The 115,343-nt window shown below is 40.6% G+C and carries 90 protein-coding genes and 1 riboswitch (2 of these 91 cut by a window edge); of the genes, 48 read left to right on the top strand and 42 right to left on the bottom strand.

Features of this window, described 5'->3' with window-relative positions; all coding sequences use genetic code 11:
- Positions 1-1,581: the 3' portion of an RNA polymerase sigma factor RpoD gene (gene rpoD / locus G399_RS0111635; protein ID WP_026843682.1), read on the top strand. 249 nt of this gene lie to the left of the window's left edge; only the last 1,581 of its 1,830 coding nucleotides appear in the window; its start codon lies beyond the left edge, outside the window; its stop codon occupies positions 1,579-1,581.
- A 307-nt stretch (positions 1,582-1,888) separates the two neighbouring features.
- Here rpoD and G399_RS0111630 read toward each other — a convergent pair whose 3' ends face one another.
- Both G399_RS0111630 and G399_RS0111625 read right to left on the bottom strand, forming a co-directional pair.
- The gene (locus G399_RS0111630; RefSeq protein ID WP_006013743.1) at positions 1,889-5,026 is read right to left on the bottom strand and encodes an efflux RND transporter permease subunit; all 3,138 of its coding nucleotides are present in this window, start codon (positions 5,024-5,026) and stop codon (positions 1,889-1,891) included.
- Between the two features lie 8 nt (positions 5,027-5,034).
- Positions 5,035-6,114 carry an efflux RND transporter periplasmic adaptor subunit gene (locus G399_RS0111625; RefSeq protein ID WP_006013742.1) on the bottom strand — a complete coding sequence of 360 codons (1,080 nt, stop codon included), beginning with the start codon at positions 6,112-6,114 and terminating at the stop codon, positions 5,035-5,037.
- A gap of 309 nt (positions 6,115-6,423) precedes the next feature.
- Here G399_RS0111625 and G399_RS0111620 point away from each other — a divergent pair, with 309 nt between their 5' ends.
- The 3 genes from G399_RS0111620 to G399_RS0111610 all read left to right on the top strand — a co-directional run bounded on the left by G399_RS0111620 (position 6,424) and on the right by G399_RS0111610 (position 9,773).
- Positions 6,424-6,819 (top strand): NUDIX hydrolase, encoded by a 396-nt coding sequence (locus tag G399_RS0111620; RefSeq protein ID WP_148277456.1) that lies wholly within the window; start codon positions 6,424-6,426, stop codon positions 6,817-6,819.
- A gap of 115 nt (positions 6,820-6,934) precedes the next feature.
- Positions 6,935-8,695, top strand: a complete 1,761-nt coding sequence (locus G399_RS0111615; protein WP_006013739.1) for an acyl-CoA dehydrogenase family protein — start codon at positions 6,935-6,937, stop codon at positions 8,693-8,695.
- 94 nt (positions 8,696-8,789) lie between these two features.
- Positions 8,790-9,773: a DMT family transporter gene (locus tag G399_RS0111610; protein ID WP_026843680.1), complete on the top strand. Its 984-nt coding sequence runs from the start codon at positions 8,790-8,792 to the stop codon at positions 9,771-9,773.
- A gap of 46 nt (positions 9,774-9,819) precedes the next feature.
- On the opposite strand, the gene G399_RS0111605 is transcribed toward G399_RS0111610, so the two are convergent.
- The gene (locus G399_RS0111605) at positions 9,820-11,088 is read right to left on the bottom strand and encodes a methionine gamma-lyase (protein WP_006013735.1); all 1,269 of its coding nucleotides are present in this window, start codon (positions 11,086-11,088) and stop codon (positions 9,820-9,822) included.
- A gap of 154 nt (positions 11,089-11,242) precedes the next feature.
- Between G399_RS0111605 and G399_RS0111600 the strand changes: the two genes are divergently transcribed.
- A complete protein-coding gene (locus G399_RS0111600; RefSeq protein ID WP_006013734.1) occupies positions 11,243-11,719 on the top strand; it encodes an Lrp/AsnC family transcriptional regulator in 477 nt (158 codons plus the stop codon).
- Positions 11,720-11,970: 251 nt separating this feature from the next.
- Positions 11,971-12,885, top strand: a complete 915-nt coding sequence (locus G399_RS0111590) for an aldose epimerase family protein (RefSeq protein ID WP_158409440.1) — start codon at positions 11,971-11,973, stop codon at positions 12,883-12,885.
- 29 nt (positions 12,886-12,914) lie between these two features.
- Here G399_RS0111590 and G399_RS0111585 read toward each other — a convergent pair whose 3' ends face one another.
- The 4 genes from G399_RS0111585 to G399_RS0111570 form a co-directional block, all read right to left on the bottom strand.
- Positions 12,915-13,397, bottom strand: coding sequence for a GNAT family N-acetyltransferase (locus G399_RS0111585; RefSeq protein WP_006013732.1), 483 nt, complete (start codon positions 13,395-13,397; stop codon positions 12,915-12,917).
- 28 nt (positions 13,398-13,425) lie between these two features.
- A complete protein-coding gene (gene ybaK, locus G399_RS0111580) occupies positions 13,426-13,920 on the bottom strand; it encodes a Cys-tRNA(Pro) deacylase (RefSeq protein ID WP_006013731.1) in 495 nt (164 codons plus the stop codon).
- Between the two features lie 415 nt (positions 13,921-14,335).
- Complete coding sequence (locus tag G399_RS21305; RefSeq protein ID WP_006013730.1) at positions 14,336-18,982, bottom strand: ExeM/NucH family extracellular endonuclease; 4,647 nt, start codon at positions 18,980-18,982, stop codon at positions 14,336-14,338.
- A gap of 817 nt (positions 18,983-19,799) precedes the next feature.
- Entirely contained in the window at positions 19,800-20,150 is a 351-nt protein-coding gene (locus tag G399_RS0111570; protein WP_006013728.1) for a hypothetical protein, read from the bottom strand.
- 293 nt (positions 20,151-20,443) lie between these two features.
- Between G399_RS0111570 and ccoG the strand changes: the two genes are divergently transcribed.
- The 7 genes from ccoG (at position 20,444) to G399_RS0111530 (ending at position 28,190) form a co-directional block, all read left to right on the top strand.
- Positions 20,444-21,874, top strand: coding sequence for a cytochrome c oxidase accessory protein CcoG (gene ccoG, locus G399_RS0111565; protein ID WP_006013726.1), 1,431 nt, complete (start codon positions 20,444-20,446; stop codon positions 21,872-21,874).
- Complete coding sequence (locus G399_RS0111560) at positions 21,867-22,835, top strand: serine/threonine protein kinase (RefSeq protein ID WP_026843676.1); 969 nt, start codon at positions 21,867-21,869, stop codon at positions 22,833-22,835. Before ccoG ends, G399_RS0111560 begins: the two co-directional genes overlap by 8 nt.
- Before the next feature lie 70 nt (positions 22,836-22,905).
- Positions 22,906-23,129, top strand: a riboswitch (cobalamin riboswitch).
- 54 nt (positions 23,130-23,183) lie between these two features.
- The gene (locus tag G399_RS0111550) at positions 23,184-25,091 is read left to right on the top strand and encodes a TonB-dependent receptor plug domain-containing protein (protein WP_006013722.1); all 1,908 of its coding nucleotides are present in this window, start codon (positions 23,184-23,186) and stop codon (positions 25,089-25,091) included.
- A gap of 189 nt (positions 25,092-25,280) precedes the next feature.
- A complete protein-coding gene (locus tag G399_RS0111545; protein ID WP_006013720.1) occupies positions 25,281-25,904 on the top strand; it encodes a thiol:disulfide interchange protein DsbA/DsbL in 624 nt (207 codons plus the stop codon).
- A gap of 279 nt (positions 25,905-26,183) precedes the next feature.
- Positions 26,184-26,891: a thiol:disulfide interchange protein DsbA/DsbL gene (locus G399_RS0111540; RefSeq protein WP_006013718.1), complete on the top strand. Its 708-nt coding sequence runs from the start codon at positions 26,184-26,186 to the stop codon at positions 26,889-26,891.
- Positions 26,892-26,961: 70 nt separating this feature from the next.
- Complete coding sequence (locus G399_RS0111535; RefSeq protein ID WP_006013716.1) at positions 26,962-27,900, top strand: class I SAM-dependent methyltransferase; 939 nt, start codon at positions 26,962-26,964, stop codon at positions 27,898-27,900.
- 14 nt (positions 27,901-27,914) lie between these two features.
- Complete coding sequence (locus G399_RS0111530) at positions 27,915-28,190, top strand: peptidylprolyl isomerase (protein WP_006013714.1); 276 nt, start codon at positions 27,915-27,917, stop codon at positions 28,188-28,190.
- A gap of 91 nt (positions 28,191-28,281) precedes the next feature.
- On the opposite strand, the gene G399_RS0111525 is transcribed toward G399_RS0111530, so the two are convergent.
- The 3 genes from G399_RS0111525 to G399_RS0111515 all read right to left on the bottom strand — a co-directional run bounded on the left by G399_RS0111525 (position 28,282) and on the right by G399_RS0111515 (position 31,042).
- Positions 28,282-29,847, bottom strand: coding sequence for a SulP family inorganic anion transporter (locus G399_RS0111525; RefSeq protein ID WP_006013712.1), 1,566 nt, complete (start codon positions 29,845-29,847; stop codon positions 28,282-28,284).
- A gap of 98 nt (positions 29,848-29,945) precedes the next feature.
- Entirely contained in the window at positions 29,946-30,260 is a 315-nt protein-coding gene (locus G399_RS0111520) for a BolA family protein (RefSeq protein WP_026843674.1), read from the bottom strand.
- 173 nt (positions 30,261-30,433) lie between these two features.
- Positions 30,434-31,042 carry an alpha-ketoglutarate-dependent dioxygenase AlkB family protein gene (locus G399_RS0111515; protein ID WP_006013709.1) on the bottom strand — a complete coding sequence of 203 codons (609 nt, stop codon included), beginning with the start codon at positions 31,040-31,042 and terminating at the stop codon, positions 30,434-30,436.
- 53 nt (positions 31,043-31,095) lie between these two features.
- Here G399_RS0111515 and G399_RS0111510 point away from each other — a divergent pair, with 53 nt between their 5' ends.
- From G399_RS0111510 to G399_RS0111495, 4 genes are all read left to right on the top strand, one after another.
- The gene (locus G399_RS0111510; protein WP_006013708.1) at positions 31,096-32,268 is read left to right on the top strand and encodes a methyltransferase; all 1,173 of its coding nucleotides are present in this window, start codon (positions 31,096-31,098) and stop codon (positions 32,266-32,268) included.
- A gap of 1 nt (position 32,269) precedes the next feature.
- Positions 32,270-32,878, top strand: coding sequence for a peptidylprolyl isomerase (locus G399_RS0111505; protein ID WP_006013707.1), 609 nt, complete (start codon positions 32,270-32,272; stop codon positions 32,876-32,878).
- Between the two features lie 120 nt (positions 32,879-32,998).
- On the top strand, positions 32,999-34,639 hold the full coding sequence (locus G399_RS0111500) for an acetolactate synthase large subunit (RefSeq protein ID WP_006013706.1): 1,641 nt from the start codon (positions 32,999-33,001) through the stop codon (positions 34,637-34,639).
- 142 nt (positions 34,640-34,781) lie between these two features.
- Positions 34,782-36,218, top strand: a complete 1,437-nt coding sequence (locus tag G399_RS0111495) for an aldehyde dehydrogenase family protein (RefSeq protein ID WP_006013704.1) — start codon at positions 34,782-34,784, stop codon at positions 36,216-36,218.
- Between the two features lie 294 nt (positions 36,219-36,512).
- Here G399_RS0111495 and G399_RS0111490 read toward each other — a convergent pair whose 3' ends face one another.
- The 3 genes from G399_RS0111490 to efp are packed head-to-tail and all read right to left on the bottom strand — an operon-like array spanning position 36,513 to position 38,815.
- Positions 36,513-37,169 (bottom strand): hypothetical protein, encoded by a 657-nt coding sequence (locus G399_RS0111490; protein WP_006013701.1) that lies wholly within the window; start codon positions 37,167-37,169, stop codon positions 36,513-36,515.
- A gap of 29 nt (positions 37,170-37,198) precedes the next feature.
- The gene (gene epmA, locus G399_RS0111485; protein ID WP_026843673.1) at positions 37,199-38,197 is read right to left on the bottom strand and encodes an elongation factor P--(R)-beta-lysine ligase; all 999 of its coding nucleotides are present in this window, start codon (positions 38,195-38,197) and stop codon (positions 37,199-37,201) included.
- 48 nt (positions 38,198-38,245) lie between these two features.
- The gene (efp, locus tag G399_RS0111480) at positions 38,246-38,815 is read right to left on the bottom strand and encodes an elongation factor P (RefSeq protein WP_006013697.1); all 570 of its coding nucleotides are present in this window, start codon (positions 38,813-38,815) and stop codon (positions 38,246-38,248) included.
- Between the two features lie 33 nt (positions 38,816-38,848).
- Between efp and epmB the strand changes: the two genes are divergently transcribed.
- A complete protein-coding gene (epmB, locus tag G399_RS0111475) occupies positions 38,849-39,916 on the top strand; it encodes an EF-P beta-lysylation protein EpmB (RefSeq protein ID WP_006013695.1) in 1,068 nt (355 codons plus the stop codon).
- Here the strand turns inward: epmB and G399_RS0111470 are convergent.
- A complete protein-coding gene (locus tag G399_RS0111470; protein ID WP_006013693.1) occupies positions 39,887-40,069 on the bottom strand; it encodes a hypothetical protein in 183 nt (60 codons plus the stop codon). The two genes, epmB and G399_RS0111470, sit on opposite strands and share 30 nt — an antisense overlap.
- Before the next feature lie 111 nt (positions 40,070-40,180).
- Between G399_RS0111470 and G399_RS0111465 the strand changes: the two genes are divergently transcribed.
- Positions 40,181-40,483 (top strand): hypothetical protein, encoded by a 303-nt coding sequence (locus tag G399_RS0111465; protein ID WP_006013691.1) that lies wholly within the window; start codon positions 40,181-40,183, stop codon positions 40,481-40,483.
- A gap of 261 nt (positions 40,484-40,744) precedes the next feature.
- Positions 40,745-41,731, top strand: a complete 987-nt coding sequence (locus G399_RS0111460) for a transposase (protein ID WP_006013689.1) — start codon at positions 40,745-40,747, stop codon at positions 41,729-41,731.
- 7 nt (positions 41,732-41,738) lie between these two features.
- Here the strand turns inward: G399_RS0111460 and G399_RS0111455 are convergent, their stop codons facing one another.
- The 5 genes from G399_RS0111455 to nudF all read right to left on the bottom strand — a co-directional run bounded on the left by G399_RS0111455 (position 41,739) and on the right by nudF (position 46,936).
- Positions 41,739-43,049, bottom strand: a complete 1,311-nt coding sequence (locus G399_RS0111455) for a YfiM family lipoprotein (RefSeq protein ID WP_006013687.1) — start codon at positions 43,047-43,049, stop codon at positions 41,739-41,741.
- A 30-nt stretch (positions 43,050-43,079) separates the two neighbouring features.
- On the bottom strand, positions 43,080-44,972 hold the full coding sequence (gene parE, locus G399_RS0111450) for a DNA topoisomerase IV subunit B (RefSeq protein ID WP_006013686.1): 1,893 nt from the start codon (positions 44,970-44,972) through the stop codon (positions 43,080-43,082).
- A gap of 187 nt (positions 44,973-45,159) precedes the next feature.
- Positions 45,160-45,762 carry a YqiA/YcfP family alpha/beta fold hydrolase gene (locus G399_RS0111445; RefSeq protein WP_006013685.1) on the bottom strand — a complete coding sequence of 201 codons (603 nt, stop codon included), beginning with the start codon at positions 45,760-45,762 and terminating at the stop codon, positions 45,160-45,162.
- A gap of 18 nt (positions 45,763-45,780) precedes the next feature.
- Positions 45,781-46,209, bottom strand: coding sequence for a DUF1249 domain-containing protein (locus G399_RS0111440; protein ID WP_026843672.1), 429 nt, complete (start codon positions 46,207-46,209; stop codon positions 45,781-45,783).
- A 112-nt stretch (positions 46,210-46,321) separates the two neighbouring features.
- Positions 46,322-46,936 (bottom strand): ADP-ribose diphosphatase, encoded by a 615-nt coding sequence (gene nudF / locus G399_RS0111435; RefSeq protein ID WP_006013683.1) that lies wholly within the window; start codon positions 46,934-46,936, stop codon positions 46,322-46,324.
- Positions 46,937-47,125: 189 nt separating this feature from the next.
- Between nudF and tolC the strand changes: the two genes are divergently transcribed.
- The gene (gene tolC, locus G399_RS0111430; protein WP_006013680.1) at positions 47,126-48,469 is read left to right on the top strand and encodes an outer membrane channel protein TolC; all 1,344 of its coding nucleotides are present in this window, start codon (positions 47,126-47,128) and stop codon (positions 48,467-48,469) included.
- A gap of 184 nt (positions 48,470-48,653) precedes the next feature.
- Here the strand turns inward: tolC and G399_RS0111425 are convergent, their stop codons facing one another.
- Together G399_RS0111425 and prsT are read right to left on the bottom strand one after the other, a co-directional pair.
- Entirely contained in the window at positions 48,654-49,454 is an 801-nt protein-coding gene (locus G399_RS0111425) for an ion transporter (RefSeq protein WP_006013678.1), read from the bottom strand.
- A gap of 67 nt (positions 49,455-49,521) precedes the next feature.
- On the bottom strand, positions 49,522-52,347 hold the full coding sequence (prsT, locus tag G399_RS0111420) for an XrtA/PEP-CTERM system TPR-repeat protein PrsT (protein ID WP_148277454.1): 2,826 nt from the start codon (positions 52,345-52,347) through the stop codon (positions 49,522-49,524).
- Between the two features lie 217 nt (positions 52,348-52,564).
- Between prsT and G399_RS0111415 the strand changes: the two genes are divergently transcribed.
- From G399_RS0111415 to G399_RS0111370, 8 genes are all read left to right on the top strand, one after another.
- Complete coding sequence (locus tag G399_RS0111415) at positions 52,565-54,310, top strand: DEAD/DEAH box helicase (protein WP_006013674.1); 1,746 nt, start codon at positions 52,565-52,567, stop codon at positions 54,308-54,310.
- Positions 54,311-55,172: 862 nt separating this feature from the next.
- On the top strand, positions 55,173-56,576 hold the full coding sequence (gene cysG, locus G399_RS0111405; protein WP_006013672.1) for a siroheme synthase CysG: 1,404 nt from the start codon (positions 55,173-55,175) through the stop codon (positions 56,574-56,576).
- Between the two features lie 18 nt (positions 56,577-56,594).
- Positions 56,595-57,551, top strand: coding sequence for a hypothetical protein (locus tag G399_RS0111400; RefSeq protein ID WP_026843668.1), 957 nt, complete (start codon positions 56,595-56,597; stop codon positions 57,549-57,551).
- A 290-nt stretch (positions 57,552-57,841) separates the two neighbouring features.
- Complete coding sequence (locus G399_RS0111390) at positions 57,842-61,168, top strand: amidohydrolase family protein (RefSeq protein ID WP_006009757.1); 3,327 nt, start codon at positions 57,842-57,844, stop codon at positions 61,166-61,168.
- Between the two features lie 467 nt (positions 61,169-61,635).
- Positions 61,636-62,892 carry a beta-barrel domain-containing protein gene (locus tag G399_RS0111385; protein WP_006009756.1) on the top strand — a complete coding sequence of 419 codons (1,257 nt, stop codon included), beginning with the start codon at positions 61,636-61,638 and terminating at the stop codon, positions 62,890-62,892.
- On the top strand, positions 62,892-63,551 hold the full coding sequence (locus G399_RS21295) for a cysteine peptidase family C39 domain-containing protein (protein WP_006009755.1): 660 nt from the start codon (positions 62,892-62,894) through the stop codon (positions 63,549-63,551). Before G399_RS0111385 ends, G399_RS21295 begins: the two co-directional genes overlap by 1 nt.
- The gene (locus G399_RS20645; RefSeq protein WP_161627086.1) at positions 63,496-65,139 is read left to right on the top strand and encodes a peptidase domain-containing ABC transporter; all 1,644 of its coding nucleotides are present in this window, start codon (positions 63,496-63,498) and stop codon (positions 65,137-65,139) included. The genes G399_RS21295 and G399_RS20645 overlap by 56 nt, the downstream gene beginning before the upstream one ends.
- Positions 65,139-65,363, top strand: coding sequence for a helix-turn-helix domain-containing protein (locus G399_RS0111370; RefSeq protein ID WP_006009753.1), 225 nt, complete (start codon positions 65,139-65,141; stop codon positions 65,361-65,363). The genes G399_RS20645 and G399_RS0111370 overlap by 1 nt, the downstream gene beginning before the upstream one ends.
- Positions 65,364-65,465: 102 nt before the next feature.
- Here the strand turns inward: G399_RS0111370 and G399_RS0111365 are convergent, their stop codons facing one another.
- Entirely contained in the window at positions 65,466-69,497 is a 4,032-nt protein-coding gene (locus G399_RS0111365; RefSeq protein ID WP_226988927.1) for a translocation/assembly module TamB domain-containing protein, read from the bottom strand.
- A gap of 1 nt (position 69,498) precedes the next feature.
- The gene (locus G399_RS0111360) at positions 69,499-71,226 is read right to left on the bottom strand and encodes an autotransporter assembly complex protein TamA (protein ID WP_226988926.1); all 1,728 of its coding nucleotides are present in this window, start codon (positions 71,224-71,226) and stop codon (positions 69,499-69,501) included.
- Positions 71,227-71,594: 368 nt separating this feature from the next.
- Between G399_RS0111360 and G399_RS0111355 the strand changes: the two genes are divergently transcribed.
- Positions 71,595-71,810, top strand: a complete 216-nt coding sequence (locus tag G399_RS0111355; protein ID WP_006009748.1) for a hypothetical protein — start codon at positions 71,595-71,597, stop codon at positions 71,808-71,810.
- A 354-nt stretch (positions 71,811-72,164) separates the two neighbouring features.
- Here the strand turns inward: G399_RS0111355 and hslU are convergent, their stop codons facing one another.
- The 4 genes from hslU to priA all read right to left on the bottom strand — a co-directional run bounded on the left by hslU (position 72,165) and on the right by priA (position 77,145).
- Positions 72,165-73,496, bottom strand: coding sequence for an ATP-dependent protease ATPase subunit HslU (gene hslU / locus G399_RS0111350; protein ID WP_006009747.1), 1,332 nt, complete (start codon positions 73,494-73,496; stop codon positions 72,165-72,167).
- Between the two features lie 77 nt (positions 73,497-73,573).
- Positions 73,574-74,098, bottom strand: a complete 525-nt coding sequence (gene hslV, locus G399_RS0111345) for an ATP-dependent protease subunit HslV (RefSeq protein ID WP_006009745.1) — start codon at positions 74,096-74,098, stop codon at positions 73,574-73,576.
- A 124-nt stretch (positions 74,099-74,222) separates the two neighbouring features.
- Positions 74,223-74,822 (bottom strand): SPOR domain-containing protein, encoded by a 600-nt coding sequence (locus G399_RS0111340; RefSeq protein ID WP_226988925.1) that lies wholly within the window; start codon positions 74,820-74,822, stop codon positions 74,223-74,225.
- Positions 74,823-74,871: 49 nt separating this feature from the next.
- A complete protein-coding gene (gene priA / locus G399_RS0111335; RefSeq protein WP_026843667.1) occupies positions 74,872-77,145 on the bottom strand; it encodes a primosomal protein N' in 2,274 nt (757 codons plus the stop codon).
- A gap of 327 nt (positions 77,146-77,472) precedes the next feature.
- Here priA and rpmE point away from each other — a divergent pair, with 327 nt between their 5' ends.
- Positions 77,473-77,685, top strand: a complete 213-nt coding sequence (rpmE, locus tag G399_RS0111330) for a 50S ribosomal protein L31 (RefSeq protein ID WP_006009774.1) — start codon at positions 77,473-77,475, stop codon at positions 77,683-77,685.
- Positions 77,686-78,354: 669 nt separating this feature from the next.
- Positions 78,355-79,605, top strand: a complete 1,251-nt coding sequence (locus tag G399_RS0111325) for a malic enzyme-like NAD(P)-binding protein (RefSeq protein ID WP_006009775.1) — start codon at positions 78,355-78,357, stop codon at positions 79,603-79,605.
- 95 nt (positions 79,606-79,700) lie between these two features.
- Here G399_RS0111325 and ahpF read toward each other — a convergent pair whose 3' ends face one another.
- From ahpF to G399_RS0111305, 3 genes are all read right to left on the bottom strand, one after another.
- The gene (gene ahpF / locus G399_RS0111320; RefSeq protein WP_006009776.1) at positions 79,701-81,290 is read right to left on the bottom strand and encodes an alkyl hydroperoxide reductase subunit F; all 1,590 of its coding nucleotides are present in this window, start codon (positions 81,288-81,290) and stop codon (positions 79,701-79,703) included.
- A 312-nt stretch (positions 81,291-81,602) separates the two neighbouring features.
- A complete protein-coding gene (ahpC, locus tag G399_RS0111315) occupies positions 81,603-82,166 on the bottom strand; it encodes an alkyl hydroperoxide reductase subunit C (RefSeq protein WP_006009778.1) in 564 nt (187 codons plus the stop codon).
- A gap of 341 nt (positions 82,167-82,507) precedes the next feature.
- Positions 82,508-83,998 carry a CYTH domain-containing protein gene (locus tag G399_RS0111305; protein WP_006009782.1) on the bottom strand — a complete coding sequence of 497 codons (1,491 nt, stop codon included), beginning with the start codon at positions 83,996-83,998 and terminating at the stop codon, positions 82,508-82,510.
- A 196-nt stretch (positions 83,999-84,194) separates the two neighbouring features.
- On the opposite strand from G399_RS0111305, the gene G399_RS0111300 reads away from it, so the two are divergent.
- Together G399_RS0111300 and G399_RS0111295 are read left to right on the top strand one after the other, a co-directional pair.
- Positions 84,195-84,458, top strand: coding sequence for a hypothetical protein (locus tag G399_RS0111300; protein ID WP_006009783.1), 264 nt, complete (start codon positions 84,195-84,197; stop codon positions 84,456-84,458).
- 66 nt (positions 84,459-84,524) lie between these two features.
- The gene (locus G399_RS0111295) at positions 84,525-85,139 is read left to right on the top strand and encodes a trimeric intracellular cation channel family protein (protein ID WP_006009785.1); all 615 of its coding nucleotides are present in this window, start codon (positions 84,525-84,527) and stop codon (positions 85,137-85,139) included.
- 90 nt (positions 85,140-85,229) lie between these two features.
- Here G399_RS0111295 and putA read toward each other — a convergent pair whose 3' ends face one another.
- The gene (gene putA, locus G399_RS0111290) at positions 85,230-89,030 is read right to left on the bottom strand and encodes a bifunctional proline dehydrogenase/L-glutamate gamma-semialdehyde dehydrogenase PutA (RefSeq protein WP_006009786.1); all 3,801 of its coding nucleotides are present in this window, start codon (positions 89,028-89,030) and stop codon (positions 85,230-85,232) included.
- Positions 89,031-89,417: 387 nt separating this feature from the next.
- On the opposite strand from putA, the gene G399_RS0111280 reads away from it, so the two are divergent.
- The 10 genes from G399_RS0111280 (at position 89,418) to G399_RS0111230 (ending at position 97,802) form a co-directional block, all read left to right on the top strand.
- The gene (locus G399_RS0111280) at positions 89,418-91,178 is read left to right on the top strand and encodes a TIGR03545 family protein (protein ID WP_006009792.1); all 1,761 of its coding nucleotides are present in this window, start codon (positions 89,418-89,420) and stop codon (positions 91,176-91,178) included.
- Between the two features lie 25 nt (positions 91,179-91,203).
- A complete protein-coding gene (ftsB, locus tag G399_RS0111275; protein ID WP_006009794.1) occupies positions 91,204-91,488 on the top strand; it encodes a cell division protein FtsB in 285 nt (94 codons plus the stop codon).
- A 2-nt stretch (positions 91,489-91,490) separates the two neighbouring features.
- Positions 91,491-92,234, top strand: coding sequence for a 2-C-methyl-D-erythritol 4-phosphate cytidylyltransferase (ispD, locus tag G399_RS0111270; RefSeq protein ID WP_006009795.1), 744 nt, complete (start codon positions 91,491-91,493; stop codon positions 92,232-92,234).
- 14 nt (positions 92,235-92,248) lie between these two features.
- Positions 92,249-92,728: a 2-C-methyl-D-erythritol 2,4-cyclodiphosphate synthase gene (gene ispF, locus G399_RS0111265; protein ID WP_006009797.1), complete on the top strand. Its 480-nt coding sequence runs from the start codon at positions 92,249-92,251 to the stop codon at positions 92,726-92,728.
- A gap of 4 nt (positions 92,729-92,732) precedes the next feature.
- On the top strand, positions 92,733-93,836 hold the full coding sequence (gene truD / locus G399_RS0111260; protein ID WP_006009798.1) for a tRNA pseudouridine(13) synthase TruD: 1,104 nt from the start codon (positions 92,733-92,735) through the stop codon (positions 93,834-93,836).
- Positions 93,837-93,962: 126 nt separating this feature from the next.
- Entirely contained in the window at positions 93,963-94,721 is a 759-nt protein-coding gene (surE, locus tag G399_RS0111250; RefSeq protein ID WP_006009800.1) for a 5'/3'-nucleotidase SurE, read from the top strand.
- Between the two features lie 8 nt (positions 94,722-94,729).
- The gene (locus G399_RS0111245) at positions 94,730-95,368 is read left to right on the top strand and encodes a protein-L-isoaspartate(D-aspartate) O-methyltransferase (protein ID WP_006009801.1); all 639 of its coding nucleotides are present in this window, start codon (positions 94,730-94,732) and stop codon (positions 95,366-95,368) included.
- A gap of 34 nt (positions 95,369-95,402) precedes the next feature.
- Positions 95,403-96,269: a peptidoglycan DD-metalloendopeptidase family protein gene (locus G399_RS0111240; protein WP_006009803.1), complete on the top strand. Its 867-nt coding sequence runs from the start codon at positions 95,403-95,405 to the stop codon at positions 96,267-96,269.
- Between the two features lie 82 nt (positions 96,270-96,351).
- Positions 96,352-97,266, top strand: coding sequence for an RNA polymerase sigma factor RpoS (gene rpoS, locus G399_RS0111235; RefSeq protein ID WP_006009805.1), 915 nt, complete (start codon positions 96,352-96,354; stop codon positions 97,264-97,266).
- Positions 97,267-97,280: 14 nt separating this feature from the next.
- A complete protein-coding gene (locus G399_RS0111230; RefSeq protein WP_006009806.1) occupies positions 97,281-97,802 on the top strand; it encodes a hypothetical protein in 522 nt (173 codons plus the stop codon).
- Here G399_RS0111230 and folA read toward each other — a convergent pair.
- The 4 genes from folA to rplU all read right to left on the bottom strand — a co-directional run bounded on the left by folA (position 97,783) and on the right by rplU (position 100,638).
- Positions 97,783-98,259 carry a type 3 dihydrofolate reductase gene (gene folA, locus G399_RS0111225; protein WP_026843663.1) on the bottom strand — a complete coding sequence of 159 codons (477 nt, stop codon included), beginning with the start codon at positions 98,257-98,259 and terminating at the stop codon, positions 97,783-97,785. The genes G399_RS0111230 and folA overlap by 20 nt on opposite strands.
- Positions 98,260-98,313: 54 nt before the next feature.
- Positions 98,314-99,492 (bottom strand): Obg family GTPase CgtA, encoded by a 1,179-nt coding sequence (gene cgtA, locus G399_RS0111220; RefSeq protein ID WP_006009809.1) that lies wholly within the window; start codon positions 99,490-99,492, stop codon positions 98,314-98,316.
- 561 nt (positions 99,493-100,053) lie between these two features.
- Entirely contained in the window at positions 100,054-100,311 is a 258-nt protein-coding gene (gene rpmA / locus G399_RS0111215) for a 50S ribosomal protein L27 (protein ID WP_006009810.1), read from the bottom strand.
- Positions 100,312-100,326: 15 nt separating this feature from the next.
- Positions 100,327-100,638, bottom strand: a complete 312-nt coding sequence (gene rplU, locus G399_RS0111210; protein WP_006009811.1) for a 50S ribosomal protein L21 — start codon at positions 100,636-100,638, stop codon at positions 100,327-100,329.
- 251 nt (positions 100,639-100,889) lie between these two features.
- Here rplU and ispB point away from each other — a divergent pair, with 251 nt between their 5' ends.
- Entirely contained in the window at positions 100,890-101,861 is a 972-nt protein-coding gene (gene ispB, locus G399_RS0111205) for an octaprenyl diphosphate synthase (protein ID WP_006009812.1), read from the top strand.
- 56 nt (positions 101,862-101,917) lie between these two features.
- Here ispB and G399_RS0111200 read toward each other — a convergent pair whose 3' ends face one another.
- From G399_RS0111200 to G399_RS0111190, 3 genes are all read right to left on the bottom strand, one after another.
- Complete coding sequence (locus tag G399_RS0111200) at positions 101,918-102,223, bottom strand: hypothetical protein (RefSeq protein WP_006009813.1); 306 nt, start codon at positions 102,221-102,223, stop codon at positions 101,918-101,920.
- A gap of 231 nt (positions 102,224-102,454) precedes the next feature.
- On the bottom strand, positions 102,455-103,780 hold the full coding sequence (gene pepQ, locus G399_RS0111195; protein WP_006009814.1) for a Xaa-Pro dipeptidase: 1,326 nt from the start codon (positions 103,778-103,780) through the stop codon (positions 102,455-102,457).
- Between the two features lie 138 nt (positions 103,781-103,918).
- A complete protein-coding gene (locus G399_RS0111190; protein WP_226988929.1) occupies positions 103,919-105,904 on the bottom strand; it encodes a lytic transglycosylase domain-containing protein in 1,986 nt (661 codons plus the stop codon).
- 240 nt (positions 105,905-106,144) lie between these two features.
- On the opposite strand from G399_RS0111190, the gene fadB reads away from it, so the two are divergent.
- Together fadB and fadA are read left to right on the top strand one after the other, a co-directional pair.
- Positions 106,145-108,304 (top strand): fatty acid oxidation complex subunit alpha FadB, encoded by a 2,160-nt coding sequence (gene fadB, locus G399_RS0111185; protein WP_006009816.1) that lies wholly within the window; start codon positions 106,145-106,147, stop codon positions 108,302-108,304.
- A gap of 19 nt (positions 108,305-108,323) precedes the next feature.
- On the top strand, positions 108,324-109,484 hold the full coding sequence (fadA, locus tag G399_RS0111180) for an acetyl-CoA C-acyltransferase FadA (protein WP_006009817.1): 1,161 nt from the start codon (positions 108,324-108,326) through the stop codon (positions 109,482-109,484).
- Positions 109,485-109,682: 198 nt separating this feature from the next.
- On the opposite strand, the gene G399_RS0111175 is transcribed toward fadA, so the two are convergent.
- Genes G399_RS0111175 through G399_RS0111165 form a run of 3 tightly spaced genes read right to left on the bottom strand, consistent with a single transcriptional unit; the run spans position 109,683 to position 111,402 of the window.
- Positions 109,683-110,357: an RluA family pseudouridine synthase gene (locus tag G399_RS0111175; protein ID WP_006009818.1), complete on the bottom strand. Its 675-nt coding sequence runs from the start codon at positions 110,355-110,357 to the stop codon at positions 109,683-109,685.
- A gap of 27 nt (positions 110,358-110,384) precedes the next feature.
- Positions 110,385-110,756: a YacL family protein gene (locus G399_RS0111170; protein ID WP_226988930.1), complete on the bottom strand. Its 372-nt coding sequence runs from the start codon at positions 110,754-110,756 to the stop codon at positions 110,385-110,387.
- A gap of 4 nt (positions 110,757-110,760) precedes the next feature.
- A complete protein-coding gene (locus tag G399_RS0111165; protein ID WP_006009820.1) occupies positions 110,761-111,402 on the bottom strand; it encodes a M48 family metallopeptidase in 642 nt (213 codons plus the stop codon).
- Positions 111,403-111,505: 103 nt separating this feature from the next.
- Here G399_RS0111165 and ggt point away from each other — a divergent pair, with 103 nt between their 5' ends.
- Positions 111,506-113,218, top strand: a complete 1,713-nt coding sequence (ggt, locus tag G399_RS0111160; protein WP_006009821.1) for a gamma-glutamyltransferase — start codon at positions 111,506-111,508, stop codon at positions 113,216-113,218.
- Positions 113,219-113,291: 73 nt separating this feature from the next.
- On the opposite strand, the gene G399_RS0111155 is transcribed toward ggt, so the two are convergent.
- Positions 113,292-115,343, bottom strand: partial view of a molybdopterin-dependent oxidoreductase gene (locus G399_RS0111155; RefSeq protein WP_026843660.1) — the 3' portion only. It continues 105 nt past the right edge of the window; 2,052 of the gene's 2,157 nt are visible here — the last part of the coding sequence; its start codon lies beyond the right edge, outside the window — the gene reads right to left on this strand; the stop codon is at positions 113,292-113,294.

Genomic DNA, 115,343 nt, shown 5'->3' with positions numbered 1-115,343 from the left:
CTAGCCACAGTTGAAAGCGAAATCGGCCGCACAACCGATCCTGTCCGCATGTACATGCGCGAAATGGGTACGGTTGAATTACTAACACGCGAGGGCGAAATTGAAATCGCTAAACGCATTGAAGATGGTATTAACCAAGTTCAGTGCTCAGTCGCGGAATACCCAGAAGCGATTACTTATCTGCTTGATCAGTGGGATTTATATGAAGCTGAAGAGATTCGCATTAGCGATATTATCATCGGTTTTGTTGACCCTAACGAGCAGGATGTAGCACCTACGGCGACGCATATTGGATCTGAATTATCTCAAAAAGAACTTGATGATGAAGACGACGATTCAGACGACGAGGAAGAGGAAGAAGAAGACACTGGCGTTGACCCTGAACTAGCACGTGAAAAGTTTACTGCATTGCGTAAGCAATACACTAAAGTAATGAGTGTAATTGCAGTAAAAGGACGCTCACACAAAGCATCACGTAAAGAAATACATGAGCTTAGTGAAGTATTCAAAGAGTTTCGTTTAATACCTAAGCAATTCGACCGTATGGTTAAAAACATGCGCGGCATGATGGATAGAGTTCGTATTCAAGAACGTTTGATTATGAAATATTGTGTTATGAATGCAAAAATGCCGAAAAAGGACTTTATAAAAGCCTTTGCGGGTAACGAAACTAGCACAGACTGGCTTTACAAAGCATTAGAAGGCAAAGCACCATACGTTGAAAAGCTTCTTGAATTTAAGGAAGAAATTGAACGTAGTGTGAGCAAAATGAATGCTGTTGAAGCTGAAACTGGTTTAATTATTCCAGACATTAAAGACATTAATCGCAGAATGTCGATTGGCGAAGCTAAAGCACGCCGTGCGAAGAAAGAGATGGTAGAAGCAAACCTACGTTTGGTTATCTCAATCGCGAAGAAATACACGAATCGTGGTTTACAATTTTTGGACCTCATCCAAGAAGGTAATATTGGTTTGATGAAGGCGGTTGATAAATTTGAATACCGTCGCGGTTATAAGTTTTCAACTTATGCCACTTGGTGGATACGACAAGCAATTACGCGCTCAATTGCTGACCAAGCAAGAACTATCCGGATCCCAGTGCACATGATTGAGACGATTAATAAATTAAATCGTATCTCACGTCAGATGTTGCAAGAAATGGGTAGAGAGCCAACACCGGAAGAATTGTCAGAACGTATGTTGATGCCGGAAGACAAAGTCCGCAAGGTGCTCAAGATTGCCAAAGAGCCGATCTCCATGGAAACACCTATTGGTGATGATGAAGACTCGCACTTGGGAGATTTCATTGAGGACAGTACCATTATACAGCCTCTTGACTCTGCCACTGGCGGTAGCTTGAAGAACGCGACTCAAGAAGTATTGGCTGGGCTAACGGCACGTGAAGCTAAAGTACTGAGAATGCGATTTGGTATTGATATGAACACTGACCACACTTTGGAAGAAGTAGGAAAGCAGTTCGACGTTACTCGCGAACGTATCAGACAAATTGAAGCTAAGGCACTACGTAAGCTGCGCCACCCTAGCCGTTCTGAGCAACTAAGAAGTTTCTTAGACGAATAGTAAGCATTCGCTAGCTGAGCATAAAAATCAAAGTCCTAAGTAAAATTAGGGCTTTTTTTATATCCTTTATAAAATCAAAAAACATCAATTTAATCTAAAACTAGACACACCTATTTGCTAAAACTAGACACACCTATTTGCTGATTTTTACTTAACAGGTGTGTCTAGTTTAAATATCTTAATTAAACATTTTCGAATTCGCAGAGCATAGAAAAAGGTGGGCCTTAACAGCGCACCTTTGCTTAATTAGTCTATTTGACGCTGAACAACACTAGTTAATAACGAGTTCAAGCAATTCAATAGCCATCTACTTAGGCATACCCGCCTCGTCCTTAAGCTCGTTTTCCCCTTTCTTGTAAGGCACTTCAGCTTCAAGTTGTTTGAGTTTTCTGGCGCGCTTCTCGGGGGATCCTGTTCCTCTTGCTAGATATGCATACGCCGTAGGAACAATAAACAATGTCATAAAGGCTGAGAAAATAACACCAGCAAAAATAACCATGCCGATAACTGCTCGTGATTCATATCCTGGACCTGCAGCTAAAACTAAAGGGAGCGCACTAAAAACGGTCGTAAAGCCAGTCATTACAATCGGACGTAGCCGTAACATTGAGGCTTTCTTCAATGCTTCTTCAAATTCGACCCCGGCATCTCTTAACTGGTTCGTAAATTCCACAATAAGTATGCCGTTTTTGGCCGCGAGCCCTATGAGCATAACTAATCCAATTTGACTATATATATTGATCGACATGTCAGCCAAATAAAGGCCAACATATGCCCCCACTAATGCTAATGGTACCGTCAACATAATGACCAAGGGATGGATCCAGCTTTCAAACTGAGCAGCCAAAACCAAGTAGGTGACCGCTAAAGCCAATGCAAATATAAAAATGAACGATGACCCAGACTCTTGATAAAGTTGAGATTCACCTTTGTAGCCTATTGAAACGCCGATGGGTAATTCAGTTGCCACTATATTCTCAAGAAATGCCAATGCTTCACCCACAGTATAATCATCGGCTAAGTTAGCACTAATAGTGATCGCACGCATGCGGTTATAACGATTCAGTGTGTTAGACGTCGCTCGTTCTGAAATATCCAGAAGATTATCCATTGGTATCAACTGCCCCGTTCTATCAGAACGCACATAGATGTTGTCTATACTGCTTGGACTTCGATAGTCGGCCTCGTTACCCTCTAAAACGACATCATACTCTTGACCACGATCTAAATACGTTGATACACGCCTTTGGCCGAGCATCGTTTCTAATGTACGCCCGACTTCGGAAATAGACACACCTAAATCGGCCGCTCTATCTCTATCAATATTAACTAATAATTGTGGTGATGTTTCTTTGTAGTCTGAATCTACACGCAATAACTTCGGGTTTTCAGCCGCTTTAAGCATGACAATATCACGCCACGTGATTAGTTCTTCATACGTATTTCCCTGCAAAACAAATTGTACAGGTCGACCTAAACCTCCTCCACCAAGCGCTGAACGCATAACCGCAAACGCCCTGACGTCTGGGATTTGCGAGAGTTTGCCACTAATTTCATTCATTAAATCAAATGTTGAACGCTCTCGGCTTTTCCAATCAGCCGCACCGACGATAGCAATACCGGCTGAACCACCAAAACCTGGCGTTCTTACCAATATACGTTTAGCCTCGCCTGATTCTTTATAGGGTAGTAAAATTTCTTCAATAACTTTCAGATTACGTGCATTGCTCTCATAGCTGGCACCCTCTTGTGCCTGCATCAATATAAAGAAGTTTCCACGATCTTCTCTGGGTACAAACTCTTCTGGAATTTTGCTTTGTAATTGCACCAGAAGCACAATACTAACAACAACCATCAATAGAATCATAATAGGCTGTTTAATGGTTGTAGTTAAAGTGTTGTAGTATTTTAGCTCTAACTTCTTAAAGCTCACATCAATCCACTTTCCAAACCCAGAGCTACGCTCTCTTTTCTTTAATAACTTCGACGCTAGCATTGGCGACAAGGTCAATGCTGTAAAGCTAGAGAAAACCACTGCGGCTGTAATTGCTATAGCGAATTCAGTAAATAGTCTACCGATATTTCCTTCCAAAAAGACTAACGGCAAAAATACCGATACAAGCACTAACGTAGTTGCAATGACGGCAAAACCGACTTCTCTGGCACCTCTGTAAGCAGCGAGTATTGGTGGCTCGCCCATTTCTATTCGGCGATAAATATTTTCGAGTACCACAATAGAATCATCCACAACTAAACCGATGGCTAGGACCAGCGCTAATAACGTCAACAAGTTAATAGAATAGCCGAGTATATACATGACGATGAATGCAGCGACTAGGGAGACAGGAACGGTTATGGCAGGTATTAAGGTTGCGCGGATATTTCCTAAAAATAAATAGATAACGACGATCACCATAAACATAGCGATAGCTAAGGTGTTATAAACTTCGTTTATAGATTCTTCAATAAACACTGATGAATCATAGCTTTCAACAAAATAGATATTACTAGGCAATGTATCTGCGATACGTTTGATTGCGGCTTTCGCTGCTTTAGCAACATCTAAGGTATTAGCCTTCGATTGTTTTACGATACCCAAACCAATCATATTAACGCCGTCACCACGGAAATCAGTTTCATCATCTTCCGCTGCCAACTCAACCGTTGCGACTTCTGAGAGGCGAATTAAGAACCCATCAGAGCCGGCCTTAATGGTCAAATTAGCAAAATCAGTCGGGGTTAAAAATGACCTGGCTACTCGCACATCAAAGTCACGTTCATTTGATTCAACGCGCCCAGCCGGAAGCTCGACGTTTTCAGAGCGTATCACTCGTTCAATATCACCGACGGTAATACCACGAGCGGCCATCGCATTGCGATCAACCGACACCTTCATAGCATATGTTCTTCCGCCTCCAATTTGAACACGCGCTACGCCATCAGCGGTGGACAAACGGTCAACAATAAACCTGTCAGCGTAGTCGGTTAGTTCCATTGTATTTAAGTTAGTACTACGCAAGTTGTACCAAACAATTACGTCTTCATCACTGTTTGATTTAGATACTTCTGGCGGTAATGCTTGATCAGGTAAGTTGGCCAGCGCACGTGAGACTCTTTCTCGCACGTCGTTAGAAGCTGCATCAATGTCGCGACTTAAATTAAACTCAATGGTGATACTAGAGCGACCATTGCGGCTAGAAGAAGTCATGTTTTTCATTCCTTCAATACCGCTAATCCGATCTTCTAACAGCTGCGTAATCCGAGTTTCAACTATCTCAGCGGAAGCACCTGGATAGCTGGTATTTACAGATACTATTGGCGGGTCAATATCAGGGTACTCACGCAACGAGAGGAAACTAATCGCGACAATGCCAAATACCAACAATATAAGATTCACAACAGATGCAAAAACAGGACGTTTAACAGAGACATCAGATAGCAACATAAAGCCTCCTAATCTTTGCGGGCAACAGAAGCCGGTGAAACAACTTTCACCCCACTGCCATCACGCACTTTTAACGTCCCCTCAACGATCACCTCTTGACCCGCGTCGATTCCATCGAGAATTTGGACCCAACCCGGCTTTCTTTGACCGATAACAACTTTGGTTTTACGTGCTTTACCTTCGTCGTCAATAACAAACACAAACTGTGACTCGCCTTCTGGTACTAAAGCACTCTCCGGGATAACAAGTGCATCAACAACACGTTTTTCAACGTTAATTTGTAACAACATACCGGGGCGTAATTTCAAATCACCATTGGGTATTTGCGCTCTAACTTGGATAGCTCGAGTAACGGGATCAATACGTGAATCAATACTAGTAATTAGACCTGTAAAGCTCTCTCCCGGATACGCGATTGAAGTAGCAACGATACTTTGACCGTTTGCCACACTAGCAAAGTGTAACTCAGAAATACTAAAATCTACCTTTAAGATACTCAAGTCATCTAGCGTTGAAATAACATCACCGGGGCGCACTAAACTACCAATACTCACTTGGCGGATCCCTAAGCGACCAGCAAATGGTGCACGAACCTGTAATTCTGATAACTGTGCATCCAATACGTCTTTTTGGGCTTCAAGTGCATCAACACGGGCCCTTTGTTCATCCAATAATTGTTCTGAGGCCGCGCTCTGTTTTGCTAGACCTTTAATTCGGTTCAATTGGCGTTTTGCTTCTGCAATATTAATTGCTAGTTCATTCACACGAGCCTTTTCTTCTCGGTCGCTTAATTCAATCAGCAACTGCCCTCTGTTTACAATGTCACCATCTTCAAACAATACTGACTTTACGGTTTCTGCCTGTTGTGCAGTTAAGTTTACTGATTCATTAGCCACTGCGGTGCCTAACGCTTCCACAGTAATAGGGAATGCCTGAGTTTCGACTTTGGCGCTAACAACAGCCGTTTCACCACCACCACCGCGCTGCGGCGCTGTTATATTTTTAGCTGGCAAATTAAGATAAATGACGAAGCCGACAAGTGCCGCAACGCCAATTAACAGTGGAGAAAACTTAATAAACTTAGTCATTACTATTCCTATTGAATTTCAAGAAAGATTTTCGGCGTCAGTATAAGTTTTATTAGTCGATTCATATAGTCATAGACACGAAATCTTACACTTACTTTGTCGAATCGCTTGATTCTCACTTGATTGCACTTTAGTGTTTGCTTTTATACCTTATTTATACTGAAAATGTTGAACACCGGATTGAAACTTCTGACATTTATATGCACTCTCGTTTTAATGGGGTGCACAAAACCGCCGCCTTCGCCCACATGTCGCATAGCAAACGCCTTTAATGCTGGTTATACTGGCCCAGCGGGATGTCTGATTAGAGTGCAAGATACACTTTTAGTTGTTAAGCATCGTTCCACTGGTCAATACGATCTTCCTTTCGGCGACCCTATTTCTCAAGAATCTGCACAATGTACGGCACACAGATATACTTGGGAGCAAACGGGATTTAATGTTGAAGTTGATCAGCTACTCGGTGTGACGCAATCCGGGATAATGTTATTTTCCTGCGGACTCAGTGGTGGTTTTACTAGTGAAGATGGACCAATCGAGCCGCCAAGTTGGACTGATAGTGATATTCAGCAAATTGAATTTATCAATCCGTTTGACACGAGACATGATGTTTGGAGCCAACCAGATAACCTCGTCATTTACAGAGATGGCTTTGTCATAACGAAAGGTGAACAAAGTAGGACAATTGATAGTCAATCTCGGTAATATCTAGCACTATCACAACAAAATTCACCTGAGTAGTCGTCTTTTTCTTATTTTTCGCGTATTTTATTGCTACCGCAATATTTTTATATTTTTATTAGCATACTCCGGAGTTCCTATGCCGCAATTTAAAGCCCCCACCGCAGATATCCAGTTTTTATTGAACGACTGGTTAGCAATTGACCAGCATTATCTAAGTATCGGTGCCGAAGGGATGGATTCAGAATTAATCAACGAAATTATTGCTCAAGGAGCTAAATTTGCAGAAGAAGCAGTCGCTCCACTTAACCGTGAAGGCGATGAAGAAGGCTGTAAGTTAGTCAACGGCTCAGTGACAACACCGACAGGATTCGCGCAGGCTTATAAGCAGTATATTGCAAACGGTTGGAATGCCATGTTGGGTAACCCTGATTTCGATGGACAAGACCTTCCCTATACTGCTGCTATTCCGGTTCATGAAATGCTCAATGCGGCAAACCTGAGCTGGCGTTTAACCACTATGCTGACAGAAAGTGCCGTACTTGCTGTAGACAAACATGCAACTGAGCAATTAAAAACGCTGTATTTATCCAAGCTTATTAGTGGTGAATGGACAGGTACCATGAATCTAACAGAGCCTCATGCTGGAACCGATTTAGCGTTGTTGAATTCAAAAGCAATACCTCAGGACGATGGTTCTTATTCAGTTACTGGGAATAAAATTTTCATCACCGGTGGAGACCACGATTGGACTACCAATATTATACATCTGGTGCTGGCCAGGTTGCCCGATGCACCTGCTGGTGTGAGGGGGATCAGTCTATTTTTGGTACCTAAATTCTTATTGAATGAAAATGCTGAACCGGGCGAGAAAAACGCGGTCAGTGTGGGCAGCATCGAAAAGAAAATGGGAATTAAAGGAAGTCCAACTTGTGTTATGAATTACGATGGCGCGAAAGGTTGGCTAGTTGGCGAGGAAAATAAAGGACTTGCTTGCATGTTCACTATGATGAATGACGCTCGATTCCAAGTTGGTTTGCAAGGCTTAGGTGCCGCAGAGGCTTCTTATCAGGGAGCACTATCCTATGCACGTGATCGCCTGCAATCAAGAGCTCCACAGGGTGTGCAACAACCAGATCAAAAAGCTGATGCGATCTTACATCAACCAGACGTGAAAAAAATGCTACTCACTCAAAAAGCCCTGACAGAAGGTTGCAGAGCTCTCGCCATGCTTTATGCACAGCAAATGGACGTTGAAAAATACACCAGCGATGAACGCCATGAACAAGCAAAAAAAGTGATTGCTTTTTTGACCCCTATTTGTAAGGGCTTTATGACCGACATGGCCACAGAAGTCACTAATATTGGCATCCAAGTTTACGGCGGTCATGGTTACGTGCGCGAATGGGGCATGGAACAGTTAGTAAGAGACACGCGCATTGCCCAACTTTATGAAGGTACCAATGGTATTCAAGCTGCTGACCTGATTGGTCGCAAGTTAACACGCGATGGTGGCGACATGCAGCAAGCTACTTTTACTCTATTGTCGTCACGCATTGCGACCATGACAGATAGTGTAAGAAAAGCCCAAGCGGTCTCTTTATTACAAGAATGGAATGAAACGTCTCAAGCATTACTAGGCACAAAAGCAGAGGATATCGCAGGTGCTGCAACTGATTACTTGCATTACAGTGCTTATTCTTTGCTGGGTGTGTTGTGGCTGGATATGGCCAGCGCTGCTGAGCATTCATCAAATGAGCATGTGGCTAGGGGTAAAGCCAATACGTGTAATTTTTACATGAAACGTTTACTGCCTAGAAAGGATATACATAAATCGGTTGTATTATCTGCTGCCGACGATCTAATGGCAGTTGAAGATCAGCAATTTGACTATATCTAGCGTTTAATTTTTGCTGATTATGTGACATCAAATTTGAGCATAATCAGCATTATCGAATTAATGGAATACTGCTTTAAGGCGAAGCGCTAAGGTTATGAATTTTCGGTTAATTGTAGGTACATTTGTCGCCATGTTAGCGTTTGCCGGAAATTCAGTTTTGTGTCGCTTAGCTCTGGAACAAGACAGCATTGACCCTGCTAGCTTCACATCAGTACGGCTGTTCAGTGGCGCGTTAATGTTGTCTATTTTGTTAATTTCCATTCCAAAGTTAATGGTTCAGAAAACAGCATTTGCCGATAACCGTACTGACAGTTCAGCGCTAAATATAGCACATGAGTTAGACCCTGCAGAGTTGAGCGTAAACAAAAAGTCCGTTAATCCAGAAGCATTTTTAATAAAATCAGCCCGTTTATTTTCACTTAGACAAAGCAGCTGGGCGGGCGGCCTATCATTGTTTGTTTATGCCGCTGGATTCTCGTTTGCGTATATTACTTTACCTGCTGGTACGGGCGCGTTGATCCTGTTCGCAACGGTTCAAATTACCATGCTGTCGCATGCCTTAGTCAAAGGCTCTCGATTTAGTTTTGGCCAATGGTTTGGTTTTGCCATGGCACTGGTTGGCCTTGTTTATCTATTTTTACCCGGTATCAGTGCACCTCCTTTATTGGGCGCTGTGCTGATGGTCGTTGCAGGTATCGCTTGGGGTGTTTACTCTATTTTAGGAAAACGCGTCCTTAACCCAAGCCAATCGACGGCTGAAAACTTTATTAGGGCATCAATAATTACCTTACTGCTCAGTCTTGTTTTCATCAACAGTATGTCGATATCTACCCAAGGTATATTATTTGCTATAGCGTCAGGTGCCATTACATCAGGGATCGGCTATGCAATATGGTATGCGGTTATTCCCTTGTTAAAAGCGGCTTCATCCGCATCACTGCAATTGACTGTGCCGGTAATAGCAACAGTCGGTGGTGTTATTTGGTTGGGCGAAGAAGTGAGTATTAGAATAGCGCTAGCGTCTATCAGTATTTTGGGAGGCGTTGCCATGGTTATTTTGCTATCAAAAAGAGAGTAATACTTTTTGCAGTTGGAAATTACTCTCCCTTATGTCTCGTGTTAGCCTACTTCATCGTTACCTTTTTAGAAGCTTTTTGGGATTTACCACTAGCAGAAGTATCAACGTTATACGCAGGCAATTCACTGACGATTGAATTGAGTGCCTGTTGTAAATCATCCAATATATCCTCAACCCCTTCCAAACCCACCGACAAGCGAATTAAACCATCACTAATGCCGTGCTCTAGGCGCTCTTCAGGTGTGTAAGTTGAATGTGTCATGCTAGCAGGATGTTGCACCAGTGTTTCTGCATCTCCCAGTGAAACTGCTCGTTGTATCATTTGCAACTTGTTCATCATATTGATGCCGGCTTGAACACCACCTTTGACTTCAAACGTGATCATACCACCAAAGGCAGTCATTTGTTTTTTTGCCAACTCAAATTGCTCAAAACTAGCCAGCCCAGGATAACAGACTTTTTCGACGGCTGGATTTGCTTCAAGCATTTTTGCAACTCGCATTGCACTTTGACAATGTCTGTCCATTCTCAGTTCTAGAGTTTTCAGTCCACGCATCACTAACATAGCATTGAATGGTGCCATGCAAGCCCCCGTCATATCTTTCATTCCATATAAGCGGATTTCAGTGACTATGTCCTTAGGTCCAGCGATTAAGCCGGCGACCAAATCACCGTGGCCACCTAAGTATTTCGTTGCGGAATGCACAACAATATCGGCTCCCAATTTAATCGGTTGAGTTAAATAAGGAGTCGCGTAAGTATTATCAACCACAACGGTCGCATTGTAACTATGTGCAATTTTTGACACCGCCTCGATATCGACTAAACGCATATTGGGATTAGCCGGGGTCTCAAAATAAACCACCTTTGTATTATCAGAAATAACATCATTCAATAATTCGTGATTGGACAAATCGACATGTGTCACTTTAATACCAAACTTACCTAGACCATGATGCAAAAATGAGAATGTGCAGCCGTAGAGTGTTTTATCAACAATAATCTCATCACCAGGAGAGAGTAGTGTCCACATTGTTGAAGAAATAGCACCAATGCCAGAGGCCAAGGCTAGGCCAGCTTCTGTGTCTTCTAATATCGCAATTCGCTTTTCAAGAATGTCTAAGGTTGGATTGGAGATGCGTGAATAAAAATGGCCATCTCTTTCTCCAGCAAACATTTCACCACCCGCTTCAGCGGTTTCAAATGCAAAGGTTGAAGTAAGATGTACAGGTGGCGTTAATGCTCCCTGATTAGCTTGGGCATCGTAACCATGATGGATAGCTAACGTTGAAAAATTTTTATTCTTACCTTGCATAAAACCTCCGGGATAATCTAGTCTTCAACAATATTTACGGCCTGCTTTTGCTAGGATTAGACATTGTACGCCAGTATAATTATATGCTTCAGTGAAAGGTTATTTCATGTTATTTTAGCTCTATATCCAGGGTAAATTAGCAGAAAATGCCAAAATGAGTGATGCAAAGATGAGCATGGACCGTAAAGATCGCGAAATTATTCGAGAGTTACAGGCTGATGGACGAATGAGTAATCAAGAACTGGCAGCTAAAGTTAATTTAAGTCCGTCACCTTGTTTGCGTCGTCTTCGAAACTTAGAAAATGAAGGCATTATTAAGGGCTATGGCGTTGAAGTTGATGCGCAAGCATATGGACTGCCAATTACGGTATTTGCGCGTGTGGAGTTAGATAAACACTCCGCTGACGTTGTATCCAATTTCGAGCAACATATTGAATTTGCCGAGCAAGTTCTGGAGTGTTATGTCATGACCGGGGTATCCGACTATTTATTAAAAATCGTCGTTGCCGACCTGCACGCTTACGAAGTATTTGTGCGAAAAGTACTGCATCCTATTGGCAGCATTGCGTCTATTGATACTAGCTTCGCCTATGGTACGGTCAAAAAGACAGGCATTTTCCCTCGTATTTAATACAAGATGAATAAGGAGATGAATAAGGAGAGATGAATAAGGAGATGAATAAGGAGATGAATAAGGACACACCTGTTTGCGTTCAAGTTGAAACACAACATTTTAGCGACATATTGATTTTTTAAACAAACATTAAGAAAAAGAAAAAATCCAATATTTAATAAATCCTATTTATCAGCTAATATATGAAAAGGATAATCGCACAAATTGAAAAACAGGGTTAAAACATGCCAAGGCTGAAGAGATTTATATTGAGAAATGACAGAGGAATGCACGTTGAACTATGTAACTTTGGTGCTCGAATATTGTCTATAAAAGTTCCTGATAAAGATGGAAAGCTTTTAGAAACCACTCTGAATCAGGCCAATGATGAAGATATTATCAGCGATAAATTTTACATGGGTGCGTCTATAGGAAGAACTTGTAATCGAATTTCAAACAGCCAATTTTCTCTCGATGGTGTTGAATTTTCTATTTCCACCAATGACGGCGTAAACAATCTACACGGAGGCGAAGTTGGTTTCTCCAAAAGGATTTGGCATACAAAAGGCACCAATGTTCACAGCAATTCATTAACTTTCGAACTTCATTCACAAGATGGAGATCAAGGGTATCCCGGCGCAGTAGATGCTCAGGTATTATTTACTCTTAACGAGAAAAACGAACTTAGGCTTGATTTTTCAGCCACATCAACTAAACCGACGCCAATTAATTTCTGTAATCATGCTTATTTTAACATGGGCGAGAAAAACATTTCTAATCTAGAATTACGAATTCAAGCTGATACATATATACCTGTGGACGCCGAAAGCATTCCACTAGGGTATTTTGACACTGTTGTTAATACTCGGTTTGATTTTAATGAAAGCGCTGTTTTGGCAGATAGGTTGATGTCAGGTACATTTGACCATTGTTACCACGCCAAAAATACAAAAATGGCAACACTCACTTCAAGAAAGCACAAAATAAGCTTAGAAGTAGAATCAGATCAAGTCGGTATTCAATTCTACTCTGGTAATTTTTTACCAACAGCACAGTCGGCTTTGTGCCTAGAAGCTCAAGGTTATCCGGATGCTATTAATCACCAAGCACTAGATCAAGATATCCTGAGACCAGGAGAGTTATATCAAAAGTATGTGATTTACAGATATAGTCATTTCAGCTAATTCCTAAAACCAAAAAAAAGAAATCAAAATTAAAGAGATTTTTCCCAAAACATTGCCTTACCCATTTCAGGATCTAATTCATAACCTTTGAAACCTGCTTTTATATAAGCATTCTGAGCAACTTGATTGCCTTCTAAAACTTCAAGCGTGATCTTGCAACACCCCTTAGATATAGCGACATCTTCAATTTTATTCATCAATTGCTGACTAAGCTGTAATCCTCTAAACTCTGGATTTACTGCAAAATCATGAATGTTTAGAAGAGGTTTACACTTAAATGTAGAAAACCCTTCTATACAATTTGAGAATCCTGCAGGTTTTCCATCTACGTAACAAATAATAGAAAAAATAAACGAACGCTTCTTTAATTCTTTAATCAGGTTTATTTTGGAGCAAGCAGCCAGTTCACTTCCACCGCCCATTGGATCTTTCGCGTACTCATTTAAAAGGAGTAACAATTCATTTGTTTGATTTTCGTTGTCGTAATCGACAAGTTCGATTTTGATGTTCATTAAATACCTATATTTGAAAAGGATGTGGTTATATTGTGATATCTGTCACCGCTGCATTTAAAAACTGCTCAATAGAATTGGGGGATATTGCTATTTCTAAGCCTCTTCGGCCACCGCTGACATAAATTATCTCAAAGTAACTCGCACTAATATCCAATAGTGTGGTTAAGCTTTTTTTTTGCCCAAACGGGCTTACTCCACCGAGCACATATCCAGACATGCTTTGTACTTTTTTAGCCTCCGCCATTGCAGCTCTTTTACCAGACACTGCTTTTGCCAATTTTTTCATACTAAGTTGTTTATCTGAAGGTAGTATTGCAACAATAAAGTTATTGGTATCAACTGCAACGACAAGCGTTTTAAATACCATTTCAGGCGATAAACCTAACTTTTCTGATGCTTCATTCGCAAAATTATTAGTATTATCGTCATGCGAATATTCCAGTAATTCAAAAGATACTTTTTGCTTTTCTAAAAAAAGGACTGCTGGTGTCATAAATAAGTTAGCGAGCTTAATCAGCATTGTAACAGTTAATGTAAAGGCTACTCGCTCTTAAGTCCAACTCTTGAGTTACTTTTATAATTCCAGATATCAAAATACACCCTTAAGTCGTTTTAGAAGGACACACCTGTTCAACTATTTTAAAATAAATAGGCGTGTCCTTTTCAGCGCTCTTTTTTAGCGCTCTTTTTTAGCGCTCTTTTTTAGCGCTCTTTTTTAGCGCTCTTTTTTAGCGCTCTTTTTTAGCGCTCTTTTTTAGCACTCTTTTTTAGCACTCTTTTTTAGCACTCTTTTTTAGCACTCTTTTCAACTAAATAGGTGTGTCTTAATTGGAGGGGTAAGATCGATAGTTCAAGCTGAAATTTTAAAACAGGTGTGTCCTTTTTAGCAAAAAGCCAGCTGCTGGAGCTGGCTTTTACTTAGTTTTTTTATTTAATCATCGGCTATAAAGGTAGGCAAAGGTCCAGATAATTATATCTCGAAAATTCACTCTACCACTGTTGTCGATATCCGCGGCGGGATTAAACCGTCGGCTTCCTTCAGACGAGCCGTAAGCGCGAATAATGATAATATAGTCCTTAAAGTTGATCGCACCATCTGTATTCAAGTCACCAAAAGCAGCTTCATCAGCTTCTAGTAGCAAACTCACAATCACAGGATCGTGATCTGACGCGCGATAGACCGAGTCACTTAAGAATTCATTAGGCTTGACCATAGAGGAACGAGGAAGTGTTGAACTATAGTCAAATCCAGCGTATTCATCCGCATTAATATGCCACTCAGTTACGTCAACAATCGCTGCAAACGCCTTCTCGTTTGCCAATACATAGTCCAAAGAACCCAGCTGGCCGTCAAATCTGTAACTGTAAGCAAAAGGTCCCTCCAACTCTCTGGCTACATCTTTAAAACCCGCACTCACTAAAGTTTGAATGGGGTCTTCTTTAGCATAAGCATTCAAATCGCCAATAATCATTACTGGCAAATCAATGAATTCTTCATTCAACCAAATATTCAGAGCCTGAGCCGCGCGAGTTCGAGTTACATTACAATTCCCTTGTAAGCCATCGTTGTCACCCGGCTGAATACAACGATTACTGCTACCTTTTGACTTGAAGTGATTAACATTAATAACAAACGGTTTGTCCGACTCATTCAACTTGAATACCTGAGCAAACGATGGCCGGTTCAAGGATGAATCAAATAATGGTGCATTATTCTCATCTTTAATCGAGTTATCAGAATCAAGCACTTTGAGAGCACCGTCCGGCGTTACGGTCTCAGTTTTATACAAAAGACCAACCGAAATAGCATCTGTTCCTTGCGACTCAACAGCATCAATGAAGCGATAAACTTCAGCACCCAGATTTGCATTGATAGAGTCGACCAACTGAGCAATAGAACTCAATTCGTCGTAACCATCATTCTCAATTTCCATCAAGCCAATTACATCAGCGTCTATTGCAATAATTGCATTGGTAATTTTAATTAACTGTAATTCATACTCTTGCTGTGTATCAGCTCCGCGACCTGATGCGATATCATTACCAAGCCCGTCACCATTGAACAAGTTCAATACGTTGAAGCTGGCAACTTTAAGATTACCTTCTTCTAATTCTGGTGCGTCGGTTCTGAAGTTTGTTTGCTCCAATATAGGCGTAATAACCGGACGAATTCGATAATTACCAAAGCCAAAGTCGATAACTCCGGTTACTGACGTTAATGAATCGCCAATACGGATAGGGTTAGTTGCATCAAACCCACCAACAGGCAAATCCAACGATGTAGGAGTACCATCCGTCAAGTCATCAACAATGATCTTGTTGCGCCTGTTTTTGCCGACCAACGCAATGGCCTCCTCACTAGAGGCAGAAAATAAGTGCGTAGGTGTGTATAAAAGCTCACCCGATACAACCAATTCACCAAAACGAACATAACTAGCGAGTTCGGTCACAAACCAGGTGTCAGTGTTGCCAACAAGCATGTTTTCAATTGACTCTAAGTCAAATTCAGCAGCTAGTGGTAGTGCAAGTTCAACTTTACTCACCTTATCACTCGTGCATGAAGTAGAGATTAGCGCTGCTTCTATTTGAGTGCGGCCAAAAGTTTCAGCAACAGTGCCTAAAACACGCATTACGTCACCTTCGAAGATATCCAAACCATCAGCAGAAACGGTAACAAAAATACCTTCAGAAGTTGCTGAATTAGCATCGCGATCAGCATCTTCCTCTTGCATGAAGAATCCACCTAATGTCGGCGCAACTAAAGTAACAACGCCCTCAACAACAATCTTTTCGGCAATCAGTGGAGACGTTTCTAAATCCCCCTGCACCGTGTGGATTTTAGTCGCGTTTTCAAAACAAAAACCTAATAGCTCATCATCGCTTGGACCACCTGTTCCGCCGCTGCTATCGCCACCGCCATTATTAAAACCAGCGTATGAACCCAAGTCTTCAATATTATTAGTTTCAAAGCCATCCCACTCAATTGAAGGATCGAATGCATCTGAACCATGATTGTCGCCTTGAGTCACTGTTAGCTTTCTTCTAATGGTATTGTTAGATGTGCTTGCATCGCCAGTCCCCCACTCTGTTTTAACTCCAACTTGACCGATTACATCTACATCACCTTGGGCATCTGCAAGAACAAAAACATCATCGCCATTAAAATCAATGATTGAAGAATTAAGATCAGCTAACGCCTGTATTTCAGCACTGGCAGCAGGGTTAGCAATAACGAATACAGAGTTGGCTGCTAATATGCCGCTAAGTGTTTGTTGTTTGGTAATAGACTCAGCACCATTCGAATATAATTGGATAGTGTAATTAGATAAATCCACTTCACCGCCCGTTAAGTTGGCAATCTCAATCGCTTTATTAAAACTACTTCCCTCAACATATTCAGAAATAATCAATCCACCTTGGAGCAATGAATACGTGCCAACAGGTATTAAGTTAGGCGTATTTAATGACTCGCCGTCCAATGCGTCTTTACCGCTAATCAACCAATTGCTGGCGGCAAATTCTACACTAGCAAGCGTATCCGCGTTTCTATAGGCCCAACCGTCTAGGTATTCCCAGACCTCGCCAGAGCCATCGACGCCCTCAACACCATATGTGTCGATAACATTACCATCGCAGAGTAGCTGAACAACATCATCGCCATTAATGCTTAATTGGCCTGTAGTGGCGTCGGGGGCAAAACCGAAGAAAGCGGTAAATCCAGGTTCTTCAGATGAGAAGTATAAGAATTCATCTTTTATAGCTGAATTAGCACCCATTGACTTTTCAATAGCATATCCAATACCCGATGGAGTCCCGCCATTGTTTGTGCCGCGAATGCTGCAAGTCGCCAAGTTGCTAATGTCCTGAGCAACGAAAACTTCAATACCTTTAGGGATACCACCACTCAATGGACCGTCGAAAATTGCGGTAATAATTAATGGACTAGGACTAGTTACACCTGTTGAATTTCCACCTAGAACTTCGCTAGAACCGCCATCTGAAACACCGTCATCTGAAACACCGTCATCAACGCTTTCTGAACCACCACTCGTAGCAAATTCACAAGATTCAATTGGATATAACAATTCAATCCACTGAGGATTATCGATAAAGGGATTACGGTTGCCCTGGTATTGATAGGCCGCATCGTTTCTATTGATCTCAAACTCGCTGACTGGATCAGCCCTGTTCCACTGCAATAGAGTGCATAGTTTACCAAGAGTGCCGCCGCTGTCTGCTAGGTCACTGGTCAATACTAAGTCGATATAGGTGCCCGACGCTTCGTATCTCGTATCCATATATAACATCATGCGAGCTACGTCACCCTTCACTTCTGCACGAGGTTCGAATGAGTCATTGTCTTTGAAATTTTGGGCAGTTTGAGAAAGTATTGATACTCTTAATTCGGCATCACTTTCAGTGGTGATTTCGCTGTCAAATAAGGCACGATCACTTTCATCATAACTCAGATTTCCGCGCGCTGAATTAATCGATATATCTGTTGGACGTAAATGATGAATGTCAGTGTAAGGTTCGTCATCAGTGTTACTAAATCCTCGGCTCTTAGGCCAAGTATGCTCACGATTCCAGTTATCGCCATTTGCATTAGCAGCCCCACTGCCATTCGACATTTTCGGAATAGTGCGCCCAGAATACAGTAATATAATATTATCTGAGTTGTTTGGATCTTGATCGGTTGCTGTCATCGCAGTCCAAACTTGACTGTAACTTAAGCGAGTAATATCGGTTGAAATGACGTCACTCAATTTTGCCTTAATTTGGCTTGGCTCAGCATTACTTGATACCAGTTGGTTTACTTCAGTGTAATAAACCGAAGCATCAAAAGCCGCAGGATCTTTAAACTGTGGGAGGTCAGCACAATTAGAACAAACGTTGCTTAAATCACCATTTGAAACATTATCAACTCCGCCATCCGAATTACCGTCAGAGTCTCCATCGGTAGGAGTATCAACGGTAATATGTGCACCTAAATTAGAAAAGTCGTCAGTTGCAAATACATCCCACTCAACACTCGGGTCGAATTCATTAGTACCATCAGAATCACCCATTACTATATTTTGGCGGCGGACCAATGTTTTGTCTTTTGTTGAATAAATAACTCCGTCAACAATCACTTTATATTCGCTACCTGGATCTAGGTTATACGTACCAATAGTATCTATAACAATGTCGGTTTCAGAGGGATCGAGTTGAACTAACTGAATAAAATCGTTGCCATTAAAGAAACTACCCGAAGCCAACATGGAGGCTTTCATTTTCAAAGCATTGTTACTCTTTTCATCAGCCACAACATAAACAGAAAAAGCGGGCAGCGAACCGGCTAGTTGGATCGTGTTGCCTTTTGTTTGATTGCCATTGAAGTAGAACGCCAGTTTATACTGGCTAAGATCGACAGGGTTTGCGCTATTATTATAGATTTCTATTGATTTGTTGTTGCTTAAGCCTTCTACATATTCAGAAATAAATACATCCGCAGATACATTGATACTGAAAGCACAAAGAGAGATTACTGAAAGCGTGATTTTTAACAGCAATGATGTTGAAAGAGCTTTGATGTTCATATCGACCTGTCCATAGAGTATTAAAATAGAAGCTTAACTGCACTAAAAGTACTGCTAAATTACTACATTAATGTGACAGATCAAATTACTTAATAAATATATTGTTCACGTATAAGTAATGGTCTTAATTTTATTCGCTTTGAGTCATAAATATTTGTGTAAACCAACTTAAAATGACTACTTTTTCGTAACTTAGCGATGTTTTTTGACTAAACCTACTCTTAACAAAAACAGGTGTCTGTTAATTCGACTTTTTCTTGTTTTAAATATGCCTGTTATCATCCATTAACTCCTATAAAAATGTCATGTGAGTTATATTAATAGCCCTGACAATTTGATAATCTTTTGTTGCCAGATTTACCAGATTGAAAAAATTAGTTAAGCCCGCCTTTGCTGATTTTTGAACTGTGCCAGCCAGATCTGGAACAGTGAGTTTCAAATTCAATTATTTTTCGGGGGAATTACCCCACCTACTAGGCGACTTTCGCCTAGTAACGTAAATAAACCTTTCTAAGTCAACAAATAATGGTTCTCTATAACGTTTTCTGAACAGTATTGACTACCTAACGTGGTAATCTCCTCGATAATTTTGTGCTTCAATCCGCACAATAGATGAGTTACTTTAGATTATTTGTGTTTATACATTAGGTGCTTGAGGACTTTGTGGATGAAAAACATTGCATGAGCGTTTAGTAAAAAAATTAGAAAAAAAAGCAACTCTTTAAAATAATTAAGCATAAGCTACACCTCACCAGCAGCATAATTAGCTACTGAACACGACCAACAAGTAAAGATTTTAGCTCAGTATGTTTACGATCTAAAATTTAGTACTTTCGATTTGGTCGCATAATCGCCTCAGGTTTTGTCCGTAAATAAATGGGTTTTTATCATTTTTGATGCAGTAGAACTGCCTGAAAGACTCTAATTTTTCTCTGTTTTCAGTAATATCTAGCACATAATCAGTTTGATGAGGTTGCAATAACATATTGTTATGAAAAAACTTTTCTCTCAATGTGGAAAGCGATTGTTGCTCAGGAATGTCTACAACCGACTCAATCCAACCAGAAACAGTCTGCTGAATATCTGACAAGAAATATTGGACGAAGGAGGTCCTTAGCACGATAACTAATATTACAATTTCAATAAAAATGACAAAAGCTCGCCACATATGTAAACAAAAGTCCTCAAAAGAAATGTTACCGTATAACAATATGTATTCTTAATAGATAATATACTAGTTACGTAACCCTAGGAAACAAAGATGTTCACTAATACATCTGTATAGATTATGGCGTTAACGATGACGAATAAAGGTATAATTTTTAGGTTGACAAAGAATCTCATATTTTTTGATCTGGAATAACAATTTTCCGTGGCAAGTTGTTATACTAGCCAAGTTAGTTTCCGTGCATATTTTCGATCAATTTTCAGCACTTCTTTTAGTACTTTCCGGAGCGGTTAATGAACGAACAAATAAAAATTAAAGATGTCACACCGGTCAAAATCCACAAGCCAGCAGAGACTGCTACTTATCCGGCTAGAAGTCGTATTTATGTTCGTGCTGTTGAAGGAATGCTTGAGAACATAAGGCGCTTTTTTGGTTTAATATTTTTAAGCATTTTCGCCGTTATTCCATGGTTACAGTATAATGGCAACCAAGCTGTTCTTTTCGATTTTGGTGAACAGCGCTTCAATATCTTCGGAATGACACTTTGGCCTCAAGACCTCACCATCCTTGCTTATGTTCTTATTGTTGCCGCTTTTGCCTTGTTTTTTATTACCACATTTGCTGGACGAGTTTGGTGCGGCTTTATGTGCCCTCAAACAACATGGACATTTCTTTATATTTGGTTTGAGGAAAAAATTGAAGGTAGCCGTAATAAACGGATGAAACTAGATGAACGTAAAATGGATGTGGATAAATTCACTCGCAAAACACTCAAACATTTTTCTTGGATTACTGTTGCCCTGCTTACTTCCATGACTTTTGTAGGCTATTTCTCACCAATAGACGCTTTATTCACTGACTTTTTCACCTTTGGTGTTAGCTTTTGGGCTGGCTTCTTTATTATATTTTTTGCCGTTTGCACTTATGCTAACGCCGGCTATATGCGCGAAATCATGTGTACTCACATGTGCCCTTATGCTCGTTTTCAGTCAGCAATGTTTGATAAAGACACTTTTACCGTTGCCTATGACCCAAGTCGAGGTGAACAACGCGGTCCACGTTCTCGCAAAGTCACACCTGAACAATTGCAAGAAAAAGGCTTGGGAGATTGCATCGATTGCAACCTTTGCGTTCAGGTATGCCCTACGGGAATAGATATTCGCAATGGATTACAGTATGAGTGTATTAACTGCGGTGCCTGTGTTGATGCTTGCAATGGTGTTATGGACAAAATGGGTTATCCGAAAGGCTTAATTAGCTTTACATCTGAGCATCAACTTGCTGGCGGGAAAACTAAAATAGTGCGTCCCAAGCTAATCGGTTATGCCGTTGTTTTGCTTATTATGACAAGTCTACTGGTATATGACATATACTCTCGTCAACCTTTAGAAATCGACATCATCAAGGACAGGATCTCACTCTATAGAGAAACCAACCAAGGGTTAATCGAAAACGTATATACCCTGAAGTTATTAAATAAATCACAGAATGATCGCATCTTTAAAATCTCAATTAGCGGAATTGAAGGCGCAAAATATGTCGGCGAAACTGAAGTAAAGGTGGGGGGAGGTGAAATTTATACGCTTCCTATGAGCGTTGTGACTGGCCCATATTCTCTCACTGAAGAAATTACCGATTTTACTTTTCACGTAGAAACCCAAGATGAAAATGGTGACATAATTAAAATTCAAGAAACCAGTCGATTTATTTTTACTGATGTCTAATTTCTCGTTCGCAGGATTGAATCCAGATCTGATCCTTGATGCTATTGAGACTGTCGATATTCAAGTATCTTCTGGCTTGTTGGCATTAAATAGCTATGAAAATAGGGTTTATCAGTTCTTGGCCGAGGATAACAAACGTTATGTAGTCAAATTCTATCGTCCGCAACGATGGAGTAATCAGCAACTTCAAGAAGAGCACGATTTTGGCTTAGAAATGACGGCAGCAGGAATTCCAATTGTTGCGCCATTAGTCATCAATGGTCAGAGTTTGCATCAGCATGCTAATTATCGGTTCGCCCTATTTCTTTCCGCCGGCGGTCGTCAATTTGAAGTTGACAACATTGAACAACTTGAATGGATAGGCCGTTTTATTGGCCAAATGCACAAAGTGGCACAATCTAAGCCGTTCGAGCATCGTCCAGAAGTTTGCATTAACGATTATTTAGACACACCTAAAAAAGTGTTGTTAACGAGTTCACTAATTCCGCACCATTTACAAACCGCATTTCATGCCGTTCTCGATATGGTGATTGCACAAACTAAAAAGAAACTCACGCATAATTACCGCTCGATACGCTTGCATGGTGATTTGCATCCAGGCAACATTTTATGGCGCGATGGACCGACTTTTGTTGACCTTGATGACTGCAGAATGGGGCCCGCAATACAAGATATTTGGATGATGCTTTCGGGCGATCGCCAACAGCAGTTCATCCAACTAGAGACGCTCGTTGAAGCTTATAATGAATGTCATGAATTCGATAAAAATGAGTTATTCCTCATCGAACCCCTGCGTGCTATGCGAATGGTTCACTACATGGCTTGGCTAAGCCGACGATGGGAAGACCCTGCATTCCCAAATGCATTTCCCTGGTTCGCTGAAAATAAGTATTGGGAAAGCCAAATATTAGCGTTGAAAGAACAGTATTTAACACTTCAAGAGCCACCAATAACGCTATAACCTTTTAAAAAAAGCGCATATCATTCAATATTAAGTCAAATTAATCATTCACATCTGCAGCAAAGACTCTATACTCCGACGCATTCAAGGTGCTATTTGTACTAATGCAAAAAGTTAAACGGGAAACTGGTGTAAATCCAGCGCTGCCCCCGCAACGGTAAACATTGGAAGTTCGTAACACTTTCGCTTATTATTCATCGATATCTGTATCGGCGTCATCCACTGTGTGCAAACATGGGAAGGTTTTAATAAGAAAATGTAAGCCCGGATACCGGCCTTGAAAGGTGCTGGCAATTTGCCTTTCTTTTTTGTCATGCTCGGGTGGAGCATATACAGAGTCTTAATTTTATGAAAACAAAATTTCCTTTATTGGCGGCAATTTTTGCTGCCTCTTGTTCAACTTCCATTCTCGCTTTAGAACAAAACCGATCTATAGAAACTATCAGCATAATGGGTTCTCGAGCGCCTGTTGATAAATCGACACTTGCTGGCTCTGTTTCTTTTATAAACGCTGATACTATTGAGGCTTCTGGGGCGGCAACCGTTACTGATTTATTACGTTCTTTCGCTAGTATTAATATCAGTCAATCTGGTCCTACAGGTACATTAACTGAAATACGTTTTCGAGGTAGTGAGAGTAACCATATTTTAGTGTTGGTGGATGGTGTCGAGATAAACGACATTGGCCAAGGCGGCTTAGTAAACTTTGCACATTTGTTGGTATCGGACATTGAGCGCATTGAGTTACTTCGCGGACCGCAAAGTGCGCTATGGGGAAGCAGTGCCGTTTCAGGGGTCATAAGCATCACCAGCAAAAAAGCGGCGATTTCTGGACAACATAAATTATCAGCTAACATTGGACTTGGAACACAAGCAACTCGCCAAGTAGGTGTTTCTTATAAAACGCGCCAAGATGGCTTGTCATTGTCAGCTAATTTGCATCACCTTAAAACTGATGGTGAAAATGTATCCCGCCAAGGTAACGAAGAAGACGGATATCGCAACACCTCTTTCAATACTAATGTTGCTTATCAAGCTAACCAAGAACACAAATTAGCTTTTAATGTGCGACTCGTTGATTTTGTCACTGACTTTGATGCTATCGACTTCGTCAATACTGGTTTGCCTGCTGACGCCGATAACTATTCAAAAGGAAAACAATTCAGTGCTTTATTGAGATGGGACTTCACTCCATCTAAAGGCATATGGTCACAATCGTTAAGCTATCAATTAAATCGTTTTGCGAGTGATAGCTTTTCAAGTGATGGATTTTCTGGTGGCACTGTTGGTAAGACCCAACGACTTAATTGGATAAACTACATTGATTTAGGTGCCAACGATTTTATCAACGTCGGACTTGATAGTGTAATAGAAGACTTCGAGCAAAGCGGTCCTATCGTTTTTGGCGATCCAAATCAAACCCAAGATAACCAAACTATTTCAGTGCTGAGCGATGGTCAGTATGAAGTTGCTAAGGATCTTTATGCTAGTTATAGCGCGAGGGCAGATCAAAGTGATGAATTTGATGATGCCAATAGTTTTAGGTTAGGACTGAGCTACAATTTCACCGACCAGTTGAAAGTTTTTGTAAGTCGCGGTAAAGCAGTTAAAAATCCGTCATTCACTGAGAGATTTGGTTTCTTTCCAGGTACATTTACAGGCAACTCTGGTTTACTTCCTGAATCGAGTTATGCGAATGAAATTGGTTTAATCTATAATTTATCGAGTCGCTTTAGTGCTGAACTAACTCATTTCGACACTAAATTAGAAAATGAGATCAACGGCTTTGTTTTTAACCCAGCAACGAGTGCTTTTACTGCGCAGAACATTGATGAAACGTCGACAAGAAGAGGCCTAGAGTTTTCTCTCTATGGGGATTGGAAAGACATTACTTGGTCAGCGAATTATGCCTACCTAGAGGCGAAAGCGCCAACAGAGCTTGAACTTAGACGAGCTCGCCATTCAGGTTCTACTACCATTAACTATGCACTGAATAAAAACAGCAACCTCTATTTGCAAGCAGATTATACCGGTTCAAAACAAGACCGATTCTTCCCTCCATTTCCTAATTCATCAGAAATTGTGGGATTGAGTCCGTATTGGTTAGTTAGTGCAAACTATCAGTATAAGTATAATGAAAATTTGGGCTTTGGACTTCGTTTTGACAATTTGTTGAACGAGGATTTTGAAGATGTATTTGGTTTTGTAGGCCAATCACGTAAAATTGTGTTGAATATGCGATATCAATTGAACTAAGCATATAACTTCCTCTCTAAAGCTACTTATATGAAGTTTTAAATGTGAATGACATCTGAACAAGGGCGAATATCATGCAGGCATTCGCCCTTATATTTTGAAAAGGTATTTTGCTTTGTGGTATTCTCCATTTAGAACTTAAGACGATTTATATTTACTATTATTAGCCCTCAATTAAAGGAATTTTTTATGAAAAAGCTGTTTTCAATACTGCTTGTTGCAATGTTGCTTCCATTTTCAGTACATGCAGCCGATGAATGGCAAGAAGGCGAGCATTACATCGTGATCAGCGATAAAGCCACGGCGACACCTGAAGTAAAAGAGTTCTTTTCGTTTTGGTGTCCTGCTTGTTATAGCTTTGAGCCGTTGGTCAAAAAGATTAAAGAAGGAATAGGCGAAGATGTTGAATTCACAAAAATCCAAGTTAACTTTATGCAAAGTGCTGGGCCGGATGTACAGGACGATGCGACTAAAGCGATGATCATTGCACGCGCAATGAAAAAAGAAGATGTTTTGAACGCCGCTGTTTTCAATTACATTCATGAGCAACGTTCAACAGTAACTGGCTTAAAAGACCTACGTAGTGTCTTCATCATTAATGGTGTTGAAGCTGAAGAGTTTGATAAAATGGCGAAAAGTTTTAGTGTAAAAAGCTTGGTTAACAAAAATAACCGAGAAATTGAAACTTATCGCGAATATCTAAACGGCGTGCCTAACTTTATTGTGAATGGTAAATATCAAGCTAAATTTTCAAGAGACATGACAGCCGATCAAATTGTAAACCTCATTGTATGGTTAACAAAACAATCATAACAATAAGTCTAATTTGCAAAAAAAGGACCGAAAGGTCCTTTTTTATTACTTCCAAACCCTGAATAAGGACACACCTGTTTTACGCAAAATAGGTGTGTCTTTATTGGAGGTTTGCTAAATGGGTGTGTCCTTATTGGAGGTTCTTATTGGAGGTTCTTATTGGAGGTTGTTATTAAGAATTATTTGAGAAATAGCACTATTGTAGCTAATGGGTTTACCATTACTCAAAAGCATCTATAATCAAGAGTTCATCTAATAGAATTTATTTTAGGAAGCAACATGAATAGACCAACAATCGCGTTTTTTTTAGCCTTGCTAGTGAGTTTAACACTTGCCGGATGCTCGGAAGGTCCGCCAGTAGATTCGAGCCCAGCACTTGTAACTATTGAAACTAATGCGCAAGCACCATTATCGCCGCTATTACCAATAAAGTGGATCAATGGTACTCATTACAATATTGTTGCTGAAACAGCTTCTGAAAAAAAACAAATCGTCGAATATTTTTCGTTTTGGTGCCCTGCATGTTATCGCTTTGAGATGATCATAAATGAAATAAAGCCACAATTGGCTAAGGGTGTAACTTTTCGAAAAGTTCATGTTAATTTCATGCAGTTCACAACCCCAGAAATACAAGAGCAAGCAACTAAAGCTATGCTTATTGGCAGGTCATTGGGCACCGAAGAGTTGATGAATGCTGCAATATTTGCTCATATCCATGAACAAGGACAAAAAATTGAAGGATTAAACGATCTTAAACAACTTTTCATTTCTTATGATATACCAGCCGTCGATTTTGAAAGTACATTAATTAAAACAGAGTTAACTGATGCATTTATGCAGAATAATAATGAAATAAGCCGATTTAAGGAACATTTACAAAGTGTTCCAAATATTATCGTCAACGGAAAGTATCAAGCCATATTTACGAGAGAAATGAGCGTGCAAGATATTGTAGATTTAGTTAATTGGCTTAGCCAACAAAAATAATTGAGCATCAATTTACCTTTTGCGGTGAATGAGCTTACAATAAAAATTTATAATTATAATAAGGATTATCATGTTCAAAAAATCAATTATTGCATCAACGTGCACATTAGCCCTTGCTATGACGTTCGGTTGTTCAGAAGTTCCAAAAGACGATGCTAAGGATACTGAACCCAAAGCGAAAGTAGCTATGCAGCCTTCACCATTAAAAGATGCGGCTCCTGCAGTCGATGGTGGAAAGCTATTTTACGCTTTAAAAAACCAGAATGACGAAGATAAATCAAGAAACGATTCACGCAATCCAATTCAGACACTTGAGTTTTTTAAAGTCGCCCCTGGAATGACTGTTGCAGAAGGACTTCCTGGCGGTGGCTGGTATTCAAAAATTCTAGCCTATTACTTAGGCTCTGAAGGTCAACTGCACGGTATCAATTATAATGATGAGATGTGGGCGAGATTTGGTTTCTTCTCTGAAGAGGATATACAAGAGGCAATTAAAAGAACTGATAAATTTCCAGATATGGTGAGTGCGTTTGTCGAAAAAGCACCTCAATCAACTGGCTTTACTTTTAACACACCACCTGATGAGTTGACCGGGACTGTTGACCGAGTGTTGTTTATTAGAGCTCTTCACAACGTAAACCGATTCGAAACTGAAGCAGGGACAATGAGTGAAGCATTGGCAACAACAAAAATGCTACTTAAAGATGGTGGATTGGTTGGTGTTGTTCAACATCAAGCACCCGAAACAAGTTCAGATAAATGGGCCGATGGCAGTGCCGGTTACTTAAAGAAATCAGCAGTGATTGAAGCATTCAAAAAAGCGGGTTTTGAACTTGTCAATGAGTCTGATATTAACGAAAACTCGAATGATATTCCGACCGAAAAAGACACTGTATGGCGACTTCCACCTTCTTATAACGGCACCGCCGACGATCCAAGATTAAAAGAAAAAGTTGATGCCATTGGAGAATCGAATCGCATGACTCTTTTGTTTAAGAAAGCACAATAAGGTAAGTTTAAAATATGAAAGCAAATGCATGTCATATATTGGTAAAAACCAAGGAAGAAGCTGAAAGCATTAAATCTCAGTTAGACAAAGGCGCTAGCTTTCAAGCACTTGCTAAGAAATATAGCCAGTGCCCTTCAGCAAAAAAAGGAGGAGATTTAGGAGAGTTTCGCCAAGGCGACATGGTAAAAGCTTTTGAGAACGTCGTATTTAAAAAAGAAATATTGACGGTTCATGGCCCCATAAAAACACAATTTGGGTTTCATCTTATAAAAACGTTGTACCGAAGTTAGCCTTAATTAATTTGACCTTAGCAAATGAAAAAGGGAACTCATCACTGAGTTCCCTTTTTTAATGCTTCTAAATGTTATGCGATTACTTACACTAACCTAGCGTATCTGAAACAACTCGATAACGTGGATCTTCATTCACATTAATTTCAACGTATTCGCCTGCTTTCCTAAGTAATACTCGGCACTCAGGGCTGATATGTCTGATATGCAGCTTTTTGCCTTGCTCTTTATATTTATCAGCAAGACCATCTAATGCATCAATCCCCGAAGAGTCCCAAACTCTAGACTCCCGAAAATCAATGACCACATCAGCAGGGTCATTTTGCGGATCAAAAATGTCTCTAAAATAAGTTACCGAACCGAAGAATAGCGGTCCCTCCAGGTCGTAAACTTTCCATCCATCATCATCTGTATACGTTTTTGCCATCATATGCGTTGCATGCTTCCATGCAAATACAAGTGCTGACACGATTACACCTACAACAACCGCTATGGCTAAATCAACAGCGACGGTGATACCGGTCACCAAAAACAAGACAAAAGCATCTTCTTTATTTACACCACGAACAATTCTGAAAGATGCCCATTCAAACGTAGCGATAACGACGACGAACATAACACCAACTAACGCTGCTAATGGAACCATCTCAATAAGAGGTGCTGCGAATAGAATAAAGCCAAGTAAAACCAATGCGGCTGTGATGCCTGATAAACGACCTCGACCGCCCGAGTTTATATTGATTATACTCTGTCCAATCATGGCGCAACCACCCATTCCGCCGAAGAAACCATTTACGGTATTTGCGACACCCTGACCCACACATTCTTGATTGCCCTGGCCGCGAGTATCAGTCATTTCGTCAATAAGCGATAATGTCAACAACGATTCAATAAGCCCGACAAGCGACAAAATAACCGCTGTTGGTAAAATAATATAAAGTGTTTCAAGAGTAAAAGGTACTACCGGTATAGCGAAAGTTGGTAATTCCCCAGCTAAAGTAATCGTATCTTTTTGTGCTTCTGGCGCCATATCTCGAACGAAATCGATTACGGTTCTAGCATCTAAATCTAAGCCGTGGACTAACGCAGTGACAGCTACAATAGCTACAAGAGAAGCAGGTATGGCTGTTGTCAATTTTGGTAGCAGGTAAATAATAGCCATCGTCAGTGCGACTAGACCAAGCATTATGTAGAGCAAGTTACCTGTCATCCATTCCAGCTCACCTAAAGAGTTGGTTATTTTAAATTGCCCTAATTGTGCTAAAAAGATAACAATTGCTAAGCCATTGACGAATCCGAGCATAACTGGGTAGGGCACTAAACGAATGAACTTTCCGAGTCTAAATACACCAGCCATGATTTGCAAAAAACCGGCTAGCAAAACAGCAGCGAATAAGTATTGCACACCATGCTGAGCAACAAGAGCAACCATAACTACAGCCATCGCGCCTGTTGCGCCTGAAATCATACCAGGGCGGCCACCGATTGCTGATGTAATTAATCCCATCATGAACGCAGCATATAAACCCACCATCGGTTCAACACCTGCAACAAACGCAAATGCGACGGCTTCGGGAACCAGAGCAAAAGCGACGGTGATACCAGAGAAAATGTCGTTTTTAACATTCCCTTTTGTACCATTTATCAAATTAAACATATTTACATTTCTATTGTTTCAAAACTTCCGCGAGTCTAGCAGATAATGAGCACAATTTCTTTTAACAGAATGTTAAGAAGGTTTTACTCAGTAAAGTTTTATTTTGAACCACCACCTAAACAATTCGGAGACTCAGGAGAGATACTATTTTTCTTGTTCCACTCCTCTGGCGTATAGGTATGCTGAGCTAATGCATGAACTGGACCTGCTAATTCTGCAGATAATAATTGATTCACCAAGCGTTGTCTTTGAATTAACCTTTTACCATCGAAATCACTCGAAACAATGGTCACTTTAAAATGAGTTTCAGCGTTTGCTGGCACATTATGCATATGACTTTCATTCAACACTTCCAAATATGACAATTGAAAATTTTCGTTGAGTTTATTGATAATGCCTTGCTCTACTGTCATCACGTTTCTCTATTTAATGTTGCCCTTCGCAGATATCTGCATTCTAAAGTGGTAGTGCCGTTATCTCAATCAAAGTTTAAACAAGACACACCTATAAGTCGGTTTCAGTCCTAGTAACAAAGACACACCTCTCAAGGCTAAAACCGAGTCACCAAAATAAACCAAAAATTCTGCTAACGAAGAATTTTTCTAAAAGTAAAATTTATTCGAGGCTTAACTTGTTTCTTTGTCTTTGCAATCCCATGTTGCCAATGTTTTTGAGTTTCAGCACTCATAATCAATAAAGAACCATGTTCCAACGGTAATCTAAATTTTTCGCCACTTATTTTATGTTTAAAGTCAAAGTTTCTGACTTCCCCCAAAGAAACGGAGGCGATAACGGGCTCAATACCTAATTCTGCTTCATTATCAGAATGCATTCCCATGCTATCTTGACCATGTCTATACAGATTTGCTAATACTGAGTTAAACGATGAGCCACACTGATGCTCACATTTAGCTTTTAATTTATGTAATTCATCATGCCAAGGAAGTGACGTCATAGTGACACCTGAATACGTATAGTTCGTTCCTGCGTCACCATACCACGCCTGTAACCGAGGTATTTTGATCATTTTACCGAAAATCTTTATTTCCGCCTCACTCCAATTCAATTCACGCTGAAATAAGTGCAACAAAGAATCTGCTGTTTCATTATCGAGCCAATTCGCTAAATATTGTACCTTTGCATCAGCCAAGGGTAAACTCTGCAAACTATGATTGGAAAAAAGACAATGCTGCATAACACCTCTGCATTTGGTTTAAGTTGCTCACTGTCAACAAAACGGGTAATTTAATGAATACACATTTTACTGCATTTGAGCGCAGTTTACATTTAGAACGTTACCCCGCGAAGTATCAGCATGTGAGTCTTCAAGCATGGGATGGCGCGGACGAATACATTATTGAACATGTAGAGAATTGCTCACTACTAGCGCAAACGTCGAATAAAGACACACCTCTTATTATTATTAATGATGACTTTGGGGCCCTGACGTGTTGGTTTAACCACAAACAACCGGTCTTTATTTCTGATTCATGGATTTCTCATAAAAGTCTTATGACTAACCTTATGATCAATGGATTGGACGCGGGAAATGTTGAATTCTGTGATGCACTTACTAATCTTGCAGAAGTCATTGAGACAAAAGCAAAAGTAGTATTAATTAAAATCCCACGATCACTTGCTCTATTAGAACAACAGCTCATTACATTGCAGTCTGTCCTCGATGAAAACTCTACAGTTATTGCCGCAGGAAAAGTAAAAATCGTACAAAACTCTGTTTTAAAATTATTTGAAAAGTACATTGGTATAACGACAACCTCTTTGGCAAAAAAGAAAGCAAGACTCATTTTTTCAACATATACAGGTATCAAGACAGAAACCTCTCCCTACCCTACGATTGTGTCTGACCCATTAATTCCATTTACCCTCAGTAACCATGCAAATGTTTTTTGTCGTGAGCACTTAGATATTGGTGCCCGAATATTGTTGAAAAACCTCCCCAATGCGATGAGCAAACAGGTTATTGATTTAGGCTGCGGTAATGGTGTAATAGGTGTGTCTATTTTGGATCAAAACAAGGATACGCATGTCACTTTCGTTGACGAGTCCTTCATGGCCGTTGAGTCTGCAAGACAAAACGTTATTAACCATATTGGTAGTGAAGACCGAGCAACTTTTATTGTTAGTAATTGTTTAGAAGAGCTGTTGAAACTTGGATCGTCAAACTACGATATTGTACTTTGTAATCCGCCATTTCATCAGCAAAATACGATTACTGATCACGTCGCATATCAAATGTTCACCGATGCAAAAAAAAGCCTTAAACATGGCGGAGAATTAAGAATTGTTGGTAATCGTCATTTGGATTATCCAATTAAATTAAAGAAACTTTTTGGCGGATATGAAGTCATCGATAGTAATAAAAAGTTCAGTATTTTATCAACTTACAAAGCAAGGCAATAAAATGATTAAATTGACATTTACATTCTTCATGCTTGCTGTATTAAGTTTTGGCTTAGTGGCAGATACACAAAAACAACCTGGCGAAAACATTCAGAAAGATAATTATTACCCTTTGGTAAAGTTTGAAACTAGCATGGGTGATTTAGTGATTGAGTTAAATAGAAGAAAAGCACCCGCTACCGCAAATAATTTCTTGAGCTATGTTAAAAGAGGTGAGTTTGATAACACGCTATTCCATCGCGTTATCCCAGATTATATTATACAAGGCGGTGGTTATGACCCTGAATATCAAGAAAAGAAAGCTAGTCGTTCGATTATCAACGAATCGGGAAATGGACTGAAAAATAATATATATAGCGTTGCTATGGCTAGAGAAGACGACCCACATTCAGCGAAACGTCAATTCTTTTTTAACATGAAGGATAATAACAATTTAGACCCCGGAAAAACATGGGGGTACACTGTTTTCGGTAGCGTTATCGATGGTACCGATGTGCTTGATAAAATGGCACTGGTTGAAACAGAATATAAAGCACTTATTCGTTTTCAAGATGCACCAAAAAAAAATGTGCTATTAATAGCAGCCACCGTGTTGCCTGAACCAGAGTAGTAAATTCACCATCGTATATAACATTGATAAAGACGCGGCCTAATACTTTATTCTTAAACTGAATATGTAAATTCAATTTACCTGTCTATACTGGAAGTTCAGTTATAAAAAAGGAAAATTATGAAAGCATCCGATTTAATGGTGAAGGCGCTGGAGGCAGAAGGTGTTGAGTATATATTTGGTATACCCGGCGAAGAAAACCTCGATTTATTAGAATCCTTACGTAATTCATCCATCAAACTTATTTTAACCCGCCACGAGCAAGGTGCTGGTTTTATGGCGGCCACCTATGGTCGCTTAACTGGTAAAGTAGGCGTGTGTTTATCAACATTAGGACCTGGCGCAACTAATTTAGTAACACCTGCCGCATACGCGCAACTTGGTGCTATGCCAATGCTAATGATAACGGGTCAGAAACCAATAAAGACTAGTAAGCAAGGGCGATTCCAAGTCGTTGATGTGGTCGACATGATGCGCCCTATTACAAAATATACAACACAAGTTGTTAGTGGTGATCGCATCCCTTCGGTTGTAAGAGAAGCGTTTCGGCTGGCATCAGAGGAGCGTCCGGGCGCTGTTCATATCGAACTTCCTGAGGATATCGCCGATGAATCTACCAACGCAAAATTACTCAAGCCGAGCATAGCGCGACGCCCAATTGCAGAATATAAAGCGATTAGTTTTGCGATTGATATGATTGAAAAAGCAAAATCTCCTGTTTTATTGATTGGAGCTGGAGCAAATCGTAAGCTGACCGCAAAAATGCTTCAAGAATTTGTCGACAAAACCGGGATCCCATACATCACGACCCAAATGGGCAAAGGCGTACTGGATGAGAGTGGGGAACTGTTTATGGGTAATACGGCATTGTCATCTGGTGATTTTGTTCATCGCGTTATCGATAGAGCTGATTTAATTATCAATGTTGGGCATGACGTAGTTGAAAAACCGCCTTTCTTTATGGAAGACAATGATCAGAAAGTCATTCATATTAACTTCGACTCAGCTGCTGTTGATCCTGTCTATTTCCCGCAGTTAGAGGTCATTGGTGATATAGCCAATAGTATTTGGCAAATTAAACAGAAAATACAACCGCAAGATAGCTGGACGCTAGATTTTTACAGAAATGTTCACGACGCTTATATAGCGCATCGAACCGCTTCGGAAGATGATGATCGTTTCCCTATATTGCCTGAACGTTTTGTTCGTGAGATCCGAAAAGCCATGCCCAAAGATGGGATCGTTACATTAGATAATGGCATCTATAAACTTTGGTTTGCTCGAAACTATCCGGCATATTTGCCGAACACAGTATTGCTCGATAACGCATTGGCGACCATGGGTGCGGGTCTGCCTTCAGCATTAGCTGCGAAACTAGTTTATCCTGACAAAGCGGTCATTACTGTTTGCGGCGACGGTGGCTTCATGATGAATAGCCAGGAATTGGAAACAGCTGTCAGACTAAAATTGCATATCGTGGTGATTATATTGCGTGACGACGCTTATGGAATGATTAAGTGGAAACAGGCCAATATGCAGTTTGAAAACTATGGGTTAGATTATGGTAATCCTGATTTTGTTAAATATGTGGAATCATATGGCGGCAAAGGCTGGAGAATTGCAGCGACGGAAGAGCTATTACCAACCTTACAAAATTGCCTTATCGAGCCTGCCGTTCATTTAATTGATGTGCCTGTTGATTATAGTTTGAATGATGAAACATTGAACAAGACAATTCGAGAGCTTAGCGCGAAGTTATAATTCTGTAGATTTAAATTAAGTAAATAAAGACACACCTATTTGAGCCTCTGTTTAAACTCTACATTTGAGCTAAAACTAGAGAAGCTAAAACTAGACACACCTATTTCAAAATAAGGGGTGTCTTTATAAAAGGACAATAACCATGACGAATCTAGCAAAACAATATCCATACTTTCTTGCAAACAAAGCTGTTTTTGCTAATCAACATCTTGAAGTAACCAACAAATATACTGGTGAGGTCGCTTCAACTGTTGCATTGGCTGATCCAGAAACAATTGATAAAGCCATTGATGCCGCAGAGAAAAGTCAGAAAATACTGAATAAAATGCCTGCATATAAGCGTCAACAGATATTAGAACACTGTGTAACACGGTTTAGAGAGCGATTTGATGAACTTGCTTATGCATTATGTATCGAAGCTGGCAAGCCGATTAAAGATGCGCGAGGCGAAGTCACAAGACTAATAGATACCTTCAAAATTGCAGCGGAAGAATCAGTACGAATAGAGGGAGCGGTAATGAATTTAGAAATTACCGAGAGAGCCGAAGGATATCAAGGAAAATATAAGAAAGTGCCAATTGGTCCCTGTTCTTTCATTTCTCCGTTCAATTTTCCATTGAATTTAGCTGCTCACAAAATAGCACCTGCAATAGCTGCTGGGTGTGCTTTTGTATTAAAACCCGCAAGCAGAACTCCCATCGGAGCATTAATTATCGGTGAAGTACTTGCGGAGACAAACCTACCTGAAGGTGCGTTTTCAATATTACCATGCAGTAGAGACGGCGCAGATCTATTTACAACTGATGATCGCTTCAAACTTTTAAGCTTCACCGGATCGCCCAGCGTTGGTTGGGCATTAAAAGCCAAGGCTGGTAAAAAACCTGTAATATTAGAATTAGGGGGTAATGCCGGTTGTATAGTAGACCATGACACCGATATTGATGATGCGATTGAACGCATTGTTTTCGGTGCTTATTATCAATCAGGTCAAAGTTGTATTAGTGTTCAACGCATTTTTATTCATGAATCAATTTACGAAAAATTTAAATCTGCATACACGGAAAAAGTAGCAAACTTGGTCCATGGAGACCCATTGAACGAGGATACATTCATCGGCCCAATGATTTCCGAATCGGAAGCTATGCGCCTTGAGGAATGGATAAAAAAAGCGGTTACCGCTGGTGCCAAGTTGCTCTGTGGCGGTTCAAGGAATGGGCAAATGCTGAAAGCTACTCTTCTTGCTGAGGTTCCAAAAGACTGTGAAATAAATGCAGAAGAAGCCTTCGGCCCAGTTTCAACAATCGCACCTTTCTCTAATTTCGATGAAGCATTAAAATTAGTCAATGACAGTCAATTTGGTTTACAAGCCGGCATTTTTACTAAGGATATTTATAAGGCCCATAAAGCCTGGGATGAATTGGATGTCGGTGGCGTAGTCATTGGAGATGTACCCAGTTGGCGAGTTGACAACATGCCATACGGCGGAGTGAAAGAATCGGGGCTAGGTCGTGAGGGAGTCAAGTTTGCAATAGAAGACATGACTGAAATTAGGTTAATGGTTTTAAGAACACCGCAATAATTGCTTAAATGCGACGGCCTTAAAAGAGCCAGAAACAAGACACACCTGCATAGGTGTGTCTTTCTTCACGATTTTTTTTGTGAGTTCTTCAAATAAATCGAAGCTTGATTCCACGGAGCCCATTGTATGGATTAACATTTATATTTTCAGCTAAAAAATAACCTGTATTTTCTTGATTATTTACTTATATATCACCAATTTATTGCAACAATCTTCGGGCATTTACTAGATTGTCGGTGAACTCTGCATCTGACTCATTTTATTTTACAAAATACAATTTCTGAATTTTCATTATTATGTGTTTTGGTTTTGTATCTCATCAAATTTTTCACACTCGGACATACATGTTTCGGCCGCCCTAGGGTACTTTGGCTTTAATCGGTCATCTATCTTGAAAACATCAGGCCAATACTTTGTTGTACTAATAAATCGTTTAACCTCCTCAACTCCACCGACATCCAAACAACCTTTTAAGCACGTATCGATATAGCTAGCATTTACGGGGAACTCTCTGCTTGGCTTTTTGCGTTCAAGCGTTTCGCAAACGTACACCGTGCAATTAGATAGTACCTCTAACATCGAAGTACTTATTACTGAGCCAAAATCCAATTGATCCAGCTTGAGTTTCGAAAATCTATAATCTTGCTCTCGCTGAAGTAACTTTTCATCGATATTAGTATAGAAAGCATGACCATTAAAACAGCTTGCATTATTTTGATAGGCGCCAACATAAGTCTGTTTTTCATCACTAGACTTCGTGACCCAAGCCCTCTCCCATCCATTGACAATAACAGGAAGCGGAAGTGACCTGATGTTGCTATGCGTGTCTCGGCTTTGTTTGCTCATGAGACTACCATAACCGACCACTATGTGAGGTGTGTCTTTGTTTGCACTTTCTTTAGCTTTTGCTAGTTGCTGAAACCAAACATCAATATTGCCTTCACTTTCCATTAATACTGACTTTCCTTTCTAGTATTTATCTACAGGGCCGCAAAATCAAAACTTAATACTTCACTGATATGCTTTTTACCAAGCGCTAGCATTAAAAGGCGGTCAATCCCGAGTGCGACTCCAGAACACATCGGCAAGCCAACGTCTAATGCATTCAAAAACTTTACATCTTGAGGCTTTATTTCCAAACCCTTTTCTTTCCTTTTCTTATTATCCAAAATAAATCTCGTATTTTGTTCATCAGCATCGTTAAGTTCTTCAAAGCCATTCGCAAGCTCAATACCTTGATAATAAAACTCAAACCGAAGGGATAACCATGGATCAGACGGATCAATTTTAGCCAACGACGCCTGACTAGCTGGAAAATTGGTTACGGCAATAGGTCGCTCTCTGCCAATTTGGGTTTCAATCTTTTCACAAAACAATAGTTGTAAAAGCATATCTCTATCAAACGTAGAAAGTGTATCTTTAAAACCCGGTGGAACTATATTTTCATAGCCAAACTTCTTGCAAATCGACACAACTTTCAAATCAGTATCGCTTTTCACATCTAAACCTAGATACTTGAAAAATAACTCTCTATAAGTCGCTTTATCGCAAACAGGTGTGTCCAAGACGAGTCTTAAAATCGTATCAACCTCTTGTATCAACTCATTCATTGAAAAGCTTAACCGGTACCACTCAAGCATCGTAAACTCAGGATTGTGGTACCGACCCACCTCATCGTCTCTATAACATTTAGTGATTTGATAAATGCTTGGAAAACCTGCACATAACATACGTTTCATGTAATATTCAGGCGAAGTTTGTAAAAAGAGGTGTGTCTTTTTAACCGAGAGTGGATTTGTATGTAACGTTCTCATGGCTTCTAAGTGAACATCTGTAACAGTCGACGGTGAAATTGTGGGTGTTTCAACTTCTAACACCTTTTCAGTCGCGAAATATCGTCTAATGTCGGAAAGTATTTTAGCTCTTTTGACAAGACTTTCGATTGATCCCGAGGGTTGCCATTCATTTGAGATAGTCATTAAACAATGAAAGAGGTTAACGCTTGCAGCACAACCTCTTTCGCTATCTTATTTTTGTGCACGTGAGGCATATTCACCACTTCGTGTGTCAACTCTAATTATTTCGCCTTTTTGAACGAATAATGGAACACGAACGACAGCGCCAGTTACTAATGTCGCAGGTTTACCGCCCGTGCCAGCTGTATCACCTTTTAGACCGGGGTCAGTTTCAGTAATTGCTAACTCAACAAAGTTCGGAGGAGTTACCACAATAGGAGTCCCGTTCCACAATGTGATAGTGCAAGTATCATTTTCAACCAACCATTTGATACTATCACCTAACGCTTTTTCGTCGGCGGCAATTTGCTCAAACGTTTCATTGTTCATAAAATGCCAAAACTCACCATCGGTATATAGATAGGAAAGTTCGGTATCCATGACATCCGCACCCTCTACTGAATCACCAGAACGAAAGGTTTTCTCTAGTACTTTGTTCGAAATAAGTTTACGAAGCTTTACACGGCTGAAGGCTTGTCCTTTACCTGGTTTTACATATTCATTCTCAAGAATGTTGCAAGGTTCGCCGTCGAGCATTATCTTTAAGCCCGCTTTGAACTCGTTTGTACTGAAATGAGCCATAGTTCCTCTAAAATTTACGTTGTGAGCATATTTGTGAAACGAATAATACCTAAAAATAGCATTGCTGTAGAGTCAAACTGGCAAAAAGAATTAGCAAATTGTTTTACGACCCTTGAGTCGTTGCTAGATTTTTTAGATTTGGACCCTGAAATTGCGATAAACAATAGCGCGGCAAGAAAGCTATTTGCCATGAAAGTACCGCGACATTTTGCTAGTTTAATGAAAAAAAATGATATAAACGATCCTTTATTGCTTCAGGTTCTCCCACAAAACATTGAATATAAGGACACACCTGGTTATGTTAAAGACCCGCTTCAAGAGCACGCAAACAAAATAAAAGGCCTTCTACACAAATACGAAAATAGGGTTTTACTGATAGTCAAAAGTGGATGCGCTGTAAATTGTCGATATTGTTTTAGGAGAGAATTCCCCTATGAAGAAAACTCTGTCAATAAACGCGAATTGCAGGAGGCTATTAATTACATCAAGGAAAACACCAAAATCAATGAGGTGATTTTCTCTGGCGGCGATCCATTAATGGCTAAAGACAGTCACCTAAAATGGTTGGTTACTCAATTAGAAGAAATACCGCATCTAATAAGGCTTCGGATCCACACAAGACTGCCTGTCGTTGTCCCTTCTCGAGTGAATGATGAATTCATTGATTGGTTTGCAAGTTGCCGCTTTCAGAAAGTATTAGTCTTACATACGAATCATGCTAATGAAGTAAGCCCTGAGTTAGCCAGAGCCTGCTCAAAAATGCGTGCATCTGGCGTTACACTTCTCAATCAAGCGGTCCTTTTAAAAGATGTCAACGATACAGTAGATGAACAAGTTGCTTTGAGTGAAGCTCTTTTTGAAATTGGCGTAATGCCATACTATTTACATTTATTGGACAAAGTAAAAGGGGCCGCTCATTTTGATGTTGACGTTAAACTTGCTAAGGGATTAATTAAAGAAGTAATAAAGCGTTTGCCAGGATATCTTGTCCCCAAGCTCGTAACTGAGATTGGAGGACAACCCAGCAAAACGCCGATAGACTTGAATTTACAACCTTCATCAAGCGCTAACTTAGGCATAAGTGTTAATAACAGAGCCTAATCCAGGGTTAGATGATGATGTGGGTACGTCAGCTGATTCAATCAACTGAAGCGCTGCTTGACCTTCCTGCTCTTGAAGGCTTTTGGCCAACTTAGCAGATTTAATCTCCAACGCACCGGATACACTTGAGGCACTTGTACCTGAAATATCCATACCTTTTCCTTTTATTGCTTGTAGCTACGTAAAAAAGTGTGCAGAATTGCGCACTTCAACAGCATATCGGCAGTTGAGCCATTTTCTTAAGGATAATTTTAGGAGATTTTCGTGCAGCAGGTTCTAGTAAAAATAACTGAAAACATGCAAATAATATATAGGAAGGCAATTGATGCAGATTCTGCCCTCGAGAAACTTCAACAATCGGGTAAAGCCAAGTTCTCAGTAATATTCACTGAAGACAATGGTTTTACTACAAAAAGTAAGCGTTTTGGACCTTATGTAGACGAACTTGCAAGAGATGTCACGATGCTTCAAAGCGACGATGTCAATATTGAAAGTGAAGTTACTACGATAGTAAAAAAAATGGAATTGATGCTTTTAACACTCGCAAAATTCAAAGTAACGCTCTAGGTTTTCCTTGTATAATCTAAAAGTAGCCTAAAAAGACACACCTGTTTCTTTTTATTATACATCCTAGCAAACTTTAAATTGGTTACTTACCAAACGGCGGGTTGATAGGTGTGTCTTTGTTTTACCACACTGCGAATTGATAGGTGTGTCTTTGTTTGAATTTATTTATTCACATAGAAACGCGAAAACTGTACTTCAAGGCAGCTACTAATTTTGACTTAGTCCAATACCCTATAAGAACGATAAATATAGGGAAATAAAATGCCAATTGCTCGCAGCAAACAAATAATATTGTCACAAACCTCATACTATCATTGCATAAGCCGCTGTGTTCGCCGGGCGTTTTTATGTGGCTATGACAAGTTCACCGGAAAGAGTTTTGAGCATCGCAGGAATTGGTTTGAAAAGCGTTTAACCAAGCTTTCGTCAGCATTTTCGATTGATGTTTGTGCATACGCTATTATGCATAATCACAACCATTTAGTCTTACATGTAGACACCGAGCGTGCGAAAAAATGGAGCAACATAGAGGTTATGCAACGTTGGCATGCAGTGCACCCGAATAAAACAATTACAGCTATGTATATCGACCCACAACAAAGAAAGAAACTGACACCGATACAATTATCTAGCATCCACAAAATTACTAATATTTATAGAGAAAGACTCACTAGCATTAGTTATTTCATGAAAGCATTGAATCAGTACATTGCGTTGCGGGCGAATAGAGAAGAGCAGTGTTCTGGCCGTTTTTGGGAGTCACGTTTCAAGTCTCAAGCGTTGTTGGACGAGCGTGCGATCCTCTCGTGTATGATCTACGTCGATTTAAATCCAATAAGAGCAGGAATAGCCAGTAGCTTAGAAGACTCACATTATACCAGTATAAAAAGACGATTAGCTTGTATGAAAATCGGTAAACAACCTACTGAACTCAAATGCCTAAAAACTCAGCTCGAAAGTAACCCGACCTTCATCAATATTGACTTAACTTGTTATACACATCTGCTGCGTCAAACGGCAACAAAATTGAAGAACATTCGACTAGTAAATACACAAAATGAAAAGATTAAATCTAGTCTATTGGAACAGTTTGGAATTGATGAGGATAACTGGCTAACACTGACTTCGCATATCGAAGAAGAATTTAGTTACGTTGTCGGTTCCGTAATATCTATGGAAGAATACAGAAAAAAGCTCCGGCAAAAGAAACTAAAAGGAATATCGACAGCGTTACGCTTGTTTCAATAAATTTCTATCAATTTGATATTCTACTTACGGGTAATCTGCTCACTCGTCTTTCAATCTCTTTTAATACCTTTAGATATTCTTTACTTTCTATATCGGAATACTTTTGTCGAAATTGTGATTTGTTCATCCCCTCATCAAAACCATCAATACTTGGAAAGAAAAAGGATTCATTTGCTTCCAAGGACATAATATTTTGAATTTGCTCAGCTGTTCTGGGGTCAACAGCCAAAGTAGCAAAATTAGCGCCCGCAATATCTGCTGTTAAATCAATAAAGCTATAGCCAGACCCTCCATTACCTCTATCCATGAGCTCTTTAAACTCACCGACAGCAATACTGATACCCTGCTCCGATAATAGTTTAATCGCAGCCGAGAATATAAAGTGTAAGCTCAAATCCTGTCGATTTGCTAAAACTGGCTTTTTTCGGACTGTAGGAATTGGATCGACTGCAAATGAAAGATCACCAAAAAGTGTTGAAAACCTTCTGTGTCCAACATAAATTGCCAAAGCCATTATAGCCGCTTCATTTTCTAAGGTAGCTGAATTTGAATTTCCTAATGGATCTTGGGAACTCATTGTTTTCGCTTCGAGCATAATCTTGTGCAAATAATAACTAAGAGATGTGTCTTTGTTCTGCATTGCTAAGTTATTAGGTAAAGGGAGACTATCTAAAAGTCTTAGGTAGTGTGCAGTTTTTATTATCAACAGTTGTCGTTCATTGCCATCACCTGAAGTCTTAATATTCTTTAATTCTCGAAGCAATGGGTCCAACGGATTCAGACTAATAATGACTTGATGGGGTGATATATCTGTTTTTGCTACTTGCTGAATTGCTTTAGTCGCAACTTCACTATTTGTGTAAGAATTCGCTAATGATTCGACCCAACCTAGTACCCAATTTCCCGGCAAAGTAATTACGCCGATGGAAACACTTTTAACATCCAGATAACTGGCTTCTTTAACTTTTATCGAGACATTAACATATGAAGATAAAAGGTAAGCAGGGAGTTGGTATGAAATCAGGATTTCAGCCTGGTCTTCAGATAATTTAATATCACTATTTACGTTCGGTAGAGCACGCTGAGTAAAACCTAACAAACTCTCGGCTTGTGAATATGAGATATCAATTTGTTGCGGTTGATATCTATTCCGAAGGCTTGAGCGCAGCTGCATAATTAATTCTGATACGTTCTCAGCATTTTTAACTTGTTGATATGCATTTTTTGCAACAATTGGTGATAAATCGATTAACAAAATCACAGAAAGGCAAAATAAGCTAATTAGAGCAAGTGCTGCAACCTTGATGAATCGTTTCATTACTAGTCCAATTTTTTTAGAGCAACAGTACTAATCCACTACTGCCAAATTACCTTTTGTTTCCAACCATGCTTTGCGATCAGGAGAACGTTTTTTAGATAGAAGCATGTCCATCAACTCGAGCATTCCCTCCGAATCATGGCTAGTCAATTGCACCAGTCTGCGTGTATTTGGATCCATAGTAGTTTCTCTAAGTTGCAAAGGATTCATTTCACCTAGCCCTTTGAATCTTTGCACATTGACTTTTCCTCGCTTCTTTTCTGCTTGAATTCTATCCAAAATCCCTTGCCTTTCACTTTCATCTAGCGCGTAATAAACTTCCTTACCAACATCGATTCTAAACAATGGTGGCATAGCAACATACACATGCCCCTGATCAACTAAGGTTCTGAAGTGCCTTACGAATAGTGCGCATAGTAATGTTGCAATATGCAACCCATCAGAGTCAGCATCAGCAAGAATGCAAATTTTACCGTAACGTAAACCTGATAAATCATCAGAATCAGGGTCAATTCCTAATGCAACGGATATGTCGTGTATCTCTTGTGAAGCCAAAACTTGAGATGAGTCGACTTCCCAACTGTTTAGTATTTTACCTCTCAAGGGCATTATAGCTTGGAATTCTCTGTCTCGAGCTTGTTTGGCGGAACCACCTGCAGAATCACCTTCAACCAGGAATAGCTCTGAATAATTAATATCTTGAGATGAACAGTCGGTTAATTTACCGGGCAAGGCTGGACCTTGAGTGACTTTTTTCCGCGCAACTTTTTTACTTTGACGTAAACGTTTCTGCGCATTATTTATACACATATCAGCAAGTAGCTCAGCAACATCTGTATGTTGATTTAGCCACAAACTAAATGAATCTTTTACAACGCCAGAAACAAAAGCAGAAGCTTGACGAGAAGAAAGTCGCTCTTTCGTTTGCCCCGCAAATTGTGGATCATGCATTTTTGTTGAAAGAATATAGCTACAGCGCTCCCAAATATCGTCAGCAGTAATTTTCACGCCTCTTGGCAGTAAATTACGAAACTCACAAAATTCACGCATTGAATCTAAAAGCCCTTGCCGAAGGCCATTTACATGAGTTCCGCCTTGAGCTGTCGGAATAAGATTCACGTAACTCTCTGTCACCATTTCGCCACCCTCAGGCAGCCACATTACGGCCCAATCTGCAGCCTCGCCATTGCCTGTGAATTGCCCTATAAAAGGGCTATCATTTGGTAATGTAATGTAATTTTTTACCGACTGGTAGAGATAATCTCTTAACCCGTCTTCGTAGTACCATTCTGTAGTCTCTTTGGAGATCTTATCGTCAAAACGAATTTTTAGGCCTGGGCATAACACAGCCTTAGCGCGCAGGACGTGAAGCAATTTAGTAACAGAAAACTTTGAGGAATCAAAATACTTTGGGTCAGGCCAAAAGTGAACACTAGTGCCCGTGTTACGTTTACCGCAAGTGTCAACAATTGAAAGTTCTTCGACTTTATCACCGTTTTCAAATGTCATTTGATAAACGTTACCGTCGCGACGAACAGTGACCAGCACTCGCGTAGATAATGCGTTTACAATAGATATACCTACACCATGCAGACCACCTGAATATTCGTAATTTTTGTTAGAAAATTTCGCGCCAGAATGTAATTTGGTCATGATTAATTCAACACCTGAAATTTTTTCTTCAGGGTGGATATCTACAGGCATGCCTCGACCATCATCAGTAACTTCTAATGACTGGTCTTCGTGCAATATTACTTTTATAGAGGACGCATGACCTGCGAGCGCTTCATCAACACTGTTATCGATAACTTCTTGGCTTAAATGATTCGGACGGGTTGTATCAGTATACATTCCAGGTCTGCGCTTAACCGGATCCAAGCCATTTAAGACTTCAATAGCATCAGAATTATATTGTGTTGACATAGTTTCTTGCTTAAGTTTTTATTTAATTTATTAACCACGATATTAGCAAGGCTGAAGCTCTTGAGCAATGAAGGTTTTAGCTAATTTCATTAGCACTAAGAACAGCCAATAAAGACACACCTATTTTGAGTCTAAAAGCCAACATCCGAACTAAAAACCCACATCATATCTATAAAACATATTCCTATCACTGCGATAAGAATCCAATAATCTCGCTCAGATGGTTTTCTAAGCCAACAAATGAATGATTACCTCCCGCTTCAATAATACAGCAGTCAGTGCCATATTTTATTTCTGCTAAACGATAATCCAATGTTTCGTCTTCTTTCTGCAAATAAACCAGATAGTTAGGAGTATTTTTCTTTATTACTTTGTGCAATTGCAGTAACTGACTAACGCTATTTTGGTCGATGCTAAACACTTCTCCAGTATGGGGATTAAGGTGTTCACCGAAATACTCTGTCAGCAGATTGAATGGCTCAACTGCGGGATTAACCAGTACTGCTTTACCGCCATAAGTTTCAACACAATACGTAGATAAGAAACCCCCCATTGAACTTCCAATAAATCGAAGTTCATTAATAGGTGTGTCTTGGTTCAAGCTTTCATTGTTAAAAATAGTACAGATAAGGCGCTCAATAATCTCCACCGCTTTTGCAGGACAGCCAGGTAACCTCGGTATGTGTAGTTTTATATTTGGATGGTTATGAGTGACATATTTCGACACTAACTGTGCTTTTTCGGATTTCGGTGAGCTGAGAAATCCGTGTAGGTAAATAATGTGGTCCATTCAATTCCCATCGTGTTTCTAACTTATTATAATTTGCATTTTCCGCTGCTCTAGGCAAAAGTGTAGCCACTCTGCCAAAAACACATTCACCATTTGCTTTTCATTTCGCAAATGCATATTTAAGTTAGGATATTCATAGGTCGGCTGTAACTTAGATACTTTCTGACAACTTAATACTTCTGCAACCTTCGCGTCGTGATAAAGCCTAATTTCCATAGATGGTCTTAAAAAGCTGGGGGTGTTATTTGCCATCTGCGACATCATTATCGTACTTGTGTATCTTGCAGAATCTAAAATTTTTATTTTATATTTTAACTGATCGTTAATCATAAATTCATAACTAAGATTCTCCGAATCGCAGTCAGGAAGAAGTTTTAGAGCGCACGCATAGTTGTTCTCACAAGTTGCAAGAATACTGGGTAAATGCGGAACATACTTCTTTCTCAATTGTCACTCCTTAATCTTATGCATAATAATGCTTTGGTAGATGTTGTAAATAAATGAAGTTTTATGCTGATCTAACTCCAAGCCGTCCATTAGCGTAACAAACAGGTGTGTCCTACTGCCAACTTTTTAGTAACTTTTGCTTATTTAAGAAAAACCATTGCAGGGCGATGATCGCGGCTGCATTGTCAATCTTTCCATTGTCCAACCATTCTCTTGCATCTGATTCTTTTACCCTATGCACCATAATATCTTCTGATTCAGACTCTAAACCATGCACGCCCTTGGCTAAGGTTGTATCGGTTTTCGCCATGTAAATGTGCAGACGTTCTGTGGTTCCACCAGGGCTGGATAAATACGAAAGCACTTTTTGTAAGCCTGTGAGCAAGATACCCGCCTCTTCAAAAGATTCGCGATGACAAACGTCAGCAATCTCTTCATTAGGTTCAATCATCCCCGCAATCACTTCATACAACCACGGTGAATCACACGTTGCCATAGCACCGAAGCGGAATTGTTCGATTAATACAAACTCCTGCGTATTTGGATCATAAGGCAAAACGGCGACCGCATGTCCTCGTTCAAACATTTCACGAGATAAAACACGGCTCCAACCACCATTAAATAATTTATGTCGAACTTGAACTCGTTTCATTTCAAAAAAACCTTTAAAAACGGTCTCCTCGGTCAGTATTTTTACATCGTCATTAGTGTACTGTGCTTGTTTCATGATGATCCTCTTTGATATTTTTTAACTAAACTAAACGATGCGTATCTGAATTTCAGCATAAAAATCACATTCTGTTACACTTAGTGGGAATATGTAACAACCATTCGTTATGTTTACAGACACGAATGTCTTACACTCAACACAAATGAAAAGCTCAATGTAAAAAAATACTATTTTTAAGGTCATTTTATGAAGAAAACCCTACTTTCACTATTTATCGGTTTTAGTCTCACCACACCAGTATTAGCAGACGACTTATCTGAAGTTTATCAACTTGCACTACAAAATGATCCAGTTATTAATCGAGCAAAGGCTAATAAAGAACTCGCGTTCAGCGGAATTGCGCTAAGTAGAGCTAACTTATTGCCACAACTTTCGGGCTCAGTTTCTTATTCGCTTAATTCTGGTGATCAAGTTTTCGCCACTCCAAGCGGATTCGGGACCATCGATTCTGAATCTGATACCTTGACCATGGGTATAGACTTACGCATGTCTATCTATGATTACGCCAACTGGGTAGGTATGGACAGAGCAGAAAAAGTAGCACAACAAGGTGATGCAAATTTAGCGTCAGCTTTACAACTACTTATAGTTCGCGTCACAGATGCTTACCTTGCTGTGTTGAGAGAGCAAGACAGCGTCGAATTTGTCAAAGCTGAATTACGTGCAATCGAACGCCAATTAGAACAGACTAAGCAGCGATTTGAGGTAGGTCTAACAGCAATTACCGACGTCCATGAAGCGCAAGCTAACTTTGATAATACGGTAGCACGTCAAATCCGAGCTGAAAACCAATTAGAATTGCGTTTAGAAGAGTTGCGAGAAATTACCGGTAAATATCATAAGGACATTTCGGTACTAGACACAAAATTATTCTCAGCGACTGAACCAGCGCCAGCGAAAGTTGATGATTGGTTAAAACTGGCTGAAGACTCTAATTATGATCTACTGATACAGCGTTTCGCAAAAGATATCGCAATGGAAGATATCGCATCGGCTAAGGCGGGCCATTACCCGACATTAGGACTATCAGCTTCCCTGAGCAGAGTTGACCGAACCACGGAAATTCAAGGCGCAGGATCTAACGAGTTTCCGACCCTAAATAATCAATCATTAGGTTTAAGTTTAAATATTCCGATCTACCAAGGTGGCCGCGTTAGCACAAGTACTGACCAAGCTCGCAGTCGCTATGTAATCGCTAGTGAAAACCTTGAACTCGTTTATCGTCAAACCGTGCGTTCCGTAAGAAGCTCTTTCAATGACGTAAAGGCAGCCGTCGCTACCATTAGCGCCCTAGAACAATCTGTGGTTTCTGCTGACAGTGCGTTGAAAGCTACTGAAGCTGGTTTTGACGTTGGCACAAGAACAATCGTTGATGTACTGAACAGCACCAGAAACTTATTTGATGCGAGACGCAACTTAGCAGACGCTCGGTACAATTTCATCACAGCAATTATCAACCTTAAACGAGCAGCAGGAACGCTCACCGAAGATGATTTGTTGGCCATAAACCGAGTAATGAAACCAGCATAACAAGCTGTATCTAATTAAGTAGCAATACAAATTAGTACCAAAAAAAAGCGGTAGTCAAACGTAAGACTCCCGCTTTTTTTGATTTTTCAACTTATAGAGTTTTGCAAAAGCCCAACACTACTCCGGCATAATTATCCCGTGTTGTTGCTTAAAATAAACCTTGTCTATTACGCGATAACTGCACCTACGACTTATTTTCTCGATCAATCAATATCTGAATCTGACCTCTTATGTCTTTAATCTGGTCTTGTAGTTCATTCATCGAAGGTTCTGACTTCAAGCGCTCCTTATGCATTTCCTCATCCATCACTCCAACCACAATGCCGATCACCATGTTCAAGAAGGCAAACGCAGTGAAGAATATAAAGGTCATGTAGAATATCCAACTCATTGGATATATTTCCATCGTTTCGTACTGAATATCAGTCCAATCTTCAAAGGTCATGACTCTGAACAAGGTCAGCATTGAAATTGCAATATCCCCCCATAAAACAGGATTAATATCTTGGAACAGATAACTCCCGACAGCAGCGTAAATGTAGAAAATAATAAACATTAACAAGACAACATAGCCCAAACGAGGTAAAGCTTGTAGCAACGAGTTAATGAGTATTCTCAGCTCTGGGATAATCGAAATCATACGTAATACGCGAAAAATCCGAATTAATCGAGCAAGTAAAGCCATTTCAGATTCATCGATTGGAATTAAACTGATGACAACCACCAAAGTGTCAAATATGTTCCAGCCAGATTTAAAAAAGTCCTTCTTACTTTCTTCTGACAAAAATCTAATGGTTATTTCAAACAAGAAAAATAAAGTAATAAATACATCAAGGTACTTTGTAACCAATAACGAAGTCTCTGATAAATCATATGTTTTTGCACCAATTTCTAACGCAGAAATAATAATGACGGTGATAACAAAAAATTCAAAAAGCTTTTTTTCTTTTAAATTAAACAGAGATATACGAATGGATTCGAACATAGAAGTGCAACCCACTTAATAGGTAGTTGGTCGAGGCACTACAGAATGTAATGCCTAAACAATTATTTTATAGGCCGTATTGCGTATTTAATTCCGCTAACCTGATGTTTGACTGGGGCAGAACAAAGGTGCGAGATTCGAGTCTGCGCTTTGCAATTACCTTACTATCGTTCATTAACAAAGTTTCAATGTAGTTTAAGAATATTTCCTCATTCTTCACATCTTCATTCATAACTCTATTGTACGCCTCTAGCGCTTCTTTAGGTTGATTTTGACGAACCAATATCTGCGCATATGTATCGACAGTCGCTGCATGATTTGGCTTTAAATCAAAAGCACGTTTTGCAAACGCGAAGGCTTCACTGAGTTTGTCTTCCTCCATCAACAAATAGGCCAGATTATTCAGTACGACAAAGTTATTTTCATTTAACGTTAACGCATCTTTGTATTTGGCAATTGCAGATCCTTTATCTTTATCCATCTCTTTTTCGGCTAACAACATTAGCGCCGTTAAATCTTGGGGCTTGCTCGCGGAATAGTTCTTTAACAACTCATAGGACTTGTCGTTTTGTTTCGTCAGATCATACGCCATAACAAGTACCTGTAGGTTTTTTGAGTTTTGGTTCGCATTAAAGGCAACTTCAGCGTCTTCAATCGCACCAGCAGGGTTCTGCTCTCTAAGTTTGATTCTAGCCATAACACCGCGGACAAAAGGAAGTTGCTGTACTTCTTGAGTGAATCCACCTATGACAGCTCTAGCACTTTCACTGTCGCCACTCATTACCTGAAAATAGCTTTGCAAAACCTGGATCTGAATGTCATCTCTGGCATCTAGGTAGCGTTTGGTCAATGCTAAACCATCGCTATATTTGTTTTGGCTGTCTAACAAAAGTAATTGCCCAAGCGCGGCTTCTCGATTGTTTGGCGCCAATTCAATCCATGTTTCGTAATGAGATTGAGCTTCTTTTATATTTCCAGACTGCAACAATGCTAAGCCCTTCGTTGGCCAAAAGGTATTCGGTGCATTTTTATCTGCTGCAACAGAATTCAGCAATTCAAGTGCTTCATCGTAACTAGAATCACTGGCTTTCATTCTAGCGGCTAGAACAACGATGTCAGCATTCTGGGGCGTCTTCTGCAATTGCGCCAATGTTGGTTGCATTCCTTCACTAGCGTTTCCTTGCTGCTGCTTTATTGCAAAATACGCAGTCAATGCAGGTAAGTTATCTGGCGATAGATCAATCAGGTTTTCGAGCTTAACAACAGCAGCATCTAACTTTTCATTTCGAATATCTAGGCCTATTAATGCCATTTTCACTTTGTTGTTATTTGGAGCAACTGCAGATGCACTTAAAAACTCAGCTTCGGCCTTAACTAAATCATTTTTTCTTAACGCAACTTCACCGGCCAACAAAAAACCTTGAGGATCATTGCTTGCTTCTTTTTTCCATTCAGTTGACAACGCTTGTGCTTTTTCAAGTTGATTTGTTGCTAAATAGGCGGTCGCCAAAGTCGTTTTTGCTGTCACTGACTCTGGTGATTTTGCAACTGCACTCTCCAAATCAAGTACACCATCTATGTTATTAAGACTCAGTTTCAGGACACCTAAGCGAGTTAAATCGTCGGCAGTTTCACTTATCCCTTCAACTCTTTCAAGTAACGCTTTGGCTTTCTTTGCTTCACCTGATTGCAGCAATTCGTAACCTGTTGATGAAAATAGAGTCGCATCAGCGGCAGTTAAGTTGTCTAGTCGCTTTAATACTTCTGAGGCCTCTGTTGTCATTCCTGTCTGCAGTTGGCTGGCTGCTAGAATGCGCAAGCCTGCATGATTATCAGGTAAACCCCCTGCAATAATAGATAAATGCGAAACGGCAGCTTCAAAGTCGCCTTGTTGAAAAGCACTATAACCAGCAACCAACCTAACAATCGGATCGGTATTACCGTTAGTAATTGCAATTTCAGAAAATTTCTGTGCATTAACGAAGTCTTTGTCTGCAGCGCGAATAACGCCTTTTAATTGATTCAATAACGCATTTTGATCATTGATTTTCAATAAAGTATCGACATGCACTTCAGCTTCTTCTGTTCTAGTTTGCTCAACCAACATATTTGCCAGTGCAAATCGCGTTTCGATGTCGTTTGGCGCTGCTTTCACATATTGGGCATAAACATCAGCCGCTTGGGTTGGTTGTTGGTTCATTAAATGGAGACGAGCAGTCACATTTAATACATCTTTATTAAGCGGTGCTTGGTTTTGTAATTGAATCGCCGCTTCTAGCGCCTCTTGATTCTTTTCTGATAGCACTAAATTAAGAACACCCGCTAATCCTTTGTACACCGAACTGGTATCCAGTTGCATTAATTCTTGAATTAACACTATCGCTTCGTCTGGTTTACCAAGTTCAATAAGAGACTGCGCCTTGTAGTAACCAACTTCGGCCTTTTCTACCACGGTGAGTTCAGGCATATCATGCTCAATTCCTTCCAGCGCAGCATTCGCACCTGTGCGTTGATAAGATCTTGCTAGCAACGGAATCGTTTTTGAGGCCGAATAACCCAGCTCCATTGCTCGATTCAGTTCTTTTTCAGCGGCTTGATAGTTTCCTTGCTCTAAATACAAACTACCCAGCTCAAAACGCGCTTCTGCTTGTTTAGGGTCTAACTGAATGGCATTTTTAAGCTCAACTATAGCCGCTTGTTGATCTCCAGTTACAACAAACTCTTTGGCGGCAGCGATGTGTTCCTCACTGGTTTTTTGTTGGCAGCCGCCTAAACCTATTAGTGATGACAGCAGAAGTGCTGCAATTGATATTTTCTTAATTACTTTCGTATTAGAGAAAAATATATTGGTTGTGTTAATACTTTGCTGGCAATTACGATTATTTTTTTTCATTCTTTTGTCCACTTTTTATCCTATTCCCTTGTATTTTAACTTGTTTTTGAAATACAAAAACGGCTCACATCCCAATTAATTACTAACTAACTCAGGTGGTTACAAACTAGTCAAGAGTAATGGTGGTAAATAACCATTAATTCTTATATAATTCTTTTTTTAAGAAGGCTCTCACATCCCTTCAGCAATGCCCCCTTTCAGTCTATCAGGATACACGATGACCGACACTGTCGATGTTACATTTAAAGATTTAAATCTTCCAACGTATTTATTACAAGCGTTAGAAAAAGTAGGCTATGAAAAGCCATCTCCAATACAAGCCAAGAGTATTCCACTTTTACTCGCGGGTCACGACCTTTTGGGCCAAGCTCAAACAGGTACGGGAAAAACGGCTGCATTTGCGCTGCCAATGTTAGCAAACATTGACCCAGACGAGAACTTTACACAACTTTTAGTATTAGCGCCAACTCGCGAACTTGCTATTCAAGTTGCTGAAGCGTTTCAGGTCTATGCCAGCTTTTCTAAGAAAATTAGAGTGCTGCCCGTATACGGTGGTCAGTCTTACGATAATCAGATCCGTCAGCTGAAGCGCGGCGTTCAGGTTGTAGTAGGTACTCCGGGTCGAATCATAGACCATATTAAGCGCAAAACACTGAAATTAGACAAGCTTAAATTTTTAGTGCTCGATGAAGCAGATGAAATGCTTAGAATGGGCTTCATTGATGACGTTGAATTGATTTTAAGTCACGCCCCTGCAGAACGCCAGACCGCGTTATTCTCTGCAACAATGCCTGACGTGATTAAAAAAATAACAAAACGTTATTTGAAGAATCCAGAGCATATTAAAATCGAATCAACGGTTTCATCCGCGAGTATGATCAAGCAGCGTTATTGCCAAGTTGCGGGCCATCATAAGTTAGAAGCATTAACACGCATTATGGAAGTTGAAAAATTCGACGGCATGATTATTTTTGTGCGTACTAAAACAGCTACGGTCGAATTAGCAGACAAATTAATGGCTCGTGGGTATGTTGTTGAACCCCTTAACGGCGATATTCCGCAGAATGCGCGCGAGAGAACGGTTGAGAAACTGAAACGTGGCGACATTGATATTTTGGTTGCTACTGACGTTGTTGCTCGTGGTCTTGACGTAGAACGCGTCAGCCATGTTCTTAACTACGATATTCCATATGATACTGAGTCCTACGTCCACCGCATAGGCAGAACAGGCCGAGCGGGAAGAACTGGTGACGCAATCTTGTTTATTTCTCATCGTGAAAAACGTTTGTTGTTCGCAATTGAAAAAGCAACAAAACAGCGTATAGAGAATATGGAAATTCCTTCAATTTCACAATTGAATGAGTCACGTTTGGAGCGGTTCAAACAAAGCATAATAGAAGCGATGAATGATGAATCAATTGAATCATACATACCCATCGTTGAATCAATCATGGAAGAAACCGAAGCTTCTCCAGATTTAATAATGGCTGCACTTGCTAAAGTCGCGCAAGGTAATGAGCCTTTATTATTAAAAGAATCTGATCGTCCCGATTTGCATAGCAAGCCAACGTTCAATGAACGAAACGACAGTGGAGACCGTGATAACGGCAGAAGACAGGGTCGCAATGAACGCACTGAACGCGGTAAAAGTGATCGCAATGAGAGAAAACCGCGTCCGGCAAGAGGCGCAAGCACTCCAGATGAAGGTATGCAACGCTTCAGAATTGAAGTAGGCCATACCCATGGCGCGAAGCCAGGAAACATTGTTGGCGCGATTGCTAACGAAGCAAACATCAGCAGTAAAAATATAGGTGCTATTGAAATCTATGATAACTTTACGACTGTAGATTTACCCAAAAGCATGCCCGCGGAAACAAGAGAAACGCTCGCAAAAACACGCGTAGCGGGTCAGCGTTTAAACATACGTGAATGGTCTGATACACCGCCAAAACGTAAAAGTTAGCGGATTCTGCTAGTAAAAATACGAAAGCCACTTTAAGTGGCTTTTTTTATGCCCAAAATCCTGAGTCATTAAGTAACGCATTTATAGCCAACAGAGGCGTCGTTAATCGACTAGTATTAAAAGAAATTTTCAAGTCACAAAGTGTTTATATAATTATTATTGAATTTGATCAGTTGGCTGATAATCAAGAAAGTTTGGAGCGAGAGTAGACACTTTTTGATCACGTGGACGATAGCTTTAGAATTCGCTTCCAATCTGAATCTGATGCCTGCAGGGGTAAAGTTTTCGTGGTCGAATTTACGCATAACTCAGGAGTGAATAAAGAAATTATTAACAACATTAGAAATTTCAGTATCAATCATTGTTTTATAGGTAGCACAGTTTTGGAAAACAGCGCAACAATATATCTAGGAGTATTTATCGGAACCGATGACGCCTCATCGCTAACAATTTCTAACTTGATTATTTTTGGAATTTTCTACTTCACAATTTTCGGTTGCTACTTAGTTTATATTGAGTAGTAAAGCTTGCGTGTGTGTTCAGTGCACGAACGTTGATTTCATTAATAATTAGACCGGTATTTTTATACGTGTTTATAAACTTTTTTTAATTGAAAGGCAGGCTGAGGTCAAGGAAACTTTGATGTTCACCTGCTCTATTTAAATACTCCTCTGACACAACACGCTAAAATCATTACAGCGATTAACGAACTTCATTCGAAACTGACAATAAATAAAGCAATTGTTGAATGCTTTTAGCTTTCTAATTCCAAAACGAAATATTACCTTTAAAAATATTGCTATATTAGAATAAGGATAACCCTCATAATTAAACTTAATATTTATGACAAGCGCGCACACTAATGAAGTATTTCCCTATATTCGTCGATGCTGAATACATCCATTGCCTATTAGTTGGCGCAGGCGAAGTTGCCGCTAGAAAATGTGAGCTGTTGTTAAAAACTCCGGCAAAAATAACGATTGTGTCCCCGTGGGTAAGTAACACAGTAAAACGACTCGCTGCCGAATCAACTCAAATTACTTTAATTGAAAGAAAATTTGAAGATACTGATATTGAAGGCAAGCAAATGATTTTTGTTGCTACCGATGATGCACTAGTAAACAAGCACATACACGATATAGCACATGCTAAAAACATGCTCGTCAACGTAGTTGACAACACACCGCTATGTAAATTTATTACGCCATCTATCGTCGACCGCTCACCCATCATCATCGCAATGAGCAGCGGCGGTGTCGCGCCTGTTTTACTTCGTTATATTCGTCAAAAACTAGAAAGTGTTATACCTGCAAACATACGACTATTAGGTGATTTTTCAGCGAAGTTCCGCGATACTGTCAAAGGAGCACTTTCTTCGGTAACTGACAGACGCTATTTTTGGGAAGAGGTACTTGACGGTGACATTGGTGAATCAATTCTACAAGGAAACGAAAAACTTGCAGAAAAGAAATTCGATAAAGCACTTATTGCCTATAAAAACGGTGATAAGCCCGCTGGTCAAGTATATCTGGTAGGAGCCGGCCCTGGAGACCCAGATCTACTGACCTTCAGAGCATTAAGATTAATGCAAAAAGCTGACGTTGTTGTCTATGACCGATTAGTAAGTCCCGAAATACTTGAACTCGTGCGCAGAGACGCCGAAAAAATTTATGTTGGAAAGGAGAAAAGCAATCACACTATCCCACAAGAAGATATTAGCAAACTGCTAGCGAAGGAAGCATTAGCTGGAAACAGAGTGGTGAGGTTGAAAGGAGGAGACCCGTTTATATTTGGCCGCGGAGGAGAAGAAATTGAAACTCTCATTGAACACGGTATTGACTTCCAAGTAGTGCCTGGTATTACTGCCGCTTCAGGAGCGGCGAGTTATGCAGGTATACCATTAACGCATCGCGACCATGCGCAGTCAGTAACATTCACCACTGGCCATTTGCGCGACAACACGATCAATTTAAATTGGCCAGCACTTGTTCAACAAAATCACACGGTTGTATTTTATATGGGACTAACCGGTTTACCTATAATTTGTGACAAACTTATGGAACATGGAATGTCTCCAGAGATGCCTATTGCGCTAATCCAATCAGCAACTCGAGAAGATCAAGCAGTTGTTACTGGAACGCTTGATAATATTGTTGGTAATCCTAGAGTTGCGTTGTTAAAGCCACCCACTTTGATTATTGTAGGTAGCGTTGTTAATTTACATTCATCACTTAACTGGTTTTCTCGAGGGAACGTAGACCAATAATATTGTAAGGTTAGTTAAATGCGATACATGTTCAGGATCTTAGTTAATATTGCTTTAATAGTCATGTTTATTACGCCATTTAAGGCCGACTCTCAACAAGAACATTTTTTTAAAAACAGTTCTACCTTAGGTATTGAGTTCAATTATCAATGGCAAAGCGAAGATGGTATTCGTAAACTCAAGTTTTTACTTGCGCACACAGAGATCGATAAGCTACCAACTTCCGCTCCTGCCTACAATACGCTTCTCGCTCAAAATTATATTCATAGAAATTTACTCGAATATGCGAAAACAATAGACCCAAAAATTGCAAATATTTCAATTGAGCGATCTGCGGGGTCCTTGAATATGCAAGTTTCTGGTAAATATCCCGAACAGATAAACGAAATCACAGCGACACTTGGTAAAAAGCACGAAGAAGCAGAAGCCGAATACTTAAGCAAAAACTACTATGTTCCTTTTAAAAATGAAATGGGCCGGTTGACTATTAAACAAGATCATCGGCGTTACGCTGAAGAAAGCAGCAGTCATCTTTCTGGTATTGTGCTCGCGATTAAAGAGCAACTGAATAATCCTAATAATGCCAGAGAGTTTATTGATTTCACCTTGAATTGGCTGCAAACCATTCCCTATGACACTCTTGAAAATCGTATCTCGTCAAATGGATCTGGATTTGCCGCACCTCAACAACTCCTATTAAACAATAGAGGGGACTGTGATAGTAAATCAACTTTGTTCCTTGCCCTTTTAAAATCTTACAACCCAACATTATCTGCCAAAATGGTTTTCTTACGCAATCATGCATTGGTTGGAATTAATCTGAATCCAAATCAAACGGATGCACAAATAGTACAAAATAACTTATCTTATATCCTCGCTGAACCAACCGGCGCGGCACAATATAAATTAGGTGAAATAGCCCCATCAAGTCAAATGGCGATAAGAAATCACCAATTCACCACCGAACTGTTTTAGAGCTAGGTGCCAACGAGCAACAATGATGAAAGGAATAATAAGGACACACCTATTTGCCTTAGCCGAAGAAGGGGAAAAAAAACTAAGACACACCTGTAAGCAGCGTAATGATAAAACAGGTGTGTCCTTGTTCCAGAGTTTACAGAATGGATTGATTGTAAATTAACCGAAAGTTGCAGAACTTTTTGTTAACAACTATTGTTCGTCTTAGAATGTGCAGACCGGTAATTAGACTAGTCGTAAAAGACACATCACTTAAGCATCAATTAATTCAAAGCAGAAGACAAATAATGATATCAACAAGACAGAAGCTGTTCCCTATTCTACTATCCGGTTTACTGAGCTTTAGTGCAATCAGTATTGCCGATGGGCATGACGAAAAAGAAAAAGATAAACCTTTCGCAACATGGGATGTGTTAAATCCGCCCATGACATTATCTAGCGTCGAAATAAACACAAATGAAACCACTTGGTCTAGCTTAGATGTTAGTCCAGACGGCAAGCAGTTCGTGTTTGATATGCTCGGCGATATTTTTATTGCCAGCATAAACGGTGGCGACGCAAAGCCGTTAACTCAAGATTTTGCTTGGAATATACATCCTACAATTAGCCCTGATGGTAAACAAGTTGCCTTCATTTCTGACCGCGATGGCCTTTCAAATGTTTGGGTAATGAACATGAATGGCGAAAACTTGCGCCAAGTGACCAAAGAAAAGAGCAACTTAATACATTCTCCTAAGTGGAGTCCAGATGGCGAATATATTGTCGTCAATAAAGGTATTATGTCAAGTCGCAGTATTCCAGCCGGTGAGATCTGGCTTTATCACCAAAGCGGTGGTGACGGTCTAGCAATTAAAGAACGTGTTAGTGGTAAAGTCGACCAAAAAAATATTACTGACCCTGCATTTTCACCGGATGGGCAATATATCTATTATACCCAAGATATTACCGGTGGTTCACAATTTAGCTACAACAGAGATGCCCTCAAAGGCATATTCGCGATTATTCGCTACGATAGAGAAACAGGTGAAGAAGAACGCTATATCTCTGGCACAGGAGGTGCTGTCGTTCCTACACCCTCCCCAGATGGAAAATACGTAGCATTTGTTCGTCGTGTAAAAAGTAAAACAGCCTTATTCCTAAAGAACATACAGACTGGCGATGAAAAAGCGGTATTTATGGACCTAGAACGTGACATGCAAGAAGGTTTCGGGAGCGAAGGTTATTTTGCTTATTTTGATTGGACACCAGACTCCGAACAAATCGTGTTTTGGACAGGTGGAAAGTTTCATAAACTGAATATCAAAGATCAGTCATTAGCAACGTTAGATGTAAACATTAAGACAACAGTGAAGTTTGCAGATGCGCTGCGCTTTGATGTGGATGTTGCGCCAGATGAGTTTGATGTAAGGGCGATACGTTGGGCCCAAAAATCACCAAACGGTGACTCAATCTTGTTTCAAGCACTCGGTAAACTGTACGTCAAAGATATTAAAAGTGGTGAAATACAGCGTCTAACCAAGCAAAATCAGCATGACGAATACTATCCACGTTTCTCAAATGACGGCAAGCAAATCGTGTACACAACCTGGAGCGATGATAACCTTGGCGATGTAAGGATTATTTCTGCAAAAGGCGGCAAAGGTAAAGTAGTCAGTTTGTCAAAAGGCCATTACATTGAACCAAGCTTTTCAACAGACGGAAAAATGCTTACCTATCGCAAATTTACTGGCGGATATTTGCTAGACCCAACCAACTCTATTGATCCTGGTATTTACGTTCTTAACTTAAAAGAAAAAACCACCGAACGTGTCTCAAAAAGTGGTGTTGAACCGCATTTTTCTGCCGGTAATGATCGTGTTTACTTCAGTGAATCAGTGACTGGTACTCCTTATCGTGAAACCCAGTTTTCTAGCGTGAACTTGCGGGGTGAAGACAAACGTGTGCATCTATATGGCGGCGACAAAGTAAGTGAATACCGCTTATCACATGATAAAAAGTGGGTTGCTTTTGTGCATCAATACAACACATTCGTAACTCCATTTGCAGCTAATGGTCAAAAAGTGTCGATTGGTCCTAAAATGTTGTCACTCCCTGTCAAGCAGCTTTCTGCACGCTCAGGCAACTACATGACTTGGAGCCCGAATAACGATTCGGTGGGTTGGTCTCACGGTCCCCGTTATTTTGAGCGCAGTTTGGATCAAGCCTTTGACTTTTTAGCTGAGCCCAATGCGCAATTGCCTGAACCATTAAACGAAGGCATGGATTTATCATTCAAGAAAAAGTCTGACAAGCCAAATCGCTATACCGCAATTGTTGGTGGTAAAGTTGTCACCATGCGCGATGCCGATGATCAAGAGGAAGTATTTGAGAATGGTGTTGTATTAATAAAAGATAATAGAATCGAAGCTGTCGGCAAAAAAGCTGACATCATGATCCCCAACGATGCACTCATTATAAATGCTGAAGGGAAAACAGTTATTCCTGGACTAATTGATACTCACGCACATGGAGCTCAAGGGCGAAGTGAAATTATTCCTGAGCAAAATTGGAGTCAATACTCTAACCTCGCTTTTGGTGTAACAACTATTCATGATCCATCAAATGACACTACTGAGATTATGGCTGCAGGGGAATTACAAAAAGCAGGTGAACGCGTGGCACCAAGGATTTACTCCACCGGAACAATTCTATATGGCGCAGAAGCACTTGGCTTTAAATCTATTATTAACAACTATGACGATGCCTATTATCACGTCCAAAGATTAAAAGACCTTGGGGCTATTTCGGTTAAAAGTTACAACCAACCGCGACGTGATCAACGCCAACAGGTGCTGGTTGCCGCTAAAAACCAAGGTATGATGGTTATGCCTGAAGGCGGTGGTAAATTCCAACAAAACATTACTATGCTGGTTGATGGCCACACTGGTTTGGAGCACAGTCTTCCCATTGCTACTGGTTATAACGACCTGACCCAACTGTGGAAAGCCACGAAGTTTGGTTACACACCTACGTTTGTTGTTGCCTATGGCGGGTTAAGCGGTGAAACGTACTTTTATGACCGCACCAATGTCTGGGAAAATGAGAGATTAATGCGTTATACACCTCACTTCTTGGTTGACCGCAATATCCGTCGTCCCAAAGCGCCCGATGATCACTACAATCATTTTGCCGTTGCTAAATATGCAAAAGAGTTACGCGACAATGGTGTTAGCGTTCATATTGGAGCACATGGTCAACGCGAAGGCTTAGCTGCACATTGGGAGTTGTGGATAATGGAACAAGGTGGTTTTACGCCATTTGAAGCACTTCGCGCCGGAACCATTGATGGTGCAAGACACCTAGGCATGGACAAAGCAATCGGCAGTATAGAACCGGACAAGTTAGCCGACTTAGTCATTATCGATGGTGACGTGCTGAATGATTTAAGGCGTAGCGAATTTGTTGACTATACTGTGATTAATGGTCGCGTGTTTGCAGCGGCAACAATGAATGAAGTTGGTTCGGAAAAGAAACGTTCTCCTTTCTTCTTTGAAAACGACAACAGCTTGTTTATGCCTGAAGAAACTCAACAGCAAATGGAACAGAAAGCGCATATGTACCATTGGGTGCATTAATTTACGCTAGTTTTCAGCCCTAGAAATTAGAAAACGTGCCTGTGCGGCACGTTTTTTTATACCTTCATTTCTTATCATATTTACGTTTTGTTTATTATTTGTACAATAAAAGCGTTAAAGTTATGCGTAACCATCTAATTTGGCTTAAAAATAAGGTTAAATTTTCTAACGTTAAAAACCCAAACAGAGACTAAAAAGTAACGTGATTTGAGCCACATTAACACTATAAAATTATCTAACACTTTATTTATATTGAACTTAACTCTCCTGAACCAAAGTAACCTATATTAATGGGCTTGATCATTAGTACATCTTTAAAAATGGGACAAAATTGCAAAATGTCCCATTTTTAAAAGTATTTGTCCCATTTTTAAACGTCGTTTTTTCAGAACCTGAGTAAGCTAGTTGTTCGCATCAAACTGTGATGGCACTAAAACAACCTTCTACTTTCAGGGAATGAAAAACACATGCAACATTCAACCGAGCTTTTTAGACAAGAAGCGATACAAGGACAAGATTTAAACAACCTTGGTGAAGCTATGCTGTTACCAAAAACTAATCACCAAGTGATAACCACCATTCTAGTCTGTTGGTTTTTACTCTTATGTGGGTTGCTTCTTAACGCTAATTTTAGCAGTAAAGCAACTGTAAATGGATGGTTAGTGAGCTCTAAACCAAGCATTGATATCATGGCGAAAGAGGCAAATGGTATTATCACGTCGACGCTAATAAGCAACGGACAAGCGGTATTGAAGGGCCAGGTACTAATCGAAATATCACGCAACGTAACCTCACTCTTAAATGGAAATTACCAGCAACAATTTTATTCGCTAATGCAACAGCGTGGACTATTAGAAAAACGCCAAGCTATACTCGTTGATAAGTACCAACAACAAGAGACTCAAAATGACAGTTTGATAAATAGCTATCAGCAACAGTTGAACGTTAATATTCAGATTGAAAAAAACTTAAACCAACAAGTAAATGAAGCGAGTGTTGAAGAAGCAGTGTTACTGTCACTCTTGCAGGTTAAAAGCATTCCAAAAATAGCCTATAACACGCAAAAAGAGAAACGCCAGGCTATTGAATTGCTGCAGTCACAAAGGTATTCAACAAAATTAGAGTTTGAACAAAGGTTATTGTCAGTCAAACAAAACCAAATAAGCAACAAAATAGCGTTAAAAGAAGAACTCAATACTCTTAAATCAAATTTGCAACGCATCACACAAGAGATACAGCGATTCGAAGGCGCTAGTAACTACCTTATCAAAAGTCCTATTGACGGCATAGTGCATAACTTACAAGCAACTAACGGCGAGACTATTGGTAACAATATGCCGTTACTCCAAATAACCCCCCTCAACAATCCATTGAAGGCTGTTTTATATGTACCATCAAATCATGCTGGCTTCATCAAGAATAAGCAGTTAGTTCAGCTCAAATTAAACGCATTCCCCTACCAAAAGTTTGGTATGTCAAAGGCTCAGGTGTCATATGTGTCGCAACAAATACTATTACCGCATCAAGTAAAGCGTTTGCCCATGCAACTCACTGAACCAGTTTTCCTTATTGATGCGATCCTTGACAATCAACAACTTAACACTAACGGTAACAGGGTTGAATTGAAGGCCGGTATGCTATTTCAAGCTGAGATAACGCTGTCAAATAGAAGCCTATTGGAATGGTTGTTAAGTCCAATTTATAGCTTGCGAGGCACAATCTAATGTTCTTCAACTCTGACGCTAAAACAAAAAGTACAAATACCCAAACAATGACGCAAAAAACAGCTCACACAAAAGTAAGTGATATATTACGCTTTTCCTCAAAGCCAAGTCTTAATATTGTTATACAAGCTGAGGCAAGTGAATGTGGTTTAGCTTGCGTTGCTATGCTTGCTAACTTTCACGGCAATTATATTACGTTAGATAAGCTGCGCCAACTCAACCCAATATCAATTCAAGGAAGTAATTTAACTCAGATTATGCAACTCGGTGAGTTACTCAGCTTTTCCTGTCGAGCATTGAAAGTCCAACTAACAGAACTGAATGAATTGAATACACCTTGTATTCTACACTGGAACTTCCAACACTTTGTGGTGTTAAAGAAGGTGACAAAAGAGCATTGTCATATTGCAGATCCAGCGCTTGGACTCAGAAAATTAGATATGCAGCAAGTCAGTGACGCCTTTACTGGTATTGCGGTTGAAATGCAGCCGAATACTAAGTTTAAGAAAGTAAAAGCATCGCAAAAGCTAGAAATCAAAGATTTTTTTAAGTCAGGCTATTGGCATCAAAAGACAGCTGGGGATCTTATTTGGCCTGAGTCTATTGCTTCAACTTTTTGCCATTGCCGCACCATTTTACATGCAGACTGTTATCGATGAAGTCATTGTAAAGTCGGATACCTCTCTGCTCAGCGTGCTCGCAATCGCTTTCCTTTTGCTTTTATTTATAGATACACTCACATTTATGCTTCGCGAAAGAGTCATGCTCTATTTTTCGAATCAATTTAGCATTCATATGTCGACTCGCGTTTTTACGCACTTACTTTCCCTGCCCGTCGACTATTTTCAAAAAAGACATTTAGGCGATATTGTAAGTCGCTTCGGATCTCTTCAAAATATTCGTCATATTGTGACATCGGGTATCATATCTGGCCTTATTGATGGACTGATGGCGGTATTGATGCTTATCGTTTTATTTTTCTATTCCTCCACACTTGCCAGCATCGTTTGCTTAGTCGTTGTATTTTATGGGCTTCTGCGCTGGGTATTTTTTAATCCCATGAAGCGCCAAAATATGGAAGTGATTCAAAGCCAAGCAGCCGAAAACACCCATTTTATGCAAAGCGTTCGCGCGATAAAAACAATTAAGCTTAATAACAAAAGTACCCAACGCGGTTCTCAATGGCTCAACCTTCTTAGCAGCGCAATGAATAAACAAATTGAACTGTCCCGTTGGCAAATCAATTTCTCAGTGCTTAATAAAATATTGTTTGGTGTAGAGAATATCATTATCATTTATTTAGCAGCCCAATTGGTCACTATAAACCTGTTCTCTATAGGTATGCTTTATGCGTTCATGAGTTACAAAGCTAAGTTTATTACTGCCGCTGACAGTTTGATTAATAACTGGCTCGAATTCAAAATGCTCCGAGTACACTTAGATAGATTGGCCGACATTGTATTTACCGCAAGTGAGATATCTAAGAGCCTAGAAAATGAAATCAACAAAAATGTAGAACACTTAACAGCCAATGTAGAAAGTGCATTTCATTTATCAGTTCGTAATTTATCGTTTCAATATCATCCAACTCAAGACTGTATTTTTCAGAACCTAAACTTAAATATCCCGCGTGGCAAAAGCGTGGTTATTTGTGGTCCAAGTGGTTGTGGAAAATCGAGCTTGTTGCTCTGTTTAATGGGATTAAGTCATGGCACTGAAGGCCACGTTTATATTGATGGTAATTTACTCAATGCCAGTAACCGACATCAACAGGGTGTTGCCGCAGTGCTGCAAGATGATCTATTACTTAATGGTTCAATTCTAGACAATATTACTGACTTTGCCGACACAACGAACCTACCTCTCGCAATTGAAATTACTAAAATAAGTTGTCTGCACCACGATGTCATGCAAATGACGATGCAGTACAACACCTTAGTAGGAGATATGGGGAGCACATTGAGCGGCGGGCAGAAACAACGATTACTGCTTGCTCGCGCCCTTTATAAGCAGCCAAGATTATTATTTATGGACGAAGCAACAAGTCACCTCGATGCCTTTACAGAAAATGCTATAAACAACAACTTACGTAAATTGAGCATGACCAAAATTATGATTGCTCATCGACAAGAAACGATTGGAAGTGCAGACATTGTGCTTGCTTTTATTGAAGGTGAATTATGCGATATAACGCACCAATATGTCACCAATACCCCCAGCAAAAAACATCAAAACAAGGAAAATTAATGATGAATATGATTACTCAAATACAAACATTATCTAGACGAGAGAAGCAAATAGCGATGAAGATTATGGAAGGATTACCCAATAAAATTATTGCGGCAGACCTATTCATCAGTGAACGTACCGTTAAATTTCACTGCGCGAACATTTATCGCAAGCTTAACATTAGCAATAGAACAACGTTAATGGCGACTTATTATAAGGACCTATATGATATGGCATCGTAGTTTAAGATTACAAAAGAGTGCCTTTACATAATCACGTAAACTACCTGTTAAGCAAAATAAGAAGCCCGAATTCCGGGCTTTTTCATGCTTTATTTTTCATACTTAATCTTTACTGGTAATCTGATAGTACAAATCAAGCGTGTTATTTACTCCGCTCACCGCTTCTAGATATAACTTGGGGAGCAACTGATAGTGTACACTTACTTCACTGACAGAATCGAACACACCTATACCGTATGTAATTTTAACGCCTTCAGCTAATTGCCCAGAAAGCTGAACTTGAGTGTCACTACCTTGCCCTGCAGTTTGTAAATTCAAATCTTTGACACCTAACTTTTGACCCAAGCTACCAATACCGTTTTCACTGCGCCCAACACCAAAGCTCACGAGTGCATTCACCAACGTTGTATTTGAATCAGAATCTTCACCAGCACCGAAGCTATCTGTGCCGCTAATAAGATATGATAGCTGTCTTGCCTGCTCCATTGTTGGTTCCGAAAACAGTTCTACAGAGGGCTTAATGGCGTTTCCGGTAACCCTAATTCCAGCAATCACTTCATCCTTGGTATTTAGCGGATTGCGAATAGCTTCAATATCAAATGCAGGAACGTCAGGCTGACCACTGAAAATGATATCCCCTTTTCTGATCTGCAATACTTGAGAGTAAGCTTCATATTCACCTTTGAGTACTTCAACGATGCCGTGCACCCGAGTATTTTGAGTGTCAATTTGTACCGTTAAATCACCACTTAACTCGGCTTTTAAATCCAAAGCATCAAGTTTAACTTGGCCTGTCTTAGCCTTATCAATTAGTACATTGACGTTAATATCAAGTGGCAATCTCCCTTGCTTTACTACCTTTTTATCATCAATCACAATAATGTCCTGCGTGGGTGATTTTGCGCTCGACGGTAATGACTTAATTTTCACTCTAGCATATGGCACTTCAACTTTGCCTGAAACAGACAATAGCTCAGGTGAAAACGTAATGTTTATATCTGGGGATACTTCAAATTGATAGGTTTCATAAGCAATGACAAGTTTATCGCCAACCACCGTCGTGTTCACGGTCAAGGCATCGGTGAAGTCGACATCGCCATTGATGCTTCCTCTTCCATCGCCTAAGGTAAATTGTGCTGAGAAGTCAGCTTTAGAGCCCTTAAAGATGACTTTTTGATTATAGTCAGACAACCTCAACGGATACTCTTTTAATACAATAGCCCCCTCAGTAATGGACAACTCTCCCTGCAATGACGGTTTATCTAATGGCCCTTCAAAAGCGATATTCGCATTAATATCACCGCTTAATTTTTTCACTGCCGTAATAAAAGAGGCAAAATATGATACCGCGAAGTCGCTAACCGTAATGCTACCCTGATGTTGATAGGGCTGACTTGCTAGATCTAATTTACTGCTCAGAGATACTCGGCCCGCTTCAGTACTGTCAAAGCTGAAGCTGCTATTAATGCTCTTTGGCGTTCCTTGCACTTTAGCTAAGATATTCTCTATGCTGATTTTATTTTCACTTGACACCAGCGTGGCATTTTGCGAAACAGCATCTGCTGAGAAATTTAGACCTCGCTGCTGTTGCCAATCAATATCAATATCGATGTTTACAGTTAGTTCAGAGGTGTCTATATCAAAAGCAGGCAATAGCTTCGCCACGCCCGTATTCATGACATTGTAGTCTAATGAGATCTTTGTTTTAGCTTGTATTTGGGTCGCGTTAATATCCTCTGTACACAACCGGTCTCCTCGACCTTCCCAGCAGTGCCGGGCGAGGAACAAACTGAAAGGCTGTAAGTTTATGATTAGGTTGGGCTGATCTTGGAGTGAGAGCTCCGCAAAGCTAGAAACCAGATCCCCCTCCAACCACTTACCTGACCAGCTTGTATTTTGGGTATTCAACTGCCCTTTGAAAAATTGTTCTGTAACGTATTCGCCCTCGGGAATACTGAGTCGCAATGACTGCTCACTCTCATCACCGCTTAGTTGCAGTTCGAGGCGTGGAATATTCTGGCCTCCTGCAAACAGATTTGAAATGGATATCTGCGCTTTCGATGCGAGTTTGTTGGCGATATTAATACTGACATCAATTAGCGCATTTTCTAAACTAATGCCAGCAGCTGCGAATTCTTTTGCATTTACTTGCATAATAATTTTTGGGGCTTCAATGGGCCCAGATAGATTCCCTTTCGCATATATCTGTCCTTCTAAGTCAGGATAAATATCACTTAAGGCGTTTAAATCGATCGAAAAATCAAGGCTAGACGCCTTTTTTTCATTTTTATCTGGAAAATTTATGCCAAGCTGTGCGATAGACCCAAGTGCTTTCCTAGAATAAAGATGACCTTGCACATTCAACTTATTATCACCCTGAGTTAAGCGAACCGATTGCACCTTCACGTTGCCACTTTTCTCTAGCTCTGCATCAGCGATCAAAGATAATGGTAAATCTTGCCAACTCCCACTCAGATTAACGCCCTTAATGGCAGCTGATTGCGTTGTTTCAGTTATCACAATCGTATGCGGTAGCTGGCCTGAGATAAGGGAGTTTAAAGAGGCATCAAGTTTTGCTAGTTGAACAGATTCAAGCTCTAAATTTCCACTAAAAGACAACTCATTTTGCCCATCACGTTTGGAGGATAATATGGCTTTACCAACATAATCGAGTGCTCCAATACTGCCATTAAGATTGAGTTTTTGAATATCAACAATTGAGCGCTCTCCTTGTTTTGTGCTCGTGGGTTTGAACCATGCATTTAATTCAAAATTTTCAATCCCAAAAATTTCTTCAGTTTTTAGCGTGCTAGTTACACGATAGCCTTGCATGTCTCCAGCCATTTTTGTGTGCAATAAAGACACACCTCTTAACTGCAATATCACGTCATTCCTCAATTCCGGAAGCCAAGCCTGAATGTCATCAGCAACCCCAGCAGACAATCCTTCAAATTTCATATCAACATATAGAGGGAGTGTTACTTTGGACAACTCAAGCACGGAACCAAGCGTGAGTAATTTTTGCTGACTTGGCAGATGAGTCAAAATCAAATTGAGCTTGTCGATGCTCCCTTCGCTCTGCAATTCAAAACCAGTGGCATTGTTGAAAATAGGTGTGTCTACTTTGAGGGTTTCTACTTTGAGGGCTTTTGATGATTGGTTCGAAACAGGTGTGTCTACTTTGAGGGCAACGAGTGTCAAATTATGTTCGAATTTTTTTACAAAATTAACGACGGCTTTAAGTTTCAAATTTGTTGGCATGAAGTTGGGTGTTTCTGGGCCTTGATGCAAATTTGAGATCACTACTGTTGTATCTAGTTTTTGATTTTTTATATCAAGAACAATAGCTAAACTGTCATTGCAAACACTAGTGCTTATTGCATCATCTTGGGCTTGTTGGCGAATACACACATTACGTAGCACAGTACTTTTGAGTGCCAATTCAATTGGGATATAGACATCAGGTATTACAATAGGCACATATTGGTAATTTGCTAATGCACTCAGCCAGTCCCTAGGCCCTTTTTGGTTAGGACCACTAGATGTCGTTGAAGTCAGTTCAGGTTTCACCATTTTTGGTAATTGTATGGATAGAGAGCCCACATTTAACTGCGATATGTTCAACTGATGATGAAAAGACAAGGCCAACAGCATATCTTTTAGTTTTAGGACCTCAACGTTATTTTGAGAAACCAAAATATCACCAATACTTAATTCATTTAAGCTAAGCAGAACAGGCAACTGAATTAGCTTGTTTGCTGCCGACTCAATCACTTCTTGCTGCACTGGCATGTTACCAAGTTCAACAACCACGCTGTTTAGTCTAATTTTATTAATACATATCTGAGCTGCAAACAGGCAACTTAGATTAATATCAAGAGATAAGTCATTTGACTCAACATTTACACCCGGTTGCTTAATTCGAATTTGATTGAGCTCGACTTGGGAATAAAAACTCCCACCTTTATAGTCAACCGAAACACCAAAGTCACCCTCATTAACATAATTAATAGCCCATTGTGTGCCGATGCCCGACAATGCGACACTAACAACAAGCATGATCGATAACACGACACCCAATACAGACCAGGAAGCTATTTTGATAGCACGATTCAACAACATAGAATTTGACATATTAAATCCCGGGTCCGATCGAAAAGTGAAGCCGTTTGGTGTTTTCTTTGTCACTAAATCCTCTTGCAAAATAAAGTCTAATCGTCCCGATAGGCGACAACCAATGTACACCCAGTCCAGTACCATAAATGGGCGATTTTCCTATCTCATTATTCGCGCTACCTGTGTCGACAAAAATAGCCACTCGCCAATCGTTGCTCACTTGGTATGCATATTCGACACTGACAACCGCTAAAAACTGTGCACCAACGAGTTCATCTAATCCTGTCGTCTCATCAATGCGCTCTTCACTGACTTTATTTAATCCAAAACCACGTACGCTTTGGTCGCCACCGACAAAGAATCGGAGGCTGGAGGGCACCTGTTCAAAATCGTTTGTAACAATAGCACCAGCATCGCCGCGCACTATATAGCGGTGCTTACCAAATGATCTTATCCATTTGGTTCGCGCCGTGATGCGTAAAACATTCAAATCTGATATCACTCTGTCCGAAGCCGCTTCAACAGTCAGTTGCTGGCGGTCGCCCCAATTCACAAATAATTCACCGTCTTTTCTAACCCGATTAAATGTGAATCCGGGCAGCAGAAGTTGTGTGGATTGTTCTTCATCAATACCTTGAATAAAGTTCTCATATTCATACCGAAGAAAGATTATTTTATCCCAATCATTCTTATTCTTAGCTCCCAATTGACGCTGGGCAGCAAGCGTGTACGTTTGACTGTCTCGTTGCTCTTCATTGACTTCTTGATAACCCATTTGGACTTTGAAAAAATCGTTCAACGGGTTCGCCATTGGGATTGTGTACCCCACCGCGACATTCTTTTTTGGCCCTGAAATGTAGAGTTCAGACGACAAACTATGACCACGTAAATTTACCCAAGGACGTTTCCAATTGACAGTGACTCTGGGCCCTGAATCGGTCGATGCACCAATACCAAATTGATAGGTGTCTTTTGGTTTAGCTGTTAGAAGAACTTCGATCGGGACAATTTTACCTACTCGCTGTTCACTGCTCATCGCATTCACATTTGCTCTAACAATAACATTGTCATAATACGAGGTTTGGCGTATACGTTGAGTAAACTCACTGACTTTTTGTTGATCAAAATACTCACTTTCTGAAAAAGGCTTTACCGCTTCAACAAGCTCCATCCCTCTATTTTCGCCAATATATTCAAGATTACCAAAGCGATATCGAGAACCAAAGTTAAATTTCCAATAAATACTTGCTTCATTCTTAGCCAAACTAACTTGCACTTCACTTTTATCTAGTACGAAATCAAAATAGCCAAATATCAGCGAAAAAGACTGTATTCTGCTCTTTAATCCATCATATTTTGATTGCTCTAAGGGCTTGCCTTCAAAAGCTTTTAACAACGTTATAATGTCTTTCAATTCACTTGGGAAATGTGCTTGTTGAGCCGCCGATCGGTCATATTCCAAGACCACCTCGCTAACAATTAGCTTTGCTCCCAACGTTAGTAATATCTGGACGCCGTCATTATCAAACGACTTTTTATTGAAATTGTTAAGTACTACCGTTGCCTGATAATAGGAATATGCGCGAATTGCAGTCGTAATTTTGACAAGAGTTTGTTTTTCGAACTGCGCCAACTCATAGTCATTTTCTGGAAAATTTAGGCCCGCCAAATGAAGTTGAATATTATCCATAACTTGACTATCAATTTTTTTGTTTCCGTCTGCAGATTTAATTTCCCATTTTGCCATAGCTTGCGCATGAGCAAAAAAGACCACGAGGATAAGTAAGCTACGGAGGAATTGTCGACAACTGGGAAAGACGGAAATAAGCAGCTCCTTATGATTTACATAAAAAAAGTAATGCAACATAGATGTCGTTATATTGTCCTTTGATTTGTCCTGAACAGCAAGACTATAGAACAGTTATTATCGTGGAAATGAACAAACTAGTCGAGCGGTCAGTGGCTTGAATTCTATAAGTCATCTATTCTAAATATGTCTGCAAGGAAGCAGACAAAAAACTACCAAGGATGGTGACAACATAGGCTATCTTAAAGACTGGCCTATGTTACTCACTTATTTAATGGTCACTTTACTCTCTATGACTGGAAATAAGCATGAAAAATAAATTAGATAAGACAATACCATTAACCCAAGTGCAACAACTAGCTGTGTTCGGCGGTACGCCGCTCAATATTGCTCCCGATTATGTTAGCCAACCCTTAAGTCAACACCGCATGAATTTTACTGGAGAGCATGGCTTCACAACAATTATTGATGGCCGAGTTCCAATGCCTTTTGTGTGGAACGAAAAAATATCTAAAGGCGATTGAGGTTTTTTACTTCACGAATATACCTTATATCAGCACCGATGAGTCAGAGTAAAATTCAGCATTCGTGCTGTTTTGGCTTAAACAGAATTTATTTCAAAACGTCGCGCTCTAGAAGAACAAAACCCCAGTAACCAGAGGCTAATGGGGTTTGAATCAAATATTAAAACGCATCTGCACGTCGTGGTTGACTAGACCGATAACGCTACCTAACAAACACTTTCTAATTGCCTCTGCTAACAGACTTTTTACTGAGCTTTAAAATGCTTTTAGTGTTATTCATAACGCTAATTCATATAGTAATGACCAGTGACTTAGAAAGGTATAAAGATAAAGACTAATGTCGTTTAATTCGTACTACAGTATAAATCTACTTAAGTCTTCGTTATCTGCTAACGTTTCTAGATGATGATTCACATAATCAATATCAATAACTAATGACTCACCCGATCTGTCCGACGCTTCAAAGGAAATTTCTTCCATTAGCCGCTCCAACACGGTGTATAGACGTCTAGCACCTATATTTTCAGTTTTTTCATTTACCTGCCAAGCAACTTCCGCAATACGTTGAATACCTGACTCCACAAAATTGATATCCACACCTTCGGTCTTCAACAGGGCTTTGTACTGCAGCGTTAATGATGCGTCTGGCTCCGTTAAAATCCTCACAAAATCTTCGACTCGTAAGGCTGATAACTCTACCCGAATAGGCAGTCGACCTTGCAACTCTGGGATCAAGTCGGATGGTTTTGCCATTTGAAAAGCCCCTGAGGCTATAAACAAGATATGGTCAGTTTTCACCATGCCGTGTTTAGTTGACACCGTAGAGCCTTCAACCAAAGGCAAAAGGTCACGCTGAACGCCTTCTCTGGATACACCGCCAGACTGCGTCCCTTCTCCCTTACAAATTTTATCAATTTCATCAATGAATACAATGCCATTTTGTTCCAACGATTCAATGGCCTGCTCTTTTAAATCTTGCTGATTAACTAACTTGCTGGATTCTTCTTCAATCAACAATTTTAACGCGTCTTTTATTTTAAGCTTTTTCTTCTTTTTACTCTTCTCACCTGACAAGTTTTGAAACATACCTTGCAACTGATTAGTCATTTCCTCCATTCCTGGCGGTGCCATAATTTCTACGCCGACCTGGGGAAGCGCCACATCTAATTCAATTTCTTTATCGTCCAATAGGCCTTCGCGTAATTTTTTACGAAAAACCTGACGGGTTCCTTTATCTTGATTATCTTCGCGCTCTCCAGATGAGGTTTGAGCCGGCGGAATCAGAATATCTAAAATTCGTTCTTCAGCGGCTTCTTCAGCACGATATTTCACCTTTTTCACCGCATCTTCTTTAGTCATTTTTACGGCAATATCGGCGAGGTCACGAATAATGCTTTCAACTTCTTTACCTACATAACCCACTTCAGTAAATTTGGTCGCCTCTACTTTGATGAACGGCGCATTCGCTAGCTTTGCTAAGCGACGTGCTATTTCTGTTTTACCCACACCCGTTGGACCTATCATCAGTATGTTTTTGGGCGTGACTTCTTGGCGCAGTTCGGGGTCAAGTTGCATTCGACGCCAGCGATTTCTAAGCGCAATAGACACCGCTTTTTTCGCATTTGATTGCCCAATAATATGCTTATCTAAAGCATGTACAATTTCTCTGGGAGTCATTTCTGACATAGTCTGGTTACCTTTGATTAACGCTACCAACAAAACCTATGACAAGGCCATTGGGCAAGTTAATTTAAAAAATAGAGTTAATAATCGAGTGTTTCAATTGTATGGTTTTGATTGGTAAATACGCAAATATTACCCGCTATAGTTAAGCTTTTTTTGGCAATTTCTTGTGCGCTTAAATCGGTATTAGCAAACAGTGCAGTTGCTGCAGCTTGCGCAAATGGCCCACCTGAGCCAATTGCTATAAGATCTTCTTCAGGCTGAATAACATCACCATTACCGGTGATAATCAAAGAACCACTGTGGTCAGCAACAGCCAACAGTGCTTCCAATTTTCGAAGCATTCGATCCGAGCGCCAGTCTTTAGCTAGCTCAACCGCCGCTTTAGTAAGGTGCCCTTGATGCATCTCTAGTTTGGATTCAAAACGTTCAAATAACGTGAAAGCATCGGCTGTGCCGCCTGCAAATCCGGCCAATACTTTATTATTATAAAGGCGTCTAACTTTACGCGCGTTTCCCTTCATAACGGTGTTCCCAAGTGAAACTTGGCCATCACCCGCAATCACTACTTGATTGCCTCGACGAACTGATACGATCGTTGTCATGTAAACTCCTATTTAGTACCGTCTAATTCGTGTTAGTCAGGAATAAATGGGGGGCGTTCAAATTATTTCAAGTCTCGCTTTGTTACTCAATCGATAGTTTATAAAGTTTTCCTTACGGTTCAGCCTATTCCCAATTCCATATTTGACAGCGATTAACACGAGCGGATCTTAGTGAATGGCGGTCTCGTTCGGCGTTACGCTTACTCTCATAAGGCCCAAGGACAACCCGATACCAAGTGCCTTTTGAATTCTTACTTTCAAGCACTTGCGATTCCAACCCTTGAAATGCAATTGTGGCTTTTAGTTCTTGCGCTTGCGATCCCTTTCTAAAAGCACCGCACTGCATTAAATAGCGACGGTCTGCATTGGGTAATTCATCCACTTCTACTTCCACTGAATAAGCAGGCAAGCCCTCTATAAATTCCCAGTGTTCTTCTTCAAGCACCGGTAGTGGATCTTTTTCATCTTCAATGGGTCTCGCTATATTATCTTGTTCACTTTGCAGCACGCTTCCTGCATCACTATTACCTGCATCTTTCAAATACATTAGAACCGCCACGAAGCTGCTCACAACTAAAATTGCGATCACTACTTTAAACCAAGCAACGGATTGGGTAACTTGCTTTTTATTTTTAGGAGTCTGTTTTTTCTTTTGGCTACGCGCCACGTAATCTCTTTGCGCCATATTTTCTTTAATATCTTTTTTTGAGTCTGTTACAGTCAAAGACTATACAAAACTTTGCTCTAAAAAACACACAACCAGTATACATTATTTAACTGAAATCGATAGGTGAAACATCAATACTCCAACGCACCTGCTTACTGACCGGCATTTCAGACAATGCTTTATTAGCTTGCTCAGTTGCTTGTTGTAAATACTTTCGTGAAGCCGATTGAATTATCAACAGATTTCGATAGCGCCCTTGTTTCTTTTCAATAAAGGCAGGAAATGGCCCTAATACTTTGGCATGTTTAAATTGCGTAAATAGTTGTGCGCACAATTGCAAAAAGTGCATGGACAAGTGTTTATGATGCGACTCGCTGCGAATACAAATTTGATGCTCGTGGGGCGGTAATGCCGCGTGTTTGCGTTCAAGTAGTGCATATCGAGCAAAATCAGAAAAACCGTTATTGATGAGATCTTGCAACAATGGATGCTCTGGGCAATGGGTTTGTAACCACATTTCGCCCGCCTTATTACTCCGACCCGCTCTGCCTGATAATTGAGTAATCAGTTGAGCTAGTTTTTCTGGTGCTCTGAAGTCTGCACTAAACAGTGCACTATCGACGTTTAGAATAAGCACTAAGGTCACATCCGGAAAGTGATGACCTTTGGATAAAATTTGAGTACCTACAAGAATTTGATACTTCTTCTGATTAATTTCTTGCAATAGCTTGCTCAATTTTCCCTTACCGCGAACGGTGTCGCTATCGACTCGCACTGTTGCGTAGTCTGGAAAAAGCGTTTCCAAGCCTTGCTGCAATTGTTCTGTACCAACACCAAAGGTATCCAGTTCGGTGTGTCCGCACTCGGCACACGCTTTGGGCAAGTGGCGAATATCAGCACAGCGGTGGCATTGCAGGTTATTCGCGCTTTTGTGCACCGTCATCGGGTTATCACAGCGAGCACAGTGCTCGACATGTCCACACTGATGACAAAGCAAGGCGGGAGCGTATCCACGACGGTTTACGAACACCATGACTTGGTTGCCTGCATCTAGCTGTATTTGTATTTTCTCGAGCATCCCTTGGGCAATACCGTATTGCATCGGTTGGCCCTTAATATTCATTAAGCGCTGCGTAGGCATTGCTGCATTACCTGCACGATTAGGTAATAGAATATGTCGATATTTTTTCTCTAACGCATTATGTAAACTTTCTAGTGACGGCGTTGCGCTGCCCAGCACCAGGGGAATATTTAACTGCCTAGCGCGATAAACAGCAATATCTCGAGCGTGATATTTTAGATTATCTTGTTGCTTAAAAGATTCATCATGTTCTTCGTCTACAATAATCATTCCGGGATTTTTCATTTCGATAAAAATAGAAGATCGCGTCCCTATCACAATACCTAAACTGCCATCTTTTGCTTGCTGCCAAACTTGTAATCGTTGAGTGTCATTCAGATTAGAATGCAATGTACCCACTCTTATCCCAAAGCGCTTTTCAAAACGCCCTACAGTTTGAGGAGTTAAGCCAATTTCAGGCACCAAAATAAGGACTTGTTTACCTGCTGCTAGCAGCGGTTCAATAATTTGCAAATACACTTCTGTTTTGCCGCTGCCGGTAACTCCTTCAATTAACATTGTGTCGAAACCACTAGCAAGATTTATCGTTGAAATTGCCATTGCTTGTTCAACATTCGGTAGCGGCTTTTCAGATATGGTTAATTGTGCTGTCCACTCATTTGGCTTTTCGACAACATCTACTTTTTCAATCAGCAACTTGTCTGTGAGCGCTTTAATAACGGCAGCAGTAAATTGCTGCTTGATAGCTGATAAAGGCTGAGCGCCTTTTCTAAGCAAGCGATACAAGTCAAACTGCTTAAGCGAACGAGCAAGCAGTTCATCGACCTCATCACTTGCTCTACTTGCAGTGTTGAGCTGCAAATAAACTTGAGTAGCAACTGCCGCTTTAGTTTTGCCTTTTTGCTGCTTTCTTAGCGTCGCCGGTAACAATGTGTGCAACACTTCGCCAATAGGATAATGATAATACTCGCTCATCCACTGACCTAAGGTCAACATCTGCTGAGAACAAACGGGTGCGCTATCGAGTATCTCAATTACAGACTTGAGCTTTGATACTTCATAGTCAGATTCGACATCTACCCGCAACACAATACCAACGCATTTGCGCGGACCAAAAGGCACTAAGACTCTACAGCCGACCAATTCATTGTTATCTGAATAGGTCATTGTGGGTGAAGTTGACGCTTCTTCATTCTGTGACAATTGGTTTATCCCAGACTTAGTTGCAATAGCACTGTCAATTTTATAATCAAACAATTGTGACATGGGTACCGCAATGGCCACTTGAATAACTTGCAATGAAACCTCTTTTATTAATAGTAGTGCTGTTATTGTTTGCCAGCTTTAGAGCCTTATTTTCTGGCATCATGATATCAATCTTTATCAAGCCACTACGAAATATTTTTACCCTAATGTGGTTTTTACGCATCTAATGTTGGGTATTTCATTATCGTCGCTTATGTTTAGCAATAATTGCTTCGTTATTTCTTGATTAAGGAGTGTAAGTCCATTATCATGCCGGTCCAAATTTCTGTAGTTGATTATTCAGCTGCTTTTTAATTAATTTCGTTTGGTGTACAACTTCGGGTTGTATAGCGAGACGGCCTAAATAAATAAGGTATCCCAATGAGAGAAGGTATTCATCCTAAGTATAACGAAATCACAGCAACTTGTTCATGCGGTAACGTAATGGTTGTTCGCTCTACACTTGGCAAAGACATCAACCTAGACGTATGCTCATTATGCCATCCGTTCTACACTGGTAAGCAACGTACTGCTGACACTGGCGGTCGTGTTGATAAGTTCAAGAAGCGTTTTGGTGCACTTAAAGCTAAGTAAGTTATTATCTAACGAGCTATGCTTACAGAATAATTTAGCTTACAGAATAATTTAGCTTACAGAATAATTTAGAAAGAGCGCATTGCGCTCTTTTTTATGCCTATTAATGTGCAAGACACAAACTTATCTGCAATTATTTATTAATTCCCTTTTTTTACCGCGCCTTGGATCTTGCCGCGCATTGCATTTTACTACGTATTACTTATCGCCGCGCACTGCACTTCCAACTTCAGAATAGATATTAACGGCCTATCGCTTAGTTAAGCTTTATCGCGTCAACTATTTTCGACACAATGAACACACTGCTATTTTATTAAAAAATGAATTACTTTCAGACTAATAGCTGCATTTAAAGTGTATATTAATGACAAATATTTTTAACTGCTAAAAAACCAATAGCCATTTCACTATATAAAAATTCATATATTAATTGGGGTTTACATACATACTCGTTATATTCATTAGATTATAATACCCAATGTAATCAAAATTATTCGCGTTAAATCATGATCTTAACAGTTGCCTTTTAATATAGGTTAATGCTTTTTGTACTCTTCATTTTGTATCGATATGTGCTACATTTGACCTGCATTCGTATCTTGCTTGTAAGTAACCTTGAAAACTTACCAAAACAGTATCACAAACATATTCGAAAGGACCCTGACCGACATGCCAGATTTTCGCCAACAAGCACTCGATTATCACGAATTTCCTAAGCCCGGCAAAATTAGTATTGAACTAACCACTTCCGCCGACACAGTTACCGACTTAGCACTCGCATATAGCCCCGGTGTTGCAGAACCTGTGCGTGAAATTGCAGCAGATCCAAATGCTGCGTATAAATATACTGCGAAAGGCAACTTAGTCGCTGTCATAACAAATGGTACCGCAATTCTTGGCTTAGGTAATTTAGGTCCCCTCGCCTCCAAGCCAGTGATGGAAGGCAAAGCTTTGTTATTTAAGCACTTTGCAGGTATTGATTCAATTGATATCGAAGTTAAACACCGTACCACAGAGGAATTTATTAATACGGTCGCTAATATCGCTGACACCTTTGGTGGTATTAATTTAGAAGACATTAAAGCGCCTGAATGTTTTGAAATTGAACAAGAACTTATAAAGCGGTGTAAAATCCCTGTATTTCATGATGATCAGCATGGCACCGCAATAGTGACCACTGCGGGCATGTTGAATGCACTTGAAATACAAGGCAAAAAAATAGGCGAAGCTATATTTGTTTGTTTAGGTGCTGGGGCTGCTGCTGTCGCTTGTATGGAATTACTCATTAAATGCGGTGCTATGCGTGAAAAAATCTACATGCTTGACCGCAAAGGCGTAATCCATACAAGACGAGAGGAGCTAACACCGCACAAAGCTTTATTTGCCAATAATACTGACAAACGCACATTAGAAGATGTGCTGGAAGGAGCTGATGTCTTTTTAGGATTAAGTGGTCCTGATCTGCTCCCGCCTGAAGCCCTTAGACTGATGGCACCGAACCCAGTGGTATTTGCTTGCTCCAACCCCGACCCTGAAATTAAACCGGAGTTAGCGCATGCTGTGCGCGATGATTTAATTATGGCGACGGGACGCTCTGACTACCCAAATCAAGTGAACAACGTTCTTTGTTTTCCGTTTATTTTTAGAGGCGCTTTAGATGTAAGAGCATCTGTTATTAATGATGAAATGAAAGTGGCTGCAGTTGAAGCATTGAGAAGTATTTCAAAAGAACCGGTGCCTGAAAAGGTGTTGATTGCTAGCCAATCAAAGTCGCTCATTTTCGGTAAGCATTATATTATTCCTAAACCAATGGACCCTAGACTTTGCAAACGCATTGCGACAGCAGTTGCAAAAGCGGCTATCGCCTCTGGCGTTGCCAAAATAGAAAGCATTCCAGAGAACTACTTAGACAATTTTTAGATAATGATGTAGATAGTTTTTAGACAAAGAAAAGGCGCTTGAGTTGATCACAGCGCCTTTTTAATTTTTCTAGCCAACTAACTCAACAGCAGTTACTAAGCGGCTACAGACACAGTTTTGTTAACCGGTTTGCTCATTAAGATGTAATCGTAAGCCGCCAACGATGCCTTCGCTCCTTCACCCATTGCAATCACAATTTGCTTGTAAGGTACCGTTGTAACGTCACCACAAGCATAAATACCGGCTTCACTGGTTTGGCTTTTCTCATTAATGATGACTTCGCCATGTTTAGTTAAATCAACAACACCTTTTAGCACCGAACTATTTGGTACCAAGCCAATTTGTACAAACACACCTTGCAAAGTTTGTATGTGCGCTTCGTTGGTTGCACGGTCAATATATTCAATGGCGTTGACTTTGCCATCTTTTGCATGGATTTCTTTGGTTGCTGCATTTCTAACAATCTTGATGTTATCCCTTGCATTTACTTGATCAATCAACACTTGGTCTGCCTTCAATTCTGGCATGAACTCAAACACGGTGACTGACTTTACAATGCCTGATAGATCAAGCGCTGCTTCAACACCTGAGTTACCACCGCCAATCACAGCAACGTCTTTACCCTTATAGAAAGGACCATCGCAATGCGGGCAATAGGCAACACCATTACCAATATTCTCTTTTTCGCCAGGTACACCTAACTCTCTCCAGTTAGCACCGGTGGCAATTATAATCGTTTTAGTTTCAATCACTTCACCTGACGTTAATGTCAGCGTTTTAATATCACCTTTCTCAATTTTATCGACACGGAAATGCTCACGTATTGTCACTTCGTAGTCATTCAAATGCTCCATCAATGATGTTGTTAATTGAGGGCCTGTAGTTTTTGAAACGGAAATCAAATTTTCAATTCCCATAGTGTCTTTCACTTGACCACCAAAACGGTCCGCGATAATGGTCACTTTCAGCCCTTTACGTGCTGAATAAATAGCAGCAGCGACACCTGCTGGACCGCCACCAATAACGGTAACATCTTGCAGTGGAAGCTGCTCAACATTGTCATTGGCTTGCAGCATTTCAGGTTGAGACTGTGTTAATTTGTCGATCAGTTTTGCGGTGTCTATCTGACCTGTCGCAAACACTTTGCCATTCATAAAAACAGTAGGTACACCTTGAATACCATTTTGTTCGACTAAATCTGGATAAACGCTACCATCTATCATTTCAGATTCAATATTGTCGTTCAACAACGCAAATTGATTCATTGCTTGCACTACGTCTGGGCATGCATGGCAACTTAAGCTAATGTAAACCTGAAACTTAAGTGGATTGACCACTTTCTTAATCATGCTTTGAACATTTTCATCAAGCTTTAGTTTTACACCACCTGCTTGCAATACGGCTAAAACAAATGAGTTAAACTCATGTCCACCTGGAACGCCTGAAAAGGTGATGCCGCTGGGCTTACCATTAACTTCTAAACCGAAGCTCACTGGGCTGCGAAAACGTATTGCGTCGTCTCGCTCTTGAAGCGTAATCTTATCTGATATAGACGCAAATTGGCTTAGCATTTCTTTGAGTTCTGCTCGCTTCGCGTGCTCACCAGTTTGCATTACTAAAGTAACGTTGTGTTGCATGTCTTTAGTGTATTGCGCTAAAGCAGTTAATATATCTGGAGTTAACATTGTTTTTTCCTTTCACTTTAAATGGGTTGTAGCAAAGGGCTTCACCATTTACTTGTAGGGTAATTCATCAAAAAAAGATTATATAAAACCCAGCTCAATTAATGAACTATATCCTTTTAAGTTTGATAGTTGAGATAAGTAAAGGGTGAAAGCCTCTGCTTTCAAATTCTTGTTTTCAATATTTTGCTTTTAAGCATGTTGTCATCTCTAAAAGCTGTCGTTATAGCTTTTACGTACTTTGTGTGTCACTCATTACGCAGCAGCCTAAATATTGGGGAGCGAGCGCTCCCCAAACATATTTTTTAACTAAGCTTAGATCTTACCAACAAGGTCAAAACTTGGCGTCAAAGTCGCTTGACCTTGTTCCCAAGCTGCTGGGCAAACTTCACCGTCGTTGTTAGCAACATACTGAGCTGCCTTAACTTTACGAACCATGTCAGCTGCTGAACGACCGATACCCAAGTCATGAACTTCTTCAACCTTAATAATGCCGTCTGGATTTGCTAGGAAAGTACCACGTAAAGCACGACCTTCTGCTTCTATCATAATATCAAATGCACGAGTCAGGGCGCCTGTTGAGTCAGCAAGCATAGGGTACTTAACGTTGCCAATTGCATCACTTGTGTCGTGCCATGCTTTATGCACAAAATGTGAGTCCGTTGATACAGAGTAAACTTCGACTCCAAGCGCTATTAGTTCATCATGCTTTTTAGCCATGTCTTCTAATTCTGTTGGACATACAAAGGTGAAATCCGCTGGGTAGAATACGAAGATAGACCACTTCCCTTTTACATCTTCGCTAGTGATAGTTTTAAATTCACCATCGTGAAAAGCTTCTACCGAAAATTCAGGGATTGATTTGTTGATCATTGTCATTGTTTGTTTCCTCTTAATTTAACTGATTAAAGATTGCTAATAAAACGCTTAACGTTTTGCTTGGTATTAAGATAAGCGTTTTCCGTAAATAAATAAATTGAATAAAATCGATTCTGTTAACCAGTTAAATCGATTAGCCAGTTTAGTGCCTAAAATTACAAGCAGCTGCCCCCGTAAAGTCGAGCAAGTTTACAATACCGCCTCAAAACTGATCAATAAACATGATGTTAGTTCAATAGTTACAGTTGCTGTCGCTATACAGATCGATATGGTTATAGATTAGGTATAATTCAAGGAAAATATGACCGAAAACCTCATCTCCTCTAAATTCGATAGACATGTTACCAATATATCTCAGCACTCATCGCCACTTTGCGACTCTTTTCCATCACAGTAATAACACTGGTCAATTTATCGTTAATCCAATTATCTAAGTCTTCCGCATCTTCAATATCGACTTCCTTCAATACACTTCGCAAAAACATCAGCGCTTTGATCTCATCAATGCCTTCAACTAAATCCAACCAAGGCGCTCTAAATTTATCTCGGCTCTCGGTAAACAAATCAGCAAGCAGGAATCCATTGAACAGTGTCTGGCGCAACAGCACTTCCAGTGCAATGTACTTGGTGTAATGCATTTCAACTTTTGATGGTAAGCTCTGCATGACAGTCTGCCAACCTTGTGACAACCAACCTTTGGCATGCTTTAACACCGGAATTTGATGACCTGTTGCTTGTGCTCTCCATGGTTTTTCAATCAGTAATCTTGATGCTCCCAGTTGCACTTGACTGCTTTCCATAGAGACTAATAATTGTTCTGGTGATCGCACTGTTAACAAACCTTCGCGGCGACCATTGAGGTAACCCATCAACGCTTGATTTTTGGGTATTCTGCGACTAAATGGACCTTTATTAGAGCGCAATTTACGAATGCATTGCAAGTCATCTTGCCACGACCATTGCTCAGATAAAACAAGAAGTTGCTTATGTAAGTTAAGTAGTTCCTGACATTGCAGCACTGGCAAGTACAAAGACACACCTTGTAATAGCAGTCGAACGCTTTGCGCTATTTCTTTCAATGCGCCAGTATGACCCGATTGCAAATATACATACTCATGATGCTGCCAATGCGACAACGCGCAATCAATAGCCTTGCATAAGCCATCTTCGGTGCTATCTTCAGCGTCTAAGTCTAAGAACGTAGGAAGCTCAAATGAGTCTAAAATACTGCCATTCATTAATTGATAGCCACGTGCAGCTTTCGTTATATTACTTAAACGAACAGGAGTGACTTTGCTTATTTCATCGGCCAAATCGAACAATGCGGTGGGCGTACCTGCTTTTAATTCAATCTCAATTTCACCAATCGGTAGTGACCCCAAGGGGTGTTTGACTTCGCCACTATCAAATACCAGTTCTAGGTGATTTTTACCATCCACAATATCAAAAGTGACGCGATGAAAATGGGTTGAAAATTGCACTTGTAGTTGTCGGTTTACCTCTTGGACATTAATATCTTTATCCCATATTTCAGAGTCAAACCTTTCTAAATCTGGATGTGCCTTGTCTAAATCGATATTGTATTCGGGACGTTCGTGTAACCCCCCTTTAACCTTACCTTGAGTTTTTAATGTCTGTTCAATACGGTCATTAACTCGACGAATACGAAAACCCATTTTACGCTTGCCCAAGAATTGCTCTGGGGTGTCATAATAATCATTAAAGACGTCAAAAGAACTGCGCTTCACCTCACCTTTTAACTTCGGCAACAGCGTTTGCTCAAAGCTGGTGAGTGCATCTTGGTCTGCAACGAGTTTTAATTCAATTTCCATGGTCTCAACTTGCTAATAAAAAGGAGGGTTTCGAGTATCTCTTTACAATATCGCCGAATGCTTGTGTTCGCAAATCTTTCAACATAGATGGCAACAAATAGACTATCGTGAAATACAGCGCTATAAAATATAGCCTTGTGAAATGACAGTAGACCACCTAAAATCCGCCATTCGTTTTTTTAACACTGAGGCCAACATGCGCTTTTTGATTTTATTTATTTTCCTCTCTCTTTTCCCTCCTTATTTAATCGCTCAGTCTGAACAAAAGCAACTAGCACTGAACAGAAAATCAACTAAAATCCTTGAACAAAATGCTGAACTAGAAAAACGCATAACTAAAAAACAGCGTAACAACCAAATGCTATGGTTTACACGCGGCCCCGTACTGGCATTGATTAGTGTTACCATTGGTTACTTATTGGGTCTATTTGGGCGCAAAAAAGGTCAATCAAATCCCTAAGCTAATTCAAGCAGAGGCGATGCTGCTTTCATCACACAAAATTAAAAACTTATATAAGGTTGATAAATGCTAACGTTTTTGCTGGTCATCAATATTGCTGGAACCGCCGCATTTGCTATTTCTGGTGCATTATTGGCGGCTAAGAAAAAAATGGACTGGGTGGGGTTTGTTTTTATTGGCAATGTCACAGGTATCGGTGGAGGCACCTTGCGCGACGTTATATTAGACGTACCTGTCTTTTGGTTAGTCGATTGGTATTATGTTGTCATATGCAGTATTTCTGCTGTCATCACCTATTTCGCCGCCCAGCAAATATCTCGTAAATCAAACGCATTACTGTGGGCTGATGCTGTGGGCATGGCATTATTCAGTGTTTTGGGCGCCGAAAAGGCATTGAGCTTAGGAGCCGAAATTCCAGTTGCCGTTATAATGGGCGTGTTTAGTGCCTGTTTAGGCGGAATCATTCGCGACGTTATCCTAAATGATGTTCCTGTCGTCTTTCAGAAAGAAATTTACATCACGGCCTCGTTGTGCGGCGCAATTACTTTCTGTGTTTGTTATGGCTTGCTAGGCATAATTGATTTTTACGCCATAGGACTTGGCTGCGTTGTTGCATTTACCGTGCGTGCGATCGCAATAGTGACCAAGCTTTCCATGCCAGCACACAAAGGACTGCAGTGATATAATGAACTCAACCTGCTACCTTTTAATGTAAACATTACCGTAAAGAATGAGCAGGTTTTACCCTGCTCAACTTATTATGCCTGACTTTTAATCGTCGTCTTCAACCAGTGTCATCAACGACGTATTCCCGCCTGATGCCGTGGTATCAATACTAATTGTCTTTTCAGTAACCAAGCGCTGAATCAAATTGTCATTATATTCGGCCGTAATAACCGGTAATATTGCACCCTGTCTCTCTGCTAATTTCGCAGAAATATAGGCACTTCGGTCCGTCCGACTATCCACCACAACTCCTGTCAAACCCTTATTCATCAATAAAGCTTCCAGGTGACACAAATTTGCCACTTGGAAAACTGAATTTGGCGCTCCCGTGCTTGCTAATTTTTCTTTGAATGTCAGAGCCTCTTCATAGAACAAGTCTGAAACCACCGAAATAACTAAATTACCCGTTGCTAATGCAGTTACAATCGACAACATCCAGTACTCAAAGGTTACGTCTTTATCGGCGAAACACACTAACACTCCTCGAGGTTCCAAATGCAAGGTATTCGATTCTCCAGTAGGACCCGGCAAGTGAATAGGTGCGCGCAACCGACGCTCAATAGCAATCAGCTGGGTTCTAGCTGTCGCTAATGTTTGATTTAAGTCCTCAGCGAGTTCTTCAACAATTTCAACATTAGCAATTTTTGCTAATAATTGACGTACAAACGAAATACGACTGATCAGTGGTGTTAAGCGCCACTGGTTTTCAACAGCCAATGCCGAGTCCATCAAGTTGTTAGCTTCAGTTACCGCAGTTGCATCGCTTTGAATTGCTTTATCATCAGCATAATTTTCAACTTGCGATGCCACTTTAGGTGTCGCCCTTTCTTTCATCAAACGCGGTAAATAGTTCGGACCACCGGCTTTAGGGCCAGTGCCTGACAATCCTCGTCCGCCGAATGGCTGAACGCCAACAATAGCGCCAATCATGTTGCGATTGATGTATACGTTACCTGCTCTAGAAAGATGCGCCAATTCGATAGCACGCTCTTCAATGCGCGAGTGGATGCCCATCGTCAGACCAAAACCTGTGCTATTGATTTGCTGTATGACTTTGTCTATTTCTTTACCTTTAAAGCGGACCAAATGCACACAAGGTCCAAAGACTTCTTTTTTCAACACGTCAATATTGTCTATTTCAAAAAAGTGCGGCGCAAAGAAGTTACCGTCGTTTGCAGGTAACTCACATTTGTGCAATAACTTTCCATTTTCTTGCATGTATTCGACATGATCGTTGAGTGCTTTCAATGCTTTTTTATCAATGACTGGTCCAATATCTGTGGACAAAAATGCAGGGTCACCCAGTGATAATTCTTTCATAGCACCAACAATCATTTCGCTCACGACATCAGCGATATCCTCTTGCACAAACAATACTCGTAAGGCTGAGCAACGCTGACCGGCACTCAGGAAACCAGAAATGACGACATCATCTACTACTTGTTCAGGAAGCGCAGTTGAGTCAACAATCATGCAATTTTGACCGCCAGTTTCTGCAATCAGCGGAACCTGTTCCGTGCCACGAGCCGCTAATATTTGTGATATTAGCGATCCTGTTTGCGTTGAGCCGGTGAACATGACGCATTGAATGCGCTCGTCAGGTAAAAGTACATCGCCAACATCAGGGCCGTTAGCAATAACTATATTGACTGTATCTTCAGGCAAACCGACAGATATCATCAATTCCAAGGCACGTTTAGCAATTAAACTAGTTTGCTCTGCTGGTTTGGCGATGACGGTATTTCCGGCAACTAACGCTGCTGCTATTTGTCCCATAAAAATAGCCAAAGGGAAATTCCAAGGGCTTATACAAAGGACCACTCCGCGCGATTGCAAACGGTTGCCAGGATCAAGTCGTTTAGCTTCAACTGCATAGTAACGGCAAAAATCCACAGCCTCTCGAACTTCATCAATACTATCTGAGGTAACCTTACCCGCTTCTTTTATGCACAAGCCAATTAACTCGTCCATATGACGTTCAAGAATGCCAGCGATACGCATTAATAGGTCGGCCCGGTCTTCCACCGGCTCTTTCGACCAAGACTCTGACGCTTTGGTTGTGCGTTCAAGCATAGCTAGCATATCTGCTTTACTATGAAACTGATGCGTTCCTACGATCTCGCTCAATAAAGCTGGGTTGCGCACGATGATCTGATTTTCAACCTCACCAACATTACCGAGTGCTTTTACATGCTCTTCAAACCATCTCTCTAATCTCAGAGATAAATCCAGAGTCGCGTTCAAATCATAGATGTCAAAGCCGCGGGCATTTGCTCTGCTTGGCGCATATAAATCAACTGGCATAACAATTTGTTTGTTTTCCCGCACCTGCAAACGCTGTGTGCGCTCTACTGGATCCTCCAATAGTGATTCAACTTGCAGGCTGTCATCGACTATCGCATTGACGAACGATGAATTGGCTCCATTTTCTAATAAACGACGAACCAAATAAGCCAACAATTCTTCATGAACACCAACCGGTGCATAAACTCGACATTGGATCTTATCTTTAGTCACCACTTGATCGTATAAAGAGTCGCCCATTCCATGTAAGCACTGAAATTCAAAGCCTTCTTTATCGTCACCTGCAAGCTCAATAATAACTGACGCAGTATAAGCGTTGTGAGTCGCAAACTGCGGGTAGATACTGTCGCGATATGCCAACATTCTATTTGCACACGCGTGATAAGAAACATCGGTAGAGGTTTTACGAGTGAACACGGGGAAATCGTCAAAACCACCTTGTTGAGTGTGCTTTATTTCGGTATCCCAATACGCGCCTTTAACCAAGCGAACCATCATTTTACGGCCCACTTTAAGTGTCAATTCGCGTAACCATTCGATCACAAAAATAGCGCGCTTTTGATATGACTGAACGGCTAAACCAAAACCGTGCCAACCGTCTAAATCGGGATCGCTAAATACTTTTTCAATAATATCCAGGGATATGTCAAGTCGCTCAGACTCTTCAGCATCGACCGTTAAACCAATGTCATACTTCTTCGCCATTAAGCATAAGGTTTTTAGTTTTGCAGGAATTTCTTCCATAACGCGATCATATTTAGCAAAATCATAGCGCGGATGAATAGCTGAAAGCTTGACGGAAATCCCCGGACTCTTGCGCGGTCCGCGTCCCTTTGCCGCTTTACCAATTACTTCAATAGCTTTTACATAAGCTTGATAATAGCGCTCTGCATCCTTACCTGTTCTGGCACCTTCACCTAACATGTCATAGGAATAGACATAACCTTGGGTTTCTTTTTTCGCCGCTCTTTCAACAGCATCTTCGATACGTTCGCCCATAACAAATTGGCGACCCATCACTTTCATTGCAATTTTCATTGCTCGGCGGATAACCGGCTCACCTAAACGGCCCATGGTCTTTTTGAGTAATCCGAACTGCTCAGATTTGCGTTTATCTGCGTAGTTAACCATATTACCGGTTAACAATAATCCCCAAGCAGAAGCGTTAACGAATAATGAATCGCTATTACCTAAGTGAGGTGTCCATTCTCCTTTTGAAAGTTTGTCTCGAATAAGCTCTTCTTGCGTGTGTTTATCAGGTACACGCAACAGCGCTTCGGCTAAACACATCAATACGATCCCTTCCGCTGTTGACAGCGAAAATTCGTTTAATAGCGCATCGACACCACCGTGACCTTCTTGCTCGCGGCGAATTTGTAAAACCATGGTCCTAGCGCGTTCCCATGCACGTGACCGAGCAGCCATATTCACTTCTGCTTCAGGTAAAATATGATCAATAGCCTCTGATTCACCGATACGGTAAAACTCGCGTATTTTCTGCCGGATCGGACAGGTATTATTGATTGTATTGTTCACTAACATTGGCTTGCCTCACAGTTGTATTTTGCACTCTTTTTAACACTATTTTTAGCGCTATCTTTTTGTGCTGATGCTGCCCTAATTTTGCAGCTTAAAAAGTTCGCGTACGATAAGCCTAATTGCAATGAAAAACTACCTTTGTGAGCAAAAACTTTACTTGGTTTTATCAACTAATTTTACAAGCATTTACACAGCGTATATAACACCCTAATTTTTAACCAAAAACGCATAAACAAAACCGCGTTTTCATTGGTTGTTGCCTGCTTATCAGCTATAATTATTCGCAACATATTGATTAAAGGCTCTTCATCGCACTAAGCGGCTTCTTTTTGGTCTTTGCTTTAGTCAAGTGCAAACGACAATATTTATAAGCGTTACAAGGATTATTTTATGTTTAGGCATCGTTTCCCGTCAAAAATGCCAGCAGCGCAGCACGGCAGAATATCTCTTTGGATTTCGATTCCCCTAGGAACGATTGCTATTATCGCCGCGTTATATTTATTATTTGCCAATACCTTGTTAAAAACGCTTGCGCAAAATGCACTTGGTCATGCATCTGGTGCAGAGGTAAATATCGACGCCGTCAAGCATAGCCTTTTTCCATTTGGTTTAACTCTAACTCGACTGCAAGCCACTGATAACCGAAATCCTATTCACAATAAGATTGACATTGGGATGCTCAAAGGCAATGTTAATTTTATGCCCTTATTAAGCAAAAAACTCATTATTGATGAACTCAATGTGCAAGATGTTGAGTTTGATACCAAACGCGACAACGCCGGTGCAATTTATGTTCAACCTGATATTCAAGCCTCAAGTTTTGCCTTCCCAACCTTGGCAGACTTACCAAGCGTCGATGAGATATTAGAAAAATCACCATTAAAGACCACCGCCGCCGTTGCTGACGCAAAAAAAGTAGTTCAACAATACGAACAAGCCCTTCAAGATAAGTATGCCGCTTTACCTAGCAAAGAGAAATTAACGGTTTATAAAGAGCGTCTTAAAGTCCTAAAAGAAACTGACTATAAAAACCCAGCTAATTTGATTGCAGCAAAAAAAGAATTTGATGACATCAAAGAAACAATGACAAAAGACAGAGCAAACATGTCAGCATTTGTCGACCTAGCGGAAGAGGCCCAAGCCGCTTCAGTAAATTCAGTATCTGCATTAAAAACCGCACCTCAAGAAGACGTTGTCCTGCTCAAAGGCCTAATTGCCGGAGACGAAGATGCTATTGGCAAAGTAACCCAGCACTTATTCGGTGAAAAGGCTAAAATTTACACTAAAGGTCTGTTAGTTGTCATGGATATACTGTCTAACAATTCCGATGATCTTATTATTGAACAAACTACAGCGGATGATGGCTTACCCAATGTTTGGATCAAGAAAGCGGCTGTGAACATTAAATGGCAAGATCAAAACATTCAAACCGAGTGGCAAAATATAACAGATCAACATGCGCTTATAGGCAAACCAACTATGTTTTTAGTCAATTCAAGTAAGGCTAAAAATTGGCATAATATTGACCTAAACGGTACTTTTGAAATTATTGAAGGCAGGGTAAATTCAGTCCAAAACTGGGATATTAAAGGCTTAGTATTAGATGCAATTGAATTAATACCAGAACAGTCAAAGCAAAAACTAAATGCATTACTAGAGTCGGGTTTACTTGCTAGCACAGGTGAATTAAACATAGTCGATGGCAAGCTGTCTGGTTCGTCGGTATTCGATCTCAGTGTCTTGGAGTTAAAAGCAACAGGTGAAAATGATTTAACAAATGCGATGGCTGAAATAATTTCAGGCTTGTCTGAGCTAAAATTGAGCACTGATTTTTCTGGTAGCCTTACTAACCCATCCATTAAAATAAAATCAGATTTGGACAAAAAAATACGACAAGCGCTTTCTAGTGGCCTGACTGGCGATAGTTCTGGTAAACTAAGTGAGCTAAAAATTAAATTAAATGCAAAAGTGGCTGAACAATTAGGACAGTCGGAGCAACAACTAGCTTCCGTTGATGCTCTGCTAAGTGCGGTGCAAGGTAATACTGACAGCCTAAATGAGCTATTAAAATCACAGATGACAAATGCAATAGACAACAAAAAAAATAAATTATTAAATAAACTTAGCGGTAAGTTGCTTGGCAACCAATAAAAACAAAGCCAATAAGGAATGAGCTATGCGCAATAGATGGATACTCGTCATATTGATTGCCCTGCTGGGTTTACTGCAGGCTCGCCTATGGTTTGGCAAGAATAGCATCGCCGATTACAACCTGATGAAATCAGAAGTAGAAGAATTGCAAAAACAAAACGCGAATCTAAAACAGCGTAATGCGCTTCTCAAGGCTGATATTAGGGACCTTCAACTGGGTTTAGAATCTATTGAAGAAAGAGCACGTAACGAACTAGGTCTGATTAAAGACGGCGAGACTTTTTACCGAATTTTACCCCCAGAGAAGTAATTTTGACAGCAGTAGAAAAATTTGTAGCCGTTGTTGCTGCTGCCGGTATTGGCAGTAGAATGAAGTCATCGGTGGCAAAGCAATATCTTACCATTGGCAATCAAACTGTTATCGAGCATACGCTCGATGCATTGCTGTCCCACCATCAAATTCAACGAATTGTTGTCGTTTTACATCCGCAAGACACTATTTTTAAATCGTTAAAAGTATCTCAAAACCCGTTAATTGAGACCGTTACTGGCGGGATCCAAAGAGTTGATTCAGTGTTAAGCGGTTTGCTGCATTGCTTAACCGAGCCAATAGTAAATACAAATTCGTGGATATTAGTGCATGATGCGGCAAGGCCTTGTGTAACTCATGCAGAACTCGATGATTTATTCGCCAGTATAAACACTTGTGATGGCGCTATATTGGCCGTCCCTGTTACGGATACTATAAAACGAGCTTTTTCAAATAAAAATAGTCCAATAGCTGAAATTGAAGAAACAGTCGAACGCACTCAGCTTTGGCAAGCTCAAACACCACAGTTTTTTCCACTGAAAAAGTTAATAAATGCGATTGAACTCGCGCAACATAATAACATTGATATTACCGATGAAGCTTCAGCAATGGAGCATATCAAGGCGAGTGTAAAACTCATTGAAGGACGCAGTACCAACATAAAAATAACCCGCTCATGCGATTTAGCATTAGCCGCGTTTTATTTAACCAATGATACATTTACAAACAATAATAAAAATAATTAGCAAGGAGGTACTCTATGTTCCGTATAGGTCATGGTTACGATGTACACAAGTTTGGTGGAATGGGTCCAATAACTATTGGTGGTATCTGCATAGTCCATGAACGCGGCTTAATTGCTCACTCCGATGGCGATGTTGCTTTACATGCATTATGCGATGCGCTTCTCGGGTCATTAGCATTAGGTGACATTGGACATCACTTCCCAGACACTGACAAAAGTTACGAGAACATTAGCAGCCTAGAACTATTAAGGCAGGTTTACCAACGCATTCAAGATTTAGGCTATATGCTAAGCAATGCCGATATTACGATTGAAGCTCAAGCACCAAAAATGGCACCTCACATTAACTTTATGCGCGAAGCAATCTCTGACGCCATGGGCGTTTCGGTAAAGGATATCAGCATCAAAGCAACGACAACTGAAGGACTTGGCTTTGTAGGACGAGAAGAAGGCATTGCATGCCACGCTGTCGTACTCATATGTCCGCGCAGATAACTGAATGTCATTATCGATTTCGCATTGGTCTAGATTGTATGGTGACGCACTAGGCAGCGCCACGCTCAAGCAAGAACTGCACGATTTCATCGTCGAGGAACAACTCGGATTTGAGCCCAGCGGTGAAGGTGAGCACATTTTCTTATGGTTGGAGAAGGCTAACCTAAACACCGCCTTTGTCGCTGAGTCGCTCGCAAGATATAGTAAACTGCACTTGCGCGATATTACCTACGCTGGCAGAAAAGACAAATTCGCATTAACTCGACAATGGTTTGGGGTTCATATTGCCAACAAAAAAGAACCTAATTGGGATGACTTTGAACTTCAAGGTGCAAAAATTTTACAGGTCACACGCAACGATCGAAAGTTGCGTGTTGGCGTGCTCAAAGGCAATAAATTCGAAATTACATTGCGAAACTTAACATCGACATCGAAGGATTATGCTGAATTTGATATCTGCGCATTGGAACAACGCCTAGAACTTATAAAACACCAAGGGGCACCCAATTATTACGGCAGCCAACGTTTTGGCGAAATTAGACTAACAGCAAAAGATACCGAGCAAGTAACGGCAACTGCTAGGTTACTACAAGGTGGTAATCTTGCCTTAGCTGAAAAACTAATAGGTGGTGAAAGCATCCGTAATCGTAATAGACGTTCCATGGCTATATCGGCATTGCGAAGCTGGTTATTCAATGAAATTATTCACCAACGAATAGTGCAACAAAACTTCCATCATCCGTTGCTTGGCGATGCTATGCAATTAAGTGGCTCAAACAGCTTTTTTATGTTCGAAGATGAAGCTGAACATGCTGACATAATAAAGCGATTAGCCGAATTTGATATCAACATTACCGCACCTTTATGGGGTGACGGAAAACTACACTCAACGGCAACAACTAGAGCCTTGGAGTTGAACTGTGTCACACCATTCCCTGACATCATCCAAACACTTAATTCATTAGGCTTAAAACAAGAAAGAAGAGCTATTCGTATTATTCCACAAGGATTTACTTGGCAAATAGAAGATAATAATTTAATGATGCAGTTTTCCCTTCCTGCGGGCTGTTTTGCAACCTCGATTGTAAGAGAACTGGTGGATGTTTGAGCAATTTATGATTAATTATTGCTTACATAAATACCCGACTAACTTGCTATCAAAGCATGTTCTTGCATCACAGTATTGTGACTATGAAACCGCTGCGCGGGCAACTAGCAAAAAGGCGAACAACACATGAACATATTATTGAGCAATGATGACGGTGTAAATGCCGTAGGAATAGCGGTACTTTTTGAGCACTTGTCAAAAGAACATGATGTCACCGTGATTGCCCCTGACCGCAACTGCAGCGGAATGAGTAACGCACTGTCACTGCACTCGCCGTTGCGCATTGAGAAAATGCCGAATGGCTTCTATGCGGTGAATGGGACACCATCAGATTGCGTCCAATTGGGTATTAACAAATTCATGCTGCAGGAGCCAGATTTAGTCGTGTCTGGCATTAACCACGGCCCCAATTTAGGCGATGACACTATTTATTCAGGTACGGTAGCGGCAGCGTTAGAAGGTCGCCATATGGGCTTGCCGGCGATAGCTGTATCACTTTGTAGCAAAAAAGAAGATCATTTCGATACCGCTGCAAAGGTGACTTGCGATATTATTCGCCGCCTTACTTCGCATCCCCTAGAACAAAACGAGATTTTAAATATAAATGTGCCCGCCATTCCTTACGAGTGCATAAAAGGTATAGCGGCTACTAGGCTGGGTAAACGTCATCGTGCAGAAACGATGGTAGAAAGTACGGATCCATTTGGCAGAACCATATATTGGTATGGCAAACTGGGTAGTGAGCAGGATGCGGGTGAAGGCACTGACTTTGACGCAGTAAATAACAATTACTGTTCTGTAACGCCACTGTCTGTGGATATGACAGTGCATCAGAAAGTAAGCAAAATGAACGCTTGGTTGAATACCAAAGAAACCATGAACTAGGAATAAAAATGGCAATATCATCTCGCAAGGGTTTACAACTCGCGCAACTGTTAGAACAAGAAGGCGTAACGGACAATAGAGTATTAACTGCTATTGCTAAGATACCCCGCGAAATTTTTATTCCAGACGCACTTAAACACAAAGCTTATCAAAATACAGCCTTGCCTATTGGACAAGGACAAACGATATCGCAACCGTATATCGTGGCAAAAATGACGGAGTTATTGCTTAATGCGCCAGTACTGCCGAAGAAAATCTTAGAAATTGGTACTGGATCTGGCTACCAAACTGCTATTTTAGCAGGTATTTTTGGGCACATATATTCAGTCGAACGCATCAAGGCTTTGCAGTTTCAAGCAAAACGTCGCATGAATCAACTCGACTTTCACAACATTTCAATGAAGCATGGTGATGGCTGGCAAGGGTGGCAAAGCAAAGGTCCGTTTGACGGCATTATTGTTACAGCAGCAGCTACAAAACTGCCACAGGCTTTACTAGACCAACTTAACGACGGTGGTCGCTTAATTATTCCAGTTGGCGATGAACAACAAAGTTTGAAGTGCATTGACCGCCAAGGTAAAGAGTTTATCGAAAAAGCCATTGAGTCAGTGCGTTTTGTGCCTCTTGTAGCAGGCGATTTGCTGTGAAGATAGTTGAAACTTATTATCAACGTTGCTTCAAATGAACACCACACAAAACATGATTTACTTGGTCAAACGGAAATTACTGATCCTTGCAAAAGTAGGCAGTTGTGTTTTCGCGCTCATCTTGGTGGCATCATGCAGCGGTCGCTCACAGCCAGCCCCAGTCATGTCGCTTAACACCACTGTCGCGAAACAAAATAATCTCACTGAAATAGATGGTGAGACATATGAAGTCCAAAGGGGCGACACTCTCTTTGCCGTTGCATTTTACAGTGGTAATGATTACAGAGATATCGCTAAATATAACAATATACAAGCTCCATACAGCATATATCCGGGTCAAACCTTAACCTTAATTGCCCCATCTTCAAAATATAATAAGAATAAAAACAACGGTATAACGTCAAAAGCAAATAGGGCTACTAAAGTTGTAGTTGACCCAGTTAAAACACAGGCGTATGGTGAGAGAGAAAGAAATATTCATCGAAAAAAATTATATAAACAACACGAAACGTCGAATAAACCTGATAAGGACGTAAATTGGATATGGCCCGCATCAGGTAAATCAACGTCTGCGGTAGTCGGTAGTGACGGCACTAACCGTGGGCTTGATATAAAAGGCGACTTGTATTCCCCAATATATGCAGCTGCAAGTGGTAAAGTTGTTTATGCAGGTAATGCGTTAAAGGGATATGGAAATCTGGTAATTATTAAGCACGATAATAATTTATTAAGCGCCTATGCGCACAACGATACGATTTTAGTTAGCGAGCAACGTTATGTTAAGCAAGGACAAAAAATTGCAACAATGGGTCGCACTGGTTCCAGCGATGTTATGCTGCATTTTGAAATCAGGCGTAAAGGGAAGTCGCTTGATCCCTTCAAATTCTTACCAAAAAAATAATTCCTGTATTGGCTCATCCATAGTAGGATCCGCTGTTCGACCTCTCACTAAATTAACATTACAAAGTTGATAGGGGTGAATCATGACCACAAAACAGATTGGCAAAACTACAGCCCCAAAAGCACAAACTGATGTCTTAGACGTCAGCACTAAACAGCTTGATGCTACCCAAATATATTTGGGAGAAATTGGCTTTTCACCCTTACTGACAGCTGAGGAAGAGGTTAAATTTTCGCGTGAAGCGTTGAAGGGTAACGAAAAATCTCGAGAACGAATGATTGTTAGTAACTTGCGCCTAGTGGTTAAAATTGCTCGTCGCTATAACAATCGAGGCTTGGCCTTACTAGATTTGATTGAAGAAGGTAACTTAGGTCTAATTCGTGCTGTTGAAAAATTTGATCCTGAACGCGGTTTCCGTTTTTCAACCTACGCAACTTGGTGGATACGTCAAACTATTGAGCGCGCGTTGATGAACCAAACGCGCACTATTCGGTTACCGATCCATATAGTTAAAGAGCTTAACTTATATTTACGAACTGCTAGAAAGCTCTCTCAAAAACTTGACCATGAACCCACAGCAGAAGAAATTGCTGAGGCTACAGGTGAACCAGTGGCTAGCGTTCAAAAAATGCTAAAATTGAACGAACGAATTAATTCCGTCGACACACCTATTGGCGGTGACGATGAGAATAAAGCACTACTTGACATTATTGCGGATGAGCGCGGCACCGAACCAGAAAATCAACTACAAACTAGTGATATGAAACTGCACATTATAAAATGGTTAGAACAGCTCAACCCAAAACAAACAGAAGTATTAGCAAGACGATTTGGTTTACTCGGCCATGAGCCAGCAACCTTAGAAGATGTAGGCATTGAAATAGGCTTAACGAGAGAGCGAGTTAGGCAAATTCAAGTTGAAGCATTAAAACGTTTGAAAGATGTTTTACGTCATCATGGTCTTGATATAGAGTCACTATTCACATACCAAGGGTAATAAAAACTAAACTCATGATTTTTGCTTTCGTACGACTCGCTATATCTGGTCTCATTGCTTTCTTTTTTTATGCTGCGTGGGCTTACTACGCTAACAGTTTAGTCACTGATGACACCAACATTCTTTATAAAGCGGCATTAGTGCAAGGTACTTACAGCGGTGGTATTACACTTATATTCACCTTTGTACTGGAGCTTTGTCATAAAGTTTTTAGAAATGAACAATATTGCCTTCCATTTGTTATTCCGACACTGGCAAAACCTAGTTTTTTTAGCAAAGAATGTGCAACAAGCAAAGCCTTTGAAGCGTCTTTGCTAAATATTGAACATGCCCGCAAAGGAAGTTGTATACCCGGCATGTTGATAACGCCATTACCGGCAATTGCAGTGCAGAGTGTGTTTGTAATAGGAGTGAATATTGCTTTTATGACGCCTAATTTATGGCTAACAGTGGCACCGTCGATTTTTTTTAGTGCGGTCTACGGGTATGTATATAGTGTTTCATTAACCAAAAAGCTTAAGCACGTTCAAGCGTAACAAAGGTGTAATCATGTGGGTTTTTATCGTCTTTTTGGTGAGTTTCTCGGGCCAGCTCAATCCAATTAGCGTTTGCTTCATAATCTGGGAATTGTGTATCGCCATCAACCTTTAAATCGATAAAGGTCAAATACAGTCTTTGCGCTTGTGCCAACATCGATTTATAAATGCTTCCGCCTCCAATGATCATGACTTCATCAAAAACGGATGCTTCTTGCATAGCCGCCTCGATGGATGTCACAACCGTTGCATCACGTAATACATAAGATTTATTGGCAGTAATAACAATATTTGGGCGCCCTGGTAGCGCCCTTCCAATCGACTCATAGGTTTTTCTACCCATGAGCACAGGTTTGCCCATGGTAACCGATTTGAAGTGCTTTAGATCTGCTGGCAAATGCCAAGGCATATCATTATCAGCACCAATTATGCGATTTTCTGCCATGGCGGCAATCATTGATATCATCTGTGTATGTCCAATATATTATTCAATGCACGCTACCTTTACTGTCTACTTCTGGTAGATAACTTCGACGTCATAATCGTCATCATCCCAATCTTCATCGTCTAGGTCGGCGTCAGCATCTGTATCGTCGTTTTGACTCTCTAAAACTGCTTCCTCAGGATTGGTATTCCACGTAAACGTCATTTCTTCTTCTTTATTGAACATTTCTTCTTCAGGTGGCAGAGAATCAATGAACTCCATGATGTCTTGACAAAGCACATCAACATTCAGCTTCTGAAAAGCTGAAATTTGGTAGTAATCTTCTTCCCATCCTAATTTCGCAGCGATATCTGCGCATAAAGCATTTGCTTCATCTTCTAACATTAAATCAATTTTATTGAACACTAGCCAGCGTGGCTTTGCAGCTAGCTTCGGACTATATTTATCTAATTCGTTATCAATAGTTAACGCATTCTGAACTGGGTCAGAACCATCTGCTGGCATAATGTCAATCAAATGGATTAATACTCTACAACGCTCGAGGTGCCTCAGAAACTGAATACCAAGCCCAGCACCATCAGAAGCACCTTCAATAAGACCAGGGATATCGGCAACAACGAAACTCGCTTGTGAGTCGAGACGAACAACACCTAAGTTTGGTATCAAAGTGGTAAATGGGTAGTCAGCAACTTTTGGTGTGGCTGCAGAAACCGAGCGAATAAACGTCGACTTACCGGCATTAGGCATTCCCAACATACCTACATCCGCAAGCAGCATTAGTTCTAAAGAAAGTTTACGAATTTCGCCTGGTGTGCCGTCTGATTTGATACGCGGCGCTCTGTTGGTACTGCTCTTAAATCGAGCATTACCCAAGCCGTGATAACCACCTTGAGCAACTTTCATGCGTTGACCATGCTTAACTAAGTCACCCAAAAATTCACCGGTGTCTTTGTCTGCAGCGCGAGTACCAACGGGTACGGCCAAAATTAAATCTTCACCACCGCGACCAGTACAATCGGCACCTTGGCCGTTAGTGCCGCGTTGTGCACGATGAAAACGTTCGAAACGATAATCAATTAAGGTATTCAAGTTTTCGTCAGCTTCGAGATAGACACTACCGCCATCACCACCATCACCGCCATCAGGGCCACCGTTAGGTATGTATTTCTCGCGTCTGAATCCAATAACGCCGTTACCACCGTCTCCGGCTTCTACGCGTATTTCTGCTTCATCAACAAACTTCATATCTTTTTTCTAAACCTGTGGTTGGTGCGCGTCAGCAAGCCAAGTGCAATGCCTTCACACGAAATTACGCTTTAAGTATAGCAGTTTTTGCTGTACCAGTAACTGGTCTTTAAACCAGCTTTAAACTCTAAACAATTCAGCTCTTTATATGCCGCTGTCAAGATCCTTGTACATATCAGTGTCATATTTCATACAAAGTGCTACCGCGTTACAAACATACCTGTTTTTCACAAATAGAGTATAAGATCGGGGCATTAAACAATTAACATATTACTAAAAAACAAAATTGCTAATCAGTGTATGTACAAGCCCCTTTCTCAAAAAAACCGCTAATCTCAAGGATGAAATTACGAACCCTACCATGGATGGATTCGCCGCGTTTTTTTGAGAAAGGGGCTTGTATATAAAATGACGGTTCAATAACCAGCAATACAAAAACACTCGATTATAAATAAATGAGCATATTTTACGCCAGAAAACATCTGCTATAAGCTCCGGGCTAAAGAATTACGCAAAAAAAACCCCGCCGATAGCGGGGTTTTCGATATGCTTTAAACCAGATTAATCAGCAAGAATACTGACAAATCTGCGGTTTTTAGGACCTTTGATTTCAAACTGTACTTTACCCGCTGTAAGAGCGAATAACGTATGGTCTTTACCGATACCCATGTTGTTACCAGGGTGAAACTTAGTTCCACGCTGACGAACAATAATGTTACCAGCTAATACATCTTGGCCGCCGTAGCGTTTAACGCCTAAGCGTTTACTTTCTGAATCGCGACCGTTTTTAGTACTACCACCAGCTTTTTTATGTGCCATGAGTTAGTGCTCCTATTATGCGTTGATTGCAGTGATTTTTACTTCCGTAAACCACTGGCGATGTCCCATCTGCGTACGACTATGCTTACGTCGACGGAACTTAACTACTTTAATTTTTTCGCCACGACCGTGAACAACGATCTCAGCTGTAACTTTACCACCAGCAACATAAGGGGTTCCGATTTTTACATCTTCGCCATTGCTAATCATCAAGATATTATCGAATTCGATTGACTCACCTGGAGCCACTTCAATCTTTTCAAGACGAACGGTTTGACCTTCGGCCACACGGTGTTGTTTACCACCACTTTGGAAAACCGCGTACATATATTTCTCCGCACTGCGCATACAAGCGCTTTTTATTCAAAAAACAGGGCGCGAATTGTACTTTATGGAATCTAATCTATCAAGCACAAAACCGAATTTTATTCTGGGTATTTTCAATTACGTAGAAATAGCCATAATAAGGGAGCAAAATAAGTCTTATTTGCATCAGTTTTGTACATGGCATTATAGATTAATGTACACTACCGCACATCACTTATATTCTTTAACTTTAGGCCCGGTACGAGTTCAATATGGATTTAGCAAGTATTCAATCACTCACTGCATTGGACATGCAGGCAGTTAATAAACTGATTCAAACGCAAGTTGATTCTGACGTTGCCCTTATTAATCAACTCGGTTTTTACATCGTTAACAGCGGCGGCAAAAGATTGCGTCCATTGCTCACGGTCTTGGCTGCTCGGTCCCTCAATATTAAAAACGATGAGCACCACACGTTGGCGGCTATTATTGAATTTATACATACAGCAACACTATTGCATGACGATGTTGTCGATGAGTCGACTATGCGCCGCGGGCAAGAGACCGCTAATGCGGTATTTGGTAACCAAGCGAGTGTATTAGTGGGTGACTTCTTGTATTCACGTGCCTTTCAGATGATGGTTAGCTTAAAACGCATGAGAGTAATGGACATTTTATCTGACGCAACCAACCGCATTGCACAAGGTGAAGTCATGCAATTAATGAATTGCAACGATCCTGACACCACCGAAGCAAGCTATTTAGAGGTTATTTATAGCAAGACGGCGCGTTTGTTTGAGGCTGCAACTCAACTTGCGGCCATACTAACGGATCAAAATGAAGAAATTGAATTAGCAATGCAGGCGTATGGAAAGCATTTAGGCACTGCGTTTCAACTCATTGATGATGTCCTTGATTACACAGCACAAGCAGATGAGATGGGTAAGAATGCAGGTGATGATTTAGCTGAAGGTAAGCCAACATTACCTCTTTTACATGCAATGTGGCATTGTGGAATGGCAGATGCGCGTCTCATTCGAGACGCAATTGAGAACGCAAATGGTATGGCACATTTCGATCATATTTTAAAAGTAATGCAAGCCACTGGTTCACTAGCTTACACACGCGAATGTGCTGAAATTGAAGCTCAAAAAGCGAAAGAGGCATTAACTGCTATTCCTGACAGCGAATTTAAAGAAGCTCTAATTGGACTCGCAGATTTATCCGTTAACAGAAACTACTAATGCTTTTGACGCACTGCATTTTTATCGCCACTTACCACCATAAGCCAGTGGAACTCTTATGTTCGGCGAAACTCTATGTTCGCCCATAAAATTTGGACCGTTGCCGATGTGTCAACTAGCTTCAAATCGCCCATATCATTTATCTGGTTGAGCAGTATGCCAGCAAAAAACGGAATACGCCGGAAATAGGTTTTACCCTCTTTTTGATAAAGATAGTCTTGTGACTTGGCCAAAACAAACAACACGGGTAAACATAGAAAAAACCAGAGTGCCCACTGTGAATAAAAAAATGAAATCATTTGCAATGGCAAGGCGCCGTAAAGAAGTGCAAAAAATGCGCTATTAAGAATAGACCGTTTCATAAAAATCCCTTTTAACACTGCGTCTTCAAATACAATTATGTTGCTTCGTTCAACGCAATGGTTGCAAATAATAGCAGAAATTTTGTGCAGGCAACAGAAAATATAAAAGCTTCTTCACTAAATACTCAGACTCAAAAAAGCCACTTCATAGGCGAATGCCGATTAGTTGGCCTCTTATTCCTTCAGTTACTCGTGTAGCTGTGTATGACAATAAGTTTGCAGATGGCAACGCTAATCGCTTACCAAGCCTAGCTCTCTCGTCATATTTTCATTACGTTCACGGTGCACGATAATATTATCTTCAATACGAATACCACCGAACGGTCTAAATTTATCAACAACGTTCCAATTAATGAATTTAGATTGCTCTGAGCCTTTAAGCTTCGCTAGTAAACTATCGATAAAATACAATCCAGGTTCAATCGTGAACACCTGTTTTGGTTCAATAATACGAGTGCATCGCAAGAAGGGGTGATTTTCTGGCGCCGGATTAGGTGTTCCCCGATCATCCCTAGCATGCCCGGCAACATCATGCACTTGTAAACCCAAGAAATGGCCAACACCATGGGGGAAGAACGTACTTACTATGCCACTTTCTACGCAATCTTCTACCGACAGATTCACAATACCAAAATCATGCAAAATTTGCGCAATACCAACATGTGCAGCCAAATGAATTTCAACATAACTTAAGCCTGGTTTCATTTGTTCGCCTAGCTTGATAGTTAACGCATCCACCGCTTTAATTAAGTCAGTAAACTCATGTTGTTTGGCACAATACGTGCGGGTAATATCAGCAGCATATCCATGGTAACTAGCTCCAGCATCGATTAAAAACGTTTTAAAGTCAGCCGGTGCGACTGAATTTGTTTGCATGTAATGCAGTATGGCTGCGTTTTCATTTAACGCTACAATATTATTATAAGGAAGTTCATTGTGACCTTGTCTTGCTGCGCTGAGGTAGGCATTGTTAATATCGAATTCGCTTTTTTCATCAAAAAACGCAGCTTTTGCTGCTAGATGTGCACCCACCGCGATAGTATTTGCTTGGCGCATGCATTCGAGCTCATAATCTGTTTTAAAGGCTCGTTGCCAGTGCAAATAGTTAAGTACACGATCCGGATTAACTAATTCGAAACCAAGTGCTTTGGCAACTTCAATGTATTCACCTATATAAGCGTATTTTACTTTGTCATACGGCAAGTGTTTTTCGACTGCTTTAGCTTGTTTTAAATACACAATATCAAAATGTTCAACCCAAAATTCTGTTGGCTCAGGAGGCACTTTATGCCAGAAGTCCTCAGGCCGATAAAAAATAAGCTTTGGCTTGTCAGTGCCATTAACTACTAACCAGCAGCAAGGATTATCAACGACTGGAAGCCAGGCTTTAAATTGAGGATTTACTTTGTATGGATAATAGTTATCATCCAAGAACATGATTTTGCCTTGTCCAGAATGAATAATTAAACCGTCGATGCTTTCTCGCTGAATTGCTTCAAGTGTGCGAGCTTGTAAAACCTTTATATGTTCAGCGTAAGATGCAGAGTGACTTAGCATTGGTGTCCTCGTTTAGCGTATGGGTATCAACTTTATTTGGTTGACTTTTACATTATTTTTTGCGCAGTGTGCTTGGTACCATTAGGCTAGCACGCCATCACTTAGATGTCAGCGATATAAAGACAGTGTCAGCTAGTTTTAGTCGCCAACCGTGATCGGAATTTGCATTTGAACTAACTCACCGAAAACTGAATTACCTATTGGTTGTGGTGTTTTTGAATCACTGATTTCAAATAATTGGTGTTGATAAATTTGCTTGTATGCCATGACCGCTTTAACGTAGTTTCTGGTTTCTCTATAGGGAATAGTTTCGATCCATAAGTCTGCACCTACCGTTTCACTGGTCGGCAACCAACTTTTCACCCTACTCCAGCCTGCGTTGTATGAAGCAGTCGCAAGTAGCGTATTGTTGTCTACTTTATCCATTAAATAGCGTAAATACTTATTACCCAATTTAGCATTTGTATTGGGATTCATTAAGGCGCGATTTGACACTCGTTTTTTCTCTAAATACCTAGCTGTTGACGGCAACACCTGCATCAACCCAAAGGCCTTCGCTGACGACACCGCATCGCTCATAAAAGAGCTTTCTCTGCGCGCAATAGCAAATGCCCACTCAGGATCAATTTTATTACGTTGCGCCTCTTTGGTCAGAATATCCGAATAGGCCATGGGGAATCGCCTATTAACATCATTCAAATAACCTGTATTGGTAAAGGTAAATATAGCTTGATCATGCCAACCCCATTGACTCGCAATAACCGCCGATGCTAGCCTTTCCTGATCGTCCAATTGTTGTTGCACAAAGCGCCATTCCAATCTTGCCTCGTGGAATCTCCCTAACTTTTTGAGTTCAAAAGCACGCTTAGCGCTAGGCAGTTGTTTAAGTCGTTCAATCACCTCTTTTTCGATAACCAGAGGCTGATTCTGAAAGTTAAAAGATTGCTCTAACCTAGCACTCGCTAAAAATCCATAGTAATGACGCTCTCCTGCCAATTGCTTGAATAGCTCATTCGCCTTGTAATCATTACCCAACTCAGCATAACTGCGGGCTAACCAATATTGATAGTCATGAGCGCGAGTTAAGGTGGGTGACGCTTTTTCTATCAAGTTTATAATACTCGGCCACTTTTGCTCTTTTAACAATGTGGCCAGATGCCAGCGCAACACTTCCGGATCCTGCTCTAATAACTCTGATTTAATTAGCCAATATTCAGCATCTTGGTGTCTCGATATAGCCATGCTAATTGCAAACCTATTCGCAACATGCGCTTGTTGTTCGTCAGTAAATGTAAATTTCTTCTGTGCTCGTTCCCATGTTTTTATAGACGCAGCTTTATTTCGCCAAATTAGACGCCCTAAACCATAACTGATAATTTCTGTCTCAATATAAGGATAATGGCCTTTAAATACATTCAGTCTCTTTACTGTAGAGGGAGACTTTCTCGTTTTATACCATAAATCAGCGAGGTACTTTTTATCTTCCGGTAATAACGTTCTCAGATAAGCAATAATAGAGTATTGTCCACCATTTGCTGCTTTAGCAATGCGTTGCAAGATTAACTCTTCATTCAATTGACCGTCAGCTTTCCACTTTTTAAATAAAGGATCGCAGTCTTTCGGTTGCGACTTACTGACGTTCCACAAGTCAGCGACTTGCGAATATAACTGATCTTTATTAACATTGTCCTCGAGTTGATAACGCAAATATCGGCACGTTAATTTGATGTCACCCATTGGCGCGTAAAACTCCGTAAATAAGCTTTTGCGGTTTTTCTTCGCAAGGTATCGCAGCCACGGGCGTAAAACACGACGCTCCAGCGGCGTGTCTTTATATTCTTTAAGAAAAGCGCTAACTTGATCGACTTTCTTAGTTGTTAACCCATGCAAAATTTTTTTTTCTATCAAATAAGGGACTAATGGGTAGTCACCTAAGTTGATTATTAACGTTGCAAAATCTTTATCACTGGTGCTCCAAACTTGTTTTTCTATTCGCAAAAATTCAGCACGTTGACTCTCTAATTCTTTTTCTGGTGATCTATTTTCAAGCGAAAAGGCAACATCAGATAAAAACATACCGAATATTAAAAACAAGCAATACATAGTCACTATAACGTTAGACAATGGGGTTTCCGTTGTTGTTAAAAGTTAATTACATTAAACAAACAAAAAAATAACTGGTACAATGAGTTCTTGAAAAATTAGTATTCACAACCGTGTTGATAATCTATCAGAATGTTCTGTATCAATTAATACCACAATATTTGTCAGAACGTTCAAGTATAGTATAAACCACTGCCGAAAAATGGTGGTTAATCTTAACAATTTCTATAATGCATGTTGTAAATGTCACAGGAGAATATAATGATCTTTGAAGGCAAGAGTCTTTCAGTTGTACTGACAGACAACTCAATCGCTGAACTTGTGTTTGATGCACAAGGTTCAGTCAACAAATTCGACCGACAAACGGTTGAGGAACTCAACCAAGCCACAGTTGCTATTGCGGCTTCAAACGACGTGAAAGGCGTACTTGTGCGTTCTGCAAAGAGCACGTTCATTGTGGGAGCGGATATCACTGAATTCCTACCGTTATTTGAAATGGACCCGGTAGATATTCTAACTTGGGTTGCAAAAACGTCTCAAGTATTTGACCATTTTGAAGATTTAGCCGTGCCTATTGTTGTTGCAATAAATGGCTTTGCTCTTGGCGGTGGCTTTGAAATGGCGTTAGCTGGCGATATTCGAGTTGTTGATACAACATCAAGAGTCGGTTTCCCTGAAGTAAAGCTAGGCTTAATGCCAGGTTTTGGCGGAACGGTCCGTCTTCCGCGAGTTATTGGCGCTGATAACGCACTAGAATGGATGACCACGGGTCGTGACCGTGACGGTGCCCAAGCATTGAAGGAAGGTGCTGTTGATGCTGTTGTTGCACCCGAACATTTGCATGAAGCAGGCCGCAGCATGCTCCAAGATGCAATGGCTGGAAAGCTGGATTGGCAAGTTCGTAGGGCTCAGAAAAAAGCACCATTGATGTTAAACGCAAACGAATCAGTGATGAGTTTCTCAACTGCAGCAGCGATGGTAGCAGCGCAAGCAGGCAGACATTATCCCGCTCCACATAAAATGGTAGAAACCATCAGCAAAGCCGCGCGTCTTGACAGAGACGGTGCACTCAAACTTGAAAATGAAGGTTTTGTTGCGCTGGCTAAAACCGATGCTTGCAAAGCACAAGTTGGTATTTTTCTAGCAGACCAATTAGTTAAAGCTAAAGGTAAAAAAGTAGCTAAAGGCGCCACTAAAGAAATCAAACAGCATGCTGTATTAGGTGCTGGTATTATGGGTGGCGGCATTGCTTATCAGGGTGCTGTAAAAGGCATTACCACTATAATGAAAGATATCAACCAAGCCGCTCTTGATCTCGGTTTGAAAGAAGCGTCGAGCATTCTTGAAAAAGGCATGCAGCGCGGTAAAGTTGATGCGAAGAAAATGGCGTCAACACTAAACAAAATCATTCCCACACTTGATCAAAATGCAATCGCCAATGCTGATTTAATTATCGAAGCGGTTGTCGAGAATCCAAAAGTCAAAGCTGCTGTGTTGGCTGAAACGGAAAAGACGGTTGCTGATGATGCCATTATTTGTTCAAACACCTCTACAATTTCTATTAATCAGTTAGCAAAGAGCTTAGAAAAGCCTGAGCGTTTTTGCGGTATGCATTTTTTCAACCCGGTACACAAGATGCCTTTAGTTGAAATTATTCGCGGTGAAAACACCTCGGACGCCACAATTAGCGCGGTTGTTGCCTCAACATTGAAGATGGGTAAAACACCTATCGTTGTAAACGATTGTCCTGGTTTCTTAGTTAACCGTGTTTTATTCCCATACTTCGCAGGTTTTAGCCAATTGTTAATTGATGGTGCTGATTTTACTGCTGTTGATAAAGTGATGGAGAAAGTATTCGGTTGGCCTATGGGTCCTGCATTTTTGCTTGACGTTGTTGGCATGGACACAGCTGATCACGCCTCTAGCGTTATGTCTGATGGCATTCCTGAGCGTATGCAAAAAATTGACAATGACCCTGTTACTTTACTTTATAAAGCAGGTCGATTTGGTCAGAAAAACGGTAAAGGCTTCTATGACTTCTCGTTAGACAAACGTGGACGCCCAGCCAAAAAAGCCTCACCAGAAGCTTACGCATTATTTGAAGGTCATGTGGCTGCAACTAAAGAGTTCGACAAAGAAGAGATTATTGCTCGCGTGATGATCCCGATGGCTAACGAAGCTATTCGTTGTTTAGAAGAAGGGATAGTAGCAAGTGCTGCAGAAGCCGATATAGCATTGCTGTTTGGCTTAGGCTTCCCTCCTTTCAGAGGCGGTATATTCCGTTATATTGAAACCATGGGACTGGCAAACTTTGTAGTATTAGCAGACAAGTACGCAAGTTTAGGTCCAATTTATCAAATTTCAGATGGCGTGCGCGAAATGGCGTCTTCTGGAAAATCTTATTTTTCACAATCAGCCTAATTCACCAGAGGAGATAAAAATGAAAGATGTCGTCGTTATCGATTGTATTCGTACCCCTATGGGACGTTCCAAGGGTGGTGTTTTTAGAAACGTGCGCGCTGAAACTTTGTCAGCGCACTTAATGACAAAATTGGTAGAGCGTAACCCAGGTGTTGACCCAGCTGAAATTGAAGACATTATTTGGGGCTGCGTACAGCAAACCAAAGAACAAGGCTTCAATATAGCTCGAAACGCTCAGTTACTAACGTCAATTCCAAGAAGTACAGGTGCCGTTACTGTAAACCGTTTGTGTGGTTCCTCAATGCAAGCATTGCACGATGCTGCGTCAGGTATTATGTCTGGTCGTGGTGACGTTTACATGATTGGTGGTGTTGAGCATATGGGTCACGTACCAATGGATTTCAATATTGATTTCCACCCTGGTATTGCGAAACATGCAGCGCGTGCTTCGGGCAGCATGGGCATGACAGCCGAATTATTAGGTCGTCAAAATGGCATTACGCGTGAAATGCAAGACGCATTTGCTGCACGTTCTCATCAGCGCGCTCACAAAGCAGCCGTTGAAGGTCGTTGGAATGAAATCGTACCGATTGAAGGTCATGATGCCCATGGCGTATTACGCTTAATTGAGCAGGATGAAGTAATTCGTCCTGAAACTACCGTAGAGGGGCTTGCTAGTTTAAGACCAGTATTTGACCCGGTTAACGGCTCAGTAACAGCGGGTACATCATCAGCGCTGTCTGATGGCGCTTCTGCAATGTTAATCATGTCCGCTAGTCGCGCAAAAGAACTTGGCCTAACACCACGTGCGAAAATTCGTGCAATGGCTGTTGCTGGTTGTGATGCAGCGATTATGGGCTTTGGTCCTGTTCCTGCCACACAAAAAGCATTGAAACGGGCTGGTATGACAATGGCAGATATTCAATTAGCTGAATTCAACGAAGCTTTTGCGGCGCAAGCATTGTCTTGTATTAAGCATTTAGGTTGGATGGATGAATACGAAGATAAAGTAAACTTAAATGGAGGTGCCATTGCATTAGGTCACCCCTTAGGTTGCTCCGGTTCGCGTATTTCAACAACCCTCATTAACTTGATGGAAGCGAACGATAAAGAAATTGGTTTAGCGACTATGTGTATTGGTTTAGGCCAAGGTATCGCAACTATTTTCGAACGCGTTTAAAGGCTTTTAAGCACGAAAAAGGGATGCCAAATGGCATCCCTTTTTTATGTCTATTTAAGCGACCTCACATCGAGAGTAAAACAAAATACGGGTCTATTAATCTGAACATAGACGATTTGTTTACTGCTCCTAAACAGCCCCCCTACATAGTAGTCCTTTGAGAATAGCTGCTAACAGAAAAACGCTAAATAAGCCCCACTAAAAAGGGCAAGCACATTCAGCCATTATCCGTTTTCCCGTTACCGGATGGTCAAATTGTAATTTTTCAGCATGTAACATCAGTCTATTTGCAGCTTTATGAGTTTGTTGTGTGCCGTATAAATCACAACCTAGAATAGGATGGCCAATATGTTGACTGTGAATACGCAATTGATGAGTCCTACCGGTTAGTGGCTCATATCTTACGCGGGTTGATAAAGGGCTTTGTAGTCGTTCAAGGACCTGATAATTAGTTTGCGCTTGTTTGCCATGCTCACCACAAGTTTTTGAGCGAGGAAATAACAAAGGATCTTTGGCTATGGGCATATTAATCTGCCCACTGTCGTCAACCACGTGGCCAGCTAAAACACTAACGTACGTTTTAAACACGCTGCGCAACTGAAATTGCTTAGCCAAATTAGCATTTACTGGCTTATTCAGGGCAATTAGCATAATCCCTGAGGTACCCAAGTCGAGACGATGTACCAAACTGGCGGTAGGGAAAACCTGTACTAGGCGAAAGTGCACTGAATCTTTATTCAATGGATTTTTACCCGAGAGCGATAACAAACCACTGGGTTTATTTATCAATAGAAAATCAGTACTTTTAAATAAAATGTGGATTTTTTGAAAGCATTCTGGCGCAACGAAATTGTCTATAATTGTAGCCGTCACAGAGCACAAATCCAGTCATCTGTTTGCTTAATTGTCAGAAACAAAATCGCTCCACGATTGCAACACTCGGATAAAATCTTCGAGTCCACAACCCGCTATAGACTCCTGATCATAGAATTGTGTTCCCTCTGGCAATTCCTCTGGCGCTTCTAGATCTAAAATTTTCGATCTAACTTCTACTTCATCTGGATCAAGTAATAAATTAATTTCGTTGCCTTGCAGCACAAACTCTTTAATTTGCCGACTTTGTAATTCTTGAATTGCATTAAATATGCCTTCAATCTTGTGTTGATCCGTCCCTAGCTCTTGTGTAAACCATTGGGAAAAAGTCTCACTCCCCATATCAAATTCGGCAACTGGACTGCCTTGTTGATCCCGAATAAATTGATAATTCATCATTGCCTCATGTTTTGTTAATAGCAGATTGACTCATATAAACTTCACCCTTTTCTTCCAAATGGGTTAAATAGACTCTGACATCAAACTCTATTTGATGGTAGTCAGGCAGCATGTGCCGGCAAAGTTGATAAAACGCTTTGTTATGCTCTTTTTCTTTTAAATGTGCAAGTTCATGCACCACAATCATGTTAAGAAATTCATGCGGTGCATTCTTAAATAAAGTACTAATACGGATTTCATTTTTACTCTTTAGCTTACCGCCCTGCACTCTGGATACAAAGCTATGCAAACCTAATGCATTATTTACCACATGAATTTTCTTATCGAATACTATCTTGCTCAGTGGTTGAGACTTTCTAAGATATTGATTTTTCAGATCCATTACGTATCCACGTAGCGCTGCGTCGTTAGGTATGTCGCTAACTGTGGGGTATTTCTGAAGCAAATAATCAGTCAGACGATTTTGCGACAACAGTTGTGCAATTTGCTGCTGCAAGTTAGGAGAGTAGGAAGCTAAATACTTTAAAGAAGACACGATGCTACTATCGGTTATGGATTCGACAATAGTGTACTCCTGAGCCGCCCCACTGTCATCTGCTGGTACCGCTTTTTTGTAATTGAGCCGTTCGCAAATAGTAATATACATGGAGACCCATATGGCTAGTTGCACAGACTAAAATAAGTGTTAATCTTCTGTTGATCCCTATAACTTCAATTCAAGCTGTTTTACTATTCAAGGAGAAGCACTCTTGGCAACAAGCAACCACCGTTTTTCAATCAGTCTCATTCTTTTAGCTACCTTGTGTTTAACCACACTCGGCTGTAGTCAGCCCACATCTGCCCCTAGTGCGAGTGTGAGTGAAACTGCACAAGCGGCTGTAGCGATGCCCGACAGTTACAGTGCCGATGTTGCTAAAAAAATATTGCAAAAAGGCGGTAATGCCGTCGACGCAGCTATTGCGGCGCAATTTGTACTCGCGGTCACATTACCTGAGGCAGGAAATATTGGCGGCGGCGGTTTCATGTTGATTTATAAAGACCAAAAAGCTGACTTTATTGATTACCGAGAACAAGCACCGTTGTCTGCACATAAAGATATGTATTTAGATGAGCAAGGTAACGTAATTCCTTATAAATCTGTTATCGGCGTATTATCATCTGGTATCCCAGGAACAGTAGCAGGAATGTGGTTAGCACATCAAAAGTATGGCAGCTTGCAATGGAAGGAGTTAGTGCAACCTGCGGTTACATTGGCAGAGCAAGGTTTTATTGTGCATCCTAAACTGTCATCTTCTATTACAGAGCATATTGAAGACCTGGAAAAACGCGGATTTGATGTTAATTTTAAGGACTACTTTGGCTCAGCAAAAGCCAATGAAGTATTTAAACAACCAGAGTTAGCTAGCACGCTCGTGCGAATTCGAGATCAAGGTCGAGATGGTTTTTACCAAGGTGAAACCGCAAAAATAATTAGCGACTTTATGCGTAAAGAAAATGGGCTAATTACTGAACAAGACTTACTTTCTTATGAAGCCAAAAGTCGACAGCCCATTAAAACAAAATGGCGTGAATACGAATTGGTAAGCGCTCCGCCCCCTAGTTCAGGTGGTATAGCCATACTACAATGGCTAAAAATGTATGACGTATTAACCCAAGATCCGCCTCAACTAGCGCATAATTCCGCTGCTTACGTGCACTTATTGGCCGAAATCGGTAAACGCGTATTTGCCGATAGAGCAGAATACCTAGGGGACCCTGACTTTGTAAAGGTGCCAGTTGATGACTTAATTGCTGACGACTATATTGCAATGCGCAGCCAAAGTGTCTTGCGCGATAAAATATCGATGACTGAAAGCATCAAACCAGGATTAAAGGAAAGTGAACAAACTACTCATTTTTCAATTATGGATAAATGGGGTAATGCGGTATCAAATACCACAACCATTAACTTAGGCTTTGGCAGCGGCGTAGTCGTGGAAGGTGCCGGCTTTTTGCTGAACGATGAAATGGACGATTTCAGCGCTAAACCAGGGGTAGCTAACGTATTTGGCGCCGTAGGCGGTCAAGCCAATGAAATTCAACCGCAAAAGCGCATGCTGTCATCGATGACACCTAGTATGGTGTTAGAAGACAATAAAGTCGTTATGGTAACCGGCTCTCCCGGCGGCACTACCATCATCAGCTCGGTGTATTTATCTATATTGAATGCATTGGAGTTTGGCATGAGCGCACAAGATGTTGTAGACCAACCTCGGTTTCATCATCAATTGTTACCCAAAAACGAAATTCGATATCATGAAGGCCTTGATGAAGAAGTCATCAGCCAGCTTGAAGAAATGGGCTACATCATGCATCAAAGTAGCTTCGGTGATATGCACATCATTCTACATACTCGCGATGAACTAGAAGCGGCCTCGGAATCATCTGGACGCGGTCAATCCGTTGTTTTTACGGTTGAATAAACCGCGTTAAAACACAACATAATTTTGCGTTGTAAGTCTATTTAGATACTTGATTGGGTAAGCGTTATATACGCTAGACGCTTGCCTCTATCCAAACTGGCACTCCATTCAGCACTGCATTGCCAGACAATTCATCGACCACCATTTCATCCGTTAAGTCATTCACACTGACGCCTGCATGTTGCTCTGCGGTTTTCCAACGCATACCTTTCTTACTGTGTCCCCATCCATGCGGAATAGAAATAACACCAGGCATGATTTTATGTGTAATTTCTGCCGGCAAACTGATTTCACCTACACGTGATTTTACGTTTATCATTTGTTTGTCTTGTATTGCAAATTTAACCGCATCGTCAGGGTGAATTTGTGCAGTGCAGCGAGACAGCCCATTATTAGTCCCTTTGACCATACGCTTGCTATTATGCAGCCACGAGTTATTCGTTTTTAAATGGCGACGACCAATCAGCTGCAGACTGTCATCATCTGGCAAGTCAATCTCAAAAAAGTGTTTATTTACACGCGTTAGGTCGGGCATAAAATAATCAAAACTCATGTCGATTTTCTTATCATTATGGAAAATTGCATCAGGCAAATCAGCTTGCAATGGCCCTAAGTCAATACCATGCGGTAAATCTAACAATGTCGCAATGCTAATAGGTTTACCTGCATGCTGGTAACGCCCCATTTGCAACATATCATCAACTACGCCTGTTGGCTTTTTGTCCCACAGCAATTGATACTTATCAGTAGGTAAGCCATTGAGCTTGTCGAGTCGCTCAGCTAGGCCCAGATATATTTGCCAATCGGTCTTACTGTTTGCTTCTGGTGGGAATATGGCAGGCGAATATTTAGTGCTGTTACGAACCGCAAAATTATGGAAAACAATATCATAGTGGTCTCGTTCAAGTGCCGTCACCGGCGGTAGTATAATATTTGCGTGTCTAGTGGTTTCAGTCATGTAAAAATCAACGGCGACCACAAAGTCTAAATTTTCAAATGCCGCATCAAGCTGCTGTCCGTTTGGTGTAGTAAGAACTGGGTTTCCTGCGCCAATAACCATTGCTTTGATTTGACCTTCACCGGGTGTTGTCATTTCTTCAGCTAAGGCCGAAACAGGAAATTCGCCAGCAAAAGCAGGAAGTTTACGTACCCGAGTATGAAAGTTACCAATTGAGCCACGACCCGAATGGGGTAAAAAGTCTGCAGCCGGCTGCGTAAACATCATGCCACCAGGCTTATCTAAGTTGCCAGTTAACATGTTGAACAACATAATTAAATATTGTGTCAACGTGCCAAATGCTTGTACGCTTGCGCCCATTCGGCCATAACAAACTGCCGATTCTGCAGCACAAAAATCACTTACTAACTGTTCAATTTGAGCCGCTGTCATCCCTATTTTAGTTGCCACTTTATGCGGGGTATAGGGCAATACGTAATCCTTAACGTCTAATAACTGGGGTGCAAATTCAAGCAGTCGAGCAGGTGCTTCTTTATTCGTAGCAAACAAAGTATTGATCATTGCCAATAACAGCAGTGCGTCGGTGCCTGGTTTAATGAAATAATGTTCACTGCTCATGTCCGCTGTTTCAGACTGTTTAGGGTCAACAACAACCACTTTACCTTGTCTACTTTGAATGGCTTTTAATCGGCGCTTGATATGCGGAACAGTCATAATGCTGCCATTTGATGCTAAAGGATTGCCACCAATAATCATAAAATATTGGGTACGATCAATATCAGGAATAGGAATTTGTGATTGATGCCCAAATAGCTTTCGACTCACAATATGATGCGGAAGCTGATCAACTGACGTCGCAGAAAAACGACTGTGTGACTGCAATGCGCGATAAAAGTAAGGGCCATATAAAATAGACCCCATATTATGTGCGTTGGGGTTACCTAAATAAGTCGCTACGGATTCAACTCCATACTTTTGCTGAATTTCAAACAGGCCATTCGCCACTTTATCTAGGGCATCGTCCCATGAAATTTCTTGCCAGCCAGACGTTGTTTTCTCTAACGGCATTTTAATTCTGTCAGGATCATCATATAGGTCTTTTAACGCCATCGCTTTAGGACAAACATGACCTTCACTAAATGGATTTTTTTTGTCGCCTACAATAGA

Origin of the sequence: Brumicola pallidula DSM 14239 = ACAM 615 (genome assembly GCF_000428905.1) — a bacterium.
GTDB classification, from domain to species: Bacteria; Pseudomonadota; Gammaproteobacteria; order Enterobacterales; family Alteromonadaceae; genus Glaciecola; species Glaciecola pallidula.
The sequence above is the reverse complement of the archived record's forward strand: the minus strand, read 5'-3'. Positions and strand labels throughout refer to the sequence as shown.

Excerpts from the sequence above, each read along its gene's own strand:
- G399_RS0111630 (WP_006013743.1), bottom strand. The coding sequence starts at position 5,026 with ATGTTGCTATCTGATGTCTCTGTTAAACGTCCTGTTTTTGCATCTGTT.
- G399_RS0111625 (WP_006013742.1), bottom strand. The coding sequence starts at position 6,114 with ATGACTAAGTTTATTAAGTTTTCTCCACTGTTAATTGGCGTTGCGGCA.
- G399_RS0111615 (WP_006013739.1), top strand. The coding sequence starts at position 6,935 with ATGCCGCAATTTAAAGCCCCCACCGCAGATATCCAGTTTTTATTGAAC.
- G399_RS0111610 (WP_026843680.1), top strand. The coding sequence starts at position 8,790 with ATGAATTTTCGGTTAATTGTAGGTACATTTGTCGCCATGTTAGCGTTT.
- G399_RS0111605 (WP_006013735.1), bottom strand. The coding sequence starts at position 11,088 with ATGCAAGGTAAGAATAAAAATTTTTCAACGTTAGCTATCCATCATGGT.
- G399_RS0111600 (WP_006013734.1), top strand. The coding sequence starts at position 11,243 with ATGAGTGATGCAAAGATGAGCATGGACCGTAAAGATCGCGAAATTATT.
- G399_RS0111585 (WP_006013732.1), bottom strand. The coding sequence starts at position 13,397 with ATGAACATCAAAATCGAACTTGTCGATTACGACAACGAAAATCAAACA.
- ybaK (WP_006013731.1), bottom strand. The coding sequence starts at position 13,920 with ATGCTGATTAAGCTCGCTAACTTATTTATGACACCAGCAGTCCTTTTT.
- G399_RS21305 (WP_006013730.1), bottom strand. The coding sequence starts at position 18,982 with ATGAACATCAAAGCTCTTTCAACATCATTGCTGTTAAAAATCACGCTT.
- G399_RS0111570 (WP_006013728.1), bottom strand. The coding sequence starts at position 20,150 with ATGTGGCGAGCTTTTGTCATTTTTATTGAAATTGTAATATTAGTTATC.
- ccoG (WP_006013726.1), top strand. The coding sequence starts at position 20,444 with ATGAACGAACAAATAAAAATTAAAGATGTCACACCGGTCAAAATCCAC.
- G399_RS0111560 (WP_026843676.1), top strand. The coding sequence starts at position 21,867 with ATGTCTAATTTCTCGTTCGCAGGATTGAATCCAGATCTGATCCTTGAT.
- G399_RS0111550 (WP_006013722.1), top strand. The coding sequence starts at position 23,184 with ATGAAAACAAAATTTCCTTTATTGGCGGCAATTTTTGCTGCCTCTTGT.
- G399_RS0111545 (WP_006013720.1), top strand. The coding sequence starts at position 25,281 with ATGAAAAAGCTGTTTTCAATACTGCTTGTTGCAATGTTGCTTCCATTT.
- G399_RS0111540 (WP_006013718.1), top strand. The coding sequence starts at position 26,184 with ATGAATAGACCAACAATCGCGTTTTTTTTAGCCTTGCTAGTGAGTTTA.
- G399_RS0111535 (WP_006013716.1), top strand. The coding sequence starts at position 26,962 with ATGTTCAAAAAATCAATTATTGCATCAACGTGCACATTAGCCCTTGCT.
- G399_RS0111530 (WP_006013714.1), top strand. The coding sequence starts at position 27,915 with ATGAAAGCAAATGCATGTCATATATTGGTAAAAACCAAGGAAGAAGCT.
- G399_RS0111525 (WP_006013712.1), bottom strand. The coding sequence starts at position 29,847 with ATGTTTAATTTGATAAATGGTACAAAAGGGAATGTTAAAAACGACATT.
- G399_RS0111520 (WP_026843674.1), bottom strand. The coding sequence starts at position 30,260 with ATGACAGTAGAGCAAGGCATTATCAATAAACTCAACGAAAATTTTCAA.
- G399_RS0111515 (WP_006013709.1), bottom strand. The coding sequence starts at position 31,042 with ATGCAGCATTGTCTTTTTTCCAATCATAGTTTGCAGAGTTTACCCTTG.
- G399_RS0111510 (WP_006013708.1), top strand. The coding sequence starts at position 31,096 with ATGAATACACATTTTACTGCATTTGAGCGCAGTTTACATTTAGAACGT.
- G399_RS0111505 (WP_006013707.1), top strand. The coding sequence starts at position 32,270 with ATGATTAAATTGACATTTACATTCTTCATGCTTGCTGTATTAAGTTTT.
- G399_RS0111500 (WP_006013706.1), top strand. The coding sequence starts at position 32,999 with ATGAAAGCATCCGATTTAATGGTGAAGGCGCTGGAGGCAGAAGGTGTT.
- G399_RS0111495 (WP_006013704.1), top strand. The coding sequence starts at position 34,782 with ATGACGAATCTAGCAAAACAATATCCATACTTTCTTGCAAACAAAGCT.
- G399_RS0111490 (WP_006013701.1), bottom strand. The coding sequence starts at position 37,169 with ATGGAAAGTGAAGGCAATATTGATGTTTGGTTTCAGCAACTAGCAAAA.
- epmA (WP_026843673.1), bottom strand. The coding sequence starts at position 38,197 with ATGACTATCTCAAATGAATGGCAACCCTCGGGATCAATCGAAAGTCTT.
- efp (WP_006013697.1), bottom strand. The coding sequence starts at position 38,815 with ATGGCTCATTTCAGTACAAACGAGTTCAAAGCGGGCTTAAAGATAATG.
- G399_RS0111470 (WP_006013693.1), bottom strand. The coding sequence starts at position 40,069 with ATGGATATTTCAGGTACAAGTGCCTCAAGTGTATCCGGTGCGTTGGAG.
- G399_RS0111460 (WP_006013689.1), top strand. The coding sequence starts at position 40,745 with ATGCCAATTGCTCGCAGCAAACAAATAATATTGTCACAAACCTCATAC.
- G399_RS0111455 (WP_006013687.1), bottom strand. The coding sequence starts at position 43,049 with ATGAAACGATTCATCAAGGTTGCAGCACTTGCTCTAATTAGCTTATTT.
- parE (WP_006013686.1), bottom strand. The coding sequence starts at position 44,972 with ATGTCAACACAATATAATTCTGATGCTATTGAAGTCTTAAATGGCTTG.
- G399_RS0111445 (WP_006013685.1), bottom strand. The coding sequence starts at position 45,762 with ATGGACCACATTATTTACCTACACGGATTTCTCAGCTCACCGAAATCC.
- nudF (WP_006013683.1), bottom strand. The coding sequence starts at position 46,936 with ATGAAACAAGCACAGTACACTAATGACGATGTAAAAATACTGACCGAG.
- tolC (WP_006013680.1), top strand. The coding sequence starts at position 47,126 with ATGAAGAAAACCCTACTTTCACTATTTATCGGTTTTAGTCTCACCACA.
- G399_RS0111425 (WP_006013678.1), bottom strand. The coding sequence starts at position 49,454 with ATGTTCGAATCCATTCGTATATCTCTGTTTAATTTAAAAGAAAAAAAG.
- prsT (WP_148277454.1), bottom strand. The coding sequence starts at position 52,347 with ATGAAAAAAAATAATCGTAATTGCCAGCAAAGTATTAACACAACCAAT.
- G399_RS0111415 (WP_006013674.1), top strand. The coding sequence starts at position 52,565 with ATGACCGACACTGTCGATGTTACATTTAAAGATTTAAATCTTCCAACG.
- cysG (WP_006013672.1), top strand. The coding sequence starts at position 55,173 with ATGAAGTATTTCCCTATATTCGTCGATGCTGAATACATCCATTGCCTA.
- G399_RS0111400 (WP_026843668.1), top strand. The coding sequence starts at position 56,595 with ATGCGATACATGTTCAGGATCTTAGTTAATATTGCTTTAATAGTCATG.
- G399_RS0111390 (WP_006009757.1), top strand. The coding sequence starts at position 57,842 with ATGATATCAACAAGACAGAAGCTGTTCCCTATTCTACTATCCGGTTTA.
- G399_RS0111385 (WP_006009756.1), top strand. The coding sequence starts at position 61,636 with ATGCAACATTCAACCGAGCTTTTTAGACAAGAAGCGATACAAGGACAA.
- G399_RS21295 (WP_006009755.1), top strand. The coding sequence starts at position 62,892 with ATGTTCTTCAACTCTGACGCTAAAACAAAAAGTACAAATACCCAAACA.
- G399_RS0111370 (WP_006009753.1), top strand. The coding sequence starts at position 65,139 with ATGATGAATATGATTACTCAAATACAAACATTATCTAGACGAGAGAAG.
- G399_RS0111365 (WP_226988927.1), bottom strand. The coding sequence starts at position 69,497 with ATGTCAAATTCTATGTTGTTGAATCGTGCTATCAAAATAGCTTCCTGG.
- G399_RS0111360 (WP_226988926.1), bottom strand. The coding sequence starts at position 71,226 with ATGGCAAAATGGGAAATTAAATCTGCAGACGGAAACAAAAAAATTGAT.
- G399_RS0111355 (WP_006009748.1), top strand. The coding sequence starts at position 71,595 with ATGAAAAATAAATTAGATAAGACAATACCATTAACCCAAGTGCAACAA.
- hslU (WP_006009747.1), bottom strand. The coding sequence starts at position 73,496 with ATGTCAGAAATGACTCCCAGAGAAATTGTACATGCTTTAGATAAGCAT.
- hslV (WP_006009745.1), bottom strand. The coding sequence starts at position 74,098 with ATGACAACGATCGTATCAGTTCGTCGAGGCAATCAAGTAGTGATTGCG.
- rpmE (WP_006009774.1), top strand. The coding sequence starts at position 77,473 with ATGAGAGAAGGTATTCATCCTAAGTATAACGAAATCACAGCAACTTGT.
- G399_RS0111325 (WP_006009775.1), top strand. The coding sequence starts at position 78,355 with ATGCCAGATTTTCGCCAACAAGCACTCGATTATCACGAATTTCCTAAG.
- ahpF (WP_006009776.1), bottom strand. The coding sequence starts at position 81,290 with ATGTTAACTCCAGATATATTAACTGCTTTAGCGCAATACACTAAAGAC.
- ahpC (WP_006009778.1), bottom strand. The coding sequence starts at position 82,166 with ATGACAATGATCAACAAATCAATCCCTGAATTTTCGGTAGAAGCTTTT.
- G399_RS0111305 (WP_006009782.1), bottom strand. The coding sequence starts at position 83,998 with ATGGAAATTGAATTAAAACTCGTTGCAGACCAAGATGCACTCACCAGC.
- G399_RS0111300 (WP_006009783.1), top strand. The coding sequence starts at position 84,195 with ATGCGCTTTTTGATTTTATTTATTTTCCTCTCTCTTTTCCCTCCTTAT.
- G399_RS0111295 (WP_006009785.1), top strand. The coding sequence starts at position 84,525 with ATGCTAACGTTTTTGCTGGTCATCAATATTGCTGGAACCGCCGCATTT.
- putA (WP_006009786.1), bottom strand. The coding sequence starts at position 89,030 with ATGTTAGTGAACAATACAATCAATAATACCTGTCCGATCCGGCAGAAA.
- G399_RS0111280 (WP_006009792.1), top strand. The coding sequence starts at position 89,418 with ATGTTTAGGCATCGTTTCCCGTCAAAAATGCCAGCAGCGCAGCACGGC.
- ftsB (WP_006009794.1), top strand. The coding sequence starts at position 91,204 with ATGCGCAATAGATGGATACTCGTCATATTGATTGCCCTGCTGGGTTTA.
- ispF (WP_006009797.1), top strand. The coding sequence starts at position 92,249 with ATGTTCCGTATAGGTCATGGTTACGATGTACACAAGTTTGGTGGAATG.
- truD (WP_006009798.1), top strand. The coding sequence starts at position 92,733 with ATGTCATTATCGATTTCGCATTGGTCTAGATTGTATGGTGACGCACTA.
- surE (WP_006009800.1), top strand. The coding sequence starts at position 93,963 with ATGAACATATTATTGAGCAATGATGACGGTGTAAATGCCGTAGGAATA.
- G399_RS0111245 (WP_006009801.1), top strand. The coding sequence starts at position 94,730 with ATGGCAATATCATCTCGCAAGGGTTTACAACTCGCGCAACTGTTAGAA.
- G399_RS0111240 (WP_006009803.1), top strand. The coding sequence starts at position 95,403 with ATGAACACCACACAAAACATGATTTACTTGGTCAAACGGAAATTACTG.
- rpoS (WP_006009805.1), top strand. The coding sequence starts at position 96,352 with ATGACCACAAAACAGATTGGCAAAACTACAGCCCCAAAAGCACAAACT.
- G399_RS0111230 (WP_006009806.1), top strand. The coding sequence starts at position 97,281 with ATGATTTTTGCTTTCGTACGACTCGCTATATCTGGTCTCATTGCTTTC.
- folA (WP_026843663.1), bottom strand. The coding sequence starts at position 98,259 with ATGATTGCCGCCATGGCAGAAAATCGCATAATTGGTGCTGATAATGAT.
- cgtA (WP_006009809.1), bottom strand. The coding sequence starts at position 99,492 with ATGAAGTTTGTTGATGAAGCAGAAATACGCGTAGAAGCCGGAGACGGT.
- rpmA (WP_006009810.1), bottom strand. The coding sequence starts at position 100,311 with ATGGCACATAAAAAAGCTGGTGGTAGTACTAAAAACGGTCGCGATTCA.
- rplU (WP_006009811.1), bottom strand. The coding sequence starts at position 100,638 with ATGTACGCGGTTTTCCAAAGTGGTGGTAAACAACACCGTGTGGCCGAA.
- ispB (WP_006009812.1), top strand. The coding sequence starts at position 100,890 with ATGGATTTAGCAAGTATTCAATCACTCACTGCATTGGACATGCAGGCA.
- G399_RS0111200 (WP_006009813.1), bottom strand. The coding sequence starts at position 102,223 with ATGAAACGGTCTATTCTTAATAGCGCATTTTTTGCACTTCTTTACGGC.
- pepQ (WP_006009814.1), bottom strand. The coding sequence starts at position 103,780 with ATGCTAAGTCACTCTGCATCTTACGCTGAACATATAAAGGTTTTACAA.
- fadB (WP_006009816.1), top strand. The coding sequence starts at position 106,145 with ATGATCTTTGAAGGCAAGAGTCTTTCAGTTGTACTGACAGACAACTCA.
- fadA (WP_006009817.1), top strand. The coding sequence starts at position 108,324 with ATGAAAGATGTCGTCGTTATCGATTGTATTCGTACCCCTATGGGACGT.
- G399_RS0111170 (WP_226988930.1), bottom strand. The coding sequence starts at position 110,756 with ATGATGAATTATCAATTTATTCGGGATCAACAAGGCAGTCCAGTTGCC.
- G399_RS0111165 (WP_006009820.1), bottom strand. The coding sequence starts at position 111,402 with ATGTATATTACTATTTGCGAACGGCTCAATTACAAAAAAGCGGTACCA.